General features: G+C 58.7%; 106 protein-coding genes, 1 tRNA gene, 2 pseudogenes, 1 riboswitch and 1 other annotated feature (1 of these 111 running past the window's edge). Of the genes and pseudogenes, 62 read left to right on the top strand and 47 right to left on the bottom strand.

Annotation, left to right across the window (positions count from 1 at the left end; all coding sequences use genetic code 11):
- A protein-coding gene (locus Q0Z71_RS02235) for a MerR family transcriptional regulator (RefSeq protein WP_298017629.1) crosses the window boundary here: on the top strand, nucleotides 1-396 show its 3' portion. Its footprint begins 339 nt before the window's first position; the window shows 396 of its 735 coding nt (coding positions 340-735); its start codon lies off the left edge, out of view; it ends in the stop codon at nucleotides 394-396.
- Nucleotides 397-550: 154 nt separating this feature from the next.
- Here the strand turns inward: Q0Z71_RS02235 and Q0Z71_RS02230 are convergent, their stop codons facing one another.
- The 3 genes from Q0Z71_RS02230 to Q0Z71_RS02220 all read right to left on the bottom strand — a co-directional run bounded on the left by Q0Z71_RS02230 (nucleotide 551) and on the right by Q0Z71_RS02220 (nucleotide 3186).
- A complete protein-coding gene (locus Q0Z71_RS02230) occupies nucleotides 551-1291 on the bottom strand; it encodes an amino acid ABC transporter ATP-binding protein (RefSeq protein WP_298017625.1) in 741 nt (246 codons plus the stop codon).
- Between the two features lies 1 nt (nucleotide 1292).
- Nucleotides 1293-2171 carry an amino acid ABC transporter permease gene (locus tag Q0Z71_RS02225; protein WP_298017623.1) on the bottom strand — a complete coding sequence of 293 codons (879 nt, stop codon included), beginning with the start codon at nucleotides 2169-2171 and terminating at the stop codon, nucleotides 1293-1295.
- Between the two features lie 100 nt (nucleotides 2172-2271).
- The gene (locus tag Q0Z71_RS02220; RefSeq protein ID WP_298017620.1) at nucleotides 2272-3186 is read right to left on the bottom strand and encodes a transporter substrate-binding domain-containing protein; all 915 of its coding nucleotides are present in this window, start codon (nucleotides 3184-3186) and stop codon (nucleotides 2272-2274) included.
- Nucleotides 3187-3314: 128 nt separating this feature from the next.
- Nucleotides 3315-3486: riboswitch (Lysine riboswitch) on the bottom strand.
- Between the two features lie 174 nt (nucleotides 3487-3660).
- Between Q0Z71_RS02220 and Q0Z71_RS02215 the strand changes: the two genes are divergently transcribed.
- Nucleotides 3661-4194, top strand: coding sequence for a phosphatase PAP2 family protein (locus Q0Z71_RS02215; protein ID WP_298017617.1), 534 nt, complete (start codon nucleotides 3661-3663; stop codon nucleotides 4192-4194).
- A 22-nt stretch (nucleotides 4195-4216) separates the two neighbouring features.
- On the opposite strand, the gene Q0Z71_RS02210 is transcribed toward Q0Z71_RS02215, so the two are convergent.
- The 6 genes from Q0Z71_RS02210 to Q0Z71_RS02185 all read right to left on the bottom strand — a co-directional run bounded on the left by Q0Z71_RS02210 (nucleotide 4217) and on the right by Q0Z71_RS02185 (nucleotide 10413).
- The gene (locus Q0Z71_RS02210; protein WP_298017614.1) at nucleotides 4217-5842 is read right to left on the bottom strand and encodes a hypothetical protein; all 1626 of its coding nucleotides are present in this window, start codon (nucleotides 5840-5842) and stop codon (nucleotides 4217-4219) included.
- Nucleotides 5839-6399 carry an RNA polymerase sigma factor gene (locus tag Q0Z71_RS02205; RefSeq protein WP_298017612.1) on the bottom strand — a complete coding sequence of 187 codons (561 nt, stop codon included), beginning with the start codon at nucleotides 6397-6399 and terminating at the stop codon, nucleotides 5839-5841. The genes Q0Z71_RS02210 and Q0Z71_RS02205 overlap by 4 nt, the downstream gene beginning before the upstream one ends.
- 109 nt (nucleotides 6400-6508) lie before the next feature.
- A complete protein-coding gene (locus Q0Z71_RS02200; protein WP_298017610.1) occupies nucleotides 6509-8032 on the bottom strand; it encodes a glycine betaine ABC transporter substrate-binding protein in 1524 nt (507 codons plus the stop codon).
- Complete coding sequence (locus tag Q0Z71_RS02195) at nucleotides 8029-8670, bottom strand: ABC transporter permease (RefSeq protein ID WP_298017607.1); 642 nt, start codon at nucleotides 8668-8670, stop codon at nucleotides 8029-8031. The genes Q0Z71_RS02200 and Q0Z71_RS02195 overlap by 4 nt, the downstream gene beginning before the upstream one ends.
- A complete protein-coding gene (locus tag Q0Z71_RS02190; protein ID WP_298017605.1) occupies nucleotides 8667-9779 on the bottom strand; it encodes an ABC transporter ATP-binding protein in 1113 nt (370 codons plus the stop codon). The genes Q0Z71_RS02195 and Q0Z71_RS02190 overlap by 4 nt, the downstream gene beginning before the upstream one ends.
- On the bottom strand, nucleotides 9766-10413 hold the full coding sequence (locus Q0Z71_RS02185) for a TrkA C-terminal domain-containing protein (RefSeq protein ID WP_298017603.1): 648 nt from the start codon (nucleotides 10411-10413) through the stop codon (nucleotides 9766-9768). The genes Q0Z71_RS02190 and Q0Z71_RS02185 overlap by 14 nt, the downstream gene beginning before the upstream one ends.
- A gap of 252 nt (nucleotides 10414-10665) precedes the next feature.
- Here Q0Z71_RS02185 and Q0Z71_RS02180 point away from each other — a divergent pair, with 252 nt between their 5' ends.
- Together Q0Z71_RS02180 and Q0Z71_RS02175 are read left to right on the top strand one after the other, a co-directional pair.
- The gene (locus Q0Z71_RS02180; protein WP_298017599.1) at nucleotides 10666-11037 is read left to right on the top strand and encodes a helix-turn-helix transcriptional regulator; all 372 of its coding nucleotides are present in this window, start codon (nucleotides 10666-10668) and stop codon (nucleotides 11035-11037) included.
- A gap of 209 nt (nucleotides 11038-11246) precedes the next feature.
- Nucleotides 11247-11912: a nitroreductase family protein gene (locus Q0Z71_RS02175; protein WP_298017596.1), complete on the top strand. Its 666-nt coding sequence runs from the start codon at nucleotides 11247-11249 to the stop codon at nucleotides 11910-11912.
- Nucleotides 11913-12025: 113 nt separating this feature from the next.
- Here the strand turns inward: Q0Z71_RS02175 and serC are convergent, their stop codons facing one another.
- On the bottom strand, nucleotides 12026-13117 hold the full coding sequence (gene serC / locus Q0Z71_RS02170) for a 3-phosphoserine/phosphohydroxythreonine transaminase (protein ID WP_363316665.1): 1092 nt from the start codon (nucleotides 13115-13117) through the stop codon (nucleotides 12026-12028).
- Between the two features lie 249 nt (nucleotides 13118-13366).
- Between serC and Q0Z71_RS02165 the strand changes: the two genes are divergently transcribed.
- From Q0Z71_RS02165 to Q0Z71_RS02155, 3 genes are all read left to right on the top strand, one after another.
- Complete coding sequence (locus Q0Z71_RS02165; protein ID WP_298017594.1) at nucleotides 13367-14203, top strand: hypothetical protein; 837 nt, start codon at nucleotides 13367-13369, stop codon at nucleotides 14201-14203.
- A gap of 65 nt (nucleotides 14204-14268) precedes the next feature.
- Nucleotides 14269-15561 (top strand): chloride channel protein, encoded by a 1293-nt coding sequence (locus Q0Z71_RS02160; RefSeq protein ID WP_298017804.1) that lies wholly within the window; start codon nucleotides 14269-14271, stop codon nucleotides 15559-15561.
- A gap of 76 nt (nucleotides 15562-15637) precedes the next feature.
- Entirely contained in the window at nucleotides 15638-15814 is a 177-nt protein-coding gene (locus Q0Z71_RS02155; RefSeq protein ID WP_298017592.1) for a DUF6774 domain-containing protein, read from the top strand.
- 82 nt (nucleotides 15815-15896) lie between these two features.
- Here the strand turns inward: Q0Z71_RS02155 and csaB are convergent, their stop codons facing one another.
- Nucleotides 15897-18125, bottom strand: coding sequence for a polysaccharide pyruvyl transferase CsaB (gene csaB / locus Q0Z71_RS02150; protein WP_298017589.1), 2229 nt, complete (start codon nucleotides 18123-18125; stop codon nucleotides 15897-15899).
- Between the two features lie 128 nt (nucleotides 18126-18253).
- On the opposite strand from csaB, the gene Q0Z71_RS02145 reads away from it, so the two are divergent.
- Entirely contained in the window at nucleotides 18254-18742 is a 489-nt protein-coding gene (locus Q0Z71_RS02145) for a DUF4330 family protein (protein ID WP_298017587.1), read from the top strand.
- 179 nt (nucleotides 18743-18921) lie between these two features.
- Here Q0Z71_RS02145 and hydA read toward each other — a convergent pair whose 3' ends face one another.
- Nucleotides 18922-20298, bottom strand: a complete 1377-nt coding sequence (gene hydA, locus Q0Z71_RS02140; protein WP_298017584.1) for a dihydropyrimidinase — start codon at nucleotides 20296-20298, stop codon at nucleotides 18922-18924.
- 217 nt (nucleotides 20299-20515) lie between these two features.
- On the opposite strand from hydA, the gene Q0Z71_RS02135 reads away from it, so the two are divergent.
- Complete coding sequence (locus Q0Z71_RS02135; protein WP_298017581.1) at nucleotides 20516-22696, top strand: 5'-nucleotidase C-terminal domain-containing protein; 2181 nt, start codon at nucleotides 20516-20518, stop codon at nucleotides 22694-22696.
- A 546-nt stretch (nucleotides 22697-23242) separates the two neighbouring features.
- On the opposite strand, the gene Q0Z71_RS02130 is transcribed toward Q0Z71_RS02135, so the two are convergent.
- The gene (locus tag Q0Z71_RS02130) at nucleotides 23243-24433 is read right to left on the bottom strand and encodes an aminotransferase class V-fold PLP-dependent enzyme (RefSeq protein WP_298017579.1); all 1191 of its coding nucleotides are present in this window, start codon (nucleotides 24431-24433) and stop codon (nucleotides 23243-23245) included.
- Between the two features lie 190 nt (nucleotides 24434-24623).
- Between Q0Z71_RS02130 and Q0Z71_RS02125 the strand changes: the two genes are divergently transcribed.
- Nucleotides 24624-26048, top strand: coding sequence for a PLP-dependent aminotransferase family protein (locus Q0Z71_RS02125; protein WP_298017575.1), 1425 nt, complete (start codon nucleotides 24624-24626; stop codon nucleotides 26046-26048).
- Between the two features lie 367 nt (nucleotides 26049-26415).
- Here the strand turns inward: Q0Z71_RS02125 and Q0Z71_RS02120 are convergent, their stop codons facing one another.
- Complete coding sequence (locus Q0Z71_RS02120) at nucleotides 26416-26562, bottom strand: hypothetical protein (protein WP_298017571.1); 147 nt, start codon at nucleotides 26560-26562, stop codon at nucleotides 26416-26418.
- Nucleotides 26563-26669: 107 nt separating this feature from the next.
- Between Q0Z71_RS02120 and Q0Z71_RS02115 the strand changes: the two genes are divergently transcribed.
- From Q0Z71_RS02115 to Q0Z71_RS02105, 3 genes are all read left to right on the top strand, one after another.
- A complete protein-coding gene (locus Q0Z71_RS02115) occupies nucleotides 26670-27842 on the top strand; it encodes a MalY/PatB family protein (protein WP_298017568.1) in 1173 nt (390 codons plus the stop codon).
- Nucleotides 27843-27889: 47 nt separating this feature from the next.
- Nucleotides 27890-29236, top strand: a complete 1347-nt coding sequence (locus Q0Z71_RS02110) for a Na+/H+ antiporter NhaC family protein (protein WP_298017566.1) — start codon at nucleotides 27890-27892, stop codon at nucleotides 29234-29236.
- Between the two features lie 249 nt (nucleotides 29237-29485).
- On the top strand, nucleotides 29486-31495 hold the full coding sequence (locus Q0Z71_RS02105; RefSeq protein WP_298017563.1) for a sigma-54-dependent Fis family transcriptional regulator: 2010 nt from the start codon (nucleotides 29486-29488) through the stop codon (nucleotides 31493-31495).
- A gap of 113 nt (nucleotides 31496-31608) precedes the next feature.
- On the opposite strand, the gene Q0Z71_RS02100 is transcribed toward Q0Z71_RS02105, so the two are convergent.
- From Q0Z71_RS02100 to Q0Z71_RS02080, 5 genes are all read right to left on the bottom strand, one after another.
- Nucleotides 31609-32148 carry a cysteine hydrolase family protein gene (locus tag Q0Z71_RS02100; RefSeq protein WP_298017561.1) on the bottom strand — a complete coding sequence of 180 codons (540 nt, stop codon included), beginning with the start codon at nucleotides 32146-32148 and terminating at the stop codon, nucleotides 31609-31611.
- 21 nt (nucleotides 32149-32169) lie between these two features.
- Complete coding sequence (locus Q0Z71_RS02095) at nucleotides 32170-33075, bottom strand: ribokinase (RefSeq protein ID WP_298017558.1); 906 nt, start codon at nucleotides 33073-33075, stop codon at nucleotides 32170-32172.
- A gap of 395 nt (nucleotides 33076-33470) precedes the next feature.
- The gene (locus Q0Z71_RS02090; RefSeq protein ID WP_298017556.1) at nucleotides 33471-36044 is read right to left on the bottom strand and encodes a hybrid sensor histidine kinase/response regulator; all 2574 of its coding nucleotides are present in this window, start codon (nucleotides 36042-36044) and stop codon (nucleotides 33471-33473) included.
- 30 nt (nucleotides 36045-36074) lie between these two features.
- On the bottom strand, nucleotides 36075-38744 hold the full coding sequence (locus Q0Z71_RS02085) for a response regulator (RefSeq protein ID WP_298017553.1): 2670 nt from the start codon (nucleotides 38742-38744) through the stop codon (nucleotides 36075-36077).
- A 452-nt stretch (nucleotides 38745-39196) separates the two neighbouring features.
- Nucleotides 39197-39430, bottom strand: coding sequence for a hypothetical protein (locus Q0Z71_RS02080; RefSeq protein ID WP_298017550.1), 234 nt, complete (start codon nucleotides 39428-39430; stop codon nucleotides 39197-39199).
- Between the two features lie 255 nt (nucleotides 39431-39685).
- Between Q0Z71_RS02080 and Q0Z71_RS02075 the strand changes: the two genes are divergently transcribed.
- The 8 genes from Q0Z71_RS02075 to Q0Z71_RS02040 all read left to right on the top strand — a co-directional run bounded on the left by Q0Z71_RS02075 (nucleotide 39686) and on the right by Q0Z71_RS02040 (nucleotide 47680).
- On the top strand, nucleotides 39686-40465 hold the full coding sequence (locus tag Q0Z71_RS02075) for an MTAP family purine nucleoside phosphorylase (protein ID WP_298017546.1): 780 nt from the start codon (nucleotides 39686-39688) through the stop codon (nucleotides 40463-40465).
- A gap of 15 nt (nucleotides 40466-40480) precedes the next feature.
- On the top strand, nucleotides 40481-41530 hold the full coding sequence (locus tag Q0Z71_RS02070) for a LacI family DNA-binding transcriptional regulator (RefSeq protein WP_298017543.1): 1050 nt from the start codon (nucleotides 40481-40483) through the stop codon (nucleotides 41528-41530).
- A 32-nt stretch (nucleotides 41531-41562) separates the two neighbouring features.
- Nucleotides 41563-42348, top strand: coding sequence for an MTAP family purine nucleoside phosphorylase (locus tag Q0Z71_RS02065; protein WP_298017539.1), 786 nt, complete (start codon nucleotides 41563-41565; stop codon nucleotides 42346-42348).
- Between the two features lie 2 nt (nucleotides 42349-42350).
- Complete coding sequence (locus Q0Z71_RS02060) at nucleotides 42351-43004, top strand: HAD family hydrolase (protein WP_298017536.1); 654 nt, start codon at nucleotides 42351-42353, stop codon at nucleotides 43002-43004.
- A 32-nt stretch (nucleotides 43005-43036) separates the two neighbouring features.
- The gene (locus Q0Z71_RS02055) at nucleotides 43037-44077 is read left to right on the top strand and encodes a BMP family ABC transporter substrate-binding protein (protein WP_298017533.1); all 1041 of its coding nucleotides are present in this window, start codon (nucleotides 43037-43039) and stop codon (nucleotides 44075-44077) included.
- A 90-nt stretch (nucleotides 44078-44167) separates the two neighbouring features.
- Nucleotides 44168-45694 (top strand): ABC transporter ATP-binding protein, encoded by a 1527-nt coding sequence (locus Q0Z71_RS02050; RefSeq protein ID WP_298017530.1) that lies wholly within the window; start codon nucleotides 44168-44170, stop codon nucleotides 45692-45694.
- Nucleotides 45678-46772: an ABC transporter permease gene (locus tag Q0Z71_RS02045; RefSeq protein ID WP_298017527.1), complete on the top strand. Its 1095-nt coding sequence runs from the start codon at nucleotides 45678-45680 to the stop codon at nucleotides 46770-46772. Before Q0Z71_RS02050 ends, Q0Z71_RS02045 begins: the two co-directional genes overlap by 17 nt.
- On the top strand, nucleotides 46766-47680 hold the full coding sequence (locus tag Q0Z71_RS02040) for an ABC transporter permease (protein ID WP_298017523.1): 915 nt from the start codon (nucleotides 46766-46768) through the stop codon (nucleotides 47678-47680). Before Q0Z71_RS02045 ends, Q0Z71_RS02040 begins: the two co-directional genes overlap by 7 nt.
- 1681 nt (nucleotides 47681-49361) lie before the next feature.
- Here the strand turns inward: Q0Z71_RS02040 and Q0Z71_RS02035 are convergent.
- The gene (locus Q0Z71_RS02035; protein ID WP_298017521.1) at nucleotides 49362-49700 is read right to left on the bottom strand and encodes a helix-turn-helix domain-containing protein; all 339 of its coding nucleotides are present in this window, start codon (nucleotides 49698-49700) and stop codon (nucleotides 49362-49364) included.
- Nucleotides 49701-49843: 143 nt separating this feature from the next.
- Between Q0Z71_RS02035 and Q0Z71_RS02030 the strand changes: the two genes are divergently transcribed.
- The 3 genes from Q0Z71_RS02030 to Q0Z71_RS02020 are packed head-to-tail and all read left to right on the top strand — an operon-like array spanning nucleotide 49844 to nucleotide 51490.
- Complete coding sequence (locus tag Q0Z71_RS02030) at nucleotides 49844-50389, top strand: flavodoxin family protein (protein WP_298017518.1); 546 nt, start codon at nucleotides 49844-49846, stop codon at nucleotides 50387-50389.
- A 20-nt stretch (nucleotides 50390-50409) separates the two neighbouring features.
- Nucleotides 50410-50961: a flavodoxin family protein gene (locus Q0Z71_RS02025; protein ID WP_298017515.1), complete on the top strand. Its 552-nt coding sequence runs from the start codon at nucleotides 50410-50412 to the stop codon at nucleotides 50959-50961.
- Nucleotides 50962-50983: 22 nt separating this feature from the next.
- A complete protein-coding gene (locus tag Q0Z71_RS02020; RefSeq protein ID WP_298017512.1) occupies nucleotides 50984-51490 on the top strand; it encodes a flavin reductase family protein in 507 nt (168 codons plus the stop codon).
- 250 nt (nucleotides 51491-51740) lie between these two features.
- Here the strand turns inward: Q0Z71_RS02020 and Q0Z71_RS02015 are convergent, their stop codons facing one another.
- Nucleotides 51741-52916, bottom strand: coding sequence for an NADP-dependent malic enzyme (locus tag Q0Z71_RS02015; RefSeq protein WP_298017508.1), 1176 nt, complete (start codon nucleotides 52914-52916; stop codon nucleotides 51741-51743).
- 48 nt (nucleotides 52917-52964) lie between these two features.
- Entirely contained in the window at nucleotides 52965-54221 is a 1257-nt protein-coding gene (gene larA / locus Q0Z71_RS02010; protein ID WP_298017504.1) for a nickel-dependent lactate racemase, read from the bottom strand.
- 130 nt (nucleotides 54222-54351) lie between these two features.
- Here larA and Q0Z71_RS02005 point away from each other — a divergent pair, with 130 nt between their 5' ends.
- From Q0Z71_RS02005 to Q0Z71_RS01995, 3 genes are all read left to right on the top strand, one after another.
- Nucleotides 54352-55218, top strand: a complete 867-nt coding sequence (locus Q0Z71_RS02005) for a LysR family transcriptional regulator (RefSeq protein WP_298017501.1) — start codon at nucleotides 54352-54354, stop codon at nucleotides 55216-55218.
- A 941-nt stretch (nucleotides 55219-56159) separates the two neighbouring features.
- Complete coding sequence (locus tag Q0Z71_RS02000) at nucleotides 56160-57131, top strand: tyrosine-type recombinase/integrase (protein ID WP_298017498.1); 972 nt, start codon at nucleotides 56160-56162, stop codon at nucleotides 57129-57131.
- A 30-nt stretch (nucleotides 57132-57161) separates the two neighbouring features.
- Nucleotides 57162-57359: a hypothetical protein gene (locus Q0Z71_RS01995; RefSeq protein WP_298017495.1), complete on the top strand. Its 198-nt coding sequence runs from the start codon at nucleotides 57162-57164 to the stop codon at nucleotides 57357-57359.
- Nucleotides 57360-57468: 109 nt separating this feature from the next.
- On the opposite strand, the gene Q0Z71_RS01990 is transcribed toward Q0Z71_RS01995, so the two are convergent.
- Nucleotides 57469-57545: transfer RNA gene (locus Q0Z71_RS01990), tRNA-Arg, on the bottom strand.
- Between the two features lie 379 nt (nucleotides 57546-57924).
- Between Q0Z71_RS01990 and Q0Z71_RS01985 the strand changes: the two genes are divergently transcribed.
- The 6 genes from Q0Z71_RS01985 to Q0Z71_RS01960 all read left to right on the top strand — a co-directional run bounded on the left by Q0Z71_RS01985 (nucleotide 57925) and on the right by Q0Z71_RS01960 (nucleotide 63342).
- Nucleotides 57925-58554, top strand: coding sequence for a redox-sensing transcriptional repressor Rex (locus tag Q0Z71_RS01985; protein ID WP_298017492.1), 630 nt, complete (start codon nucleotides 57925-57927; stop codon nucleotides 58552-58554).
- A gap of 51 nt (nucleotides 58555-58605) precedes the next feature.
- Nucleotides 58606-59697, top strand: coding sequence for an S-layer homology domain-containing protein (locus tag Q0Z71_RS01980; RefSeq protein WP_298017489.1), 1092 nt, complete (start codon nucleotides 58606-58608; stop codon nucleotides 59695-59697).
- Nucleotides 59698-59780: 83 nt separating this feature from the next.
- Entirely contained in the window at nucleotides 59781-59924 is a 144-nt protein-coding gene (locus Q0Z71_RS01975; protein WP_298017486.1) for a hypothetical protein, read from the top strand.
- A 117-nt stretch (nucleotides 59925-60041) separates the two neighbouring features.
- On the top strand, nucleotides 60042-60947 hold the full coding sequence (locus Q0Z71_RS01970; protein WP_298017483.1) for a helix-turn-helix domain-containing protein: 906 nt from the start codon (nucleotides 60042-60044) through the stop codon (nucleotides 60945-60947).
- A 238-nt stretch (nucleotides 60948-61185) separates the two neighbouring features.
- The gene (locus tag Q0Z71_RS01965) at nucleotides 61186-61587 is read left to right on the top strand and encodes a Mini-ribonuclease 3 (RefSeq protein WP_298017480.1); all 402 of its coding nucleotides are present in this window, start codon (nucleotides 61186-61188) and stop codon (nucleotides 61585-61587) included.
- 3 nt (nucleotides 61588-61590) lie between these two features.
- Nucleotides 61591-63342, top strand: a complete 1752-nt coding sequence (locus tag Q0Z71_RS01960) for an NFACT family protein (RefSeq protein ID WP_298017477.1) — start codon at nucleotides 61591-61593, stop codon at nucleotides 63340-63342.
- Nucleotides 63343-63408: 66 nt separating this feature from the next.
- Here the strand turns inward: Q0Z71_RS01960 and Q0Z71_RS01955 are convergent, their stop codons facing one another.
- The gene (locus Q0Z71_RS01955; RefSeq protein WP_298017474.1) at nucleotides 63409-63630 is read right to left on the bottom strand and encodes a DUF378 domain-containing protein; all 222 of its coding nucleotides are present in this window, start codon (nucleotides 63628-63630) and stop codon (nucleotides 63409-63411) included.
- A 179-nt stretch (nucleotides 63631-63809) separates the two neighbouring features.
- Here Q0Z71_RS01955 and thrH point away from each other — a divergent pair, with 179 nt between their 5' ends.
- Together thrH and Q0Z71_RS01945 are read left to right on the top strand one after the other, a co-directional pair.
- Nucleotides 63810-64409 (top strand): bifunctional phosphoserine phosphatase/homoserine phosphotransferase ThrH, encoded by a 600-nt coding sequence (gene thrH / locus Q0Z71_RS01950; RefSeq protein WP_298017472.1) that lies wholly within the window; start codon nucleotides 63810-63812, stop codon nucleotides 64407-64409.
- 257 nt (nucleotides 64410-64666) lie between these two features.
- Nucleotides 64667-65950 carry a DUF1015 domain-containing protein gene (locus tag Q0Z71_RS01945; protein WP_298017469.1) on the top strand — a complete coding sequence of 428 codons (1284 nt, stop codon included), beginning with the start codon at nucleotides 64667-64669 and terminating at the stop codon, nucleotides 65948-65950.
- Nucleotides 65951-66026: 76 nt separating this feature from the next.
- On the opposite strand, the gene Q0Z71_RS01940 is transcribed toward Q0Z71_RS01945, so the two are convergent.
- On the bottom strand, nucleotides 66027-66707 hold the full coding sequence (locus Q0Z71_RS01940; RefSeq protein ID WP_298017465.1) for a helix-turn-helix transcriptional regulator: 681 nt from the start codon (nucleotides 66705-66707) through the stop codon (nucleotides 66027-66029).
- Between the two features lie 279 nt (nucleotides 66708-66986).
- On the opposite strand from Q0Z71_RS01940, the gene ispE reads away from it, so the two are divergent.
- From ispE to Q0Z71_RS01920, 4 genes are all read left to right on the top strand, one after another.
- Complete coding sequence (gene ispE / locus Q0Z71_RS01935; RefSeq protein WP_298017462.1) at nucleotides 66987-67856, top strand: 4-(cytidine 5'-diphospho)-2-C-methyl-D-erythritol kinase; 870 nt, start codon at nucleotides 66987-66989, stop codon at nucleotides 67854-67856.
- Nucleotides 67857-67869: 13 nt separating this feature from the next.
- A complete protein-coding gene (locus Q0Z71_RS01930) occupies nucleotides 67870-68154 on the top strand; it encodes a hypothetical protein (protein ID WP_298017459.1) in 285 nt (94 codons plus the stop codon).
- 81 nt (nucleotides 68155-68235) lie between these two features.
- Nucleotides 68236-68868 (top strand): stage II sporulation protein R, encoded by a 633-nt coding sequence (gene spoIIR, locus Q0Z71_RS01925; RefSeq protein ID WP_298017455.1) that lies wholly within the window; start codon nucleotides 68236-68238, stop codon nucleotides 68866-68868.
- A complete protein-coding gene (locus Q0Z71_RS01920) occupies nucleotides 68859-69332 on the top strand; it encodes a VOC family protein (protein ID WP_298017452.1) in 474 nt (157 codons plus the stop codon). Before spoIIR ends, Q0Z71_RS01920 begins: the two co-directional genes overlap by 10 nt.
- A gap of 44 nt (nucleotides 69333-69376) precedes the next feature.
- On the opposite strand, the gene Q0Z71_RS01915 is transcribed toward Q0Z71_RS01920, so the two are convergent.
- Together Q0Z71_RS01915 and Q0Z71_RS01910 are read right to left on the bottom strand one after the other, a co-directional pair.
- Nucleotides 69377-70003 carry a DUF1643 domain-containing protein gene (locus tag Q0Z71_RS01915; protein ID WP_298017449.1) on the bottom strand — a complete coding sequence of 209 codons (627 nt, stop codon included), beginning with the start codon at nucleotides 70001-70003 and terminating at the stop codon, nucleotides 69377-69379.
- A 71-nt stretch (nucleotides 70004-70074) separates the two neighbouring features.
- Nucleotides 70075-70542, bottom strand: coding sequence for a GNAT family N-acetyltransferase (locus tag Q0Z71_RS01910; RefSeq protein ID WP_298017446.1), 468 nt, complete (start codon nucleotides 70540-70542; stop codon nucleotides 70075-70077).
- Between the two features lie 165 nt (nucleotides 70543-70707).
- Here Q0Z71_RS01910 and Q0Z71_RS01905 point away from each other — a divergent pair, with 165 nt between their 5' ends.
- The 6 genes from Q0Z71_RS01905 to hflX all read left to right on the top strand — a co-directional run bounded on the left by Q0Z71_RS01905 (nucleotide 70708) and on the right by hflX (nucleotide 80254).
- Nucleotides 70708-74019 carry a PD-(D/E)XK nuclease family protein gene (locus Q0Z71_RS01905; RefSeq protein WP_298017443.1) on the top strand — a complete coding sequence of 1104 codons (3312 nt, stop codon included), beginning with the start codon at nucleotides 70708-70710 and terminating at the stop codon, nucleotides 74017-74019.
- Nucleotide 74020: 1 nt separating this feature from the next.
- Nucleotides 74021-77581 (top strand): helicase-exonuclease AddAB subunit AddA, encoded by a 3561-nt coding sequence (gene addA / locus Q0Z71_RS01900; RefSeq protein ID WP_298017440.1) that lies wholly within the window; start codon nucleotides 74021-74023, stop codon nucleotides 77579-77581.
- A 13-nt stretch (nucleotides 77582-77594) separates the two neighbouring features.
- On the top strand, nucleotides 77595-77999 hold the full coding sequence (locus Q0Z71_RS01895) for an SRPBCC family protein (protein ID WP_298017437.1): 405 nt from the start codon (nucleotides 77595-77597) through the stop codon (nucleotides 77997-77999).
- A gap of 132 nt (nucleotides 78000-78131) precedes the next feature.
- The gene (gene rpmE, locus Q0Z71_RS01890; RefSeq protein ID WP_021748737.1) at nucleotides 78132-78335 is read left to right on the top strand and encodes a 50S ribosomal protein L31; all 204 of its coding nucleotides are present in this window, start codon (nucleotides 78132-78134) and stop codon (nucleotides 78333-78335) included.
- A gap of 117 nt (nucleotides 78336-78452) precedes the next feature.
- Nucleotides 78453-78965, top strand: coding sequence for a flavin reductase family protein (locus Q0Z71_RS01885; protein ID WP_298017432.1), 513 nt, complete (start codon nucleotides 78453-78455; stop codon nucleotides 78963-78965).
- A gap of 17 nt (nucleotides 78966-78982) precedes the next feature.
- On the top strand, nucleotides 78983-80254 hold the full coding sequence (hflX, locus tag Q0Z71_RS01880) for a GTPase HflX (RefSeq protein ID WP_298017429.1): 1272 nt from the start codon (nucleotides 78983-78985) through the stop codon (nucleotides 80252-80254).
- On the opposite strand, the gene Q0Z71_RS01875 is transcribed toward hflX, so the two are convergent.
- A complete protein-coding gene (locus tag Q0Z71_RS01875) occupies nucleotides 80241-80459 on the bottom strand; it encodes a hypothetical protein (protein WP_298017424.1) in 219 nt (72 codons plus the stop codon). The two genes, hflX and Q0Z71_RS01875, sit on opposite strands and share 14 nt — an antisense overlap.
- A gap of 88 nt (nucleotides 80460-80547) precedes the next feature.
- Here Q0Z71_RS01875 and Q0Z71_RS01870 point away from each other — a divergent pair, with 88 nt between their 5' ends.
- The 3 genes from Q0Z71_RS01870 to Q0Z71_RS01860 are packed head-to-tail and all read left to right on the top strand — an operon-like array spanning nucleotide 80548 to nucleotide 81933.
- Nucleotides 80548-80766, top strand: a complete 219-nt coding sequence (locus Q0Z71_RS01870; RefSeq protein WP_298017421.1) for a helix-turn-helix domain-containing protein — start codon at nucleotides 80548-80550, stop codon at nucleotides 80764-80766.
- Entirely contained in the window at nucleotides 80763-81320 is a 558-nt protein-coding gene (locus tag Q0Z71_RS01865; protein ID WP_298017418.1) for a GNAT family N-acetyltransferase, read from the top strand. Before Q0Z71_RS01870 ends, Q0Z71_RS01865 begins: the two co-directional genes overlap by 4 nt.
- Nucleotides 81295-81933: a YigZ family protein gene (locus Q0Z71_RS01860; protein ID WP_298017415.1), complete on the top strand. Its 639-nt coding sequence runs from the start codon at nucleotides 81295-81297 to the stop codon at nucleotides 81931-81933. The genes Q0Z71_RS01865 and Q0Z71_RS01860 overlap by 26 nt, the downstream gene beginning before the upstream one ends.
- Nucleotides 81934-81975: 42 nt before the next feature.
- Here Q0Z71_RS01860 and Q0Z71_RS01855 read toward each other — a convergent pair whose 3' ends face one another.
- The 7 genes from Q0Z71_RS01855 to nth form a co-directional block, all read right to left on the bottom strand.
- Complete coding sequence (locus Q0Z71_RS01855) at nucleotides 81976-82194, bottom strand: heavy-metal-associated domain-containing protein (protein ID WP_298017412.1); 219 nt, start codon at nucleotides 82192-82194, stop codon at nucleotides 81976-81978.
- A gap of 83 nt (nucleotides 82195-82277) precedes the next feature.
- Entirely contained in the window at nucleotides 82278-82478 is a 201-nt protein-coding gene (locus Q0Z71_RS01850) for a hypothetical protein (RefSeq protein WP_298017409.1), read from the bottom strand.
- A 74-nt stretch (nucleotides 82479-82552) separates the two neighbouring features.
- The gene (locus tag Q0Z71_RS01845) at nucleotides 82553-82786 is read right to left on the bottom strand and encodes a hypothetical protein (RefSeq protein WP_298017405.1); all 234 of its coding nucleotides are present in this window, start codon (nucleotides 82784-82786) and stop codon (nucleotides 82553-82555) included.
- Between the two features lie 282 nt (nucleotides 82787-83068).
- Nucleotides 83069-83416 carry a hypothetical protein gene (locus Q0Z71_RS01840; RefSeq protein WP_298017402.1) on the bottom strand — a complete coding sequence of 116 codons (348 nt, stop codon included), beginning with the start codon at nucleotides 83414-83416 and terminating at the stop codon, nucleotides 83069-83071.
- Between the two features lie 3 nt (nucleotides 83417-83419).
- Nucleotides 83420-83842: a hypothetical protein gene (locus Q0Z71_RS01835; RefSeq protein WP_298017398.1), complete on the bottom strand. Its 423-nt coding sequence runs from the start codon at nucleotides 83840-83842 to the stop codon at nucleotides 83420-83422.
- A gap of 21 nt (nucleotides 83843-83863) precedes the next feature.
- Nucleotides 83864-84124: a hypothetical protein gene (locus Q0Z71_RS01830; protein WP_298017395.1), complete on the bottom strand. Its 261-nt coding sequence runs from the start codon at nucleotides 84122-84124 to the stop codon at nucleotides 83864-83866.
- Nucleotides 84125-84232: 108 nt separating this feature from the next.
- A complete protein-coding gene (gene nth / locus Q0Z71_RS01825) occupies nucleotides 84233-84874 on the bottom strand; it encodes an endonuclease III (RefSeq protein WP_298017390.1) in 642 nt (213 codons plus the stop codon).
- A 120-nt stretch (nucleotides 84875-84994) separates the two neighbouring features.
- On the opposite strand from nth, the gene Q0Z71_RS01820 reads away from it, so the two are divergent.
- Entirely contained in the window at nucleotides 84995-86263 is a 1269-nt protein-coding gene (locus Q0Z71_RS01820; protein ID WP_298017387.1) for a replication-associated recombination protein A, read from the top strand.
- Here Q0Z71_RS01820 and Q0Z71_RS01815 read toward each other — a convergent pair.
- Nucleotides 86244-87179 (bottom strand): S1 RNA-binding domain-containing protein, encoded by a 936-nt coding sequence (locus Q0Z71_RS01815; protein WP_298017384.1) that lies wholly within the window; start codon nucleotides 87177-87179, stop codon nucleotides 86244-86246. The genes Q0Z71_RS01820 and Q0Z71_RS01815 overlap by 20 nt on opposite strands.
- 88 nt (nucleotides 87180-87267) lie before the next feature.
- Between Q0Z71_RS01815 and Q0Z71_RS01810 the strand changes: the two genes are divergently transcribed.
- On the top strand, nucleotides 87268-87459 hold the full coding sequence (locus Q0Z71_RS01810; protein ID WP_298017381.1) for a DUF951 domain-containing protein: 192 nt from the start codon (nucleotides 87268-87270) through the stop codon (nucleotides 87457-87459).
- Between the two features lie 140 nt (nucleotides 87460-87599).
- Here the strand turns inward: Q0Z71_RS01810 and Q0Z71_RS01805 are convergent, their stop codons facing one another.
- Nucleotides 87600-87821 (bottom strand): hypothetical protein, encoded by a 222-nt coding sequence (locus tag Q0Z71_RS01805; protein ID WP_298017378.1) that lies wholly within the window; start codon nucleotides 87819-87821, stop codon nucleotides 87600-87602.
- A gap of 10 nt (nucleotides 87822-87831) precedes the next feature.
- Nucleotides 87832-88284 carry a helix-turn-helix domain-containing protein gene (locus tag Q0Z71_RS01800; RefSeq protein ID WP_298017374.1) on the bottom strand — a complete coding sequence of 151 codons (453 nt, stop codon included), beginning with the start codon at nucleotides 88282-88284 and terminating at the stop codon, nucleotides 87832-87834.
- A 171-nt stretch (nucleotides 88285-88455) separates the two neighbouring features.
- On the opposite strand from Q0Z71_RS01800, the pseudogene Q0Z71_RS01795 reads away from it, so the two are divergent.
- From Q0Z71_RS01795 to Q0Z71_RS01770, 6 genes and pseudogenes are all read left to right on the top strand, one after another.
- Nucleotides 88456-89217 (top strand): annotated as a pseudogene (locus Q0Z71_RS01795) (sigma-E processing peptidase SpoIIGA); the annotation flags it as partial.
- Between the two features lie 112 nt (nucleotides 89218-89329).
- Entirely contained in the window at nucleotides 89330-90031 is a 702-nt protein-coding gene (gene sigE / locus Q0Z71_RS01790; protein WP_298017370.1) for an RNA polymerase sporulation sigma factor SigE, read from the top strand.
- A gap of 225 nt (nucleotides 90032-90256) precedes the next feature.
- Nucleotides 90257-90486: a binding site (T-box leader), on the top strand.
- Nucleotides 90487-90529: 43 nt separating this feature from the next.
- The gene (locus Q0Z71_RS01785; protein ID WP_298017367.1) at nucleotides 90530-90910 is read left to right on the top strand and encodes an MmcQ/YjbR family DNA-binding protein; all 381 of its coding nucleotides are present in this window, start codon (nucleotides 90530-90532) and stop codon (nucleotides 90908-90910) included.
- Nucleotides 90911-90970: 60 nt separating this feature from the next.
- Nucleotides 90971-93607, top strand: a complete 2637-nt coding sequence (locus Q0Z71_RS01780; protein WP_298017364.1) for a valine--tRNA ligase — start codon at nucleotides 90971-90973, stop codon at nucleotides 93605-93607.
- A gap of 81 nt (nucleotides 93608-93688) precedes the next feature.
- Nucleotides 93689-94261, top strand: coding sequence for a CD3072 family TudS-related putative desulfidase (locus tag Q0Z71_RS01775; protein ID WP_298017361.1), 573 nt, complete (start codon nucleotides 93689-93691; stop codon nucleotides 94259-94261).
- Nucleotides 94262-94270: 9 nt separating this feature from the next.
- Nucleotides 94271-94699, top strand: a complete 429-nt coding sequence (locus tag Q0Z71_RS01770; RefSeq protein ID WP_298017358.1) for a GNAT family N-acetyltransferase — start codon at nucleotides 94271-94273, stop codon at nucleotides 94697-94699.
- Between the two features lie 6 nt (nucleotides 94700-94705).
- Here the strand turns inward: Q0Z71_RS01770 and Q0Z71_RS01765 are convergent, their stop codons facing one another.
- Nucleotides 94706-95305: a DJ-1/PfpI family protein gene (locus Q0Z71_RS01765; protein WP_298017355.1), complete on the bottom strand. Its 600-nt coding sequence runs from the start codon at nucleotides 95303-95305 to the stop codon at nucleotides 94706-94708.
- Nucleotides 95306-95688: 383 nt separating this feature from the next.
- Here Q0Z71_RS01765 and Q0Z71_RS01760 point away from each other — a divergent pair, with 383 nt between their 5' ends.
- The 5 genes from Q0Z71_RS01760 (at nucleotide 95689) to Q0Z71_RS01740 (ending at nucleotide 98741) form a co-directional block, all read left to right on the top strand.
- Nucleotides 95689-96759, top strand: a complete 1071-nt coding sequence (locus Q0Z71_RS01760; RefSeq protein WP_298017353.1) for a PepSY domain-containing protein — start codon at nucleotides 95689-95691, stop codon at nucleotides 96757-96759.
- A 220-nt stretch (nucleotides 96760-96979) separates the two neighbouring features.
- Nucleotides 96980-97114 carry a hypothetical protein gene (locus Q0Z71_RS01755; RefSeq protein WP_298017351.1) on the top strand — a complete coding sequence of 45 codons (135 nt, stop codon included), beginning with the start codon at nucleotides 96980-96982 and terminating at the stop codon, nucleotides 97112-97114.
- A 155-nt stretch (nucleotides 97115-97269) separates the two neighbouring features.
- Nucleotides 97270-97575, top strand: coding sequence for an STAS domain-containing protein (locus Q0Z71_RS01750; RefSeq protein WP_298017348.1), 306 nt, complete (start codon nucleotides 97270-97272; stop codon nucleotides 97573-97575).
- Nucleotides 97576-97590: 15 nt separating this feature from the next.
- Nucleotides 97591-98040: an anti-sigma F factor gene (gene spoIIAB, locus Q0Z71_RS01745; protein WP_298017346.1), complete on the top strand. Its 450-nt coding sequence runs from the start codon at nucleotides 97591-97593 to the stop codon at nucleotides 98038-98040.
- Nucleotides 98037-98741 (top strand): sigma-70 family RNA polymerase sigma factor, encoded by a 705-nt coding sequence (locus tag Q0Z71_RS01740; protein WP_298017343.1) that lies wholly within the window; start codon nucleotides 98037-98039, stop codon nucleotides 98739-98741. Before spoIIAB ends, Q0Z71_RS01740 begins: the two co-directional genes overlap by 4 nt.
- Here the strand turns inward: Q0Z71_RS01740 and Q0Z71_RS01735 are convergent.
- From Q0Z71_RS01735 to alr, 6 genes and pseudogenes are all read right to left on the bottom strand, one after another.
- Nucleotides 98629-99486, bottom strand: a complete 858-nt coding sequence (locus Q0Z71_RS01735; protein ID WP_298017340.1) for a TIGR03915 family putative DNA repair protein — start codon at nucleotides 99484-99486, stop codon at nucleotides 98629-98631. The genes Q0Z71_RS01740 and Q0Z71_RS01735 overlap by 113 nt on opposite strands.
- A gap of 9 nt (nucleotides 99487-99495) precedes the next feature.
- Nucleotides 99496-100764, bottom strand: a complete 1269-nt coding sequence (locus Q0Z71_RS01730; protein ID WP_298017337.1) for a putative DNA modification/repair radical SAM protein — start codon at nucleotides 100762-100764, stop codon at nucleotides 99496-99498.
- Between the two features lie 12 nt (nucleotides 100765-100776).
- Nucleotides 100777-100902, bottom strand: a complete 126-nt coding sequence (locus tag Q0Z71_RS01725) for a hypothetical protein (protein WP_298017334.1) — start codon at nucleotides 100900-100902, stop codon at nucleotides 100777-100779.
- Between the two features lie 293 nt (nucleotides 100903-101195).
- Nucleotides 101196-101686: pseudogene (locus Q0Z71_RS01720) on the bottom strand (4Fe-4S binding protein); the annotation flags it as partial.
- A gap of 371 nt (nucleotides 101687-102057) precedes the next feature.
- Complete coding sequence (locus Q0Z71_RS01715) at nucleotides 102058-103566, bottom strand: sodium:alanine symporter family protein (RefSeq protein ID WP_298017331.1); 1509 nt, start codon at nucleotides 103564-103566, stop codon at nucleotides 102058-102060.
- Nucleotides 103567-103599: 33 nt separating this feature from the next.
- Nucleotides 103600-104724, bottom strand: a complete 1125-nt coding sequence (gene alr / locus Q0Z71_RS01710) for an alanine racemase (protein ID WP_298017328.1) — start codon at nucleotides 104722-104724, stop codon at nucleotides 103600-103602.
- 1188 nt (nucleotides 104725-105912) lie between these two features.
- On the opposite strand from alr, the gene Q0Z71_RS01705 reads away from it, so the two are divergent.
- Nucleotides 105913-109767 carry an S-layer homology domain-containing protein gene (locus Q0Z71_RS01705; RefSeq protein ID WP_298017326.1) on the top strand — a complete coding sequence of 1285 codons (3855 nt, stop codon included), beginning with the start codon at nucleotides 105913-105915 and terminating at the stop codon, nucleotides 109765-109767.
- A 1001-nt stretch (nucleotides 109768-110768) separates the two neighbouring features.
- Here the strand turns inward: Q0Z71_RS01705 and Q0Z71_RS01700 are convergent.
- Nucleotides 110769-111842: a glycosyltransferase family 2 protein gene (locus tag Q0Z71_RS01700; RefSeq protein ID WP_298017321.1), complete on the bottom strand. Its 1074-nt coding sequence runs from the start codon at nucleotides 111840-111842 to the stop codon at nucleotides 110769-110771.
- 90 nt (nucleotides 111843-111932) lie between these two features.
- The gene (locus Q0Z71_RS01695; RefSeq protein WP_298017318.1) at nucleotides 111933-112319 is read right to left on the bottom strand and encodes a BclA C-terminal domain-containing protein; all 387 of its coding nucleotides are present in this window, start codon (nucleotides 112317-112319) and stop codon (nucleotides 111933-111935) included.
- Between the last annotated feature and the right edge of the window lie 615 nt (nucleotides 112320-112934).

Here is a 112934-nt window from a genome sequence, read left to right as displayed (position 1 = left end):
AAGGGATTTGACGCCGCGGAGCTGGAAGCGGCCCGCAGGCAGTACGCGGGCGAGGCCAAAGCGCGCTGGGGCGGCACGGAAGCCTGGCGCCAGAGCCAGGAGCGGATGGCAAGCTGCGGCAGCGCCGGGCTTGCCGCCCAGGCGGAGGGGATGAATGAGATCTTCCGCCGGGCCGCCGCCCTGCGGAACGGGGACCCGGCGTCCCCGGAGGCCCAGGCGCTGGTGCGGGAGTGGCAGGCCTTCATCAGCACCCACTACTACGACTGCACCAGGGAGATCCTGGCCGGCCTGGGGCAGATGTACACCGGGGACGAGCGGTTTCAAAAGAATCTGGACCAGTTTGGAGAGGGAACGGCGGCGTTTCTCTCCGCCGCCATCGCGGAATACACAAAGTGATGAAAAGAGGACTCTGCATAGCAGGGTCCTCTTTTCTTGGAAATTTGTAAAAAACAGTTTGCCTGGAAGGGTAGACGGGAGACAGCAGCAGGAAAAAGCCGGCAGGCGGATGATTTGATATCCGCCTGCCGGCTTGATAGATATTGATACTGATTTAGTTGCTCCGGAATCGGGAGAGAAAATCCCTGGTTTCCTGCCGCTGGGGGTTCCCGAACACCTCTTCGGGGGAGCCCTGCTCGCAGATGACGCCCTGGTTCATGTAGACCACATGGCTGCTCACATCCCGGGCAAAGGCCATCTCATGGGTCACCACCAGCATGGTCATGCCCTCCTGGGCCAGGGCCTGCATGACATTCAGCACCTCGCCCACCATCTCGGGGTCCAGGGCGGAGGTGGGCTCGTCGAACAGCAGGACCTCCGGGTCCATGGCCAAGGCGCGGGCGATGGCCACCCGCTGCTTCTGGCCGCCGGAGATCTGCCGGGGCTTGGCGTTGATATAGGGGGCCATGCCCACCTTTTCCAGATAGTTCATAGCCCGCTTCCGGGCGTCCTCTCTGTTCTTTTTCAGAACCTTCACCTGGCCCACGATGCAGTTTTCCAGCACCGTCATGTTGTTGAACAGGTTGAAGGACTGAAACACCATGCCCACATGGGAGCGGTAGGCGGCGGCGTTGACGCCCCGGCCCGCCACATTTTCCCCATGGTAGAGGATCTCACCGCTAGTGGGGGTCTCCAGCAGGTTGATGCACCGCAGCAGGGTGCTCTTGCCGGAGCCGGAGGCGCCGATGATGCTGGTCACGTCGCCTTTTTCCACGGTGAAGTCAATGTCCCGCAGCACCAGGTTGGAGCCGAAGGATTTGGACAGATGGTTGATCTGTAAAATCATTTCTCCCATATCAGCGCTCTCCTCTCGTCCGGCCGTGCTTCAGACCCTGCTGGACCCGGCCCCGGTACTCCTTGCTCTGCTCGTCAAAGGGCGTGCCCCGGTCAGGGTGGCTGTACGTCCCGGCGGTCATGGTCAGGGGGTCCACCTGCACCAGCTCATAGCTGCTGTCGCCGTCCAGCTTTTTCTCCACCCAGCGCAGCAGGAAGGAGGCGATCAGCGTCATAGTGAGATAGCCCGCCATCTCCACCGTGGCGGAGGGGAAGTAGAGGTAGCTGGCGCCCACAGCCGCCCGGTGGGCGGAGAAGAAGTCGGGGAAGCCGATGATGAACATCACGGAGGTATCCTTCACATTGATGATGAAGTTGTTGCCGATCTGGGGCATGATATTCCGCAGGGCCTGGGGCAGGATCACGTTCAGCATGGTCTGGACATGGGTCATGCCGATGGCCTTGGCGCCCTCGGTCTGGCCGGGATCGATGGAGATGATGCCGCCCCGGACGGACTCCGCCATGTAAGCGCCGGTGTTGATGGACACCACCAGGATGGCGGCTGCCCAGATGCTGCTGAACTTCACCACATTGTCGGTGAAATAGGGCAGGCCGTAGTACACGAACACCGCCTGCAGCACCATGGGGGTGCCGCGGAAGACCTCCACATAGACCCGGACGACGACCCGGATCAGTTTCAGGAAAAAACGCTTGACGAGGGGGTCCTTCTTGGTATAGGGAATGGTGTTCAGCACGCCGCAGACAAAGCCGATGACACAGCCGATGGCGGTGGCCACCAGGGCCAGGACCAGAGTGTTGCGGATGCCCGGCAGGTAGTGGGAGACGCCGTACTTGGACCACAGCTTGACGATGTCGGCGAAAAGCTGGGAAAACTTCTCCATGGAGCAGGCTCCTTTCCTTCGTTGGATTCAGAAAAATCAGGGGACAAGGCGAGAGGACACCGGGTCCTCTCGCCTTGGGGAGATCACGGGGAGATCAGGATCACTCGCTCAGGGGCTGGATGGAGATGGCCTCTTCCATCATGCCGTTGAAGTCGTCAACGGTCATGGCGGACAGGACGCTGTCGATGCTCTCCTTCAGCGCGGTGTTGCCCTTCATGAGGGAGACGCCGATGTTGACGTTCTCGGCCCGGACCTCTTCGGAGAACTGGAAGTCGCCGTCAGTGCCGGAGAAGTCCAGGATCTTCATGTCGGGATAGGCGGCCACGGCGCCCTGGGCGGTGGGCATGTCGGTGCAGATGAAGTCCACGGTGTCGGTCTCCAGAGCCATCAGCATGGCGGGAGCGGTCTCCGCGGCGGTCTGAACGTCAGCGCCCTCGATCTGGGGCAGGCACTGGTCATACCAGATGGTGGCGATCTGGGCGGTGCAGGAGCCGCCAGCCAGGTCCGCGATGGAGGCGGCGTTGGCAAACTCGCTGTCGGCCTTGGTGACACAGACGATGGTGGCGTAGAAGTAGGGGCCGGCGAAGTCCACCTGCTCGGCGCGCTCGGCGGTCATGGACTGACCGGCGATGACGGCGTCAAAGGTGCCGGTCTGGACGCCGGGGACCAGGGAGTCCCAGTCGGACTGGATGACCTCCAGCTCCCAGCCGTTGGCCTCGCAGATCTTCTTGGCGATCATCACGTCATAGCCGTTGGCATAGGAGCCGGGGACGTTGGAGATGGGCACGGCGCCGTTGGAGTCGTCACTCTGGGCCCAGTTGTAGGGGGCGTAGGCGCACTCCATGGCGATGGTCAGCACGCCGTCCTCCACGCCGGAGGGCACGGCGTTGGCGTCGGTCTCGGTTTGGGCGGGAGTGTCGGTGTTGGCCTCGGGAGCGGGGTCCTCGGAGCCGCCGCAGGCGGCCAGGGACAGGGTCATGGCCAAAGCCATGAGCAGAGACAGGAACTTCTTCATTGCGGATCACCTTTCCAAAAATGATTTTCCGGCGCATCCATCCCGCGCCGGGCGGATAAAAATTGGACCGCTTTGTCAAGCGGTCCATGGAATATCCGGAAAGGCGCCCACAGGGGCGGGGTCCGACAGCCATTGATAGCGCTTCACAAAGTTTTTGTGACAGTCCGACAGATGTTCTCTGTCGACCCAGCGGCGAAAAGCCAGGCAGCTTCCCGCGCTTCGGCGGTGTTCCCTTTCTCCAACGGCGGCTGCCTGGCCTTGCCGGAGGGTACTGATGAATACCGCGCCTCTATCTAAGCGATTCAATTTTGACCGTATCCTACCACGCTTCCGGGAAGCTGTCAACCGCTTTTCCGAAGAAAGTGCCAAAATTTGTGCATATCCTTAAAAAATTTTCCATAGATTCCGAAGAGAACTATGATATAATGATATAGTAATGACATCTCAAGCATTTGGACAGAAAGGAGAATGCCTATGCAGGCCGCGGAGCTTGCCGTCCTGGACTGGATACAGCTCCATCTGCGCTGCGGAGCGCTGGACGCTGTGCTGCCGCTCATCAGCTGGACCTGCAACCATGGGGAGCTGTGGATCCTGCTGGCGGCGGTCCTGCTGGCCGTAAAAAGATACCGCCGGACGGGCGCGGCTGTCTCCTGCGCGCTGGTGCTGGATCTGATCAGCTGCAACATGGTATTGAAGCCCCTGATCGGCCGCATCCGGCCCTTTGCCGTGAACACGGCCATCGAGCTGCTGGCGGCGCCGCCGCTGGACGCCTCGTTTCCCTCGGGCCATACGGCGGCCTCCTTTGCCGCGGTATTTGCCCTGAAAACGGCGGGCAGTCCCCTGTGGAGACCCGCCCTGGCGGTGGCGGTGGTGATGGCCTTTTCACGGCTGTACCTGTATGTCCACTGGCCCACCGATGTGCTGGGCGGAGCCCTGCTGGGGGCCGCCTGCGGCTGGGCGGGGGCCAAAATTGTGGAAAAAGCCGCAAAAAGACGTGCGGAGCCGTAAGGCTCCGCACGTTTCTGTTTGCCTATTCTTTTGGCCGGATCTCCAGATAATAGTGTTCCTCCGCAGGCGCCAAAGATACCTCCGTGACGCCGTTTTCCAGATCGAACCCCAGGTTTTGCTGGACAAGCTCGATGCCGTCCGTGTTGACAAGGGCGGCGGTCTGGGCGGTGAAATCCAAAGTGGAGCCCAGCTGCGTCACCATGTCATAGCCCTGGAGGCCCACGTTCTCCGAACCGGAACAGCCATAGTCAAAACTTGGCTCCTTCCACAGCTGGAATGTGATGTCAACGGAGCCGCCGGCGGGAACCGTGACAGGCAGCGACAGGTACAGGACCCGGGTGTGGCTCATGGTCTCGCCCACCATGTCGTCCAGCCGCCCGTCGGCGTAGCGGTCCGTCACATTCTCCCCGGACAGAACGCCGTACTGGACCATCAGCTCCGATACGGCCCGGCGGTATGTGGCAAAGGAGAGAACGTCGAAGGCATTGTCCTGATCCACAGCCCGGCTGTCGGTGTAGCTCCTCATGTTTTTCATGCACAGCGTATCCAGCACCTCATCCAGAGTGGTCTCCCGCCGGGTGACGGTGCAGGAGACCCCGTCGATTTCCCGGTCACAGCCGCCGTCCCCGTAGCCCGCCAGGGTGTACTCGCCGATGTCTCTGCCCAGCACCACCAGGCATTTGTATTCCGGCTCCGCCCGCATGCCGTCCGGCACGAAGTAGGAGAACTGCCGCCAACCGGTGTCCCAGTCCCAGCTGGAGCCGTTGAAGCCGTAGGTCAGCACGGTGGTCTGCTCCTGGTCGATGGTGAATTCCACGGCCTGGGTGGCGGCCTGATATTTCTCATGGGGAGCCTCGAAATCTGAAAATTCATACACCGTCACCGGGATGTCCAGCACCGGGGCGTCTCCCAGCGTCCGCGCCAGATAATCGCCGCTCTCCAGCAGGGACTTGTAGTCCGTCCAGTCGTCGGGATGGGCCAGATTCAGGGTGGTGCCGTCCAGCTCGTGGCCGCCCTTTCCGTCGGACCGCCAAACGCCCTGAAAGCCGCCGGCATAGGCCCCGGCCAGCAGCTCCGCCTCCACGGCCTCGCCGTTCACCGCCGCCGTAGGCAGCTCTGTTTCCAGCTGGGAGAACGACCCCGCGAAGGGATACAGCGCCGTCACGGTGATATCACTGTCCGTGGGATTGGTCAGGGTGTATCCGTCTGTCACGGCGGCGCCCCATTGCCGGGGGGAGCCGTCCTGATAGGTCCCTGCGGCAAAGTCCCAGGTGATGGCCCGCTCCGCCGTCAGCCCTGTGTCCGGCTCCACCGTGGTCAGGGGAAACACCGGCCCGGCGTAGGACATGAAGGTGGTGCCTTCCACAGACAGTGGCTCGTGATCTGTGACGGTGCCGCTCTGACCCTCGTCGGGTTCTGGGGAATGGTTGATGCCGCTACCGCCGGTGTTCGCGGCTCCGTCAGCGCCGCAGGTGCCCAGACGCTCCGCGAACTGCCAGCCCACGGCGCACACCACCGCCAGACATGCCGCGATGGCCGCATACCGCCGCCAGGGATGGCGCCGGGCAGCGGTTTTGGCTCCGGGGGCCGCCTCCTCGATCAGGCCGTCGTCCACCAGTCCCAAGATGCGGAATAACCGTTCGCTCATATGGATACCCCCTCCTGTTCCAGATAGGCCCGCAGGGCCTGCCGGGTGCGGTACAGGGAGGATTTCACCTTTCCCTGCCCGCAGCCCAGCTGCGCCGCGATCTCCCCCAGCTCCTGCCCGTACCAGTACCGCCGCAGGAAGATGATCCGGCTCTCCGCCGGGAGCTTCCGCAAAAACGCGCTGATGAGGGCCGCGATCTCCCGGTCCTCCAGTACGGTTTCCGTGCCGCGGGGCGCGGGGACGCAGGCGTCCAGCTCCCCCAGCAGGACCTCCATGCTGTCGCCGCCTCGCTTCTGGGTCCGGGCCTGCTTCCAGCGGTCCAGGGACAGGTTCCGGGCGATGCGGCCCAGCCAGGCCTGGAGGGCCGTGGGTCTGGCGGGCGGGATGGCGTTCCAGGTCCGCAGATAGGTGTCGTTGACGCATTCCTCCGCATCGCCGTGGCTGCGGAGGATATTCCAGGAGATGTTCCACAGGAACCCTCCGTATTTGCTGGCCGTCTCCGCGATGGCGCTTTGGTCCCGGCCCCAGTACAGGTCGATGATGGCGCTGTCCTCCATGATGATGCCTCCTCTCTTGCTCATATAGACGGGAAAAAACCGCGGAGGTTTCGCGTGTTTGAAAAAAATGAGCTTCGGAGAATGCTCCGAAGCCCATCGTATCAGGTTTTCAGCCGTTCAGCAATCCCCGGCTCACCAGGAATTCCCGGGCCACGTCGTCCACGGTACGGCCCATTACGTCCACCTGGTAGGTCATATCCACCATGTCCTCGTTGGCGATCTGACCCGCCAGCAGGTTCAGCACCTCCTCCAGTTCGGGCGCGGTCTGGGCGAACTTCTCAAACGTGTCCTCCCGGACCAGAAAGGCACCGTTGTAGTCCGGGAAGAAGTTCCGGTCGTCCTCCAGGACCTTCAGATTGGCCTTGCGGTTCAGGCCGTCGGTAGCGTAGACCTCGGTGACGTCAAAGCTGCCCTTTTCCGCGGCGGCGTATTTCAGGCTCACATCCACCGGAGAGGTGTCCTTGAAACGCAGGCCGTAGAACTCGGTGAAGGGGCCGTATTTCATGCTGCCCTCCAGGGTGAAGAACTCATGCTCCGCGCCGAACACCAGCTGGTCCGCCACCGGGACCAGGTCGCTGACGGTCTCCAGGCCGTACTGGTCGGCGATGGCCTGGGGCACCGCGATGGCGTAGGTGTTGTCAAAGCCCAGCTGGTCCAGCAGGCGGAGGCCGTACTGCTCTCCGGCTACCTGGTTGGCGTAGTCGTAAATGGAGGTGCCCTCCGGCACGTCGCTGGTATCCAGCTGCAAAAAGGTGGTCAGCAGGGTGCCGTCGTAGGAGATCATCAGGTCGCAGGTGTGACCGTCGCCGATGAGGGACTTGAAGTTGTTCACCTGGGACATCTGGTCCTGGATGGTGACGGTCAGGTCCGTCCGGTCCTCCACCAGCAGCTTGACCATGCGGTGCATGATCTGGGTCTCGCTGTAATCGCCGTCGTAGAGCAGCAGCTCATTTTCGCCGCCGCCCCTGCCCGTGCCGTAGGGCAGCAGGAGACAGAAGGCCAGGAGAATGGCCGCCACGGGGACCCACATCGTTTTGGAGCCGCCCCGGGATCTGCGCATCTGCTTTTCAAACCAGCCCATCAGCAGGTCCAGGATCACGGCGATGACCATCAGGGCGCCGGTGCCGGATAGGATAAGTCCCATATCCTGGATGCGGATGCCCCGGTTGATGATACCGCCCAATCCGCCGCCGCCCACGAAGGCCGCGAACACCGCGGTGCCGATGGCGTTGACCACGGCGATGCGGATGCCGGTGAATACGGTGGGGAAGGCCAGGGGGAACTCCACCATCAGCACCTGGTAGGGCTTGCTCATGCCCATGCCCCGGGCGGCCTCCTTCACGCCGGGGTCCACCTCCTGGAGACCCAGGCAGGTGTTCCGCACGATAGGGAGGAGGGAGTACAGGGTGATGCCGATGATGACAGTGGTCTTGCCTGCGCCGAGGAACACCATGATGATGCCCAGCAGTGCCAGGGAGGGAATGGTCTGCAAAAGATCCACCACCCGCAGGATCACGGCCCGGGCCTTGGGATAGACGTAGGACAAAATGCCCAGGGGCAGGCCGATGCAGATGGAGAGGATGCTGGCGGCCAGCACGATGAACAGGTGCTCAAAGACCAGTGACCAGGTCATCTGCCCACCCCCTTCCGCAGGCCCCGGGGCGTGACATGCTTCTGGAGCAGGTCGATCAGCGCGCCGATGACGATGGCGAGGATGGCGGCGGGGATAGCCCCCAGCAGGATCAGCGTGTTGTTGTTGGAGCTGGTGCCCTGGTACACGAAGTCGCCCAGCCCGCCCAGGCCGATCATGGCGGCCAGCACCGCCCAGGAGACGGTGTAGATGGCGGACATGCGGAGTCCGGCGATGATCGTAGGCATAGCCAGAGGGAGCTCCACCTTCATAAGCGTCTGGAACGGGGACATGCCGCAGCCCTTGGAGGCCTCCACATATTTTTCCTCCACGCCCAGGATGCCGGTGTAGGTGTTTTTCAGCACCGGGAACATGGCGTAGATGGAGAGGGCGGCGACCACCGTGGCGGGCACCATGCCCAGCCACAGAAACAGCAGGCCGATGAACACCAGACCGGGGATGGTCTGGAACACGGAGACCACAGGCAGGATCACGCCGGACCACTTGGGCACCCGGGAGAGCAGGACCCCCAGCACCAGTCCCAGCACAAAGCCAATGGCCACGGAGAGCAGCACATACCCCGTGTGGACGGCAATGGCCTTCGCCAGCATGGCGCCGTAAGTATCAAACAGCGTCCTCATTTGGAATCACCCCACAGATTCTCCGCCACAGAGCGGGCCACGCTGGTCTTGGTGACGATGCCCGCGATGGTGTCGTCCTCGTTGAGGACCACCACATAGTTGGCGCCGGAATCCAGCAGGTAGTCAAAGCTCTCCTTGGCGTCGTCGCCCACCCGGACGGTCCGGGCGGTCTGGCGGACGATGGGCTCGATGCTGGTCAGCTCCCGGCCCCAGCGGCGGATATCGCCGATGGAGATGGTGCCTACATACCGTTTTTCCCCGTCCGTCACCAGCAGGGAGTCCACGCTGCTGCGGGCCATGCGCTCGGCGCACTCCAGAACGCCCCGGTCCTTTTTGACGGTGACGGGATTGGTCCGCATAAAGTGCTCCACCGTGGAGGGCGCGGCGGCCTCCGGGGAGTGCTTGCCCAGGAAGGTGCGCACTTGGTCGGTGGCGGGATGCTCCAGCATCTCCTCGGGAGAGGCCATCTGGACCACTTCGCCGCCGGCCATGAAGATGATGGTGTCCGCCAGTTTGAGGGCCTCGTTCATATCATGGCTGACGAACACGATGGTCTTGTTCAGCTTCTGCTGGATGTTTTTCACCTCGTCCTGGAGGGTCTCCCGGGTCATGGGGTCCAGGGCGCTGAAGGGCTCATCCATCAGCACGATGGGGGGAGAGGCCGCCAGGGCCCGCAGCACGCCGATGCGCTGCTGCTGCCCGCCGGAGAGCTCCGAGGGATATTTGTCCGCGTACTGCTCCATGTTGACCAGCTTCAGCATCTCCCGGACGATCTCGCCGCACTTGGCCTTGTCGTATTTCAGCAGCTTCGGCACCACGCAGATGTTCTGGGACACCGTCATATTGGGGAACAGACCGATCTGCTGGATGACATAGCCGATGTGGCGGCGCAGCTCCACCTTGTCGGAGGAGCGGATATCCTGGCCGTCGATGGAGATGGTGCCGGAGTCGATGTCGATCAGACGGTTGATGGTTTTCAGGGTGGTGGTCTTTCCGCAGCCGGAGGGACCGATCAGGACCACGAACTGCCCGTCTGGAATGGTGAAGTTCAGGTCCTTGAGGATGGGCGTTTTGCCATAGCTTTTTGAGACATGTTCAAATTGGATCAATGGAAACCTCCTTTACTGACAGCAGGCGTTGGGCGGCCTCCGCGGCGGCAGGACTGCCCACTAGAACGATGATGTCCCCGGCGTACAGTTCCGCGTAGGGGCCGGGGGACAGGATGACGGTCTGGCCCCGCCGGATGGCTACGATGGTGCCGCCGGTGGACTGCCAGAATTTTAAAGCCCCAATGCTTTTCCCGGTGCAGGGGGAGTCCTTGGGGACAGGGACCTCATAGTTGGGAAGGGGCTCGCCTGCGGCGGCGAAGGTGTCCCGGCTCTTGACCAGGGCTTTCACGGTCTCCGCCATACGCCGGTGAAGGGCGTCATACTCCTCCATCTGCTCCCGCAGCTGCGCCCGAAGGGCGCGGACGTCGGCATTTTCCTCAAAGTTTTCAATGTACCGCCGGGCACTGTCGGCGGAGAGGACCATGGCCCCGCTCTGGGGCTTCACCTCAACCACCTTCATGTCCGCCAGCAGCCGCAGGGCCCGCCGGATGGTCTCCGGCGACACATTGTATTCCGACGCCATCACGGACCTGCCGTAGATGCGGCTGCCCTCCGGGAGATCGCCTTTGGCGATGCGGCTGGCCAGGTCCAGGGCGATTTGCAGATATTGAGACGGAACGACCGTCTGCCTCATGGGGGAACACCACCTTATCGTTGAATATAGCTATTATACACTGACAACTTTAAAAAGTAAATAGATGTGGCAGTTAAAAAATCGTGAAAAAATTAAAAAAAGCTGCAAAAAATGGGAAATCAGCCATGTATAGGCTAAAAATGTACTAGAAAATGGAAGCGAGGCGGGCGGCTCGATTTTCTTTCCCAATATGCCAAAGAGAAGGAGCTGTGGTATAATGGTCCCAAGCTTTTGACCAAGGAGGGAGAGCAGATGGAAGCATGCGCGGAGTGTGTGGAGATGCGGACAGCGCTGGCGGAGGAATTCCGAGGGCTGCAAGGGCTGTTCGCGGCGCTGGGTGACGAGACAAGGCAGAGGGTCTTTCTGGCGCTGCTGGAGAGCGAGCAGGTGGGCCTGCGGGCGAAAGAGCTGGCGGAGCGGACGCACCTCAGCCGTCCGGCGGTGTCCCGCCATCTGCGCGTCCTGCGGGAGGCGGGCGCTGTCCGTATGCACAGGGAGGGGGCCCGGAACTACTACTATCCCAACGCGGACACGGAGCAGTGGGAAAAACTGCGGACCCTGGCGGAGCACATCTGCGCGGTGATACGCAGCGCTGCCGACACGGGCTATAGTCGGCACAGTTGAAAAGAATCCTTTGGATTCTTTTCCGTGCAATGCTGCTGTGCAGCGCTGCAGGCTGCGTATGCGGCCCTCTGTGCCTGACTTCATAGGAAACGCACGCGCGCCTTGCGCGCCGGCGGACCATTGGTCCGCCGGTTGAAAAGGAGCACAAGCTCTTTTTCAACTGCGCTGACTATATCCACATTTATTAGATTAGAGGAGGAGTGACGGATATGGAAGTATTGGAAGCCATCAGACGCCGCCATGCGGTGCGGCAGTATACGGACCGCCCCATCCCGGCGGAGGTCCTGGCGGAATTGCGGGAGGAGACCGCTGCCTGCAGCCGGGAGGGCGGCCTGCACATAGAGCTGGCGGCAGATGAGCCTGAGGCATTTCAGGGGATCATGGCCCACTACGGCAAATTCAGAGGCGTGCGGAATTACCTGGCGCTGGTCGGCCCCAAAGGACCGGAGCTGGACGAAAAGATCGGCTATTACGGAGAGCGCCTGGTGCTGAAAGCCGCGCAGCTTGGGCTGGACAGCTGCTGGGTGGCGCTGACCTTCCGAAGGGGAAAATGCCGCTGTACCGTGGCGCCTGGGGAGAAGCTGGTCTGCGTCATCGCGCTGGGATACGGCACGACCCACGGCGTCCCCCATAAAAGCAAGCCCATGGAGGCGCTCTGCCGGGTGGATGGAGATATGCCCGCTTGGTTCCGCGCGGGGATGGAGGCGGCCCTCCTGGCCCCCACCGCCGTGAACCAGCAGAAATTCCGGCTGACCCTGGATGGAAATTCCGTCCGGGCGGACGCCGCCGGAGGCCCTTATTCCAGAGTGGATCTGGGGATCGTAAAATACCATTTTGAAATAGGAGCGGGCAGAGACCATTTTACCTGGAAATAAAGAAAAAAGAGCGCGAAAACGCTCCTTTTTGTGCGGCCCTGTGCATTCGGCGGCTGGGGACGCAAAAAAGGCCCGGCACATCTGTGCCGGGCCTTGCTGTTATCGGAAGATGATCAGGCGTGCTCCTGCTCGTATTTTTTCAAAAACGCCACCAGCGCCTCCACACCCTCTTTGGGCATGGCATTGTAGATGGAGGCCCGCAGGCCGCCCACGCTCTTGTGGCCCTTCAGGTTGTCGAAGCCCGCGGCCTTGCTGGCTGCCACCACGTCGGCATCCTGCTCCTTGGAGGGGGTGACGAAGGGCACGTTCATCAGGGAGCGGTCCTCCCTGCGAACGGCTCCAGTGAAGAACTTGCTCTGGTCCAGGAAGTCATACAGGATCTGGGCCTTCTCCTGATTCCGCTCCGCCATGGCCTCCAGACCGCCGTGGTTCAACAGGTATTTGAACACCTTGCCGCAGCAGTAGATGGCCCAGCAGTTGGGGGTATTGTACAGGGAGTCGGCGTCGGCATGGGTCTTGTAGTTCAGATAGGTGGGGACGAAGGCGGGCAGATCATCCCGCAGCAGGTCCTCCCGGACGATGACGATGGACATGCCGGCGGGCCCCACGTTTTTCTGCACACCGCCCCAGATCAGGCCGTAATCCGCCACATTGCAGGGGCGGGAGAGGAACATGGAGGACTGGTCGGCCACCAGGAGCTTACCCTTGGTGTTGGGCAGCTTGTGCCAGGTGGTGCCGTTGATGGTCTCGTTCTCGCAGATATACACGTAATCCGCGTTCTCCGGGATGTCCAGGTGGTCGCAGTCGGGAATGTAGGAGAAATTCTGGTCGGCGGAGGAGGCGACGATCTTCACCTCGCCGTACTTCTTGGCCTCCGCGATGGCCTTCTTGGACCAGGCACCGGTCTCCACATAGCAGGCCACGCCGTTTTTCATCAGGTTCATGGGCACCATGGCGAATTGGACCGTACCGCCGCCCTGGACGAACAGGACCTTGTAATTGTTGGGAATGCCCATCAGCTTCCGCAGGTCGGCCTCCGCCTCGTCCCGGATCTGCTGGAACACCTTGGAGCGGTGGCTCATCTCCATGACACACATGCCGCTGCCGCGGTAGTTCATCATCTCGGCGGCGATCTCCTCCAGGACCTCCTCCGGCATCATGGCGGGACCGGCGGAGAAATTATAGGTGCGGCCGTATTTCATCATACAAGACCCCTCTCATCTCATAAAATTTAGATTGCTTCCGTCCAGTATACGACAGCATTTGGAAAGAATCAACCGAAAATTCGCACGCATCCGACAGGTTGAACCGCAAAAAAGGTTATGCAAAATGACTGACGCGGAAAAAAAGCCGGATAGACATTGAAATTTTAGCAAAATTTTTATATAATACCTGTGTATGTGCACAGCGGAAGAAGAGCCTCCGCCAGTTTAGGAAAGAACGAGGAACTTGCTATGAGACCGGACGGAACCCGGGTCAAGAACCTGACACCCATTGTACAGGCCCTGCCGTACGTTATGCCAAAGCGGTTTGACGCCCAGAACTGGGCCAGCGATTTTGTGGATGAGGATATCATCAAGGGCTATATCCGCCAGAAGCGGCGGGAGGGCCGCCATGTGACCCACATGAGCGTGCTGGTGGCTGCCTATTACAAGGCGGCGCTGGAAAATCCCAAAGTGAATTATTTCATCATGAACCGCAAGGTATACAAGCGGAACCACTTCTGCTTCAGCTTTGTGATCCTGAAGACCCGGGCCGACGGCACGCCGGACGAGACCTCCCTGAAGGTCTTTCTGGACCCGGCGGACGATGTATTCACCATCAGCCAGAAGATCCAGGAGCACATAGACCGGAATCTGGAGGCGGTGCACAACAACACCACGGATAAATTCGCAAATATGGCCTTCTCCATTCCCGGACTTGCCCGGTTCGTGTTTTGGGCGGCCTATCATTTGGACCTCCACGGACTGCTGCCCCGGAAGATCATCGATCTGAGCCCCTTCCACACCAGCCTGTTCATCACGAACCTGGCCTCCATCAACACCCGGTTTATTTTCCACCACTGCTACGAGTTCGGCACCACCAGCGTGTTCATCTGCATGGGAAAGCCGGTGGTGAACCCCATGGCTCCCGCAGACAGCCGGAAGAAGCAGATGCCCCTGGGCGTGGTGATGGATGAGCGCATCGCCACGGGCATCGAGTATTCCCGTTTCTTTGCCGCCTTTGAGCGCTACCTGAAGGCGCCGGATCTGCTGGAAGGCCGCTTTGACGCCGCAACAGTGCAGGCATAAGGAGGCTTATGGACGTGGAAAACGAACACGGGAAACGCGCCTGGGCCTGGCTGAAGCACTGCGGGCTGTATGTCCAGGCGCTGGGAAAGTGGCTGATCCTGGCGGCCGTGACCGGCGTGCTCTGCGGCGTGATCGGCTCGCTGTTCCATATCGGCGTCCACGAGGCCACGGCTCTGCGGGACGCCCATCCCTGGCTTTTGTGGTGCCTGCCCCTGGCCGGCCTGGCCATTGTGGGCGTTTACAAGCTGTTCAGGACAGAGGGGCAGGGGACCAACGATATCATCGATGCGGTCCACCTCGGAAAAGAGCTCTCCATCTGGCTGCTGCCCTCGATTTTTCTGGGTACCGTGCTGACGCACCTGTGCGGCGGCTCCGCCGGACGGGAGGGCGCGGCTCTTCAGATGGGCGGCACCATCGGATACAACACCGGCAGGCTCTTCCACCTGGATGACCGGGACCTGCGCACCGCCACCATGGCGGGCATGGCGGCCTTTTTCTCCGCGCTGTTCGGCACGCCCCTGGCCGCGTCGGTGTTCGCCATCGTGGTCATCAGCATCGGTGTTTTGTACCATGCGGCCTTTATCCCCTGCCTGACCGCCGCCCTGGTGGCCTATGGCGTGTCGCTTTTGATGGGCGTGGAGCCCACCCGCTTTGCCGTGGAGATGCCGGAGCTGGAGGCGGGGCTGATGGTGCGGGTAGCGATCCTGGCGGCGCTGTGCGCGATGGTGTCCATTTTGTTCTGCAGCGTCATCCACTTCGCGGAGCACCAGATGAAAAAACGCCTGCCCAATCCCTGGCTCCGGGCGGTGGTGGGCGGCTTCGCCGTCATCGCCCTGACCTATCTCTGCGGCACCACGGATTACAACGGCGCGGGCATGGACGTGGTCACCGCCGCTGTGGAGCAGGGGACCGCCCATCCGGCGGCGTTCCTGCTGAAGCTGCTGTTTACCGCCGTGACACTGGCCGCTGGTTTCAAGGGCGGCGAGGTGGTGCCGTCCTTCTTCGTGGGGGCCACCTTCGGCTGCGTGGCCGGTCCGCTGCTGGGTATCCCCGCCGGCTTTGCGGCGGCGCTGGGCCTGGCGGCGGTGTTCTGCGGCGCCACCAACTGCCCGCTCACCTCGATCTTCCTGGCTGTGGAGCTGTTCGGGGATGGGGGACTGCTGTATTTTGCCCTGGCCTGCGGCATCAGCTACATGCTCTCCGGCTATAACGGCCTGTATTCCAGCCAAACCATCATGTATTCCAAGCTGAAGGCGCAGTACATCAATGTCCACACCAACGCCCACCATGCGGGAGCGCCCCACGCGGAGCCGCCGGTGGCGGGCAGCGTGAAGGACCGCACCGGCGCCCGGAAATGACCCTGCCTGGCCGCTCGTTCTGCCGGGGAAAGCGGCAAACCCGGAGGTTGCCGCATAGGATGGCAGGGGGGATGTCATGAAACGCTGTGAGTGTGACCCATTGGCCCTGACCACTGCCGTCAATACGCTGGCGGTGTCCATCGCCAGCCAGTTGAATGACCATGACCTGCATCTGGTGTCGGCGATCTTCAACCAGCTGGGAGAGACCCTGGAGACCATCTCCGTTCAGCGGGAGCGGTGCGGCCCGAGATGAGGGACGGCGGCGGGGCGCTCTGTATCAAGCGGATATTTTGAAAAGCCGGAGGCTGTCAACAGACCGCCTCCGGCTTTGTTCTTCATGCGTCCAGCAGCCTCCGGGCCGCTTCCACATTTCGCTGTTCCATCTCCTGGAGCCGTTCCACCGCGGCAGCCTGGGCCTCGGGATGGGCCGCCTTGGCGGCGGCCTGGTCGATCATCGCCTGAAGGCTTTCCGCTGTCAGGGCGTCCAGGTCCGTAAAGTTCTCCTGCCCGATGTACCGCAGGAAGGAGGACACCTTGGGATCATACACCACGCCCGCCAGGGGAATGCCCTGTCCGGCGGCGAAGATCAGCGCGTGGAGCCGCATGGACACCACTACCTCCATCCGGGAGAGGGCGCCGATGATGGTCCCGGCGCTTCCGGCGTCGTCCAGAAAATAGTGGGGGATATCGTCCAGCCCCTGGGCAGCCAGCTGTCCGGCGCCGGGGTCCAGGTGCTTTTCCACCGCCAGGAACACCGGCGTCAGGCCGTGGGTCTCGTAGGCGTACTGCGCCGCCGCGCCGAACAGGGGGGCCTTTTCCTCAAAGCCCTTCCAGCGCCGCAGGGCAAAGCAGAGATACCTGCCGTGGGGCGGAATGCCCGCCCGGAGCATCACACTGTCCGTCTTGGTGTCGGAGACCCTGCGCAGGGTCAGCGCCGGGTCGGCGGTGAGCAGGATCTCAGGCTTTGTGACACCCATGGCCTGCAGCTCCGCCTGGGAGTCCGGCTCCCGCAGGGTGATGATATCCACACTGCGGTTCAGCACCTTGGCCGCCAGCTTCCGGTGGTTCTCCCGGGTGACGGGGCCGATGCCGCAGCCGTACATCTGCACCTTGCAGCCGCACTTCTTGGCGCTTTGGATGTTGTGGAGGTAGTACCACAGGGAGCGGCGGGAGGTCACATCCTGGATCAGGCTGCCGCCGCCGTTGATATAGAGCTTGGCGCGGCGCATGGCCTTGTGCCAGGCGGGGATGTTCATGCGGCTGACGGAGGGGACGCGGTAGGTCAGCCGGGTGCTCTTGGGGTCCTTGCTGAGGACCAGCGCGGGCATGTCCGGGTCGATGGAACGCATCTCCTGTAAAATGGCCTCCAGGATGGCGTCGTCTCCGGCGTTGCCCCGGCCGTAGGCGCCGCAGATGACCACGCCGTCCCGGGCCGTCTTGGGACGGCTGTGGCGGCGGAGGATCTCCTCATAGATGTGCAGCTGGGTGTCCACCGTTTTTTGAATGGAGAACTGGGTGGACGCCTTTTCAAACAGCTTTTCCCCCATGCCGCGGCGCAGGGCGTCGTCACTGCCGAGAGCGGCCAGGTGCTGCCCCAATGCCTCCCAGTCTCCGGGGGCGAACAGATAGCCGTTCACGTCCTGGTCAATGAGATAGGGGATGCCGCCCACGGCAGTGGCCACGGTGGCCAGATGGAACCGGGTGCCCTCGGTCAGGGCGTAGGGGAAGGTCTCGGACAAGCTGGTGAGGGCGTTGATATCCAGGGCGGAATAGAAGCGGTCCATGCCGCCGCTGATCCATCCGGCGAAGGTGACCTGCTTTTCCACGCCCAGCTCGCGGGCCAAAGCGGCCAGCTTGTCCCGCTCCTCGCCGTCTCCGGCGATGACCAGCCGCAGGCGGGGACAGCGGGCATAGCCCGCGGCAAAGCCCCGGATCAGGGTGGACATATCCTTGACCGGGTTCAGCCGGGCGGCGATGCCCACCACCACGGAATCCTCATCCACATCGGCCCCCAGGCTCCGCAGATAGGGGAGGCGGTCCCCCTGGTCCGGGGCGGGGGTGAAGTCGATGCCGTTATAGATGGCGTAAAACCGGTCGGGTGCGAAGCCCCGGGAGATCAGCAGGTCCACCATGGCGTCGGACACGCCGATGCGGTAGTCCAGCTTCCGCAGCGCCCAGGCGTTGATGGTGCCGAAGGTCAGACGGCTGAGGGGACGGCCCATGTAGTCCAGCCTGTAGTCGCTGTGGACGGTGCTGACCACCGGCAGGCCGGTGACGCCCTGCAGCAAAGCGCCGATCATGTTGGCCCGGGCCCCGTGGCAGTGGATGAGCTGATAGCCGCCCTCCTGGATATAAGCGGCCAGCACCCGCCGGGTGCGGAGCACATGGTTGCCGCCGCAGATCATGGTGGGAATGCCCATCTGCCGGGCCTCCTCGGCAAAGGGACCGTCCCGGAAGCACACCAGCTGGGCGGTGATGGTCCGGTTCAGATCTTGCAGCAGGCTCAGCACATGGGTCTTGGCGCCGCCGGAGTCGCCGCCGCTGATAAGATGAATGACTTTCATGAAAAGACCTCACTTTTACGAAATACGAAAATGGTCTTGTGGAATCGCGGAAAATATTATACAATATCTGACGAACATTGTCCACACGGGAAAAACCGGACGCGCCAGCGTCCGTGATGGAGGAGACCATGGAACAAAAAGCAAAACACATTGGAAAATTCAATATCATCGATATCATCGCGGTGATCCTGATCCTGGCGGTGCTGGCGCTGGTGGGCGCAAAGCTCCTGAGCAGAGGGAGCGGCGAGAGCGTCCAGCGGGACATGACCAAAGTCACCTATACGGTCCGGGCGGAGGGCGTACCGGCGGAGCTGTATGAAAACTGCAAGGCCCATCTGCCCTCTCCGCTAATGGCCTCCGGCGCCCTGGTGGGCGGCGAGATCGTGGCGGTGGAGCAGACGCCCTACTATGTGCTGGACGCCGGCGGCAATTGGGTGGAGGATGCCGCACACACCACCCTGCTGTTCACGGTTGTCACAGAGACCCCCACCGCCGAGGTGATGACCACCAAGGTGGGCGAGCAGGAGGTCCGCATCGGCAAGACGGATTATATCCTCAAAAGCGAGTTTATCGAATTCCAGGACGTCACCATCGTGGACGTGGTCTGGGGAGAATAAGCGGAGAGAGGCCCCATGCCGGGGCCTCTTTTTCAATTCCGGCTGCATTTTGGGGAGAGAACACAGAGGATAAAGCTGGAAAGCAAACATGCAGCGGCCATGGGGCACTTGCAATACCCAAGGGCCTTTCCTGATACAAAAAAACAGCTCCGCCCGGTTGGGGGCGGAGCTGTCTGCGGTCACAGGGAGCATTTTCCACGGGCCATGTACCGGCCCTGGGGCGTTTCCATCAGGACCTTGCCGTTTTCCACGGCCAGACTGCCCCGGAGCCACACCTGCCGGATGCCGCCGGCGGTGACAAAGCCCTCATAGGGGTTGTAATCCACATTGGCGGCGCAGTCGTCGGCCCGGATGACATGGCTGGCGCCGGGATCGTAGACCACGATGTCCGCGTCGCTGCCGGGCTTGAGGGTGCCCTTCCGGGGGAAGAGACCGTACAGCCGGGCGGGGTTTTCGCACAGGGCCTTGCACATCTTGGCGGCGGTGATGCGTTTTTTCGCCACGCCGTAGGACCAGATCAGCTCGCCCCGGGTCTCCACGCCGGGCAGGCCGCCGGGGATCTTGGTGAAGTCCTCCCGGCCCAGTTCCTTCTGCGCCAGGGTGAAGGAGCAGTGGTCCGTGGAGATGGTCTGGATCTCCCCCCGCTTCAGGGCCTTCCACAGGCAGTCCTGCTCCGCCTTCTCCCGGATGGGCGGGGCACAGACGTACCGGGCCGCCTGGGACCAGTCCTCGTTGAAATAGACGCTCTCGTCCAGCAGCAGATACTGGGGGCAGGTCTCCACATAGACCTTTTGGCCCCGGGCCCGGGCGTGCTCCACCTCTTTCAGGGCTTCATGGTTGGTCAGGTGGACGATGACCACCGGGCAGTCCGCCGCCTGGGCGATGCGCAGCAGGCGGCTCACCGCCTCCGCCTCCAGATAGGGCGGGCGGGTCAGGGGATGGCTGGCGGGGGAGAGGTCTCCGGCGTTTTTCCGCTCCGCGATCATGCCGTCGATAACGCCGGCGTTTTCGCAGTGGACGCCGCAGATGCCTCCCAAGGATCTCAGCTCCTTCAGCGCCCAGTACATGTCCCGGTCGCCCACCATCATGGCGGGATAGGTCATATACATCTTGAAGGAGGAGACGCCCTTGGCGAACATGTCCGGCAGCTCCGCCCGGATGGATTCGTTCCAGTCGTCGATGGTCATGTGGAAGCCGTAATCGCAGAAGGTGCGGCCGTCGGCCTTCCGGTGCCACAGGTCCAGGCCGTGGTGCAGGGATTCACCCTTGTTGGGGCAGGCGAAGTCGATGACCGTGGTGGTGCCGCCCCGGAGAGCAGCCCGGCTGCCGGTGGTGAAGTCGTCCGCCGTGGTGGTGCCCGCCACGTCCAGGTCAAAATGGGTGTGGGCGTCGATAAAGCCGGGGAACAGCAGACAGCCGGACACATCCACGATGCTGTCCGCCTCCGCGCTGATGTTCCGGCCCAGGCTCACGATTTTTTCGCCGTCGGCCAGCAGGTCGGCCCGCTTCATGCCGGCGCCGCTCACCACAGTGCCGCCCTTGAACAGTGTTCGCATATGCAATTCCTCCGTTCCGTGATCTTGTATCCAATATAACATACCTTGGACAGGATTTCCAGGCATTGGCCGGGATTTCAAAAAGCTTACAAATTTGACTGCCTTTTTTCTAACGGTTCCCCCATTTTTTGGCTGTTCAATCGACTGAAATATGATATAATAAAAAAGACAAACTGGAAGGACCAGTTGTCGGTGAAAAAAACAAGGAGGAAAAAGAATGAAGAAGAAAATTCTGTCCCTGCTTCTGGCTGTGGCCATGATGTTCTCCCTGGCTGTTACAGCCAGCGCGGACGAGACCAAGGGCTCTTTGGATGGAAGCATCGTCATCCTGCACACCAATGACGTCCACGGCGCCATCGGCGGTTATGCAAAGGTGGCCGCATTGAAGGAGGCCTACAAGGCCGAAGGCGCCTATGTGCTTCTGGTGGACGCCGGCGACTTCAGCCAGGGCGATCCTACCGTCAGCGTGTCCGAGGGCGCAACGGCCATCGAACTGATGAATATGGCGGGATATGACGCGGCCGCTCCCGGCAACCATGAGTTCGACTATGGCTACGCCAACCTGACGGAGCTGGCTGAAAAGGCCGAGTTCCCCATCGTGGCCGCCAACATCGAGTACAAGGGCAAGGTGGCCTTCAACGACCATGTGGTCTTCACCGCCCCCAACGGCACGAAGATCGGCGTGTTCGGCCTGGACACCCCCGAGACCGCCACCAAGGCCCACCCCGCCAAGATCAAGGGCGTGGAGTTCCTCGCCGGCAAGGAGATGTTCGCCTGCGCCCAGGCGCAGGTGAAGGCCCTGAAGGCTGAGGGCTGCTCCTACATCGTCTGTCTGGGCCACCTGGGCATCGATGACGAGTCCGCGGGCAACCGTTCCATCGACCTGCTGAAGGCCGTGGACGGCATCGACGTGTTCATCGACGGCCATTCCCACTCCACCCTGGAGGAAGTGCAGGAGGCAGCTGCCGGCATCAAGACCCCCGTCACCTCCACCGGCACGAAGCTGGCCAATGTGGGCGTCGTGACCATCTCCCCCAAGGGTGAGATCACCACGGCCAGCCTCTCCACCGACACGCTGGTCTCCAGCGACAAGGAAGTCGCCGCCCGCGCCGCCGCCATCCAGAAGGAGATCGACGACGATTACGGCACCGTGTTTGCCGAGACCGAGGTGGACCTGAACGGCGCGAAGGCCCCCGGCAACCGCACCGAGGAGACCAACCTGGGCAACCTGATCACCGACGCTCTGGTCTGGGGCGCCAAGAAAAACGGCGAGAGCGTTGACGCGGCCGTGACCAACGGCGGCGGCATCCGCGCCTCCATCGACAAGGGCGACATCACCAAGAAGGATATCAACACCGTTCTGCCCTTCGGCAATACTCTGAGCATCGTCAAGGTCACCGGCGCCGAGCTGCTGGAAGCTCTGGAGGCCTCTACCTACTGCACCCCCACCGCCATCGGCGGCTTCCCCCAGGTCAGCGGCATCGTTTTCACAGTGGATACCAGCAAGACCTTTGACCAGGGCGATCTGTATCCCGGCTCCACCTATCATGAGCCCAACAGCATCAACCGCGTGAGCATCCAGTCCGTGGGCGGCAAGGCTTTCAATGAAAAGACGGTCTACACCATCGCCACCAACGACTTCATGGCCGCCGGCGGCGACACCTACTATGCCTTCAGCGCCGCTTCCTCCAACTACGATCTGGGCATTGCCATGGATGAGGTGGTCATGGACTACATCACCACCGAGCTGGATGGCGTCGTTGCCAAGAAGGCCTATGGCGAGCCCGAGGGCCGCATCACCATCAAGGCCCCTGTCAGCGAGCTGCCCTTCACCGACGTGGCTGTCAGCGACGCCTATTATGAGGCTGTGAAGTACTGCTACGACAACAACATCTTCAAGGGCACCACGGATACCACCTTCGCGCCCGCCTCCACCCTGACCCGGGGCCAGATGGTCACGGTCCTCTGGCGCATGAACGGCTCTCCCGAGCCCAAGGCCGCCAATCCCTTCGGCGATGTGGCCGCGACCTCTCCCTTTGTCAAGGCCATCGCCTGGGCCGCGGAGAACGGTTTGACCAAGGGCACCACAGATACCACCTTTGCCCCCGGCCAGGCCATCTCCCGCCAGCAGTTCCTGACCATCCTGTACCGCTACGCCCAGTTCATGGGCTATGACGTCTCCGTGGGCGAGGACACCAATATCCTCTCTTATCCCGATGCCGGAAGCATCGGTGAGTACGCCATGCCCGCCATGCAGTGGGCCTGCGGCGCCGGTGTCGCCGACGGCATCGACGGCAAGCTGGCCCCCACCGCTCCCGCTCCCCGCTATCAGGTCGCTGAGTTCCTGGCGAACTTCAGCCAGAAGGTTATTCCCGCGGTGACGGCCAAGGCCGCCTGATCGATTCTGCTGAAAACACCGCGGGGGTCTGAACTGCCCCAGTAGAAGCGGATCATAAACAAATTCCCCCCTGATGTAGAAAAATAAAACTACATCAGGGGGGGGATTGTTATGGCCGGAAAATATAAAAAAGCAAACGTGCGCTTTTCCGTGCCATGATCTGCACAAGCTGCCGCTTTTGCGGCTTTCCAACCGCTCTACCGGTGGGAGCATTCTTTAAGCGGACAGGCACATGGACAAATTCTCCTTCTGGAATATCCACGCCCTCGATCTTTTCCCATTGACTTTCCTATCAAACGCATTTGTTCACGCACAATAGAGTACGCTCAGGGAAAAACTTCTGGTTTTGTACCTATGATATCTGCCGGGATGTCTATATCGCTTTTTTCAGGGACACTTCTTCTGACATAGAAACCGCATAAATTGCTGCAGTCGATAAAGAGTTCCAAACCATTGCTTCACAAGGGCTTGGAGATAAAAACAACCTGCCCGGTTCCCACAAATGACGCACATTTGTTCAGATCGGGCAGGTTGTTTCAGACAAGGTTAGTCAGCGGCTTCAAAGGCCTGCTGGAGATCCGTGATGATATCCTCAGGCGCTTCCAGACCGACGGACAGGCGGATCAGACGGTCAGAAAATCCGGCGGCTTCGATCTCTTCCTTCGTGCACATGGAGTGCGTCATGGAGGCGGGATGCTGGATCAGCGTCTCGCAGTCACCCAGACTGACTGCCAACGTGCAGAGCTTCACACAATTCAGCACTTTCTTTGCCTCTTCAAAGCTGCCCATCTCAAAGGAGACCATGCCTCCGAACTGCTTCAGCTCCTTCCTGGCCACAGTGTAGTCCGCATTGCTCTCCAGACCGGGGAAGAACACCTTTTTGACATAGGGGGATTTGGTGAGGAAATCTACGACCTTCAGCGTGTTCGCGCAGACAGCGTCCATGCGGATCTTCAGTGTCTTCAGGCCGCGGAGGATCAGATACGCCTCCTGGGGTCCCAGCACTGCGCCGGTCACATCCTTCAGGCCCACCAGACGAATGGTATCCATCAGCTCCTTGCGGGAGACGGAGAAGCCTGCGACCACATCGCCATGGCCATTGAGATACTTTGTGGCACTGTGGACAACAATGTCGGCACCCAGGGACAGGGGCTTCACCAGCAGGGGAGTGGCGAATGTATTGTCCACCACGACCAGGCATTCAGGGGCCACCTGATGCACATAAGCGGCCACGGCCTCAATGTCAATGACCTTCATGCTGGGGTTGGCAATGGTCTCGAAATAGACCATTTTGGTGTCGGGACGAAGGGTGGACTTGAACAGTTCCATATCGCTCATATCAATGGAATCCACCTGAATGCCGAACTTCGGCAGGGTCTCGTTGATCAGGGCAAAGGTGCAGCCGTACAGGGTGCGGTCCGCCACCAGATGATCGCCGCAGCGGAGCAGGGAGAGCAGCGTACCGGAGATCGCGCCCATGCCGGAGGAGAACGCAGCGCAGTCCTCGCCGCCCTCCAGGTGAGCGATTTTTTTCTCCAGCTGATCTGTGGTGGGATTCCCCAGACGGGAATAGATGAAGCCGTCCTCCTGACCGGAAAAGCGGCGGCCGCCCTGTTCGGCACTGTCAAACACAAATGTGGAGGTCTGGAAGATGGGAGTGGACAGTGCGCCCGCCGGATTCTTTATATGTACGCCGTGCAGAATGTCGGTGGATACGCTGTATGTATGATCGTTCATGGTATCGTTCCTTTCGTTTCTCTTTTGTAAGTCGATTTGTTTTACGCATTTTAAACATTTGACAAACATGCTATAATCCATTTATAGCATCTGATTTTACCTTCCACAATCATTTGGAGCTTGAAAGTGTTGCGGACAGTTGATAAACTGTATGGGAACACTTTGCTGCGGAAAAGGAGCATGTTCTCGTATGGAGCCCCTTCACTTACAGCGTGACGGTGAAAAAAGCCTGCACTATCAGATTTACACAGAGATCAAAAACCAGATCCTGCGTGGGCATATTTTGCCTGGGACTTCGCTTCCGTCCTATCGCTTTATGAGCCGGAAATATGGCGTGAATATCTCTACGGTCGAAAAAGCCTATGACATGCTGGAGGTGAACCGCTATATCCAAAAGCGCCACGGGAGCGGCTGCTACGTTCTGCCGTTAGACAGCCTGGAATTCTATTCTGACACCGTTATGCTGGACAGCTTTGAGCACGGGCAGAGCCTGTCGGAAGGGTGGATCGACTTTGCGAGCAGCACGCCGGTCGTGGGGATAGAGGAGTCCCGGAGCTTTGCCGGACTCATTCAGAAGCTGGCGCAGGACAAGCCGGAAGAGCTGCTCCGGCGTCCTCCGACCCGCGGGATTCCCGCGCTTCGGGATGTGATCTGCGAGAACTTTGCCCAGAGGGGAGAGACGGTCTGCCCGGAGCATCTGCATATTATCAACGGATGCCAGCAGGGGATCAATTTGATCTGTCAGTCCATCATCAGCAAGAACTCTGTGGTGCTGGTGGATGATCCGGGCTATTCCGTGGCAACGAATTCCTTTCAGCGGGCCGGGGCGCAGATCGAGACAGTTTCCATGGAGGAAGATGGGCCGGATCTTGCGGCGCTTGAGGGCATCTTGTCCCGTATTCCTGTCGATTATTACTACACCATGGCAAATTTCCAGTGCCCCACCAATGTGACATTCAGCCCCGAAAAGCGTGCGGCCATTTTAACGCTGGCCGAGCAGCACGGATTTGTGATCATTGAGGACGACTGCTTAGGGGAGCTGTATTTTGAAGGCGGGCAAAAAAGCACGCTCTGGAATACCAAGGCACACGACCAGGTCATCTATCTGACCTCTTTTTCAAAGTGTCTGGCTCCGGGGCTTCGTCTCGGCTATATGGTGGTCCCGGAACGGTTTGAACGCCGGATCACCGCCGCGAAGTTCAACGCGGATGTCGCCACGCCGGCCATCATGCAGGAGGCCCTGGCGCTTTACATCAAGCAGGGCTTATATGAACGGCATATTCAGACGCTGCGGCAGGACTATGCGCGCAAGCGGACACTGATGCGGCAGATGATCGAGGCCTCCCGCTTTTTGAGCCTGCCCTATCACAATGAAAGCGGCGGCGCATTTTTCTGGGTCCAGCTGCCGGAAAATGTGGAGTCTGTCGAACTTTGGAGCCTTCTCCAGCGGCAGAATATCAAGGTGATCCCCAGCATTGCCTGCAGTCAGCAGGCAATGAAGCGTCATTTTATCCGTTTGAGTTATGCGGGATGTGATGAAGAAATGATCCGCACCGGCATGCTGCAGATCCAGCGGGAGACGGAACGGCTGTATCTGGTTCCGCCGCGCGTATAGAAAATCGTATGGATACGGCTGAGCTGTATCCATACGATTTTCTATACGTAGATGACGTACCATGTGTGGCATGTTTCTTTGCATATCCGCTGAGAATGCGAGGAGTATACGCGGCGCTGCAGACCGTATATGCGGCCCGCTGTGCCTGACTTCATAGGAAACGCACATGCGCCTTGCGCACTGGCGGACCCTCGGCCCGTCGGTTGAACAGGCGCATGTTCTCCTTTTCGGCTGCGTTGGCTATCTATGCATGCCTCTCTGGTCACTATGGTAAAAATGCCAAATCTCAACGAGAATACCTCTATATTATTAGATGAATAAACAGGATAATTTGACGATTATCCGATTTTAACCAGTTTTATCCCGTTTATAGGAGCGTTTCCCCAGTTTCCGCCGTTTTTGAAAAGGCGGCGGTGATTCCGGGAATAACCGCTGTTTTTTCTGCTTTTTCTCTGTTTTTACGCAGAAAATCTGAAAAAACAAAGGTTTTTTGTACATTTTTAAAATGTGGCATGAAATTTGCTTTATAGAATTGCGAACGGGCAGATGAAAAAGGCGCCCTTTTCATCCGGAAGGGAGGAGGACGCCCGCACCGGAATCATATCGAAAGGAGAGAGCTGTATGAACTACAATTTTGACGAAATCGTCGACCGCTCGCAAAACTACGCTGCGAAGTTCGAGGAAGCCGAACTTCACTACGGTACCAATCAGGTCATCCCCCTGTGGATCGCCGACATGGATTTCCGTACCGCACCCTGCATTGTGGATGCGATCAAGGAGCGGGCTGACCAGGGCATTTTCGGTTATACCTGGCGGACACCCAGATATTTCGAGGCCGTGGCAGCCTGGCAGGACCGGCGCAATGGATGGCGTCCCGATGTGGAGCGGATGGCGTTCGCACCTGGCGTGGTGCCCAGCATGCGGATGATCCTGACTATGTTTACCAAGCCGAGGGACAAGATCATCATCCAGCAGCCGGTATACCATCCCTTCGCGGACGTTATCCAAAACACAGGGAGAGAGATGGTGGTCAGTCCTTTGAAACGGGATGAGGACGGCTATTACACCATGGATCTGGAGGACTTTGAGGCCAAGATCAAAGATGTGAAGTTCTTCATCCTCTGCAATCCCCATAACCCCGTGGGCCGGGCCTGGACACGGGAGGAGCTGGAGGCTGTGGGCAATATCTGTGTGCGCCATGGCGTGGAGATCATCTCTGATGAGATCCATTCCGACCTGATGCTGGATGGCCACAAGCACACCTGCATGGCCTCCGTCTCCCCGGAGATCGCCGCCATTACCACCACCTGCATCGCCCCCAGCAAGACCTTCAACCTGGCAGGGCTTCAGTCCTCCAGCGTGGTGTTCAACACCGTGGAGCGGAAAGACGCCTATGTGGCTGAACTCAAGCGGATGGATATTGCCCGCAACAACTGCTTCAGCCTGGTAGCCACCATGGCCGCCTATGAGCATGGAGAGGAGTGGCTGGAGGAGCTGAAGGTATATCTCGGAGACAATATGCGTTTCATCAACGACTTCTGCAAAGAGCGTATCCCCGAGCTGAAGCCCAACCGTCCAGAGGCCACGTATCTGAACTGGATCGACGCAAGAGGCCTGGGCATGGACGACGAAGCCCTCCAGCGCTTCTGCGTGGAAAAGGCCGGTGTGGCCTTTGGCAAGGGCACCGACTTCGGCTTTGGCGGAAGCGGCTTCCTGCGGCTCAACGCCGCCTGCCCCAGAGCTACCATCGAAAAGGCTTTGACCCAGATGGAGAAGGCCATCCGGACCCGCTGATCCTGTTGTCCCTACAGGCATTATGTTACATATAGGAGAGAGAAAAAATGGATAAACAAAAGAAACTTGGCGCGTTAGCATTTCTTCCCCTAATCGTGTTCCTGGTTCTGTATGTAGGTTGCGGAATCACCTTTACTCTGATGGGGGTCGAGAGCCCCTTCAACCAGTTTCCCCGTCACGTGGCCCTGCTGGCCGGTATCGCCGTAGCCCTGGTGCTGGCTCCCTCTGTGAAGGTCAGCGAGAAGCTGGATGTGTTCTGTGAGAGCATGGGCAACTCCGGCGTCATGATGATCATCCTGATCTATCTGATGGCCGGTGGTTTTCAGGGCGCTGCCGCTGCCATGGGCGGTAAGGAATCCGTTATCAACCTGGCACTGCACGCCATCCCGGTCTCCCTGCTGATTCCCGGCGTGTTCCTGATGTGCTGCTTCATTTCCACCGCCATCGGCACCTCCATGGGCACCATCGCCGCCATGGCTCCTGTGGCGATCGGCGTGGCCCAGGGCGCTGGCTTGAACCCCGCCATTGTGGGTGCTGCTGTTATTGGCGGCTCCTATTTTGGCGACAACCTGTCCATGATCTCTGACACCACCATTTCCGCCGCGCAGGGCTGCGGTTCCGAGATGAAGGATAAATTCCGCATGAACTTCTTCATGGCCCTGCCCGCCGCCATCATTGCCATGGTCCTGTACGCTGTGCTGGGCGGCAAGGGTTCCGGCGCTATCGAAGCTGGGGCGTACAATATCATCCAGGTCCTGCCCTATATCGTGGTTCTGATTACCGCCCTGCTGGGCATCAACGTGGCTGTGGTGCTGTTCGTGGGCATCCTGATGACCGGCGTCATTGGCCTGGCGCAGGGGACTGTGGGCTTCTTTGATTGGGTCCAGGCCATCGGCGGCGGCATGAGCGATATGTTCAGCATCAGTATCGTTGCAGCCCTGATCTCCGGCATCATCGGCCTGGTCCGCTATTATGGCGGCGTGGAGTGGCTGGTCAATGCCATCACCTCCAAGATCAGTAGCCGCCGCGGTGCCGAGTATGGCATTGGCCTGCTGTCCGGCGTTCTGTCCGCCGCACTGGTCAACAACACCATCGGCATCATCGTCACCTGCCCCATCGCCAAGGAGATCGGCGGCAAGTATGGCATTGCTCCTAAGCGCCTGGCCAGCCTGGTGGATATCTTTGCCTGCGCGTTCCTGGCTCTGATGCCCCACGACGGCGGTATCCTTATCGTTACGGAGCTGGCTGGCTGCACGCCTCTGGACATTCTGCCCTACTCCTTCTATATGTTTGCGCTGATCGTCTTCACCTGCGTGACGATCCAGTTTGGCCTGCTTCGGACGCCTGAGGAAAAAGCCTATAGCCAGGAACAGGCGAAGACGGCCCAAAAGTGATATGGGCAAAACCGTAAACAGGATCGAAATACCAGCCATTAAAATCGCCATGTGCATCTGATTTGGGCACTCGGGAGATGATGGCTTCTGCACTGACCATCCGGAAGGTGGAGACTAGAGGCGCGGGCAGTTCACTGCCCGCGCCTCTTTGCTCCTTCTGCGGTTCCCAGGCGGCGCTTCGTTGACAAGATTTCCGCCGGACGATATAATGAAAACCGATATTAACTTTGTTCAGAAGGGAGCCCGCTCATGAAAAAGACCATCGGCATCATCACCAAAAGCCAGGATATGGCCGACTTTTACACCGGACTCCTGCACGGACTCTTCGGCGATATGGCGGACATCTGCGCCGCCAATCTGGAGGACAGGAGCATTCAAAAGCTCCGGGGCTGTGATCTCTACCTGGTCAGCGTCACCAGCTATGACCTGATCTACCACAGCTGGGCCAGGGACTGCCTCCCCCCAAAGGCCCGGACAGTCCAGGCTTCCATCACCTTCACCCGAAAGGCGGTGGAGACGCTGAAAGATTATCCTGAGGGCACGAAGGCCCTGCTGGTGAACCAGACCCGGCACATGGCGATGGAGAGCATCTCCCAGCTCTACCATCTGGGCATTTCCAACATCGAGTTCCTGCCCTACTTCCCGGGGGCTGAGATGGTCCCCGGTGTTTCCGTCGCATTCTCCCCCGGCGAGGCGAAGCTGGCCCCGCCCGGCGTCACCGTGGTGGACCTGGGGTCCCGCTGGCTCACCGCCAATACCGTCTGTGAGATCGCCCTGCGGCTGGGAAACTCCTTCTTTTTGGAAAGCCGGCGGTTTGCCGACTATACTGCCGCCTTGACGGGCGTGGATTACTCTCTGCAAAAGCTCTCCTATAACAACCTGACCATGGAGAACAAGCTGGAGCTGATCCTCAACGCGTTGGACGCCGGCCTTGTCTGTGTTGATGAGAACGGCCTCCTCACCCTGGTAAACCGGGCGGCGGAGACCCTGCTGGGCATGGACCGCTCCCAGCTGCTGGGCCGTCCGGCAGCGGAGGCTCTGCCGGAGCTGTCCTTTGACCAGAGACTGGGGCCCACCCTCGTCAACATCCTGGGGCGGGACCTCAGCGTTACTGCGGCTCCGCTGTGTGTCCGGGAGCAATCCCTGGGGGCGTTTGCCATCCTCAGGCCCTTCCAGGAGATGGAGGCCCAGCAGGCCACGCTGCGCCTGCAAAAGAGTCCCAAGAGTCATCGGGCCAGGTATACGTTTCAGGATATCGCAGGCGGCAGTCCTGCGATCCGAAAGACCAAGGAGATCGCCTGCCGGGTGGCGGGGAGCAGCGCGTCCATTATGCTGGACGGGGAGAGCGGCACTGGCAAGGAACTCTTCGCCCAGGCGATCCATAACGCTTCCCCCCGGAAGGGCTGCCCCTTCATCGCCGTCAACTGCGCGGCACTGTCGGAGACACTGCTGGAGAGTGAACTCTTCGGCTATGAGGAGGGGGCCTTTACCGGCGCCAAAAGGGGAGGAAAGGCCGGACTTTTTGAGTATGCCCACCGGGGGACGCTGTTCCTGGATGAGATCGAGACCATCAGCCCCGCCTTCCAGGCAAAACTCCTGCGGGTCCTTCAGGAGCAGGAGGTGGTCCGTATTGGCTCTGTGAACCCCATCCCGGTGGACGTTCGGGTCCTCTCCGCCACCAACGAGGATCTGGCGGCCCGGGTTCAACAGGGGAGCTTCCGCAGAGACCTGTACTATCGTCTGAATGTCATCCCTCTCCACATTCCCGCGCTGCGGGAGCGGCAGAGCGACATCCTTCTGTTAGCGGATATCTTTCGCCAGGAATTCCACGCCGCCTTTACCCTGAGCAAGCCCGTTCAGGAAGCTCTGGTCCGCTACAAATGGATGGGCAACGTGCGGGAACTCCGGAATTGTATGGAGTATCTCCACCATATGGGGCTCCGGGAGGTGACCCTGGAGGATCTGCCGGAACAGTTCCGCACTTACGCGGACCCTCTGGATGTGAGAATTTCCAGAGGGGAGTGGGGGATCTGGCGGGTTCTGGGGGAATTGTATCCCAAGCGCCGGGGGATCGGCCGTCAGGGATTGGTCCACGCATGTGAAAAGATGGGTGTGCCGATCTCCGAGCATGAGGTCCGCGTAGAGCTCCGCCGCCTGCTGGATGCAGGCTGGCTGGCGGTGGGACAGGGCCGTGGCGGCACCCGCCTGACGGAAGCGGGCTATGCTCATTATCTGGAACTGCTGGACCAGCAAGAATAATTCAATGACGGCCGATGCCGGGCACTATAAAAAGAGGGTCTGGTATCGACCGTCGTTTTGCTATGCTGAAATCCAGCAGCCAGGTTGGAGGCTTGCCCTCTGCACAGAAACACTTACAAAACCTGAATCTGACAACTGCGCATGGTGGCCAGCGCCGCTTCGTGACTGCTGGGCGTCACACCCGCACAGCATGCGCTGTCCAGAGAAATGGGCATCTCATAATAGAAGGCTTTCAGGATCAAGGCGTTAGACACCACACAGATGTCTGTACATAGCCCGACCAATTCCACCTGCACACCCGCCTGACCAAATTCCTGCACATACGATCCAATATACTCCACCAGCGCTGTGGAGCCAAAGGTGGGCTTATCGACATAAATAGTGTCAACGGGAAGCACGTCAGTGATCCGCGGGTCGAGCTGCCAGCCGGCGGTGTTCTCCACACAGTGGACAAGAGGCAAATATTTGCCCTCCTGGGTGTCCAGATAATTGCTCTGATGGGTGTCCCGGGTGACGATGACAACATCCCCGGCAGCTGTGTAGGCCTTGATTTTTTGCACCACTGCCGGTACGATGGCGGCAGCCTCGGGAGTACCCAGAACGCCATCGATAAAGTCCTTCTGCATGTCAACAACAATTAAAATCTTTTTCATCAACGTATCCTCCGCCAGATTTTATTTCGCAGCATTCTCTTCAAAAAAGGCCTGCACCTCGTAAAGCTCCGGAATGGACTGGGCCGCTCCCGGCCGGGAGACGGCGATCGCAGACGCGCAGGACGCCAGTTTCATGGCTTCCTCCACAGCCGCCCCACGCAGCAGCCCGGACAGAAAATAGCCGGTAAAGGTATCGCCGGCGGCAGTGGTGTCCACGGCCTGCACCCGACAGGCGGTCACGGAGATGCGCTGGGTGCTGCTGGCGAAGATGCTGCCCTTTTCCCCTAGGGTCAGAACGATCTGGGCCGCTGGGTAGCGGTCCAGCAAGGCGGACAGCATGTTCTCTGGCTCCGTCTCCCCGGAAAGAGCCAGTCCTTCCGCCTCATTCAGGAGGAAGATATCCACGCATTCCAATGGCCAGCGCGTGATCTCGCTGGTACAGGGGGAGGGATTCAGCACCACCCGAATGCCCTTGGCCTTGGCACTGCGCAGAATTTCCAGCACCAGATTGATCTCGTTCTGCAGTAGAAGCATGTCCCCCGCGCCGAAGCCTTCCAGCGCGTTCCGGATGGTTTCCGGGGTGATTTTGCTGTTTGCACCCGCCGTCACCACGATGCAGTTTTGACCGGCTGCATCCACTTGGATCATGGCATGTCCGGTGGGGAAGGGAACTGGGTAAACCCGAGAGATGTCCAGATGAAGGGGGGCGCAAAAGTCTGCCAGCGCGGAGATGTCCGCCTCAGATATCTGGGCGGTCAAAAAGGTGGAGGCGCCGGCCTTTGCCAGGGCGATGGCCTGATTGAGGCCCTTGCCGCCCCAGGCGGTGCGATAGACGGTGCTGGAAATCGTCTCTCCAGGACGGACGATATGGGGGACTTCGTAGGTGTGGTCAAGATTGACAGAGCCAAAGACGAGGATCCGATTCATCTTTATAAATCTCCATTTTTTTTCAGAACATTTTCGGACAATGAGTTCCGGTTCAAAATAGACCGTTTGTTTTGGCAGATCGGGGTGTTCGATCTCCAAAAACGCCCGCTTGCAGGCCTCATTTCCATAAATTCGCAGAAGCTGATATCGTCGAAAAAGTTTGAGATCTCCGGCAAAATCAAGCCCAGCGTAAGCGGGTTTGGTTTGGAGAGGAGGAGCAGCAGAATGAGCGCGCTCTGACTTTTTTGAAAAAATCGGAGCAAGCGCCATGGCGCTTGCTCCGGCGTGCACGAAGAAGAAAAATATACTATCTTTGAGCAAGAGCTTTCGGGGGAGGGACCGTTCTGAGTCCCTGCCCTACGCGGTCGCGTGCCCGTTTCAGCAGAATACAGCCATCAATCGTTCAGGTGCTTTTTCAGGATGCGGGCAACCTCACCGATGTCGATGGGCTTGGCCACGTGGGCGTTCATGCCGTGGCTCAGGCACCTCTGAATATCGTCGGAATACGCGTCCGCTGTCATGGCGATGATGGGCAGGGAGGCATCCGGACGGTCCATAGCCCGGATGGCAACCGTCGCCTGGTAGCCGTCCATAATGGGCATTCGAATGTCCATCAGGATGGCGTCATAGTATCCGGGATCGGAGCGCCGGAACATCTCCGTGCAGACCTCGCCGTTTTCCGCCCACTCCAGCTCAAGGCCGAGATCGTGAAGCAGCTCATTGGCGATCTCCCAGTTCAGCTCATTGTCCTCCGCAACCAGGATGCGCCTGTTGGAGAATTCCGGCGCTTTCTCCTCCTGGGCGGCTTGAACCTCCTCTGCGCCTACATAGGGCTTTAATCCATAGAACAGGGTGGACCGGAACAGGGGCTTCATCAGGAAACCGCTGATTCCCGCCGCCCGGGCCTCCTCCTCGATCTCGGTCCAGTCGTAGGCGGACATCAGCAGGATGGGCACATCGTCGCCCAGCTGCCGCCGCAGCTCCCGGGCGGTCTGAATGCCGTCCATGTCCGGAAGCTTCCAGTCCAGCAGGATCACGTGATAATCATTATGCGCCTTATGGTGTTGGGCAGCCATCTGAACGGCGTCCTTGCCGTCCAGCACCCACTCCGCCCGGATGCCGATGGAGCGCAGGGAATCAACAGTGCTCTCGCACAGCTGCTGGTCATCGTCCACCACCAGCATGACCCAGTCGGGCAGGATCATGTCCTCGACTTGCTCCACCGCCCGCTGCAGGTCCAGAACCACCTGGAATTGGGTGCCCACGCCCTGCTGGCTGTCCACCGTGATCTCACCGCCCATGGCGTCCACGATGTACTTGGTGATGGCCATGCCCAGGCCGGTGCCCTCGGTACGGTGGATCCGCTTGTTGTCCTCCCGAGAGAAGGATTCAAAGATATGGGCCTGGTACTCCTCGGACATTCCGATGCCGGTGTCCTTCACACTGATGCGGATACGGACATAATCCTCTCCCTTGGGGGACACTTCCTCGTAAATGGACACCTCGATGGAGCCGCCCTCCGGCGTGAACTTGATGGCGTTGGAGAGCAGGTTCAGCAGCACCTGGTTGAGGCGCACGCTGTCGCAGTGCACGTTCTCCGAGAGAATGTTGAAGATGGAGATGTTGAATTTCTGATGCTTCGCCTTCACCTGCGGCTGCACGATGCTCACGATGCTCTCCATGATCTCCCGCAGGGAGACCAGTTCCTCGTTGAGCGTCATCTTGCCGCTCTCGATCTTGGACATATCCAGCACGTCGTTGATCAGGCCCAGCAGATGGCGGCTGGACATGGTGATCTTCTTCAGGCAGTTCTGCACCTGCTGTGGATCATCCATATGCGCGGTGGCGATGGCCGTCATGCCCACAATGGCGTTCATGGGCGTGCGGATGTCATGGCTCATGTTGGAGAGGAACTCTCCCTTGGACTTGCTGGCTTTCTCGGCGGCAAGCTTGGCCTCCTCAGCTAACTGCCGGGCCTCCTCCAATTCCTTCATCTGCGCCCGGTTCAGGGTGAAATACCGCAGGAACACGGCAATCAGGGACAGCAGGATCACCGCGCAGACAGCCGCAGAAGCGGATAAGGAGCGTGTTCCCAGGCTCTCCACCGATTTGTTCAGCGCGCCGTAGGGCATGAACGTCACCAGGTACCACACACTGTTGGGCAGGCTGGACGCGTACATATGCTGCCGTACACCTTCCACCTGGACCATGGTGGAGTAATCGCTGCCGGCTTGCATGGCAGCCTCAAGCTCGGCAATGTAGTTCTCCGGGGTTTGACCGTCCGCCTCCGCGTATACGGCGCGGACCCGGTCAAAATAGTTGTCCCGCACCGCGGCGGAATTGCGGACCACGAAGTCGCCGTTCTTGCGGATAACAAGAGAATAGATGAGGGTGCTTTTATCCTCCAGTGTGTCCAGCGAGAGAATTTCGGACAAATAGCTGATCGGCATCTCGCCGATCATGGCGACGCAGTCCTCCATGCCTGGAATATCGAGGCTGACCGGCGCGCACATCAGCACTACCTGTTCCCCAGCGCCGTTGTAGCCGACAGCGACTCGACCCTCCCCGTTTTTCAGCGTCTCCAGAAATGTTGCGGGGCCGGAATACTGGAGCGGATCTCCGTAGATCGTCTCGATGTTTCCCTCGCCATCACACCAGCTTATGGACTCATATTCCCGGCTGTGCCCGTAGTAGGTCATCCACTGGTAATATGCCTCCTTGTTGTTCTCACAAGTGGGAGGAAGGTTTTCCGCAAATGTCGTCATTGGAACCAGGCACTGGTTGCTGATAGCGCCGAAATGCTTGGAGATACGGTCGTTGATGTTGGCCATGTAAATGCTGCCCAATTGGGTGACGGCCTGATCGCTTTGCCGGTTCAGATAAAACGCCAGCGCTGCAAATGCCGCGATACACACAACACACACGGCGGCCAGGCCGCCGGCCAGAAAATGCTTGATCTTGTTTTTCATTGTTCTGCCCACCTTTCAGAAAGCCTCTGTTCACTTTAAGGCTTCCTTTAAAACCTCCATCAAATTTGCAATGTTGATCGGCTTCACAATATGTCCGTTTAAACCAGCGTCCAGCGCCTTCTGGCGATCTTCTTCAAAGGCGTTCGCCGTCATTGCGTAGATCGGGATATCCGCCTTGACCCTGTCCCCCAGGGACCGGATCCGGCGGGTCGCCTCGTAACCGTCCATGCGCGGCATCTGGATGTCCATGAGGATGAGATCGTATCGGCCCGCAGGCTCGGCTTCTATCTTCTCAACGGCCACGGTTCCGTCCCCGGCCACATCGACCACAAATCCCTTTTCCTCCAAAATGGTCGCCGCGATCTCCTGGTTCAGCTCGTTGTCCTCCACCAGGAGGATCCTCTTGCCCTCCAAAATCTCGCCGGGTTCTTCCGGCTTCTCTTCGGCTGTTTCAATATGTCCCAGAAGAGCGTCCCGAAGCTCCGACATAAACAGCGGCTTTGAGCAGAAGGCCGTAACGCCCGCTGCTCTCGCCTCCTCCTCGATCTCCGTCCAGTCGTAGGCCGTCAGGATGATGATCGGCTTGCTGTCGCCGATCATCGCCCGGATGCGCCGGACAGTCTCGATCCCGTTCATATCCGGCATGATCCAATCGATGATGTAAACGCTGAATTCGTCGTCGTTTTCCACGGCAAGCTGCGTGCGAAGGATGGCCTCCTTTCCGGAGGTGGTCCATTCCGCGCGCATACCGATCTTCCCAAGCATCCGGGTGACGCTGGCGCAGGTGTTGAAATCGTCGTCGGCCACCAGCGCGTGCAGACCGGCAAGTTTTGGGATCTGCTCACAGCGCACCGGACTGCTGCCGGTGCGGAATTGCAGGCAGACGGTAAACTCCGATCCCTTACCGGCCTCGCTCTCCACGGAAATGGTTCCGCCCATCATGTCCACAATGTTCTTCGTAATCGCCATGCCGAGGCCGGTACCCTGAATGCCGCTGACGGTGGAGGTCTGCTCCCGGGTAAACGCCTCGAAGATGTGCTTCTGGAATTCCTTGCTCATGCCGATGCCGGAATCCTTCACCCGGAAGACGTAGTTCGCGTATCCGTTGGGTGCGCCTTCCTTCTCCATTACGCGTATGCTGAGGGTGCCGCCCGGCTTTGTAAACTTCACGGCGTTGCTGATGAGATTCAGCAGGACCTGATTCAGCCTCAGCTTGTCGCAGATGATGTCCTCATGAACCACATCGACGGTATCGATGAAGAGCTCAAGCTGTTTTGCGTGCACGTTGGCCTGAATGATGGTTTTGAGATCGTGGAGGACGTCCGGAAGATGCACGTCCTTTTCCTCAATCTTGACCTTGCCGCTCTCGATCCGGCTCATGTCCAGAACGTCGTTGATCAGGGAGAGCAGGTGTTCGCTGGACACCGATATCTTTCCAAGATAGTCCGCCACCTGCTTTTGGTTGTCAATATGCGCTGCCGCAAGGGCGGTAAAGCCGATGATGGCGTTCATCGGGGTGCGGATGTCGTGGGACATGTTGTTGAGGAAGGTGGTCTTGGCCCTGTTCGCGTGCTCTGCGGCGGCCAGCGCGTCCTGGAGGACATTTCTTCGCTCTTCCTCCGCCTTGACTTCTGCATCCGCGTTGCGAATGCCCAGAATCAGATGCCGCCTGTCGCCGCCCGCTGTGACGATCTTCACCTGATAGTGATGGACTTCGCCCTCCAGCGTTGCCCGAAAGGGAATCACCAGCGCATCCGCGTCTTTCAGCGCGCATTCCAGCGCCGGAGCGGAAATCCTCTCCCGAAACGCCTCCCGGTCCGCCGGATACACATATTTTTCAATGACCCACGCCCAGGTCTGATCATACGGATGGACTTTCCTGCGGTCATCGTCAATCATCTCACCGCGCGACTTGAAGGGGATGGACGTGTTTTCCTCCAAATCAACCTGGGTGATTTCCGTATAATCGCGGCTGAGCGCTTTGACGATGTCCATCTGCTCCAGCTTGATTTTCGTCTCTTTCTCCTCGGAGACATCCATAAAGCTGACCGCCGCGTGGTCGCTGTCAACGCCGCGATTCACCTCAAAGCGCAGCCACCGCATGCCCTTTGCCGAAAGCTCCCGAACCACCACCGAGTATCGGGTTTCCCTTTGAAGCCGTTCCCGCATGGCCTCGATCCGGCTGGCCTGAAAAAGCTTTTCCTGATCGTCCTTGTGGATAAAGTTGCGGATATAGTCGTCAAACTGCTCCCAGTGGTTGCCCTGACTGTACCGCTCGTCAAAAAAGCTTTCGCGGTTAAACACCGAATAGGTGCCCGAGGAGAACTCCACATAATAGGTGGCTACAAACACATGGCTGTAAGCGTCAAAAAAGCCGATGGAGCGCTCGATCTGCTTCTTCATATGTTCGCTCTCCACGCCCACCTTGTGGCGCGTCACGCAGTATTTGCCCCCGGTCAGCTCGCAAAAAGCGGCCTCCACAAACCCGTCGTAGAAGGAATCATAATACACCACGGAGGGACTGTCCGAGCAGTCCGCAATCGGGCAATGGGCGCACGGCGTGTCCCGGTTCATGACGGCCCGGTAGCACAGATCGCCCACCTGGATTCCCGGATAGCGATCCGCCACCGCCTTGTCAAATTCCACAAGGCGAAAATTTCGGTCTATGATATAAATATTGTTTTCATAATTTATATTCATCTGCCAGCCTCCAGACTTTTTTCAGTAATAGGACGCTCCCTTTGGATATACCGGTGTCCAAGGCGATCTTTCCCGCCTATCTTCCTTGAATGGTTGTTTGATGAATCAAATTGCTCTGAGGTGATAGTCCCCCTCATTTAAGAGAGCGGCCAAATACTGATCTCTCACAATCATATATATTGCGTACCGACTGTGCTCCGTCAGCTTTTCCAATGCGACCACCTCTAAGTTTTTTAATTATATCAGAAAATCTGGCGATTTCATAGGGTAAATATCATTTTCTATTTTATAGGGTATTGTAATCCCGCATTTTGCACAAATTGAGAAATCCGGCAAGCCATTGCACAGTAACGGCTTGTCGGATCTTTTCTTCTTCGGGAGTCGTCAGACGCATAAAAACGGAGGATAGGCACCAAAGGGCAGTGTGATCTCGGTGAAAGCGTTTGCCGGTCTTACAGCTCGTCTCCATGTCCCGGCAGACGCTTTTCCACCGGGTATCTGCCGCAGATCCTGACGGCGTCCATCAGCGCCTGCATATTGGCCGCAGGGGTGCCAATGGGCAGCCGGCAGCCGGAGGTGGGGGGAAAGCCCCTGGGGAAATCATAGCCTTTCAGGCTGCACGCCCGGCTGGAGCGCAGCACGTCTTGCCGCACTGGCCGGTAAAAGCTCTCATAGGATTTGCTCAAGTCGGCGGTTTAGCTGGCGGTTGGGATTGCTTGCCCGGTTTCACGGAGAGAAGGCTATTTGTACGGCAAATATGTGACATAAGTCCATCTAATATTGAAAGCGATTTCAATTAAAGATTTGTAATAAAAATGAAAAATACAAAGAAAAAATATATAAAATGCTAAAATTCGAGAATTTTCAAAAAGCTTATTGACGAAAAATTTCAAAGAACGTATAATTCAACCTGAAAAGGGTTTCAGTTAGGAGGGAGAAAAATGAAGCCGATTGGAATCATTGGAGGCAGCGGAATGTATGAGATGCTGGAGCATCCCCGCATGTTCATCCACGACAATGTATATGGACGCTCCTCTGAAATTTACGAGGGCACGCTCTCTGGGCGGCCGGTCTATTTTTTGCCGCGGCACGGCCCGAACCACACGATCATCGTGCCCCGCATCAATTACCGGGCAAATATCTGGGCGATGAAGGAACTGGGGGTGGAGCGCATCATCGCCACCAATTCCGTGGGATCGCTGAATCCAAAGATATCTGTTGGAGACATGGTGATCCCCCACGATTTCATCAACACCACCAGCCGCCTGCCGCGCTCCTTTTACGATGATACGGAGGTGGCGTACCATGTGGACATGTCCTCCCCCTACTGCCCGGATATCCGCAGAGAGCTGATACGCGCCTCTCATGAGGTCCATGAGGGAATGACCCATGACGAGGCGGTGCTCGTCGTGGTAGAGGGGCTTGCGTTCAACACGCCGGCGGAGCAGCGGCTGTTCCAGAGCTGGGGCGCCGATCTGTGCGGCATGACGACGCTGCCGGAGGCGGTCCTGGCCAGGGAGATCGGACTGTGCTACGCCCACATCTGCATGCCGACGGACTGCGTTGGGCGGCCCATTGAATCCGACACCTTCCAGAGCCTTCTGAAAAAGGGAACGGAGGACTTCCGCCAAATCATCGCATTGGCCGTGGAACGGCTGTCCGACGAGCGGGACTGCCCGTGCAGCCATGCCTTGGACCATGCGATTTTGAGTAAGGCGTAATAGAAGGAGAGCGTTATGCGTCAGAAAAAGGTTACGATCAAGGAAATCGCAAAAACAGCGAATGTCTCGGTCGCAACAGTCTCCAGAGTGATCAACAACTATAAATGGATCAATCCGGAGATCAAGGAACGGGTGTTGACGGTGATGCGTGAGCTGCACTACGTTCCCAATTACAACGCGGTCGCCATGGCCAAAGGACGCAGCGACGTGATCGTGATCGTGGTCCCCAATATTGTGAACCCATTCTTCACGGCTTTCGTCAGCACGGCAATGCACACGCTGCAATCGGCCGGTTACATTCCGCTGGTGTATGAGACGGATAACCATGCCGAAGAGGAAGAGGATCTGCTGATGGGGAACATCGGCCAGATGGCGGACGGTCTCATCAGCGTGACGGACTGCCTGTCCGACGACGCGATCCGGGACATTCTGGTCTACTATGAAGAGCAGCGGAAACCGCTCCTCTTTGTGGACCGCAACATCCCCGCCTCGGCGGCGGACACGCTGGCCCATGACAATGTGGGCGCGGTAAGCGATGTAGTGGATTATTTTGTCGCCGCCGGACATAAGAAGATCGCCATCATCGTCGGCAATCAGGGCGAATCCGTGCGGTTGGACAAGCTGGAGGGCTACCGCCAGGGACTGGAGAAAAACGGGATCGCCTTCCGCCAGGAGTATTTGCGCCAGGGAAAGTGGGAGTTTGAAACTGGCCAGCAGGAAGCGGCGGCGTTGCTGGACCTGGAGGACCCGCCGACGGCGATCTTGGCGGCCAACAACTACATCTGCGAGGGTGTTTTGGAGGAGCTGGAGCAGCGCGGGCTGAAGCCGGGGGAGGATATCTCCCTGATTGGAACAGAGGAGTGCAGGCGGGATATCCGGTATTTTGAGAAACTGGGCATCACCAACCTGCGCCTGACAAGCGAGGCACTGGCCGAGCAGGCCAGCCAGCAGATCATCCGCCGGCTGGAGGCGCTGGCCGCGGGCCAGGAGGAACTCAGCCACAGCAAGACGGTATTTAAGATCAAGCTGATAGAACGCAATTCCGTAGTGAATTTGATTTCATAAAATCACATGGAGCGTATTGAGGAGGAAAGCATATGGAACCTGTAGGCATTATTGGAGGAAGCGGATTTTACGATCTGCTGGAAAATCCGGAGGTATTTATCCACGACAGCAAATATGGCCGCTCTTCTGAGATTTTCAAGGGTACCATTGACGGGATGCCGGTTTATTTTATTCCCCGCCATGGACCGGAGCACCACATCATCGTGCCCCGCATCAACTACCGCGCAAATGTATATGCGCTGTGGGAGTTGGGCGTGCGCAGAATTTTTGCCACCAACTCCGTGGGCAGCATGAACCCGGATATGAAGCCGGGCGATCTGGTTGTCCCGGATGACTTCTTTGACATGACGCGGAGAATGCCGCGCTCAATGTACGACGATGTGCCGGTGGCTTACCATGTGGATATGTGTCCGGCCTATTGCCCCACCCTGCGCAAGGCGCTGATCGACGCGGCAAATCAGGTGAAGCCCGGCCATATCCACGACCACGGCGTTCTGTTCGTGGACGAGGGCCTGCGGTTCAACACGCCCTTTGAGCTGAAGGTGTTCCGCAAGCTGGGCGGCGACCTGATCGGCATGACCACCATCCCTGAGGTGATCTTTGCCCGGGAACTGGCCATGTGCTATGCCCATATCTGCATGGTCAACAACTGGGCCATGGGCGAGCAGACCGACTGCGCCGATTTCCCGGAGTTGCTGCGGCAGGGCGTGGAGGATTTCAAGGCCATCCTGCGGATCGCCATCAAGAGCGTGGATTATGACGGCGACTGCATCTGCAAGCACGCCCTGGACTCTGCGATCCTGGCGAAACAGAACTGAGTATGGCGTTTGCGGCACTATTAACAGACCTGGACGGCACGCTGGTCCACTCCCAGGACCCCATTTGTGAAGCCCTGGAGGCGTCTTTCCGCCATGTGGGCGCTGTGCCGCCGGGAAAGCAGGCCATTCTGGACATGTTTGGCCTGCCGGTGGAGGTCATGCTGACCACCCTGTCTGAAGTGCGGGAGGATGAAACGGACCGTATTGCGGAGTTCATTGCCGAGTATAAGCGGCAGTATCCCGTGAAGATGGTGAAGGCGAAGCTCATTGCCCACGCGGAGGAGACACTGCAAAAGGCCTTCAAAATGGGCCTGCCCATCTGTCTCATCACCTCGGAGCGGAAGCAGAACGCGCAGTTCATCCTACATGAGCTGAAATTGGACAGATACATTCATTATTTGATCTCCAGAGATGATGTGGAGCATTTTAAGCCGGACCCGGAACCCCTGCTGAAGGCGGCGGCGCTGGTGGGGCAGAGGCCTGCCGATTGTGTCTATATCGGGGAATCTCCCTTTGACATTCAGGCAGGCGTGGCCGCAGGCGTGTACACGGTGGCGGTCCCCTCCGGCAACTGGCCGCTGGAGAGCCTGCTGGAGTGCAGTCCCCACCGGCATATCATGGATATTCAGGAGCTGCAAGAGATACTCTTGGCCTGAGTGTATGAAAAAATTATATGGAGGATATGAAGATGAACAAGTTCTGGAAAAGAGGAATCGCTGTATTTTTTGCCCTGACGATGATTCTCAGCCTGGCAGCCTGCGGGGGCGGCCAAAAGACTCCCGAGACCACACCGGCTGAGGACAGTACTGATGAGCCTGAGAGTGCGGGTCTGGTCTGCCTCATCAGCGAGGTTCCCGCTGGTGATCCCTTTGTAGATCTGACCTGGACGGGCTTTGAGGCGATCCATGAGGCGACCGGCGTGGAGGTGAAGCTGGTGGAGGCATTGGAACCCGCCGAATATGAGGAGCAGATCCGCGCAATGGCGGAGATGGGCGCCAACCCCATCTATACCATGTATGATGCCGTGAGCCTTGTGGCGCTGGAGATCGCTGATGAGTATCCCGATACGCGGTTCATCCCCATCGACTGCAACGAGGAGACAGACCTGCCCAACGTGACCTGCATCGTGGTGGACTCCTTTGAACCCTGCTTCGTGGCCGGCCTGGTGGCGGCACTGACCAGCGAGACCGGCAACATCGCCTGGATCGGCAGCCTGGATATCGGCGTTATCAACCGCTTCTATGACGGCTTCGCCGCCGGCATCAAGTATGCCAACGAGACCTATGGTACCAACGCCTCCGCCAGCAAGACGTTCATCGGCACCTCCGATGACTCTGTGAAGGGCGCCGAGACGGCAAAGATCGTTCTGGACGCCGGCGCGGACGTGGTGGCGCAGGCTGCCAGCCAGGCGGGCCTGGGCGTGCTGCAGGCCTGCATCGACGCGGGCGTGAAGTGCATCGGCGTGGATAAGTGGCAGGGCGACATGGATGAGCTGGTGTTCTGGTCTGCGCTGATTGCCATCCAGGACGCGGTTCCCACGGCCTATAACAGCTATGTGAACGGCGAGTTCGAGGGCGTCAACAGCATCAGCTATGGTATTTCCACCGGTTCTCCCATCTTTGCCGATATCGACTATGAGGAACTGCCCGAGGATGTGCAGCAGGCAGTGGATACACTGATGGCGGGCGTGCAGGACGGCAGCATCGACGTATTCGCTTACGGCGAATAAGATTGAAAGCTGCGCCGCCGAGCAATATATTTGACAAAGCGGAGGGGACTGGCGGATGCGAGTCCCCTCCTGCGCTAAGGGACGGTGTTTATGGATACAATTCTGGAGCTGCGGGGCGTGACAAAACGGTTCGGCAGCCTGGTCGCAAACCGTGAAATCGATTTAACGGTCAAGAAGGGAACGATCCACGCGGTCGTGGGAGAAAACGGCGCTGGGAAGAGCACCTTGATGAACATCATCTCCGGTGTCCACCGGCTGGATGACGGAGAGATATTTCTGGAGGGCAAACCGGTAAATTTCCGCTCGCCCACAGAGGCCAGCAAGGCCGGCATCGGCATGGTGCATCAGGAGTTTATGCTGTTCCCGGAATTGACCATTCTGGACAATATCATGATGGGATATGAGCGGACGGGGAAGCTGGGACTGCTGGACCGCAGACAAGTCCGGGCCGAGGTGGAAGAGCTGCTGCGCACCTATAATTTCAATATCCCCCTGGATGAGCTGGCGCGGGAGCAGCCTGTGGCGATGCTGCAGCAGATCGAGATCGTCAAGATCCTCTACCGCGGCGCCAATATCCTGATTTTTGATGAGCCAACTTCCGTTCTGACGCCTGCGGGCGTGGAGGGCCTGTTCCGCGCCATGCGCTTTCTGGTGTCTAAGGGGAAGACAATCCTCTTTATTACGCACAAACTGAAAGAGGTGCTTCAGGTCGCGGATGAGATCACGGTGCTGAAAGAGGGCGCGGTGGTGGGCCACACGACCCCGGCGGAGACCTCGGAGGAGCAGATGGCCAGCATGATGGTTGGACGCAACGTGATGCTCAAGGCAAACAAGCTCAAAAAGGACCGGGGCCGTCCCATTCTGCAGGTCACGGATCTGCAGGCCCGCAATGATAACGGCATCGTCAAGCTGAAGCATGTGAACCTCACCGTTCACGCCGGGGAGATCGTGGGAATCGCCGGCGTGGCCGGATCGGGGCAGGTGGAGCTGGTCCAATGCCTGTATGGCCTGCGCGCCCCGGAATCGGGTGCTATTTTGCTGGACGGCGATGACATCACCCGCGCCTCCTGCCGGGAGCACCGCTGCAAAGGTATCGGCCTGGTTCCCCAGGACCGCATGGCCGACGGCTGCAACCGGGCCGCTCCCATTTGGGAAAACTGCATCATGGGCTATCACATTGCCCACGGCTTCCGCAGCAAGTGGCTCATAGACCGGGGCGAGGCGGAGACATTTGCCCAGCGCGTGGTGGATGAGTTTTCCGTCAAGGCCTCCTCGCTGAATGAGCCTATTTCATCCCTGTCCGGCGGCAATGTGCAAAAGGCCATTGTGGGCAGAGAGTTTTTGCAGGAGAATAAGCTGCTGATCATGGAGGACCCCACCCGGGGCATTGATATCGGCGCTATCGAATTTATCTGGAAGAAGATCGAGGAACTGGCGGCCTCCGGCGTGGCGGTGCTTTTGGTGAGTCAGGAGCTGAACGAGGTCATGGAGGTCTCGGACCGGATCGAGGTCATATATGACGGACAGCTGTACGACGGCGGTCTCCATGGCGAGCTGACGGAAGCGCAGATCGGTCTGCTGATGACAGGAGGAGTGGAAGATGCGGCTGAAAAATAAGAGCGAACTGCTCCTGGAAACACTGAAATATGTGCTGGCATTTACGGCAGTGGCCGTCATCGGCGCGGCACTGATCAGCTTTCAGGGGGCGGCGCCGGGAGAGGCATATGCCGCCATTCTCCAGGGCATCTGCGGCAGCGCTTCCGCAATCGGCAATACCATCCGCTGGATCACGCCCTGCATTTTTACCGGTATTGCCGCCACGGTGGCGTTCCGCTCCGGCGTGATGAATCTGGGGATCGAGGGCCAGCTCTATGTGGGGGCATTTGCCGCGACCCTGGTTGGCCTGTATGCGGAGCTGCCCGGCTGGCTTTTGCCTCTGGCCTGCCTGCTGGCGGGCAGCCTGTCCGGCCTGCTGTTTGCCCTGATCCCGGCGGTCATCAAGCTGGTGTTCCGCATCGACGAGATGATCACCACCCTGATGCTCAATTATGTGGCGCTGTGGGTGACGGAGTATTTCACAAAGATCGTAAAGGGCGCCAGCGCCAACAACAACTCCAAGGCCATGGCGACGCCTGTCATCCAGGAGAGCGCAGAGCTGACCACACTGGTGCCCCGCACCAATGCCAGCACAGGCATTTTTATCGCGCTGCTGCTGGTGGCTGTGGTCTTTGTGATCTACCGCTTTACAAAGGTCGGCTATGAGATGAAGCAGGTGGGTGAAAACCTGCGGTTTGCCAGAGTGGGCGGTGTGCGGACGACGCGGATGTTCATCTCGATCTTCCTGCTGTCCGGCTTTATCGCGGGCCTGTGCGGCGCGGTGGAGATTTTGGGCGTATACGGAAAATTCACCCCCAGCTTTGCCAATAACATCGGATGGGACGGCATCATGATCTCCATGATCGCGAAAAACAGCCCTGTCGGTGTGGCGCTGGCGTCCATGCTGTGGGGCGCATTGAAAGCGGGGGCGCTGCAAATGGAGCGTGTCACTTCCACCAACCGTCTGACGGTGGAGCTGATCCAGGCAATGTTCGTCCTGTTTGTCACCATTGATTACCGCAGGCTCTGGGGGAAATGGAAGGACAGACAGCCTCGGAAGAGGACCGCTGGAAAGGGAAAGGAGGGCGGCATATGCTGAACACGCTGTTAGGGACTGTTACGCTGGCCGCCACGCTGCGCCTTGCCACGCCGCTGATTTTTGCGGCGGTGGGGGGCTGCTTTGGAAACCGCGCCGGTGTATTCAACATCGCACTGGAGAGTTTTATGCTGACGTCGGCGTTTTTCGCAACATATGGTACTTGGCTCACGGCAAATCCGTATGTGGGCGTACTTTTCGGTATTTTGGCAGGTGTTTTGTGCGCGGCGCTGTTCGGCCTGTTCGTCTTTCATTTGGAGTCCGACGGCATGGTGGTATCCATTGCCATGAACCTGGGCGCCTGGGGCCTGACCACCTTGATGATGGTGGCGCTGTTCGGCGTCAGAGGCTCCTTTATGGACGAGCGGCTGGTCAGTCTTCCGGCCCTGCATTTTTCCATTTTGGAGCCGCTGGGAAAGGTGAACGGCGTGCTGAACGATCAAAATGTGCTGGTGTATCTCGCGTTTGTGGCGGTGGCCGTCATGTGGGTCGTGATGTATCAAACGCCCTTTGGCCTGCGCCTTCGCGGTGTGGGCATCAATGCCCGGGCAGCGCAGACCTCGGGCGTCAATATCCTGGCCTACAAATGGGTCTCAACGATCATTACAGGCGTGTTCTGCGGTGTTGCCGGCGCGGTGCTGCCCATTGGCGGGACCTCTGTGTTTGCAGAGAACATGACGGCCGGCCGGGGCTTCCTGGCGGTAGCTGCTATTTTGGTGGGCCAGGGCAATCCTCTGTTAGCGGCGGCATCCTGCCTGCTGTTTGCCTATGCCAGCGCGCTGAGCGTCGGTATTCAGAACCTGGGAATTCCGTCCCAGTTGGTCGAGACGCTGCCCTATGTGGCGACGATCCTTGTGCTGCTGATCTACGGCGCACGCAACCTGAAGCATGTTTCTAAAATAAGCAGGTGAACAGAAGAAACACGTGGAACTGAAAGACTGAGCAAATGCGACCACACGCTGCCAGCCCAGACAGCGGCCTGGGCGGAGATCAAGGCCGTCAGGTGCTTGCAGGGGAAAGCTGCGGAAGGCCAGCATGCTGGACGGTACCGGCGTGCTGCCCTTACCTGGCAAAAGGCAAGGCGCTGACCATGGAACCCGTGGATGATACCCTGCATGATGAGACCAACTGGAACTGCGCCCTGCCCCTTAGCGGCAAGCCCGGCGTGTTCAACCGCAAGACGCTCAATGGCACAGTTAGTTGAGCCAGCCCCTGGTTGGGGTCTCCAGCGCCTGCACGGGCTGCTCCCAGGCCTGGTCTGTCCCTGCCCTACACGAAGAACAAGAAGGGCTGGTCCTGACCTTCTGCGGAACACTGTTCGGGTCAGGCCGAGATGAAGAAGGCTGTGGACTGCGGCACCTGTACCGCTGCGATCCTGACAAGGTCTCTGGATTACAAGCAGCCCAGTGTGCCTGTCAGCGAATTCCTTAAGCGGCGAGATCCGCCATGCCGAATTGAAGGGGAAGTATCCCGAGATTGCCGAAAAGCTCTTTGCAGAGGCCCGGCTTGAGGCTGATGATCGTTACAAGACCGATGTATGGCTGAAAAAAGTTATAGTGAAGACTGCTTTCATAACCATAACTCTTTTATAAACAGTATCTTTTGATACTCTTCCTCCTTATTACCCGCTGTGCCGTGGAACGGCGCAGCGGGCCTCTCTTTACTGTATTGGGCAGTTTCTGATTCGGCAGATGAATGGAGGAAAAACAAGTGGGAGAATTCTTGCCAAATAACTTGAAAAGTAGCAAATCCACTTTTCAAGTGTCACAGCGCATGTGCGCTGTGACAGGCCGCGGACCGCGGCCTTGATTGGAATTTCATAGGCAATCTCTGTGTGCTTTACGCACAGCGGGCATCGCCTGTTTGAAAAATCGCGTGCGATTTTTCGAGTTAATGGACTATATCATGAATGCAAAACATTTAGCAGCGGCGCTTGCTCTGCATCACGAAGATAAAGGTTGGGAGATATTCGATTCATTACAAGCTATGACTTAGAAGCGGCCACATGCTGATAAACGACGCGGCATTATAAAAGAACCTATGATTCGTTGTAGATAAAAAGCAAACAATAATAAGCATTTCCTTCTGAGAATGTGTATGACCAGCATTTGACCAACGGTAACAAAAAACTTTCTGTATGAAAAAACCACCTTAAACAATAGGTTTAAGGTGGTTTTGTACCAAGGCAAGAAAAATACTTTTCCAGCCAAAGGGTTAGCCAAAAACCAAACCGAAGCCCAACGAAGGGAGTTCGGTTTGGAAAGGAGGAGCAGGGGAGCGTGCAAGAAATCCCCATCCGCAAGGGTGGGGATTATGAGTAGGGCGGCCTTCAAAGTCTGAGTTATCAGGCCGTCAAACGGGAAAGCCATTGCAACGCAATGGCTTTCAGGATATCTCAATTTTCCGAAATAGTAGACAAACAGTGGTCAGCGTGTTCGGCTGATTTCTGACGGCAATACGGCCATGCATTTTTTCAATATGGAAAAACGATATCATTCCAGAATACCAGAGAGAATACTCATGGGGCGAAGAACAGATTCGTGATACCGACTATTTCATTTCATGTTTGCGCTGCTTTCTTATACGCCACAGTTACTTTGCCAGCCGGTTTTTCTCGCCCCACTCACACATTTCGTCCAGTATTGGGATCAGAGACTTCCCGCGCTCTGTAAGACTGTATTCAACTTTTGGAGGAATTTGCGGATATTCTTCACGGTGAACAAGACCATCTGCTTCTAATTCTTTCAGCGTGGCACTTAAAGTTTTATAAGAAATCGTTCCTATATATTTTTTCAACTCATTAAAGCGGACAATTTCAAAGCCCATCAAGGCATATAGGATGAACATTTTATACTTTCCCTGAATGAGGGACATTGTATAATTAAATCCGGTTTCTTCCAGCTTTGCATCTTTAATGCACGCTATACTCATTTTGCGCTCTCCTTTAGGTAAGTACTTAACGTCAATGTGAGTATCGCACTTATATGTGCGTACTTGTTTTTCCTCTTATTCTTGCTATGATTATAATGTCAGCAACGGGAAAAGTCAATCCCGCAGAATTGGAGGATATATTTATGAGCAAGAAAATCGTAGTGATTACCGGAAGTCCCCGTAAAAACGGCAACAGTTTTGCTATGACGGATGCTTTTATCAAAGCGGCAGAAGCAAAGGGCCATACCGTTACCCGGTTCGATGCCGCCATGAAAAATGTGGGTGGCTGCCATGCCTGTGAAACCTGCTTTAAGACAGGAAAAGCCTGCTCTTTTGATGACGATTTCAATATCATTGCGCCTGCTATTTTGGAGGCGGATGCGGTGGTCTTTACCACGCCTGTCTACTGGTATTCCATTCCGGCACAGATCAAAGGGGTCATTGATAAATTGTTTTCTTTCTGTGTGGCGGGTAAGGATATTGCAGGCAAGGAATGTGCCCTGATCACCTGCTGTGAAGAAAATGATATGTCCGTTATGGACGGTGTCCGTATTCCGATTGAGCGTTCCGCCGCTTTGATGAAATGGAAAATGGTTGGCGAGGTACTGATTCCCGGCGTTCTGAACACCGGAGACATTGAAAAAACGGACGGCTGCAAACAGGCCGCTGCGCTGGCAGAGAAGATTTAAGCGAAAGGACGGTTACAAGTATGGCAAAGAAAATTGTGATATTAAACGGAAGTCCCCGCAGAAACGGGAATACTTCCGCTTTGGTAAAGAGATTCACTGAGGGCGCGGAAAGCGCCGGTAATACAGTGACCGAGTTTTTCCTTGACACCATGGATATCAACGGCTGCAAGGGCTGCTTCGGCGGCCACAGCAGCCGGGCATGTCCCTGTGTCCAACGGGATGATATGTCGCAGATCTATCCTGCTGTCAAGGACTGCGATGTAATTGTGCTGGCAACACCGCTTTATTATTGGAATATGAGCGGTCAGATCAGAACGGCGGTTGACCGCCTGTTTGCACTGGAGGAAGGCGACGGCAATCTGCTCCGTGGACACGGCAGAGCCTGCGCCCTTTTGATGGCGGCTGAGGGGAATGGGTTTGATGATGTGCTGCTCTACTTCAATCACTTGATGGCACATTTGCAGTGGAACAACCTCGGAGCCGTTCTCGCCGGAGGCAACGGAGATGCAGGCGACATTGCGGGAAAACCCGAACTTGAGCAAGCCTATGAGCTTGGGAAATCCATTCAATAGATCACGGAAAGGAATAGCAATTATGAATAAGATCAATTTGCCGCAGGCTGCAGCCCTTACATCTCCCAATCCGGTAACGCTTGTATGTACCCAAAAACCGGATGGCTCTACCAACCTTGCCACGGTGTCATGGTGGACATATCTTTCCTTTCGTCCAAACATGATCGCTTATGCGATGGCAAAGACCTCTTACAGCGGAGAAATGGTGCGCAACAATAAAAAAGTCATTCTGACAATTCCGGGAGCGGAAATTGGCGAAGCCGTTATGGGCTGCGGCAGCACTACGGGCCGAAACACCGATAAAGCAGCAACGTTTGTCATTGAACTTGCAGAAGTCGAGAACAGCTCCATTAAAATCCCAGTTCACAGCCGTGTGGCAATTCAGTGCAGTTTGAAAGAATATCATGAGGTTGGCGACCACTACCTGTATATCTGCGATGTAGAACAGGTCTACGGAAACGCAGATGAAGAAGCCCTGTTTGCATGGAACGGATATGGAAAAGTTGCTCCTGCAAAACAGAATGTGTAATAGCAGGTGCAGGTAAGTGGAAATTTCATATAAATCATACAAATCTTTATTTAGATTCATATCGTAAGCGTCAAATGGGAAAAGCGGCGGTCTCACTCCGAGGCTGCCGCTTTTCCCATTTGACGCTTACAACGAGTCACGTTCTATGATATTTTTCAGAAAGCGAAGGGGCGGGGAGCGTGCCCCATCGAATAAGAGAGGTGGCTCAAGGTGGTCAAGCCCTCAGCCCCCAAAAGGTGCAGAGGGGTATTCAAACTCTCGCTACACCGGAATCGCGTGCGGCCTGTGCTACAGCAGCGGCCACCGCGTCCTTCACACGGGAATCGAAGGCTGCGGGGATGATGTACTCGGCGTTCAGCTCCGCATCGGAGATCAGCCCCGCTAACGCATGGGCGGCGGCAATTTTCATTTCGTCATTGATATCGCTGGCCCGAACGTCCAGGGCACCCCGGAAAATGCCGGGGAAAGCCAGCACATTGTTGATTTGGTTGGGGAAGTCGCTGCGGCCTGTGGAGATCACCACAGCGCCGCCGGCCTTGGCATCATCGGGAAAAATCTCCGGAGTGGGATTCGCGCAGGCGAAAATGATGGCGTCCTGATTCATGGTTTTCACCATTTCGGTTGTTACGGCCCCAGGAGCCGAAACGCCGATGAACACATCCGCCCCAACCAGCATGTCCGCCAGCGTCCCAGGTTTTTGGGAGAGATTCGTGACCCGGGCCATCTCCTCCTTGACCGGGTTCATCCCCGTGGGCCGGCCTTCGTAGATCGCGCCGTTCCGGTCACAGAGGACCAGGTCCTTTACACCGGCGGAGAGCAGCAGTTTGGAGATCGCGATTGCCGCCGCACCTGCGCCGTTGATGACCACCTTCACCTCGTCGATCTTCTTGTGTACCACTTTCAGCGCGTTGGTGAGGCCCGCCAGGGTGATGACAGCCGTGCCGTGCTGATCGTCATGGAAGATGGGGATATCGCACCGCTCTTTCAGCTTCCGCTCAATTTCAAAACAGCGGGGCGCGGCGATGTCCTCCAGATTCACCCCCCCAAAAGAGCCGGCCAAAAGGGCGACCGTGTTCACGATTTCGTCCACATCCTTGCTCCGGACGCAGAGGGGGATGGCGTCCACGTCTCCAAAAGCCTTGAACAATACGCACTTGCCCTCCATAACAGGCATGCCGGCCTCCGGGCCGATATCGCCCAGTCCCAGCACGGCAGTGCCGTCGGTGACGACGGCGACCGTATTCCAGCGCCGGGTCAGCTCATAGCTTTTGTTCACGTCCTTTTGGATCTCCAGGCAGGGCTCCGCCACACCGGGCGTATAAGCCAGGGAGAGCGCTTCCTTGGAATCCACAGCAGCACGGGGGGTTACCTCCAGCTTGCCTTTCCATTCATAGTGCAGGCGCAGAGACTCTTTTGCGTAATCCATATTGTATACACTCCTTATGTTTAATTGGATGTTGGAAGCAAGCTCCTGTCAGGATCCTTCGGCGACATGGGGCAGCGTGGAGCCGCCATAGGGCATGGCAATCACGGTAGCGCCGAGTCCACACTTGGCGATAGCGGCGTCATACGCCTCCTGCGGCGTGGGAAACGGCTTCAGGAAAAGCTGTTCCACGAATGAGTCCTCCAAGTCGGAGACCAGATAAATATCAGCCTTTTCCAGCACCATGGCGATGGCGGCGGCCTTGTGGCCGCCCAGACGGAATTCCCTCTGAATCCGTTCAATGAGGGAAGCTGGCGACGGGGCGGAAAGCATCCACTCCTCAAAAACGCGTTCCCCCAAGCCCTCGGCGCAAGAACCCATGAGCACGATCACGCCGCCGGGCTTTACCGCGTGCTTGGCGTTGTCCAATGCCTTTTGGGTTTGATATAGATTGAGGTCCTTTGGGGCTCCGCCCTGGGAGACCAGGACAACGTCCGCACGTTCCGGGATGTCCACCTTGTACAGCGTGTCCAGGAACGCGCATCCGGCCCGGTGTGCCTGTGTGACGTCTCCGGCGACCGCCTTGATGATCGCTTTGTGAGAATCCAGAATGACGTTGACGATAAAATCCACGCCCACCATAGCGGCGGCTTCTTCGATGTCCTCCCGGACCGGATTGCCCTCCAGACGTCCGGCGCATGCCTCGGGCTGTACCATACGGCTGTGGTTGGATTGGATGGCGTCTCTGGTGGAGACGCCGGGCATGATCGCCTTTGCGCCGCCGGAGTAACCGGCGAAATAGTGGTATTCGATATTGCCAAGGCAGATGCGGCGGTCCGCCTCAGCCACCCGGCGGTCGATGTCCACAGGGGTCCCCCGGGAGGTCACGCCGGCATGGACGCAGTCGGTGGCGTCCAGGTCCACACAGGCGATCTCCGTCCAAGCCTGCTCCCCGGCGAGATGCCGCTGTTCTTCAGGTGTATGTTTCCGGTGGCTGCCCAAGGCAAAGACCAGCGTGATGTCCTCCCGGCGTATCCCGGCGGCGTACAACTCGCTGAGGAGCGCGGGCATGACCTTCCAGGTGGGCATGGGCCGGGTGATATCACTGGTGATGATCGCGATCGTCTCTCCGGCTTTTACCAGCTCCCGGAGCCGGGGCGTTCCGATGGGGTGGTCCAGGGCGTCTTGGACAGCTGCCTCACCGGTGGCTCCGACAGGGATCGGATTGGTCTGGAGGATACGGAGAAGGCGGCTGTCCTCGACTGTCACAGTGTGTTCCTTGGCGCCGATTTTAAAGGAAATATCCATAAAGATCACCTCGTTTCTTCTATAAATACGATAAGTGCTTTCGGAATGATCGTCAAATATAGTTTTTATTGATTTTAATAAAAAATTTTTATATAATAAAAAAGAACACATCAAATTGGAGGGATTGCACATGACGCTTCAGCAGCTCCGTTACTTTGAGGCCGCCTGCCGGCTCGGCAGTATTTCCCGCGCCGCCGAGTCTCTGCGGGTCTCCCAGCCGTCGGTATCCATGGCGATCCGGGAATTGGAGAGGGAGTTCGGCGTGGTGCTGACGGTAAAGCGCTATCAGGGATTTGATTTGACGGAGGATGGCAGGATACTCTATGAGATGTCGGAGAGCCTCCTCCGGCACGCGGAGCACCTGACTGAACAAATGCGTGTCCGGAGTCAACGGCGCAGGCCGGTGAGGCTGGGAATTCCTCCCATGATCGGAACAGTCCTTCTTCCGGCCCTATACAGAGCGTTCCAGCGGCAGGGCTTGGATATCCTTCTCTCCACGGAGGAGCTGGGAACGAAAACGCTTCTCCACGACCTGCGGGAGAATACGCTGGACCTGGCGTTCATCTCCCACCGACTTCCTGTGGACCAGGAGTTTTCCTCTGTGCCCATCGCGGAAGCGGAGGTCGTCTGGTGCGCGCTGCAAGGCCACTTCCTGGCTGACCGGACGCAGATTTCCGTCCAGGAATTGGAGGGCGAACCGCTGGTGTTTTTCAATGACAGCTTTTCGGTGGGGGAGCTGCTCCTGCGGCAATTCTCGGAGGCCCATATCCGTCCGGATATCTTCCACACCACGGCCCAGCTCTCCACAGTTCAGAGCCTGATCCGCAGCGGGGCGGCTACAGGCTTCCTTTTGCGCTCCATGGCAGAGACCATACCGGGAACCGTATGTGTTCCGCTGTCGCCGCCGCTGTCCATGCATGTCAGCTTGGTGTGGAAGCAGAAACCCTTTCGGGATATGGCGCGGCTGATTTCTTTGTGTCAAACGATGATGCTGTGAGGGGGAATTTGCCTCCTTTTAGGCACATGGCGGCACGGATGCAAAACTACTATGACGGCCCCCAAAAAGATAAAAAGGTAAATGAACGGGTATCCTTCAAAAAATAGATTGTCAGTGTTGGCTACAGCGGCGCCTTGACCTTTCGGTACAGCTGTTATGTTGATCGGCCAGCTCAATGGTTTTTATGGAGCTTACAGCATCACGGTCCCACCATCATGCCTATGGATTTCACGATTCCAGAGACTATAAATTTTGTTCAGAGTCAGGGATCTTTCAGCCACTCTTTATATTCCTCCAGCGTAATTTCCTTCCTCACACTCCATTTTTCTCCCTGACTTTTTCGCCCCAGGAGTAGAGCCATGCCGGAGAGATCTTCCCGGTCTTCGCCCAGGCAAAACGTTTCTTGTGCTCCCGGCGGTAGGCGTTGAATACCTCTCCTTGCGCTTCATCCAGTGCTCGAGAGCGCCGGCCTCCTTGCAGACACGGCCTTTCTCATCAGTGGTGACATCGCAGTACTCAGTGGTGCCCCGGCTCTTGACGGCGAAATAAAGGCTGCAGTTTTTACACACCCGCATCCACTGTTCCCGCAGGCCGCACTGGCGCAAAAATAGTCAATCAGGTCATAGCTGCTGTTAGGATAAAGGACTTCAGCGAAGGCGTGTTTATCTGCCAGCTCGAATTTCAGCGGCGGTGCACAGAACTGGAAGGCTTTTAGTGTGTCGAAATCCTCACGGTGATATGGCAAGCATCCGAAAAAGAGGAAACAGCTATCTGCAGGTAGTCTCCATGGGCTACGACCACAACGGCAGCCGCCGCAGGCCACAGCAAAAGACTGTCCGTCCGCCGGAGGGACTGACGAGCAGGCAGAGGGAGAAGTGGCTCAATGAGCAGTTCTGTTCGAGCGGGAGAGTCGGGATACCCCAAAGACAGAGGACAAAAGCATGACCCTGGCGAAGTACATCGAAAGCATTTGGCTCCCGAAAATCGCACCTCACAAGCTGGCAAAGTCCACGCTGGCCCGGGACAAGCAGGATATTGACCGATTCCTGCCTGCTCTGGGTGGATACAAGCTGAAAGAGCTTCGTCCCGAACACTTCCGCAAATTCTACACGGAACTGCGGACAGTGAAAAGCCAAAACACCGGAAAGCCGCTCTCCGAGTGCACCGTTGAGGGTGTCCACGCATGTCTGTGCGGGATCCTTTCCGATGCCATGGAGGGCGGCTTTCTTGACCACAATCCCGCATGGCGGACATACCGCTATGCGGGAAAGAAGAAGGAAAAAATCATCGCTGACGAGGAAACAGTGCAGAAGCTGATCACGGCGCTGGAGGACGAGAGTATCAAGTACGAGACCTACTTCAAGATTATCATCGCCACGGGAATGCGGCGGGGCGAGTGCTGCGGCCTGAGATGGTCTGACCTGGACTGGCAGAAACGCACCATTCACATCCAGCGGAACGTGGTGAAGGTCAGCGGCGAGGAGATCATTGTGAAGGAGACCAAAACGACGGCAGGAGACCGCTATGTGTACTTTTCATCAGAGATGGGGAGCCTGCTGCAAGAGTACCGGCGGGAGTGCGAATGGCAGGCTGACGCCTACGAGGGCTTCCAGCTTACCGATGACGATTACATCTTCCGCCGCCACGACACGCATCTGCCCATGACGCCCAACAGCTTCACCTGGCGGTTTAATCTGATCCTGAAAAAGAACGGTTTGCCGGAGAAACTGAACGTCCATTCCCTCCGCCACACCAACGCAAGCCTGCTCATTGCCAACGGCACAGATGTAGCAACGGTAGCGGGCTTACTGGGCCACAGCCAGCCGTCCACGACGCTGGACATTTACACCCATGCCTTCGATAAGAACAAGAAAGCAGCCAGCGAAACGCTGCAAAGCGGGCTGGATATCTAAAATCACAGAGAGGAGGATAGAAAAAATCAGATGCCCATAATACGCTGCCCATACTGCTTTGCCGCTGACCTTGGTGTGGGCTGGCAGTATGGTGAGGGACTGGTGACCTTCAAGAAACACGGCCTGCTGGGAAACCGACTGAAATACCTGATCTGCCGGCAGTGTGGAGCCGTGCTGCACCAGTGCGTGGCGGAGCCGAGAAAATATTCCCCCGCAGGACAGAAATAGTAGCATAGTTGGATCAGATGTAGTCAGAAATAGTAGTCAAACCGCCATTCAAATTCAAGAATAAATCTATAAAGAAAACCACCGAAAATATCAAGTTTTCGGTGGTTTTTGGTACGCCCGACTGGATTCGAACCAGCGGCCTTCAGAGTCGGAGTCTGACGCGCTATCCAACTGCGCCACGGGCGCATACCTAAAACGATATGAAATTTTCGGGTTTCCGCTATCCGGGAAAATAGTAGTCAAACAGTAGTCAGCCCGCAACGTTTTTTCCTCTGCCGTCCCGCCAACGCCCCTGTTTGCAGGGCTTTGCGCCGTATCTCAGCCGGAGCTGTCAGAAACGTCGGAGTCTGACGCGCTATCCAACTGCGCCACGGGCGCATAAATAAAAGACATGTCATCTCACACATCTTTGGCTAGTATAGCAGAGTTTTGGTTTTCTGTAAAGTGCTTTTTGGAAAAAATTTTTGTAAAAAGGATTGTTAAAAAAATTGACAAGTTAAACGATTTGGTCTAAACTAGATTTGAGAATAATTTAACGATTTCGGTTTCTAAGGAGTGAATGATCTTGAAGAAAGAGAATATCTCTGACGCGGTGATTCGCCGGCTGCCCAGGTATTACCGTCAGTTGACAGATTTATGCAATCGGGGCGTCATCCGGATATCCTCCCATTCTCTGGGACAGGAAATGAATATTACCGCCTCGCAGATCCGGCAGGATTTCAGCTGCTTCGGCGAATTTGGACAGCAGGGATATGGCTATAATGTGGAGGAGCTGCGCGCTGAGATCGGCCATATTCTGGGTGTGGACAACAACCACCATCTGGTCATGATCGGTGTGGGCAATCTGGGACATACGCTGCTGCAAAAGTTCCTGTTTTCCCAGGCCGGCTTTACAGTAGACGCCGCTTTCGACGTCTCTCCGGCGGCCGTTGGGACCACGGTGAACGGGGTGCCCATCTATTCCATGGACGATCTGGATACCTATATTCGGGGGCACAGTGTGGATGTGGTGGTGCTGACGATCCCACAGTCTGTGGCGCAGGACACCGCTGACCGTCTTATAAACCTGGGTATCAAGGGCTTCTGGAACTTTACCAACGTGGAATTGAGCAGCAGCGATCCGGATGTGAAGTTTGAAAACATCCACTTTGCGGACAGCCTGCTAACCCTCAGCTATCGGATCGCCAACCGCTGACGTACCGCCTCGGCATCGCCGCCAGGCTGACGAAAGGATACATACCCACTTATGAGAAAAAAACTTGCCGCGCTGCTTCCGGTCTGTGTGCTGCTGGCCGCCGCTGTATGGGTCTTTGCCGCGGGAGACTCCGGCGACCCGCTGGCGTCGCTGTCCTATCTCAACGGCACATTTACCGAGGCGGTGGAAAAAAAGATCGATAAACGGCTGGACGCCTCGGATGAGGCGATCCTGGAGGGCGGAAGCGGAGATGTGGACATCCCCGCCGCCACGGCTGCCACCTGGATGGAGCGGCGCATGAAGCAGGCGGACCTGCTGACCGGCACCACCGGGACCAATGTTCTGCTGTTGGCCGGCGGCGTCCAGGTCACATATGCCGGCAGCGCCGTAGTGGATGTCACGGCGGGCACCGTTGTGCCCAGCGGCACCGCACTGGCGGCAAAGCACCGCTATATGGTGGCGGAGGATACCACGGCTACATTTACGGTCACAACAAAGACTGCGGTGGTGGATTATCAGGGGGAGCATACGTTCCAGGAATCCGGCATGACAGATTATAACGCCATGGCGGGCGCGCTGAAAACGCTGAATCTGTTCAAGGGCAGCTTTACCGGATACGGCGAGGGCTTTGATCTGGAAGTAGCGCCCACGCGGCTGCAGGCCCTCATTATGTTCATCCGCGTTCTGGGAGAAGAGGAACAGGCTCTGGCCTGGACCGGCACCACCCCCTTTACAGACATCGCCAAAGGCTCTGACGCGGAGAAATATGTGGGCTACGCGTACAGCATGGGCTATACCAATGGATACAGCGCGACCCAGTTCAAACCCGCTGGCGCCGTCAATGCCAAACAGTACACGGAATTCGTCCTGCGGGCCATGGGATACAGCTCCGTAGCCAATACCAATTTGGAGGATACCCTGTTCCGTGCCCAGGAAGCTGGTGTCCTGACCGCCGGCGAGGCCGCCATGCTCCAGCAGGACAAATTCCTGCGGGCCGAGCTGGTCTATATCTCCTATTACGCGCTGGAGGCCGTGCTGCCGGACGGCAGCGGGACGCTGGGCGACCTGCTGTGCGAGAAGGGCGTGTTCACCAGCCGGGCGTACCGGGAGGCTGAGGACATGGTGACGAGCTGGCGTTTGTAAAACAGCAGGAACCAGAAGCGCGGGGGCGCATACTATGGATTGAGACCGCTTCGTCCGGTCTACATCTCATAGGAGGTCCCAATATGTGCAATAACGGTTTTGGCGGCGGTAACTGCTGCTGGATCATCATCCTGCTGATCATCATCTGGTGCTGCTGCGGCAGCAATAACAACAGCTGGGGCGGCTGTGGCTGCGGCAACGGCTGCAACAACTCTTCCTGCTGCTGATCTCCGAAGATCATGACAAGCGCCCCGGGGCCAAAAGCCCCGGGGCGCTTGATTCTACCTCCGGTCGATTGCTTTTTGGACCAAAACAGGATAGGATACGGGCAGAGGTGATGCGTGATGGAGAGGATCGGCGGCCTGATCCGGCAGGCCCGGATGGAGCGGGGACTGACACAGCGGGAACTGGCGGAGCGGCTCCATGTGACGGACAAGGCGGTCTCCAAATGGGAGAGGGACATCTGCCGTCCGGATGTGGAGCTGCTGGAACCCCTGGCCCGGGAACTGGATATCCCCCTGCTGCGGCTGCTGGGGGTGGAAAAGGAGCCGGAGCAGGGGGTGCGGGACCTGCTGGAGAGCTCCGCGGCGGAGGTGCGCCGCAAGGCCGGACAGATCAACCGAAGGTGGGGCGGCCTGCTGGCTGTCCTGCTGCTGGCGGGCTGGGTCTGGCTGGTTTTCTCCGGCTACCGCCTTTCCCCGGAGGAGGCGGCACGGGGACAGCTGTTTTTCAGCGATGGAACGGAGAAAGTGGTGCTGCGGGAGAGACTGTATGACTGTGACATGTTCCTCTTTGACGCGGGGGAGACGTACCGCATGACCTTTGTGCGGAAATTCGGCCCCCTGTGGGCGCCTTTGGGCTTTGAGACCTATGGCCCCAAGCGGAACGACACCATCGAATACTTGGGAGGCGCCACCTTTCAGGGGACCTTTGGATTCATGCTCCTCCGCTGTCATGATTCGGCGGTGGAGACCGTCACTGTGGATCTGGGCGAAAAGAACGCGATTACCCAGCCGGTGAACGGGGAGGAGATCACCGTGCTCCGCTGGCCCGCAGAGATGCAGCAGCCCTTTGAACGCACGCCCACGGCGGTGGCCCAGGATGGGGACGGGACGGTGCTGTACCATCTGGACATGCTCCAATACAGAGGAAAATATGGTATTTTGACCATTGACCCGAATATTTACCACTGGTGGGAGGGTCCGGAGGGAAGCTTTCCCGGCTATGAAGAGGATCTGAAAAACAGATAGGGAGGGGACCGCATTGGCGGTCCCTTTTTCCATGCGGCGAGGCCGGATCATTTTTCCATTTTGCAATCCATTTGACACCGCTTTGCGGTCGTTTTGCGGGATTGCGCAAAAGTGCAGGACGGAGAAAAAGGGGGACTGGCTATGAAACAGTATGTATGGACGGTGTCCGCAAGGGATGACAAACCGTCAAAACCGTGGTATAATCCCTCTCGAACTGTAAAAAACACAGGAGGACCCTATGGAGAACTATTTTGAACCCCACCTGACCGCGGACCAGCTCCGGGCCATCAGCTCCATCGGCCTGGCCCACATGGGGGACGCGGTGTTTGAGGTGCTGGTCCGTGCCTGGCTGTGCGCCCATGGCAGGGCCACCGGAAAAGGGCTGCACCAGGCCACCGTCCGGCTGGTGTGCGCGGAATCCCAGGCGGAGAAGGCGGAGCGCATCCTGCCCCTGCTGACAGAGGAGGAGCTGGCGGTGTTTAAACGGGGGCGAAACGCCCAGGTCCACACCGTTCCCGGCCACGCCAGCCGGGCCCAATACGGCGGAGCCACCGCGTTGGAGGCGCTGCTGGGCTGGCTCTATCTGCGGGGAGAGCGGGACCGCATCAACGAACTGTTCTGCAGGATGATGGAGGAATGAGTTATGCCCCTGGACGCGGTATGTTTACAAGCGGTGGCAGAGGAACTGCGGCCCCAGCTTCTGGGACTGCGCATCGATAAGGTCCAGCAGCCGGCCAGAGATCAGGTGATTTTGCTGCTGCGGGGCAACAAGCGCCTGCTGCTGAACGCGGGGGCCAACGCGCCCCGCATCCAGCTGACGGAGACGGCCCGGGACAATCCGGCGGAGCCGCCTATGTTCTGCATGCTGCTGCGCAAGCACCTGGTTGGCGCCCGGGTGGCGGAGATCACCCAGCCGCCCCTGGAGCGCTTGGTGCGGCTGGAGCTGGACATCACAGACGACTTTGGACAGCCCGGACGGCGGACGCTGGTGCTGGAGGCCATGGGCCGCCGCTCCAATCTCATCCTGCTGGATGGGGAGGGCCGTATCCTGGATTGCATGCGCCGGGTAGACGCGGACATGTCCGCCCAGCGGCAGGTCCTGCCGGGACTTTACTATGAGCCGCCCGCCTCCACCGGCCGCCTGCCGGTGACGGAGGAGACAGAGGCGGGCTTTCGGGAAAAGCTGTCCGCCGCCAATCCGGAGCGGCAGCTGGACGCCTTTTTGCTGGACAGCTATTTCGGCATCTCCCCGCTGATGGCCCGGGAGCTGGCCTTTCGGACCGCTGGGGAGACGGACAGGCATATCTTTGAGCTGGACCGGACCGGGGAGGACCGGCTGTGGGGTGAGATACAGGAATTTGTAAAGACTGTACAGGAGAGTGCCTTCACGCCATATCTGCTGAAGCAGGAGGGCCGTCCGGTGGAATTCGCCTGTGTGTCCATCGCCCAATATGGCTCCGCCGTGACCCTGGAGCGGTACGAGAGCTTTTCGGCCCTGCTGGATGATTTCTACGAGGTCCGGGAGCGCCAGGAGCGGGCGCGCCAGCGGGGGGCGGACCTGCTCCGCACCGCTACCACCGCCCGGGACCGTCTGCGGCGGAAGCTGGCTTTGCAGGAGAAGGATTACGCCGCCACCCAGAACCGGGACGAGCTGCGGATCTGCGGCGACCTTATCACCTCCAACCTCTACCGGGTGGAGCGGGGGCAGAGCCGGTTCACCTGTGAGAATTTTTACGACCCGGACTGCGCCTCCATCACCATCCAGCTGGACCCGCTGCTGACGCCTCAGCAGAACGCCGCCAAATACTATAAGCGCTATACCAAGGCCAAGACCGCCGAGAGGTATCTCCGGGAGCAGATGGAGATCGCCCGCCGGGATCTGGAGTATTTGGAGAGCGTGCTGGAGGAAATCGAGCACGCGGAGACGGAGCAGGATTTCATCGATATCCGCAGTGAGCTGAAGGATGCCGGCTTCCTGCGCAGGCAGGGAAAGGGAAAGAAGGAGCTGAAGCGGACGGCAAGGCCCCGGGAGTTCCGCACCACCAGCGGCTTCCGCGTGCTGGTGGGCCGCAACAACCGCCAGAACGACAAGCTGACGCTGAAGGACGCGGACTACCGGGATATCTGGCTCCACACCCAGAAGATCCATGGCTCCCATGTCATCCTCTGCACCGGGGGACAGACGCCGGACGACGACACCATCGTGGAGGCTGCGAAGCTGGCCGCTTATTATTCCCGGGCCAGGGAGAGCGGCAATGTCCCTGTGGACTATACACTGGTGAAAAACGTGAAAAAGCCCGCCGGAGCCCGTCCCGGCATGGTCGTCTATCCCACGTACCAGACGGTGAACGTCACGCCGGACGAGGCGTTGGTCAAGCGGCTGCAGGTGAAGTGAGGGACCGATAAAACAGAAGAAACAGCGGGAGGGGGACGCAAAGCGTCCCCCTCCTGTATTCGGCTGTCATGCCATGTGAGGCGCGTGGCCGTTTTCCTCGCCGCTGCGGAACAGCAGCGTGATGCACCACAGGCCCGCCAGTCCCACCAGGGCATAGATGACGCGGGACAGAACAGCCATCTGGCCGCCGCACAGGAACGCCACCGTGTCGAAGCCGAACAGGCCGATGCCGCCCCAGTTCAGAGCGCCGATGACAGCCAATACCAGCGCGATCTTGTCGATTATCATGGTCAACCCTCCATTCAAACCCTTGGGCAGGGTTTTACAATAGGGTGTCCATCCGGTGCAAAACTATGCGCCGCGGAGATCATGGGTCGTTTTTTCAGTTCTAAGTTGAAAAATCCGGAACAGCTGTTATAATAGGCAACATACAAAACTTGCAGACGACTGCGGTAGGGAGAGAGCATATGAATATTGTATGTCTGGACATGGAGGGCGTTTTGGTGCCCGAGATTTGGATTGCCTTTGCTGAGGCCAGCGGCATCCCGGAGCTGAAGCGGACCACCCGGGACGAGCCCGACTATGACAAACTGATGAAATGGCGCCTGGGCATTTTAAAGGAGCACGGCCTGGGCCTGAAGGAGATCCAGGAGACCATTGCGAAGATCGACCCGCTTCCCGGCGCCAAGGCGTTTTTGGATGAACTGCGTTCCATCACCCAGGTGGTCATCCTCAGCGATACCTTTGAGGAGTTCGCAAGGCCCCTGATGAAAAAGCTGGATTGGCCCACCATTTTCTGCAACTCCCTGGAGGTGGCGGAAAACGGGGAGATCACGGGCTTCAGGATGCGCTGCCTGCAGTCCAAGCTGACCACGGTCAAGGGATTACAGGCCATTGGCTATGAGACCATCGCCAGCGGCGACAGCTATAATGACCTGGGTATGATCCAGGCCAGCAAGGCGGGCTTCCTGTTCAAGAGCACGGAGAAGATCAAGGCGGACCACCCGGAGATCCCGGCCTATGAGACCTTTGAGGAGCTGCTGGCCGCCATCAAAGCGGCGCTGTGACGCGGACAGGGGGAACGTGATATACAAGTGGGCAGAAGAGCTGGTTGCTTGCATTTGCGCATTCTTGGCCCTGCTATGTGCTTTTTTGTTGATCGTTTTTTATCATGAACGAGTGATCGATTTTATTATCCCATTCTTTTTTATGATCTTAGTTGTTTTGGGCAGTTGGAGAATTGTTGATTTCATTTATCAATATGCTGTTACTGTTATTTAATTCTAAAACAATTTTGGAAGAGTGAGCAAAAGGCAATATTCCTATGAATGAAAAGTTTCAAAAGCTGGGCTTTTACCCGGCGAATATCCTGCTGCCCAAACCAGGGGTGGATATGACCAGGTGGGCCGTGGTGGCCTGCGACCAGTTCACCTCCCAGCCGGACTACTGGCAGGCGGTGGAGAATACCGTGGGGGCCGCGCCTTCCACGCTGCGGATGATCCTGCCGGAGGCCCAGCTCCACGCGCCGGATGTGGATACCCATATCCGGCGGATCAACGACGCCATGGACCGCTATCTGCGCCAGGGTGTGTTCCGCACTTTGGAAAATACGCTGCTGTACATCGAACGGACCCAATCCGACGGAAAGGTGCGCCATGGCCTGATCGGCATGGTGGACCTGGAGCGGTATGACTTCACCCCCGGCAGCGGCGCGCTGATCCGCGCCACAGAGGGCACGGTCCTCTCCCGCATCCCGCCCCGTGTCCGGGTGCGGCGGGACGCCGCCCTGGAGCTGCCCCATGTCATGCTGCTGATCGACGATCCGAAGAGGACCGTGATCGAGCCGCTGGCGGCCCAAAGCGCCGCCCTGGAGCGGGTCTATGCTTTCGGCCTTCAACAGGGCGGCGGCCATCTGGCGGGCTGGAAGTTGACGGCGGCACAGACGGATGCCGCGGCGGACGCGCTGGCGGCGCTCTGCACGCCTGAGGAGATGGAGAGGAAATACGGCATGGGGGACACTGCGCCGATGCTGTTTGCCGTGGGCGACGGAAACCACTCTCTGGCCGCTGCCAAGCAGTGCTATGAGGATCTGAAGCGCCATACGCCGCAGGACCAGTGGGCGTCTCTGCCCGCCCGGTATGCCCTGGTGGAGGTGGTGAACATCCACGATGACGCCATGGAATTCGAGCCGATCCACCGGGTGCTCTTCGGCGTGGAGCCGGAGGGGGTCCTGGAGGCACTCAAGGCCTTTTATCCCGGCGCCCATGAGGGGCAGGGGAGCGGCCATACCATTGCCTATGCCTATGCGGACCGCACTGGGACCGTTACGGTGCCGGAGCCTCGGGGACAGTTGGCGGTGGGGACCTTGCAGGCTTTTATCGACGCCTATATCAGGGAAAACGGCGGCGAGGTGGACTACATCCATGGTGACGAGGTCACTGTCCAGCTGGGCGCCAGGCCCGGCAACATCGGCTTCAGGCTCCCCGCCATGGGCAAGGAGCAGCTGTTCAAGACCGTCATGACCGACGGTGTCCTGCCCCGCAAGACCTTCTCCATGGGCCGCGCCCAGGATAAACGGTACTATGTGGAGGCCCGCAGGATCAAATAAACAAGTTCAAACACGCCCCGGCGGAAGTTCCGCCGGGGCGTGCTTTTGCGCCCAAATAAACCATGGGCGCGGGGCTTTATGACATGGTCGTGATATTCAGGGTCTCGGTCACAGTTTGGCCGCCGCCGCATTCCAGCATGACGTCCAAATGTCCCATGCTCATGATCTCCAGGGACATATCCAGCGGGAGCAGGGAGATGGACCGGGCCGAATCCACCGCCTGGACCCCCACCTGCTGCCGCTGATTGAAGGTCTCTGTCCCGGTGGGAGTGATGAACGCGGAGACAGCGAAAACGGGAGCCGCCTCGCTGTCTTGAAAGCTGACTGCCATGAGCACCTGAGTCTCCGGCGCGAAAAGCAGCCAGCCGTCCCCCAGGTCCGGCCGGAGGGGCGTGCCATCCGGGGCAAAAAAGGCGATGCTGGTGACGGACGGCAGACCATCCTCTGCCTCCGGTCCCGGCGGCGTGTCCCCTGGTCGGAGGACGGCACCTAAAGCGATCAGAGCAGCCAGCAGGAGACCGCCCAGGAACAGGGAAAGGGGCTTCCAGAGATTTTTGGCGTTCGCCGGGAGTTCCTCGCCGGTGAATTCCACACCCAGGATCTCCGTGAGGGCGCTCAGGTTTTCCAGGCTCGGCTCCGCGTTGCCCATCTCCCATTTGGAGACCGCCTGGCGGCTGACGCCCAGCCGCTCTGCCAGCGCCTCCTGGGTCATGCCCGCCTGCTCCCGGGCTTCCCGAATTTGATCGGCTTTGCTCATGTGTGATCCCTCCTCGTTTTTATGGGACCAGCATAGCAGATCGCGCCGGTTGCGTCCACCAACTTTGCGCAACTGCCCGGTTGCGGCGGAAAATTCTTCTGCCGCCGGGCTTTTCCGCCGGAGGGAGATATGGTAAAATAATCGCAAAGCGATTATTTTACCTAAGATCGCCATTTTCCTCCCCGGCTCCGCCGGGAACCGGAAAATATGGCTTGATGATACCATTTTGCTTACGCTTCATGGTATCATCAAGCAAATCGTACAGCAGGGGAGCGGCATATGGAGCGGATGACACAACAGGCCCCGGCCAAGGTGAATTTGGCGCTGGATATCCTGGGGCGGCGGCCGGACGGATATCATGACATGCGGATGGTGATGCAGACGGTGTCCCTCTGCGATGCCGTTACGGTGGTGAAACGGGAAAAAGGGTTTTCCCTTCACACCGAGGGACTGGAGCTGCCGGAGGGAAAAAAGACCCTGGAACAGCGGGCGGCGGAGGCGTTCTTCGCCGCCGTTGGCCGCTCCATGCCAGGGCTGTCCGTGACCTTGGAAAAGCGGACCCCTGCCTACGCGGGTCTTGGCGGCGGCAGCGCCGACGTGGCGGCGCTCCTGCGCATCCTGCGGGACGCCTATGCGCCGGACCTGCCGGGGGAGGCATTGGAGCGCATCGGCCTTCAGGTGGGCAGCGACATGCCCTTCTGTGTCCGGGGCGGCACGGCGCTGGCGGAGGGCCGGGGGGAGGTCCTGACGGACCTGCGGCCTCTGCCGTGCTGCTTTTTCGTCCTCTGCAAGCCGGATTTCGGCATTCCCACCCCGTCGCTGTTTGCCCTGGTGGACTGCCGGGACGCATGGCGGAGCCGCCCGGATATCAGCGGGATGCTGGCCGCGCTGGAGACCGGGGACCTGGACGGTGTGGCGGCACGGCTGGGGAACGTGTTCGAGGAGGTCCTTCCGGAGCCGTATCATGAGGTGTTCGCTATCAAACGGCGCCTGCTGGACCTGGGGGCGCTGAACGCCGCCATGAGCGGTTCCGGCCCGGCTGTGTTCGGCATTTTCCGGACCCGGCTGGAAGCGGAAGCGGCGGTACGGGCGCTGAAAGAGACATATACCCAGACCTTTTTGGCGGAGCCGGTGGGGAAGCTGATATGACAGGGGGGAAAACATGAATGGGATGCAGACGGCATTTTTTCGGGCGCTGGCGCGCATACAGGAGGAATGTGTCCAAACCGCTTTATGCAGTTACCAGGCGGGAGACAGTGTCCCTGATTTGCTATACGATGTGACCTATGAGACGATCATCTCCATCCTGACCATGATCGACGGATATGATGCGGAAAACCGGCTGGCACTGATCGATCGCAACACAGGAGCCGATTTGAAGGAGTGCCCCTTTGTGGAGCTTCACGACGCCGCATGCGTGTATTTGAAAATAAAAGATCATGTTTAATATGGTATAAAATGGAGGATTTCTGTCCATGATTCTTCAAAAGGCCGGATAACGGCCTACATAGAAAAGGATGGAAATCAAATGAAAACAACGGAAAAGGCCGGAAAGAGGCTGAAAAGATTGGAGATCGCCCTGCTGATCGGACTGGCGGCGCTCCTGGTGTCCGGGACCATGGCCCTGCGGACGCAGGACGATTTGGCGGATAAGGTGGTGCGGCTCCATGTGCTGGCCAACTCCGATTCCGAGGAGGACCAGGCGCTGAAGCTGCAGGTCCGGGATGTGGTGCTGGAGCGGGCCACGGAGCTGCTGAAGCAGTCGGCGGACCGTGAGGAGGCCGAAGCCCTGCTCCGGGAGGACTTGGCGGAATTGGAGCGCATCGCGGAGACGGAGATCCGGTCCTGCGGCTATGCCTATCCGGTCGCTGTGGAGTTGACGGCTGCGGAGTTTCCCACCAAGGAGTACGACGGCTTTACCCTGCCTGCCGGAGAGTATCTGGCCCTGCGGGTCCTGATCGGGGAGGCCAAAGGACAGAATTGGTGGTGCGTGGTGTTCCCGCCGCTTTGTACCGCCGCGTCGGCAGACGTGCCCGCCTCCGCGCTGGCGGCTGGCTTTTCACAGGAGGAGATCAACCTGATCACAGAGGAAAACGAGGGCTATGTGCTGAAATTCAAAGCGGTGGAATTTTGGGAGGAGCTGCAGAAGAGATGGAATTGAAAGCAGGAGGAACGCTGTTCGCGGTGCGGGATTTGAAGGAGTCCCTGACATTTTATAGAGACGTGCTGGGCATGGAGATCGTCAACGACTTCGGCGCCAATGTGGTCCTGTCGGGAGGATTGTCCCTCCAAACACTGGAGAGCTGGGCAGGATTCTTGGGAAAGCAGATGGAGGCGGTCCGCTTTGGCGGCAATGATGCGGAGCTGTACTATGAGGCCGACGACTTCGACGCCTTTTTGAAGATCCTGGAGCAGCGCCCGGAGGTGGAGCTGGTGCATCCGGCCCAGGAGCACGGCTGGGGCCAGCGGGCGGTGCGGCTGTACGACCCAGACCGCCACATCATCGAAGTGGGGGAGAGCATGGCAAAAGTGGCCCGCCGCTTCTTTGACAGCGGCCTCAGTGAGGAGGGCGTTGCCCGCCGGATGGATGTCAGTCTGGAATACGTCAGGGAACTGCTGAAATAAACGTGAAACAGCCGCCGGGAATCTCCCGGCGGCTGTTTCATTGATCAGGTCATTGATACCGCCCTTTCCAAATACGCCTCGATATCAAACGCCAACAGTTTCGTATCTCCCTTTAAGTACAGCGGATGGTGGGGATGACCGGATTTCAGGAGAGGCCCGGCGGTGTACCACTGGGCGCCCGCGGCCTGACCGTCGGCGGCGAAGTCCCGCATACAGTCCATGAGGTAATCCCGCTTTTCAATGATGTTGCCCCAGGCGGCCCAGACCGCCGGGTGCTCCGACAGGGAGAGCAGGTAGCGGAAGGCCTTGCGGTTTTCCCCATGGAGCAGGGGATTGAGGACAGGCTCCATGTCGTCGGGCCGGGTGGCCCGCTGGGCGTAGACGTTGAACATCAGAAAGCTGTCGTACCCGTTGGCCAGGGCGATGCGCTGGGCGGATTGGAGCGTGGGGTCCAGCGCGTCCGGCGCGGCAGTGGAGGGGTTGATGCCCACGCAGATCAGCGGCTTTTCGCCCCGGGTGCCCAGGATGTAACGGTAATCGGAATAGGCATTGGGGACGTACAGCCAGCGGCTGACATCATAGCCAGGCGACGGCCGCAGCGCGGCTTCCAGCGCCGGCTCAAACAGCTCCAATTGGATGGTATCCGTAGTCCCTTGGGGAATGTGAGGCATCGTTTCGTCCTCCTGTTTTCATATTTTTGGCGGGATCGCACAGGAACGGCGGAGAGACGGCGGCTGTGCGCCTATCCGTGGGGCAGCTCCATCTCATGCGCCATGGGGACGAAGCCGTACGCCTGATACAGGGGCCGCCCCATGTCCGTCGCCTCCAGCGAGATATGTGTGACGCCCCGCGCTTTGGCGGCGGAGACCAGCAGGTCCAGGGTGTGGATGGCGATGCCCCGCCTTCTGTGGGTGGGCGCGGTATACATATTCATGATATAGGCCTTTTCTCCGGTGGGGTCGTGGTATGTGGGCATCACACGGAAAAAGCTGATGCCGCCGGTCCCCACCACCTGTCCGTTGTCAAAAACCAGATATACGATACAGCTTCCGTCCCGCAGGGCGCGGCTGTAATAGTCCTGAGACTGCTGGGCCACCGCAGACAGATCCACAGTCTCCTCCAGATGGTTGACAGCCCGCAGCACTTGGATACGGGTCCTTACCAGCAGGGGGATGTCGGACAGGTCCGCTTGGCGGTAGATCAATTCCATAGGGCGCCTCCACTTTTGTGTTCTCTCTCCGCTTTTATACCATATTCCGTGGGATTTTACAAGATGCGCCAAAAAGGGACGGCGCAAGGGCGAAAAAGAGGGTGCGCGGCGGCGCGGAATATGGTATGATAAGCGGGAAAAGCACAAGAGCAAGGAGGCACCGCCATGCTGACGATTTTGATCGGCCGGGCCAAGACGGGAAAATCCAATGCGGTCCTGCGCCGCATCGCGGAATTGGGAGACACAGGGGAGCAGATCCTGCTGGTGCCGGAGCACGCCTCCCACCAGGCGGAGGTAGACCTCTGCGCGGCCTGCGGGCCAACGGCCAGCCGTCATGCGGAGGTGCTCAGCTTCCGGCAGCTGAGCAGCCGGGTGCTGAGTATTACCGGCGGCATCGCCCAGGTGACGCTGGACGCGGGCGGCAAGCTGCTGACGCTGCAAAAAGCGCTGTTGGAAATGGCGCCGGAGCTGACGGTATACCGCCGCCCCTCCCAAAAGTCCTCCTTTTTGCAGCAGCTCTTGGACCTGTTCGACGAGCTGCGCTGTTATGACGTGACGCCGGAGACGCTCTACGCCAAGGCCCAGGATATCTCCGGTGCGACACACGATAAGCTCTGCGACCTCAGCCTGCTGTACGGCGCCTATGAGGCCAGGCTCAAGCGGCCCGGATGGGACGCCCGGGACCGGATGACCAAGCTGTGCGACAATTTGGAGGCATCCGGCTACGCCAGGGGCAAGGATATCTTCATCGATGGCTTTACATACTTCAACGCCCAGGAACGGCGGGCGCTGGGCATTCTCCTGCGGCAGGCCCGGTCCGTTACCGTGACGCTGCTGGGGGAGCTGGACAGCCGGGAGGAGATCTTTGAGGCAAGCCTGAAAACCTTGGGACAGCTGGGCCGTCTGGCGGCGGAAAACGGATGCCGGATGGAGATCCAGGAGCTGAAGGCGGAGGACGAAACGGCGCTGGGCCATGTGGAGCGGTATTTCTTCGGAGGGACCGTGCCCTTTGCGGGGGAGAGCGGAGCGGTCCGCGTCCGGGAGGCGGACACCGTCTTTTCAGAGGTGGAACAGACGGCGGCGGAGATCCGGCGGCTGGCAGCGGTGGGAGCGTGCCGCTACCGGGACATCACCGTAGCGGCCCGGAATATGGGGGACTACGAGGGCGTTATCGAGACGGTTTTTGAGCGGTACGGCATCCCGGCGTATCTCAGCCGCCGCAGCGATATTCTGGAAAAGCCGGCCTTGAGCCTGCTGACCGGCGTGCTGTCCGCCATCGGCAACGGGTATGAGTACGACGATATGTTCCGCTGGCTGAAAACGGGCCTTGCCGGACTGACCGCGGAGGAAGTAGACCTGCTGGAAAACTATGTCATCCGATGGGAGATCCACGGCCAGATGTGGCTGCGGGACTTGGACTGGACGGAGAATCCCAGCGGCTACGGCGCGCCCTGGAATGAGGAGCGACAGGCCCGTCTGGCCCAGGTCAATGAATTGCGGAAGCGGGTGCGCGGGCCGCTGCTTCGACTGACGGAGGGACTGAAAACCAGCGAGACCGCGGGTGGAAAAGTGGATGCCCTTTACAGCTTTATGGAGGAGCTGGACCTCCAAAGCGCACTGGAAACGCAGATGCGCGCCCAGGCGGAGGGGGGACGGCTCCAGGACGCGGAGGAGACCGCCCAGCTGTGGGACATCCTCTGCGGCGTTCTGGACCAGTTCGTGGAGATCCTGGGCGGAGAGCCCATGGGGCTGGACGAATTCACAAGGCTGTTCCGCCAGGTGCTGACGCAGTACAGCGTGGGCACCATTCCCGTGTCCCTGGACCAGGTCAGCGTCAGCGAGATCACCCGGAATGACCGCCATACGGCGAAATACCTGTTCCTGCTGGGGACCAACGACCATGTGCTGCCGGACCCCGGCCAGAGCGGCGGCATCCTGAACGACGACGACCGGGACGAGTTGGCCCAGCGGGGCGTTGAGCTGGCCCCCACCGGCATGGAGCGGATGGGCATCGAGCTGCAGAATCTCTATGCCGCCCTGGCCCAGCCGACAGTGGGGCTGACAATCAGCTATCCGGTGACGGATGTATCCGGTGCCGAACTGCGGCCCGCCTTTGTGGTGGACCGCCTGCAGGCACTGTTTCCGGCGCTGAAAGTCGAAAAAGAGGGAAATAACAAGGATTACCGCTTAACAGCTGTAACGCCGGCTCTGGAGACTGCGGGCCAGGCCCCCCATGGAAAACTGTGGCGCTATTTCCAGTCAGCTCCCGTGTTTCAGGAGCGCCTCTCCGCCATGGGGCGGGCGGCTGATCTGAAACGCGGCTCCCTGTCCCGGGCAGCGGTGCGGGCGCTGTATGGCGACCGCGTCACCATGTCCGCGTCCCGGCTGGAGCGGCTGCGCTCCTGCCACTTCGCCTACTTCATGGAATATGGCCTTCGGGCACAGCCCCGGGAGGCGGCGGCCTTCGACGCGCCCCAGATCGGAACGTTTCTGCACTTTCTGCTGGAAAACGTCACCCGGGATGTGCTGGCCCAGGGCGGCTTCGCCCAGGTGGACGAGGAGGCCCTTCACGCCCTAGTGCGGCGGTATACCGACCAGTATGTGGCCCGGGAACTGCACAATTTTCAGGAGAAAAACGCCCGGTTCCGCTATCTCTTCGCCCGCCTGCGGAACACCGCCTATGCCGTCATCGACCAGGTGGCGGAGGAGATGCGGCACTCGGATTTTATTCCGCTGGCGTTTGAGCTCTCCTTTGGCGGCCATGGCACGCTGCCGTCGGTGGTGATCTCCGAGCCGGACGCAGAGCTGCGCGTCGGCGGCAAGGTGGACCGGGTGGACGGCTGGGTCAAGGACGGCAAATTGTACCTGCGGGTGGTGGACTACAAGTCCGGAAAGAAGAAATTTGACCTGGCGTCGGTGCGGATGGGCCTGGATATCCAGATGCTGCTGTATCTCTTTACTCTGCAAAAAGAGGGAAAGGCCCACTTTGGGAAGGAGATTGAACCGGCGGGGGTGCTGTACCTGCCGGCCCGGGACGAGATCCTGTCCGCGGAGCGGAATATCCCCGCGGAAAAGCTGTTGAGCGAGCGGGAAAAGCAGCTGAAGCGCTCCGGATTGCTGCTGGCGGAGCCGGAGGTCCTTCAGGCCATGGAGCATGAGGCGCTGCAATCGCCCCATTACCTGCCTCTGCGGGTGGGGCGGGACGGCAGCCTGTCCGGCAGTATTGCCTCGGCGGCGCAGCTGGGAAAGCTGGGGCAGTATGTGGAAAAGCTGCTGCATCAGATCGCCCAGGAGCTGCGCCAGGGCAACATCGACGCGGACCCCTGCTGCCGCAGCGAGGATGACAGCTTCTGCCAGTTCTGTGACTGGGCCGACGCCTGCCACTTCCAGGACGGCCGGGACGGCGACCATCTGCGCTATATCCTGCCGGTAAAGACCGAGGAATTTTGGAAAATGATCGAGGAGGGAGGGGACTGACATGGCAAAATTGACGCTCACGCCCCAGCAGCAGGCTGTGGTGGAAAACCGGGGCGGCAGTCTGCTGGTGTCTGCCGCCGCCGGCTCCGGCAAGACCAAGGTCCTGGTGGAGCGCCTCTTCCGGTATGTGATGGAGGAGCACTGCCATGTGGACGATTTCCTCATTATCACCTACACCAAGGCCGCGGCGGCGGAGCTGCGGAGCAAGATCGCGGCGGAGCTTTCCAAGCGGCTGGGTGAAACGCCCAATGACCAGCACCTCAAGCGCCAGCTCCTGCGGGTGTATCAGGCGGATATCAAAACGGTGGACGCCTTCTGCACGGCGCTGCTGCGGGAGAACACCCATCTGCTGGCCCAAGAGGGCGACCGCCATGCCCTGACGCCGGATTTTCGGGTTTTAGACGATGGCGATGCGAAATTGATCCGCCAGCGGGTGCTGGGCCGGGTGCTGGAGGACTTTTACGACGCGCTGGACCAGGGCCGGGCGCAGCTGGCGGACACGCTGGGAGCGGGGCGGGACGACCAGGCTCTGGCGGAGCTGGTCCTGGAGCTGTATGACAAATTGCAGAGCCACGCCTACCCGGACCGCTGGCTGGCGGAGAACAGGACCGCCTGGAGCGGTTTGGACGGCAGCTTTGATGAAACACCCTACGCCCGGGAACTGCTGGCTATGGTGCGCCGGAAGGCGGGCCACTGGGCTTCGCTCCTCCGGCAGGCGGCGGAGCGGACCGGGGGGGATGCGGCGCTGTCCGCGGGCTATGGGGAAAAATTTTTAGCCGCGGCGCAGGGCTTCCAGCGTTTGCAGGAGAGCGGCGGCTGGGAGGAGGCCAGGCAGGCGGCGGGACAAATCGAGTTCCCACGGCTGAACACCCCCAAGGGCCGAAAGGATGAGCCTGTTGTGGCGTCGCTGAAACGGGTCTGGGACAGCTGCAAGGATGAGATGAAAAAGCTGGACAGCCTGCTGGACGTCAGCGGTGAGGAGGCCATGGAGGACCTGCGGCTGATGGCGCCCGCCATGGAGGCCCTGCTGGACCTGACAGCGGACTTTGGAAAGGCATACCGGGCGGAGAAGCTGCGGCTGAACGGAATGGATTTTTCTGACCAGGAGCACCTGGCCCTCCTGCTGCTGGTCCGGGAGGACGGATCGCCCACAGAGCTGGGGGAGCAGGTGGCGTCCCGGTACAGGGAGGTCCTGGTGGATGAATATCAGGATACCAACGAGGTCCAGAACGCCATTTTCCGGGCGGTGTCCAAGCATGGCCGGAATATCTTTACCGTAGGCGACGTGAAGCAGAGCATCTACCGCTTCCGCCTGGCGGACCCCACGATTTTCCTGGGGAAATACAACCGCTTCAAGTCCTATGAGGAGGCCGCTGACGGCGAGGAGCGGAAGATTCTGCTGTCCAAGAATTTCCGGTCCCGGCAGGAGATTCTGGACGCGGCCAATTTTGTGTTTGAAAATATCCTCTCCGTGGAGATGGGGGAGATGGAATACGGAGAGGACGAGGCCCTCCACTTCGGCGCGGAATACTACCCGGAGCGCCATGACTGCGGCACGGAGTTCCACCTCATCACCGCCCGGCAGAAGTCGGCGGAGAATGAGCACCCGGTCAAAAAGCTGACGGCGGAGGCCCGGTTCGTGGCACAGCGCATCCGCCGGCTCCTGGACGAGGGATACCCTGTCACCGACGGGGACGGCGGCCTGCGCCCCTGCCGCCCGGAGGACATCGTGATCCTGATGCGCTCCCCCGGCAGTCGGACTGCCGCCTTTGCCGAGGCCCTGTCGGAGCGGGATATCCCCTGCTCCTTTGAGGAGAGCGGCGACTTCTTCCATACCATGGAGGTCTCCGTGATGCTGTCCCTCCTGGAACTGGTGGACAATCCCCGGCAGGATGTGCCGCTGATCTCGGTCCTGCGGTCTCCCATATTTGGATTGATACCGGACCGCCTGGCGGAGATCCGGGGCGGGCACCCCGCCGGCGATTTTTACGACGCAGTGGCGGCGGACAGCGGAGAGGACTGTGCCGCCTTCCTGCGGACGCTGGCGGGCCTCCGTCTGGCGGCGCGGGACATGAGCGTCCACCGCCTGGTGTGGCATATCTACAACACGCTGAATATCCTGGGCATCTTCGGGGCCATGGACCACGGAGCGGAGCGGCGGGAGAATCTCATCGCCTTCAGCCGCCACGCGGAAAAATTCGAGAGCGGCGGCTACCGGGGACTGTTCGCCTTCGTGACCCAGCTGCGGCGGCTGCTGGACTCCGGACAGGCCCCTGTCACCAAGGCCGCGGCGGCGGTAAACGGCGTGCGGCTCATGAGCATCCATAAATCCAAGGGCCTGGAGTTTCCCATCGTCATCCTGGCGGATCTGGATCACGCCTTTTCCCGGCAGGATTTCGACACGCCGGTGCTGGTCCACCCGGCCATGGGCCTGGGTCCCCGGTGCATCGACCTGAAGCGGAAGATCAAATATCCCACCCTGGCAAGGCTGGCCATTGAGGAGAAGCTGCGGCGGGAGAACCTGGCGGAGGAGCAGCGCATTCTGTACGTCGCCATGACAAGGCCCAAGGAAAAGCTGATCCTGGTGGACTCCATGTACCATGCGGCGGGGCGGCTGCAAAAGCTGGCCGCCGTGGCGGACTGCCCGGTGCTGCCGGAGACAGTGGCGGCGGGAAAAACCTTTGGGAATTGGCTGCTGCTGCCGCTGCTGTGCCGCCCGGAGGCAGCGCCGCTGAAAGCCTATGCGGATGTGGAGACAGAGAGATTGTATATAGGTGATAACAGTCCATGGCAAGTGTTTTTACATGACAGTGAGGACTACCGGGAACGGCCTTCCCGGCCGCATGACAAGGCGGCAGAGGCAGAGGAAGACCAGGGCTTTGACCCCGCGCTGCTGGAGTTCGTCTATCCATACAGCCGGGAGACGGGACTGCCTGCCAAGGTGACGGCCACCCAGCTGAAGGGCCGTGTGTTGGATGAGGAGATCGCGGAACACGCCGCCCACACCCCCTATCTCCGCCCGCTGTCCCAGCCGAGATTCCGGCAGGAGCGCCATGGACTGACCCCGGCTGAACGGGGCACGGCCACACACCTGGTCCTGCAATATTTGAATTTCAGCGACCGTGACGCGGCAGGGCAGGTGGAGGCGCTGCGCGCCGGGGACCTGCTGACGGCGGAGCAGGCCGCCGCAGTGGACATCCGGGGATTGGAGCGCTTTTTGGACTCGCCCCTGGCAGAGGACATCCGGCAGGGGCAAAATGTCCGGCGGGAGTATCCCTTCACGCTGCTGATGGACGCCCGGGCGTACGATCCCCAGGCCGCCGGCGGAGAGCAGATCCTGCTCCAGGGCGTGGTGGACTGCTGCTTTGAGACGGCCGGAGGCCTGACGGTGGTGGACTTCAAGACCGACCATGTGCGCACGGCGGAGGAGGCCGCCCAGCGGGCGGAGGAGTACCGCCCCCAGCTGGAGGCATACAGCCGGGCGCTGGAGCAGGTGCTGGAAAAGCCGGTGGTCCGGCGGGCGCTGTATTTTCTGAACGCCGGTGAGACGGTGGAAATATGAGAGGAGCAGAACAATGACAGAGCAGATCGTCAGCACCATGGAGATGGTGGTACCGCAGTCCCGGGAAACGGTCTGGGCCGTGGTGACGGACCTGGACAACTGGCAGTGGCGCAGTGATCTGGAGGGTCTGGAGCAGACCGGGCCGGATACCTTCGTGGAGTACGGAAAGGGCGGTTTTCCCACCCGCTTTGCCGTCACCTGCTGCCGGGAGCCTGAAAAATGGGCCTTCCGCATGGAAAACGCCAACATGGAGGGCGCCTGGACCGGAGAATTCCAGACAGTGCCGGAGGGGACAAAGCTCACCTTCACCGAGGCGCTGTCTCCGAAAAAGAAGTGGATGAAGCTCCTGATGAAGGGATTTCTCCGAAAGCAGCAGGCCCGGTATTTCGCGGACCTGCGGCGTGCGCTGGAAAAATAGGGGGAAAAAACTCAAAAATAAGTCAGAAAAATGCTTGCATTTGAAGAAATGCCGTGTTATACTAATTATCGCCTTTGTGAGGTGAAAGCTTCTGATGAGGTAGTCAGGATCAGAAAGAGGTGAACGAGAGCAATGAAGGAAGGAATCCATCCCAATTATCAGCAGACTACGATTACTTGCGCCTGCGGTAATGTGATTGAGACAGGTTCTACCAAGAAGGATATCAAGGTGGAAGTCTGCTCTAAGTGTCACCCCTTCTTCACGGGTAAGCAGAAGCTGGTGGATACCGGCGGACGCGTTGCCAAGTTCAACAAGAAGTTCGGCCTGGACAAATAAGTCCGACACAGTCACACAAAAGGGTCTGCCATACGGCAGGCCCTTTTTTTGTTTACTTTTGGAAGGAATGCGCATATACTACATGATATATGATGCGTTTGAGAGGAGTGTTGTGTCATGAGACTGCATCCCGTGGATATCAAGACGCTGACGCCGGAGGTGTTCCGGGTGTTCGGCACCCAGAACGCCCTTGTGACCGCCGGAGACCAGAGCGGCTGCAACACCATGACCATCGGCTGGTGCCAGCTGGGGCGGCTGTGGAATCTGCCCGTCTGCACGGTCTATGTGCGGCCGGAGCGCTATACCTATCAATTTATGGAATCCCACGACTATTTCACGGTGTCCGTTCTGCCCGCCGGTGAGAAAAAGACCATGCAGGTCTGCGGCACCCGGAGCGGCAGGGACATCGACAAGGTGAAGGCGTGCGGCTTGACCCTCTGCTATGGAGCGGGCGGCGCGCCCTTCTTTGACGAGGCGGAGTGGGTCCTGGTGTGCAAAAAGGCCTACGTCCAGGACATGGACCCCGCCTGCGTGCTGGACCAAAAGCAGATCCCGCCGTTCTACGGAGAGAAAGGCGGCGGCTGGCACCGCATCTACACCGGACAGGTCGTGGAGGCCTACACAAAGTAAGGAGAACCATTTCATACATGCGAGAGACGGAAGAGATTCGTGACAAAGTGGTACTGGTGGGCTTGAATTCCCCGGTGCTGAAAAAAGAGGAGAATGCCGACGAGGACACCATGGAGGAGCTGTCCGCCCTGGTGGAGACCGCCGGCGGCGAGACCGTGGGCATCGTTTTGCAGAACCGCGCCGCCCCGGACCCCCGCACCTTCATCGGCGAGGGCAAGGTGGCGGAGGTGCAGCTCTACTGCGAAAATGTGGGGGCCACCATGGTCATCTTTGACAATGACCTGTCGCCCTCCCAGCAGCGGGTGCTGACACAGCTGCTGGGCATCCAGGTGCTGGACCGCTGCGGCCTGATCCTGGATATCTTTGCCCAGCGGGCCAAGACCAAGGAAGGCCGGCTCCAGGTGGAGCTGGCCCAGTACAAATATCTGCTGCCCCGGCTGACAGGCATGTGGACCCATCTGGAACGCCAGGGCGGCACCAGCGGCAGCGGACCCATCGGCTCCAAAGGCCCCGGCGAGACCCAGCTGGAGACGGACCGCCGCCTGATCCACAAGAAGATCGACAAGCTGCGGGACGATCTGGAGGACGTGCGCCGGGTGCGGAGCACCCAGCGCCAGCAGCGGCGGAAAAACGAGATCCCGGTGGTGGCCATCGTGGGCTATACCAACGCGGGCAAATCCACCCTGCTGAACAAGCTCACCGGCGCGGGCATCCCCGCCAACAACCGCCTGTTCGACACCCTGGACACCACCAGCCGCCTGCTGACAGTCAGCGACACCCTGGACGTGGTGGTCAGCGACACCGTGGGCTTTATCCGCAAGCTGCCCCACCAGCTGGTGGAGGCCTTCAAGGCCACCCTGGAGGAGCTGGAATACGCGGACCTGCTGCTCCATGTCATCGACGTGTCCAACCCGGAGTGGCAGATCCAGGCCGCCGTGGTGGAGAATCTGATCCAGGAGCTGAGGGCGGGCGAGCTGCCCCGCATCGACGTGTTCAACAAGTCCGACTGTCTGCCGGTGGGGGAGATCATGCCCCACGGCGAGGAGATCTGCGCCATCTCCGCCCGCACCGGCGAGGGCGTGGACAAGCTGCTGGAGATGATCGACAGGCGGCTGGACAAGGGCACCCGGCGGGTGGTCCTGCACATCCCCTATGACAAGGGCGGATTGCTGGACATGCTGTACCGGGAGGCCCGGGTGGAGCATGTGGAGTACGGCGAGACCATCGAGGTGACCGCCGTCTGCGGTCCCAGGACCATGGGCCAGGTGGGGGCGTTTATCGTGGAATAAGCGGGGTAAGCCCTTGGCCGGTATGCATTCCCAGGAGGAAGGCGTGAACGGCGGTGAATTCCAACGTTTTCTCAAACTCCTCCTGGCAGTTGGGGTCCAGGCCATTGTCCATCAGGGAGAGCCAGAATTCGTAATCGCCCTTGGGGACGGTGTCCAGGTATGGCTTGATATAATGTGGATAGAACCATTTCATAAAATCGGTCATATTTTATCCTCCCTACAAAACACCCAATATATTTCGTGTATCCATGGATTTATAGTAACACCCAATAACTTTCGTGTCAAGAGGAAATATGGAAATTAAAGAAAGACTTCGTGCGCTCCGTGTGGAACGGAATGAAACGCAAAAGGCTGTTGCCGAGGCAATCGGAATCAGTGAACGGCATTATCAGTATTTTGAATATGGGACGCATTTGCCTAATTTGGAAAACTTTTGCGCCCTTGCAGACCATTTCGGCGTTTCCATGGACTACCTGGCGGGCCGCACGGACCGGAGGGAGGTCCTGCGATGACCACTGTTCTGGAGGCTTCGCGCCTGCGCCTGCGCCCCTTCCGGGACAGCGACGCGGCGGACGTCTATACATATGCGAGGGACCCCCGTGTGGGGCCTATGGCGGGCTGGCAGCCCCACAAAAGCGAGGCGGAGAGCCGGGAGATCATCCGGACCGTATTCTCCGCTCCCGGCGTGTTCGCCATGGAGCTGAAGGAAAGCGGAAAAGTGATCGGTTCCGTGGGCTTTGTGGGGAATCACCCGGCGGGGGAGTGCCCGGACTGCCCGGATGACGAGATCGGCTATGCTCTGGGCACGGCGTATTGGGGCCGGGGCCTGATGCCGGAGGCGGTGAACGCTGTGCTGGCATACGGCTTTACAGAGCTTGGACTGAAACGCATCTGGTGCGGCCACTATGCTGCAAACCGCCGCTCCTCCAGAGTCATCGGAAAATGCGGCTTCCGCTACCAGTTTGCCCGGCCCACGGCGGTGGAGCTGCTGGGCGAGGTCCGGCAGACCTATTTCTACATGCAGACAAAGGAGAATTGGCGTGAGCGAGTATCTGGTGCCCTTTGAGGACGGCGAGAGCGAGTTCGTGGAGAAGCGCTCCCGCTTCATCAGCCACCTCTGGCGGGTGGAGAGCGAGGCGGAGGCCCGCGCCCGCATCGAGGAGATGAAAAAGAAATACTATGACGCCCGCCACAACTGCTGGTGCTACCTGCTGCAAGAGGGGAACGTGGTCCGCTATTCCGACGACGGCGAGCCCCAGGGCACCGCGGGACAGCCCATGCTGAACGTGTTCCAGCGGGAGGGCGTGAGCAATGTCTGCTGTGTGGTGACCCGGTATTTCGGCGGCGTTCTTCTGGGCGCGGGGGGCCTGACGCGGGCCTATACCAAGGGCGCCAAAGACGTGCTGGACGCGGTGGGCGTCGCCCGCATGAGCCTGTGGACGCTGTGGGACGTGCCCTGCACCTATCCGCTGTTGGAGCGGGTGAAGCTGGAGGCCGCCGCCTGCGGCGGCGTGGTCCGGGGCGCGGATTACGGCGCAGACATCACCCTGCGGACGGCGTTTCCCTCGGGCGGGGCGGAGACTTTCGCCGCCCGGCTGCGGGAACTGTCTGCCGGGAGCCTTGCCATGACGGCGGCGGGGGAGGAATTCCTGCCCGGTCCGCGGGAGGAAGCGAGATAGAAAAGCAGCGCACCGGCTGGCCGCCGGTGCGCTGTTTTGCCGCTAATCCTCCATTTGCAGGGGAAAGCCCAGCTCCTGGACCTTCTGCCGGATCTGCGCCTGACAGACGCCGGAGGAGTCATAGTCCACCGCCAGAAGTCCTGTGTCGCTGACGCTGACGGAGGTGACGCCGGACAGGGTGTCCAATCCCTGCTTCAGGCGGCTGATGTCATGTTTGCCGCTGACAGACGCCAGGGAGAAATACGTGCTCAAATGTGCCATGGTGCATCACTCCTTCCTTCATAGGGTGTCCAGCGGGGGGCGGATTATGAAAAACGCGGCCGCCTGGGCGGCCGCATTTGAGGTCAGGGGTTCGCGTCTCCCACGGACCCGTCGCCCTTCAATTCATGAAAGACCTTCAGCTCCGGCCCGCTTGTGCCGCTGATGATGGGCCTGGCGTGGGCTTTGCTGTGCTTGGCCTTGCCCTGAAGCTCCGGGACCGGCGGAACGTCGTTCCGCGGCTGTGTGTGGGTCCAGTCTGGCCGGGCCATGCCTTTTTTCGCCATATCGATCACCTCGCGGATAGTCTGCCCGCAAATGAGGAGGATATCCGGAGAGTGGTCTTATTCCCAAATCTTATTCAGCAGCAGTTCATGGGGCAGATGCTGTCTGCGCTGATCTGCGGCGGAATGCTCATGGTCATGGCGCCGCTGTACTCGATGCAGACCTTCTGTCCCACCCGGAAGCAGCAGGCCTGGGGCGTATGGACGAGCACCTCCTGGGATGTGCAGAGGTCGCAGACCAGCAGGTCACAGGGGCAGACCCGCAGGATACACGCTTTCATGGTCACGGATTGATTGGCAGTGGATTCCATCTTTGTTCCCTCCTATTTGATATATCTCATCTTATTCAAATGGAGGGGATTTGGTATCGTCCATTCGCTTGAAAAATCGCAAGCAATTTTTCAAGCGGGCTATGCCCGCTGTGCGTAAAGCGCACAGCGATTGACGATGAAATGCAAATCAAGGCCGCGGACCGCGGCCTGTCACAGCGCATGTGCGCTGTGACACTTGAAAAGTGAATTGATCACTTTTCAAGTGATTTGATGATACATCCTGAAAGCCCGGCGGACCGGCGCGGATGCCCTGTTCGTGTGTCACAAAATCAGCAGCAGCCCCAGAGCGACCAGCAGCTCTTCGTCCGCATCCTCCCGGAACAGGAAGAACAGCAGGACCAGAAGCAGCAGGTCTCCGGTATCCACATGGTCCAGATGGAGCTGGTCCAGGATATGCCGCAGAAATCCGGTGAGCCCATCGGTGATGCCGCCGAGTCCGGCGGGGATCGAGTAGCTGGGATGCGGTTCCACGGGCTTTGCCTCCGGCCCCGGCGGCGGAGGCGGCGTTTGGCGGGAAGGCTGCTCCTGCCGCTTTTCGGAAGAGGGCGTTTCCTCCTGGGGAACGCGGGTGTAGGAGCCGTTGTCGTTGCGGATATAGCGGTTATACATCCATCAGCCCTCCCATCCCGCCAGGAATTTTTTCCCCAGATGGAACAGCTTTGCCAGCTGAAGGGCCCGCTCGATCTTCTCCTGCCGTTCCGGCTTCAGATAGGGCCGCAGGGCATAGAGCAGCTGCCGGGCGTGGGAGTCCTGCTGCCCGCCCAGTTCCTGGATCAGGGGCAGGAGCTTCATCATCAGCTTGGGGTCCATGCCGCCGGTAAGGGAGGAGAGCAGGTCTCCTCCCGCCGGTGGAGCTGCCTGCTGGGCCTGCGGCGCTCCCTGCCCGGGCCAGGAAAAGGGCTGCTGCTGGGGCGGGGGCTGGGAGGGCTGCTCCTGCTGTCCGCTGCCGGAGAGGGATTGGGCCATCTGCATGATCTGTGCCATGGCGTCCGGGTTGGACAGCAGACTGTTCAGTTTTTCATCGAATTCCGCCATGTTGTCCAACCGCCTTTCGCGTCATGGTTTCTGGATGGCTTTGTTGATGCGGTTGACCAGTTCCGCGCCGCTGGGGCTTTGCATGACCTGATTCATTAACTTCACCATCTCCGCCGGGTTGCCCCGCGCGGCGGACTGGACCGCCCGCTGGAGTCCGGCGCCCCGGTCTCCCTGGGTCAGCATTTGCAGCAATGCCTGCCCATCCTGGGACTGCATCAAAGACTGGAGCATGGCCGGGTTGCTTTTCAGCTGTTCCACCAGCCGGGATGTTTTTTCATCCATAGTGCGCCTCCTTATAGCTGAAAGGTTTTTTGTGTTCCAAGTCAGTATATGAGGGCGGAGACAAAAAAGTGCCTGCGCGGAAGCGCAGGCACAAAAATATGGATCCGATCATTTGGAGAGGGCTTTCCCGGCGTCACAGTCCCGGAGCAGGGGGCAGCCCTCGCATTTGGGGCTGCGCGCGGTGCAGGTATCCCGGCCAAACAGCACCATTCGGTGGCAGAAGTTGTTGGACTCCGCGGGGGGGATGGACTGCCGCAGCTGCTTTTCCACCTGAAGGGGGTCCTTGGAGCCGTCGGTGATGCCCAGCCGCCCGGTGATGCGGATGCAGTGGGTGTCGCAGACATAGCCCTCCTGACCGAAGATATCGCCCAGGATCAGGTTGGCGGTCTTGCGGCCCACACCGGGAAGCGCGGTCAGCTCCTCCATGGTGCCGGGGACCTTGCCGCCGTGCCTTTCCAACAGGATCTGGGCGCAGGACACGATATCCCGGGCCTTGCCGTTGTAAAAGCCGCAGGAGTGGATGTATTCGCCCACCTCCTTGGGGTCGGCCTGGGCAAAGCTCTCCAGGGTGGGGAACCGGGCGTACAGCGCCGGAGTCACCATGTTCACCCGGGCGTCGGTGCACTGGGCGGAGAGCCGGACGGCGAACAGCAGCTCGTAGTCCTTTTCATATTGCAGGGAGCAGAGGGCGTCTGGATAGATGCCCTTTAACGTTTCAATGATCCGCTTGACGGCGGCTTTGGATTTCATGGTCATCACCTCTTGCTGACAGGATACCACAAAGTTCGCCAAAAGACCAGGGAAAAAATCGTGGTAATCCCCGAGCGGATATGCTATAATACAAATTTAGACATGGAAGGAGGGAGCGCCATGCAGCGTCCACTGGCGGATGAGATCCGCCCTAAAACATTGGAGGAAGTGGTGGGACAGCGGCATCTGCTGGCTCCCGGCGCGGTGCTCCGCCGCCTGATCGAGCGCGGCACCGACGCCAACATGGTGTTTTACGGTCCATCCGGCACCGGCAAGACCACCATTGCCAATATCATCGCGGAGAAGACCAACAAGACCCTGTACCGCCTCAACGCCACCACGGCGTCCTTGCAGGACATCAAGGACATCATCGCCGATGTGGGGACCCTGCTGGCTCCCGGCGGTGTTCTGCTGTATCTGGATGAGATCCAGTATTTCAATAAGAAACAGCAGCAGAGCCTGCTGGAATTCATGGAGAACGGCAAGCTGACGCTGATCGCCTCCACCACGGAGAATCCCTATTTCTACGTATACAGCGCCCTGCTGTCCCGCAGCACGGTGTTTGAATTCAAGGCGGTGACCGCCAAGGAGGCGGAGCCCGCCGTCCTGCGGGCGCTGCGGATCGAAAAAGAGCGCAGTGAGCTGCCGCTGGATTGGGAGGAGGGCGTGCCCATGCAGATCGCCACCGCCTGCGGCGGCGACGTGCGGAAGGCCATCAATGCCGTGGAGCTGCTGTGTCAGGCGGCCGTGCCCAAAAAGGGAGAGCTGTACCTGACGAGGGAGGACGCCTCACAGGTCTCCCAGCGCAGCGCCATGCGGTATGACAAGGGAGGCGATGCCATGTATGACATCGCCTCGGCGCTGATGAAGTCTCTGCGGGGAAGCGACCCCGACGCGGCACTGCACTATCTGGCCCGGTTTCTGGAGGCGGGGGATCTGATCACACCCTGTCGGCGGCTGCTGTGCTCTGCCAGTGAGGATATCGGCATGGCATATCCCCAGGCGGTCTCCATTGTGAAGGCGTGTGTGGACGCGGCCATGCAGCTTGGCCTGCCGGAGGCACAATTGCCCCTGGCTCAGGCGGCAGTCCTGCTGGCTACGGCCCCCAAGTCCAACAGCGTCTCCGCCGGTATCGCCGCCGCGTGGGCCGATGTCCGCGCGGGCAGGACCGGAGATGTTCCCAGAGAACTACAGAACGTCCATGCGGATTCCACCGGCATGGAGCGGGAGCAGGGATATCTCTATCCCCATAATTTTACCGGACATTGGGTGGAGCAGCAATACCTGCCGGACGCGCTGAAAAGTGTTCACTATTATCAGTGGGGCGACAACAAAACGGAGCAGGCCGCCCGGGCCTATTGGGAGAAGATCAAGGGGAGGGAGCTGTAAAAACCGTTTCCACCGCCGCCTTTTCGTAGTTGGGCGGGGAGTAGAACCAGTGGTCCAGCTTGCCGTCTGTGACCTGATACCGCAGCGGTTCCGGTCCTTCGGCGGGCGGCAGCTTTTCAATGACCTGCAATTTGATCTTCATCCGTTCCGGCCGGATGCTCTTGATGTAGACGGAGACCCCGTCTCCGGGGGACAGTCCCTCCCGGGCATCCGCCAGACCGGACAGGTTGGGGGCCAGCTCAATAAAGCTGCCGTATTCCTTAACGCTCCGAACGGTGCCTCGGACCGTCTCGCCGGGGCAGAAGCGGCTGGCGTTTTCCATCCAGGTGCCCAGCAGCTCCCGGTGGGTCATGGTGACCCGGCGGTTTTCCCGGTCTATGGACCAGACAGCGGCCAAGATTTTCTGCCCCTCCTGAAACCGGTCCCTGGGATGGGCGATGCGGGAGACGGAGATATGTTCGATGGGCAGCATGGCGATGATGCCGCAGCCGATATCCAGGAAGGCACCGAAGGACTCCAGCCGTGTCACACGGCAGGTGAGCACCATCCCAGGCTCCAGGTGTTCCAGAAAATGGGACATGGCGGCCTCCTGGGCCGCCCGGCGGGAGAGCAGAGCCACCGGCGCGCCCTTCGCGTCGGAGGACAGCTCCGTAACGGTAAAGCAGGTCGGCTTGCCGACTCTTGATAAAACAGCAATATCCCGGGAAGCGCCGCTGATCCAGGGGGCGATGACCTCCCGGCGGGGCATCCGCCCCTCCACGCTGCCAAGCTGGATGTGGAGGGTGTGACTGGTGTCGCACCGCTGGACGGGGCTTTCCAAAATGGTGCCGTTTTCCTGAGCCTCTTTCAGCTCGGCGAGGGAGTAGACAGTGGGAGGGCGCAGGCCCTCTGGGGGAAACAACATATTTTCCGGCATCGTTGATCGCATCCTATCTGCCGCTGCCTGCGGCTTTTTGATAGAATACTATATGCAATTGTGGAGACTGGATTGACAGGAGGCGCGTATGGACCTGCATCTGCATGACAAAGTGGAACTGAAAAAAGCCCATCCCTGCGGCAGTACCCAGTGGGAGATCCTGCGGGTGGGCATGGATATCAAGCTGAAATGCCTGGGCTGCGGGCATGAATTGATGGTGCCCCGCAGCAAGGCGGAGAAGAGCATCCGGAAGATCCTGACAAAGGAGGAGACGAAATGAACAGGAAGGCGACGCGGATCATCGCCCTGGTGCTGGTGGTGGTCATGATCGTGGCGCTGGTGGCGTCCATGATCGTGCCCTACGTGTGAAAAGAGAAAAAGAGCGGACAGCAGCGCTGTCCGCTCTTTTTTTGCCGCCGCTTATCGCCTGCGAAAAACAAGGGCCAGTCCCAGGCAGACCAGAATGCCGATGGAATAGGGGATGACCGGCAGGAATGCCGTACTGGCAGGCGCGCTGTAACAGGCGTATCGAATGCCCCAGCACATATTGGTGTAACCCGCGGCCACTACCGCACACATGGTATGAGACAGCAGCAGAGCCAGCACCAGAAACAGCTGGGAGAGCTTGGAATGGGATTTCATATGGAACCTCCTATTTGTTTTTTCGGAGGAGCAGACAGGCGCCGGAGGCCAGGGCCGCAAGACACAGCAGCACCAGAATGCCGGAGCCGTTGAGCGTTACCGCTGACGAGGTGTTCAAGTGGTCCATCGTTGTGGGGAGAAGGACTGTGCCCAGGCCCCAAAAGAGAAGTCCAACGGCACCGGCTGCACACAGCAGCAGGCCCACGGCAGCGCAGCGCCGCTGTTCGGGCGGCGGAGCTGGCTGTTGAGCAGGCGGCTCCGCCGGAGCGTCCTCCAGCAGCAGGTAGTCCGTTGTGACATGGTAGAACCTGCTGAGCGCCGCCAGCTTGTCCGGGTCCGGTGTGGACTGTCCGCTCTCCCATTTGGAAATGGCCTGCCGGGAGACGCCCAGCTGTTCTGCGGCCTGCTCCTGAGAAAGGCCCTGCTGCCTGCGGAGCTGATAGAGCTTTTCAGAAAGTTTCATCGTGCCTCCTCCTGCATGTATCGTAACAGAACGCCTTTTTCCATACTATACCCCACACCTTCCATTTCCGCAACCAGCCGTTGCGTTTTTTGCTGCGGCCCTGTTTTTGCGACTGGTTTTACGGGAAGCCTGCCCTATAATGAGTTCCATTGAACGGGAGGGGGGGATGCCATGACGGTGGTATATGTGGACAGCGTGTTCGTCCTGAACGCGGCGATGGACTATCTGCTGCTCCTGTCCACCGCCCGGCTGGCGGGTGTTCCCCTCCGGCGGGGACGGTATCTGCTGGCGGCCCTGGCGGGCGGGGCCTATGCCGTGGCGGTGTTCCTGCCCTGGGGCGGCTTTCTGGCCGCGGTACCGACCAAGGCGGCGGCAGGCGTTCTGCTGGCGCTGCTGGCCTACGGCGGAGAGGAAAAGCTGCTCCGCCTGACCCTGCTTTTCTTTGCGGTCTCCTGCGGCTTTGCGGGATGTGTGCTGGCCCTGGGATTGCTGGCAGGCAGCGCCGTTCCTGTGGTGAACGGCATCTTTTACACGGATGTGGACGCCAAAGTCCTGCTGGTCGCCTCCGCCGCGGCCTATGCCGTGCTGACGGTGGTGTTCCGGGCGGCGGCGAAGCACGGCCTGAACGGTGAGATGCTTCCGGTGCGGGTCTGTATCGGCGGCAGGACCGTGGAGCTGACGGCTCTGTGGGACAGCGGCAACGCCCTGCGGGACCCAGCTGGCGGACATCCGGTGCTGGTGGCGGCCCCCGGCGCGCTGCACGCCATCCTGCCGCCAAGCGCCCGGCAACTGCTGACGCCGGAGGCCCTGGGCGCTCCGGCGGACCTGCTGGCGCCTCTGCGCCGGGAGGCACCGGAGCTGCGGCCCTATCTGGTGCCGTATCACGCGGTGGGGACGGCAGGCGGCCTCCTGCTGGCGCTGCATACGGATTGGACGGAGATCGCCGGGACGCGATATCCCGGACTGTCCGCGGCCCTTTCGCCGACGGCGTTGGGCGCGGGATACACGGCCCTGTGGGGCGGCGAAGTCAGAAAGGGAGGAGATCATGAACATATTGGCAAAATGGCGGCAGCTGCTGGAGCGGCTGGGGCTGACGCAGGCGGCAGGCATCCACTACATCGGAGGGAGCGACACGCTGCCGCCGCCGCTGACCCGGGAGCGGGAGGCGGAGCTGTTGGAGCGTCTGGAGGACGAGGACGCCCGGAAGGAGCTGATCGAACATAACCTGCGGCTGGTGGTGTACATCGCCCGGCGGTTTGAGAACACAGGCATCAACATCGAGGACCTGATTTCCATCGGCACCATCGGCCTTATCAAGGCGGTGGGGACCTACCGCACGGACAAGAACATCAAGCTGGCGACCTACGCCTCCCGGTGCATTGAAAATGAGATCCTGATGTACCTGCGGAAAAACGCAAACCGGAAGGGCGAGGTCTCCTTTGACGAGCCGCTGAACACGGACTGGGACGGCAATGAGCTGCTGCTCTCCGATGTGCTGGGCACCGATGGGGACACGGTGATGCGCCCCATCGAGGAGGACGTGGACCGGAGCCTGCTGGCGGCGGCCATCAGCATCCTGTCTCCCAGGGAGAAGCAGATCATCACCATGCGCTTTGGCCTGGGCGGCGGAAAGGAGCGGACCCAGAAGGAGGTGGCGGACCAGCTGGGGATCTCGCAGAGTTATATCTCCCGGCTGGAAAAACGCATCATTTCCCGGCTGAAAAAGGAGATTTTGCGATTATCCTGAGCTTGACAATCCAAACCGGGTATACTATACTATAATCAAATAATTTGAAAAGTGGCAAAACCACTTTTCAAGGGTCGCAGCGTGGCCGCTGCGACAGGCCACAGTACGTGGCCTTTATTTTAGATTTCATAGTCAATCATCGTGTGCTCCGCACACGGCGGGCGGAGCCTGCTTGAAAAATCACTTGCGATTTTTCAAGTTCATTGACTATATCAGGGTATATTGGAAACTGCGAGGATGGGAAGCAGTACCCGGTCAGCGAAAGCCAAGAGAGGGAACGGATGGTGAGAGTTCCCGTGAAGCGGCCGGAGAAGTCGTCCCGGAGCATTGGGCTGAAATCACAGTAAGCCGCAACGGTGATCCCTCCGTTACCGGGGAGGGGCGTGCAAGCGCCCATGAGTGCGTGTTTTGACACGAATCCAGGTGGTACCACGGACAGATCGTTCGCCCTGAGCCAAAAGGCTCAGGGCGTTTTTATGTATGAGGAGGCTGTGTGATATGGATCTGGCGTACCGGAAGGCCGTTTTGCAGTATATCGAGAGCCGGTTTGCGGCGGAACCGGAATATCTGTGGGCGAAATATCCCACCTATGCGGTCTTTCGGAGACAGAACAACCGCAAATGGTTTGCGGTCCTCATGGATGTCCCCGGAGACAAGCTGGGCTTACCCGGCGAGGACAGCATCGATATTTTGGATATCAAATGTGACCCAAAGCTGGCGGGTTCCCTCCGGGAGGGCCATGGTTTTTTGCCGGCCTATCACATGAATAAGAGCCATTGGATCACGGTCCTGCTGGACGGCTCGGTCTCTATGGAGGAATTGATGCCATTGCTGGATATGAGCTATGATATGGCCGGCCGCGGCAGGCGGCGCGTATGAAGGGAAGCGCTGCAAAATCAAAAATCAGAACGTAAGTTCAACAGATAGGAGAATCGACACATGAACAAAGAACTGCCAAAGGTGTATGAACCCCAGCAGGTGGAGTCCCGCATTTACAAAATGTGGGAGGACAACCACTGCTTTGCCAGCACCCCCGATCCGGAGAAAAAGCCCTTCTCCATCGTCATGCCGCCCCCCAATGTCACGGGACAGCTCCACATGGGCCACGCCATGGACTCCACGCTCCAGGACATCCTGACCCGTTTCAAGCGGATGCAGGGCTACGAGGCCCTGTGGGTCCCCGGCATCGACCACGCCGGTATCGCCACCCAGATCAAGGTGGAGGAGGAGCTGCGCGTCAAGGAGGGCAAGACCCGCTATGACCTGGGCCGCGAGAAGTTCCTGGAGCGCGTCTGGGAGTGGAAGGAAAAATACGGCGGCCGCATCGTGGAACAGCAGAAGAAAATGGGCATCTCCTGCGATTGGGACCGCTCCCGCTTCACCATGGACGAGGGCTGCTCCAAGGCTGTCCGGGAGACCTTCTGCGAGCTGTACGACAAGGGCCTGATCTACAAGGGCAGCCGCATCATCAACTGGTGCCCCCACTGCATCACCGCATTGAGCGACGCGGAGGTGGAGTACACGGACAAGCCCGGCTTCCTGTGGCATATCCGCTATCCCCTGGCCGACGGCTCCGGCGACCTGGTGGTGGCAACCACCCGCCCCGAGACCATGATGGGCGACACCGGCGTGGCCGTGAACCCGGAGGACAAGCGGTTCAAGCACCTGGTGGGCAAGACCTGCATCCTGCCCATCATGAACCGGGAGATCCCCATCGTGGCCGACGACTATGTGGAGCTGGGCTTCGGCACCGGCGCCGTGAAGATGACGCCCGCCCACGACCCCAACGACTTTGAGGTGGGCCTGCGCCACAACCTGGAGGTCATCCGCTGCATCGGCGACGACGGCAGGATCAATGAGAACGGCGGCCCCTACAACGGTATGGACCGCTATGAGTGCCGCAAGCAGATCGTGAAGGACCTGGAGGAGCAGGGCTATCTGGTGAAGACCGAGCCGTATAGCCACAACGTGGGCACCTGTTACCGCTGCCACAACGACGTGGAGCCGCTGATCTCCGCCCAGTGGTTCGTGAAGATGGAACCCCTGGCCAAGGAGGCCCTGCGGGTGGTCCGGGAGGGCGAGGTGAAGTTCGTCCCCGAGCGCTTTTCCAAGACCTATACCAACTGGATGGAGAACGTCCATGACTGGTGCATCTCCCGTCAGCTGTGGTGGGGCCACCAGATCCCCGCGTGGTACTGTGACGAGTGCGGCCACATCAATGTCAGCCGGGAGGACCCCACAAAGTGCGAGAAGTGCGGCTGCACCCGCCTGACCCGGGATCCGGACGTGCTGGACACCTGGTTCTCCTCCGCCCTGTGGCCCTTCAGCACCCTGGGCTGGCCGGAAAAGACCGCCGACCTGGACTATTACTATCCCACGTCCGTCATGGTCACCGGCTACGACATCATTTTCTTCTGGGTGGCCCGCATGATCTTCTCCGGCTGTGAGCAGATGAAGAAGATCCCCTTCCGCACGGTCCTGATCCACGGCCTGGTCCGGGACGACAAGGGCCGCAAGATGTCCAAGTCCCTGGGCAACGGCATCGACCCCCTGGAGATGGCGGAGAAGTACGGCGCAGACGCCCTGCGCTTCAACCTGATCACCGGCAACAGCCCCGGAAACGACACCCGGTTCTACACCGAGAAGTGCGAGGCCATGCGGAACTTTGCCAACAAGATCTGGAACGCCAGCCGCTTCGTCATGATGAACTTGACCATCGACAAGTGCGAGCTGCCCGCAGTGGATCAGCTGGCCCCGGAGGACAAGTGGGTGCTCAGCAAGCTGAACACCCTGGTGAAGGAGGTCACGGAAAATCTGGACGCCTATGAGATCGGCGTGGCCTCCGCCAAGGTCTATGACTTCATCTGGGACACCTACTGCGACTGGTATATCGAGCTGACCAAGACCCGCCTGAACGGCGCGGATGAGGCGGCCAAGCTGACCGCCCAAAATGTCCTGTGCTATGTGCTGATCCAGCTTTTGAAGCTGCTGCACCCCTTCATGCCCTTCATCACCGAGGAGATCTTCCAGGCGCTGCCCCACACGGACAGCTTCCTTATGACCTCCCGCTGGCCGGAGTACCAGGAGGCGCTGCGCTTCCCGGAGGAAGAGGCAGCCATGGAGGCCGTTATGGATACCATCAAGGCCATCCGTGCCCGCCGGGCGGAGATGAACGTGCCGCCCTCCAAGAAGGCGGAAGTCCTGCTGGTCACGGCCACCCCGGAGATCTATCAGCAGGGTCTGCACTTCATCCAGCGGCTGGCCTACGCCAGCGAGGTGAAGTTCGCCGACGCCGCTCCGGCTGATGTTTCCAAGCAGGTGTCTGTGGTCACCCACAACGCCACGGCATTCCTGCCCCTGGCGGAGCTGGTGGACATCGCCGCCGAGCTGGACCGCATCAACAAGGAGATCGAGAAGGCCAAGAACGGCCTGCGCATCGTGGAGCAGAAGCTCTCCAACGAGAAATTCGTCTCCAAGGCCCCCGAGGCGGTGGTCAATGTGGAGCGGGAGAAAGCCGTGAAATACCAGGAGCTGATCGCCAAGCTGGAGGAATCCGCCAAGGCGATGCAGGCCTAAAAGCAGAGCAAACAGGGACGGGCACCGCAATTCCCGTCCCTGTTTGTCAATTAAGGGATGATTGGTGAAAGGAGCAAACGGATGTTTAACGACCAGCGGAGCAAACGGGTGATTTTTCTCGCCCACTGCCTTTTGAATCAAAACGCCATTTCAGATGGTACCGCCGACTATCCAGCCGCCCACCGGGAGGTGGTGCGGACGCTGCTGGACGCCCAGGTCAGCATCGCACAGATGCCCTGTCCGGAACTGTGCTGCCTGGGGCTGGACCGGGGAGACCCACTGGGAGCGCAGCGTCCCGTGGTGGTGGAGAACACCCGCATCCGGCGGGCCATGGGGCAGCCGGAGACTGCTGCAAAAATGGAGACTCTGGTCCAACAGGTCGTCAACCAGATCCGGGAGTACCACCGGAACGGCTTTACCGTGCTGGGCATCGTCGGCATGGACCGCTCTCCCTGCTGCGGGGTCAACACCACCTCCGATGAGGACCGGGAGTTGGAGGGGCAGGGCGTTTTTATGGCCGCTGTCCTGTCCGCACTGGAGGAAGCGGGACTGCGGGTCCCGGTCGTCGGCGTCAAAGCGGCCAACGCCTTGGAGCGGATCCAAATGTTGCTGGGGGCGGAGGACGCGGCCCCAGCGCAGGCGGACGTTCCATAAGGAGATTTTATGGAGATCCGGAAACTGGGACCCGGCGAAAAAGGACCCGCCATGGACCTGGCCTGGCGGATCTTCCAGATGTTTCAGGCGCCGGACGATCCGCCGGAGGGCGCGGAGGCTTTCCATGCCTATATCATGGACCCGGAAATCAGGGAAGGATTGACAGGATATGGAGCATTTCAAGAGGAGACTTTGACAGGCGTTCTGGCGGTCCGGGACAACCACATTTCTCTGTTCTTTGTGGACAGCTCCCAACATAAGCGGGGAATCGGCAGAGCGCTGTTTCATCATTTCCTGGCTGACCGCGGCCCGGGAACGGTAAGCGTCAATTCCTCCCCCTATGCAGTGGAGGTCTATCGCCATCTGGGATTTCGGCCCACCGCCCCAGAGCAGATGACAGACGGCATCCGCTATACGCCCATGCGTTACAGCCAATAGGCGGAGTCAGCCGTTTTTCGCCTGCGCTCTTATGGCCTCATAATATCCCAGCTTGTAAAAGCGGTACCACTGTTCCGCTTCCGGCTCTGACATCGCGCCAAGACCCAGCAGGACCTCCTTTGCAAATTCCAGGCCTGCCGTTCCATTGGCGGTCACGATGTTTCCGCAGCGGACTGCCTGCTGGCATCTGTAAAGGGATTTCCCTGTATAGAAATCTCCTGCATATGCGCATAGGTCGTCCAGCTGGTTGCTGGTGTGGGCGATCTCATTCAAAAGCCCCAGACCTCCCAGATAGACGCTGGCGTCACAGATAGCGCCTAGCAGCGCCTTTTCCATGGCACGCTCCACCAGGGGGCGCACCAGACTGGCTTCCGCTGTTCGCCAGGCATTGCCGCCGATCAGAAGCAGCCCGGCAAAGTCCACATTCAGCGCTTTGCCGATATCATAGTTGGGATTGACGGAAAAGCCGCCGATAGACCGGACAGGGGCCATGGAAGTGGACACTGTTTTTACGCAAAAGTGTCCGCTCTGATTGAGCGCCGCCGCCAGGGGAGACGTCTCCCATTCGGCAAATTCGTTCAGCAGAAGAAACAGGACCTCTTTCATAGGAACCTCACTTTTTCTTGTTATAGGACAGGGGATATTGTATAATAGGAGAAAGATTTGCTGGATTTGAAGGGAGCGCTTTATGGAAGGTTGTGCTGATGAAAAAGATGCATGGGGAAATCACCAAAATAGAGTAACAACATTCAGTGAAAGAAGAATGATTTTCAGCTTATATCAGAAGGAAAAGTCTAGTTTTTAAAGTCAAACCCTGCGTTTCAAAATTTTACGTACCAGAGATGCAAAATACCGAATATTTCGGACGGAGTAAGCGGCCTCTCTCCTCTTGCAATCTGCCGGAAAAGCTAGTAAAATAGTTCCACTTCAGAAATGTGCCGTTGACGCGGTGCTTCAAGATTAAGTTGTACGGAAAGGAAATCTTAACGATGAAGAAGAAAATACGTATTGGTGCATTGGCATTGAGCCTCTCGATGCTGCTGTGCCTTTTGGTGGTGCATGCCGCCGCACCGCAGCCTTCCCAAGTAACAGTGGAGCTTCGCCCCAGTGTCACGATTCTGGTGGATGGTACAGAGCGAACCTTCTACGACGTTACTGGCAAAGAGGTCCACACCCTCTACTATGACGGCACACACTATCTGCCGGTGCGGGCCATTGGCGAGCTTATGGGTAAAAATGTAAATTGGGACGGGAATTCCAAAACCATCAGCCTTGCCAGCCCACGCACCTCCGCACCAACCTCCGGCACGCCAGATACGCAGTCTAAAGATACCACCATCATTGTGGAGCGGCGACCCGACATCAGCATCGTCGTGGATGGGACAACACGCAGCTTCACAGACGCGCAAGGCAATCCCGTCTATGTGCTTCTGAACAGCGGCACGAACTACCTTCCTGTTCGTGCCATCGGAGAACTCATGGGAAAAGCCGTCAGCTGGAATGGCCAGACCCGAACCATCACGCTTTCTGATCCCAGTTCCAATGAGCCGCTGGTCACCGATGCGGACACCTTCGGCCCCACTGGCGGCGCAGGGGCCCCCTCCTCCAGCGCCCTGATCGGTGAAGCGGCGGCCAAGAGCGCCGCCCTGACCCATGCGAAGCTCACAGCCGCTCAGGTGACCTTTGTCGAGTGCAAACTAGACTGGGAAGATAATCGCAGAGTCTATGATGTTGAGTTCTATACTGCTGCCGGACAGGAATACGACTATGAGATAGACGCCTACACCGGCGCGGTTCTCAGTGTGGACTATGACGCGGAGAACTATGTTCCCTCCACTAAAACCGGATTCATTACCCGAGAGCAGGCGCAGAGCATCGCCCTTGGACAGGTTTCCGGCGCTTCCGCCAGCCATATAAATAAGGTGGAGCTGGATCGTGATGACGGAGAGTATGAAGTGGAAATCCTTTATAACGGCTGGGAATACGAGTTTGAGATTGACGCCCGAACAGGGACCATTCTTAAGAGCGAATCGGAGCAGTGCAGTTCTGTCCGCCGCTGAGTGGATCATCGTTCAGTGCGCACACGGTTCGAACGCTCGGCCTCCCCAAAAAGAAAAATGTCGCCGCCTGCGAGTTTGCCAGCCATTCCGGTGGACCTGCGGGCGGCTTTTTCGCTTCAAGAATACTGCTGTTCAGATTAGCGCTTATGCTTCACTTGTCCGCCATTCCCCGGTGGTGTTGGTAATAGCTATTTAATCACCTTCCAGGCATACTTAGGCTATGACGCGGCTTGCGGAGGAGCCGGGAGAACGAAAGGAAAGAGCCGCCCGGGCCGCGGCGCTGCTCCAGGAGGCAGCGTCCCGGCGGAAGATCGACTTGAAGCTGTGGAAGCGGCCTGGAAAACGCTCCAAATGAGCAGAATTTGGAAATTTCCGTAATTCCTCCAACTGTTTCGACAGAAATCAAAAACAGGACATGGTATCATCACCGTAAGGCGAAAGACCTTGCGGTGATTTTTTTCATATAAATGGGGCCAAATTCGGCTAATAACCTACAAATGAGGCGAGAAAATGGAAATAAGTGCGAAAAGTGCAGACCGAAACCTGCTGCTGGAATTCAGCGGAGAGTTGGACCATCACGGCGCGAGAGACGCGCTGCGGGAGGTGGAGATGGCAGTGGATGCAGCTCTGCCCAAAAAGCTGGTGCTGGATCTGTCCGGCGTGACATTTATGGACAGCTCCGGGATCGCGCTGATCCTGCGGGCACAGCAGAGAATGCAGCTTTTGGACGGCAGCCTGCTGGTGTGCAATGTGCCGGCACAGGCCAAACGAGTCCTGGATGCCGCCGGGATCGGGCGGCTGGTGACGATTCGATAAAAGGAGGTTTACATAATGAAAACCAAGGCATCCAATGAGGTCACAATGGAGTTCCCAAGCCGCAGCAGCAATGAGGGATTTGCACGTTCCGCCGTGGCTTGTTTTGCCGCGCAGTTGGACCCAACCCTCAATGAGCTGGAGGACATCAAGACCGCCGTCAGCGAGGCGGTCACCAATGCCATCGTCCACGCCTATCCGGACGCCATCGGCAAGGTGCTGGTGAAGGTGCGGATCTGTCCGGGAAATGTGCTGGAATTGACGGTAAAGGACCGTGGGCGCGGGATCCCGGATGTGGACAGGGCCCGGCAGCCCATGTTTACCACCGGCGGCGAGGAACGCAGCGGCATGGGATTTACCATCATGGAGAGCTTCATGGATAAGCTGACAGTGCGGTCCGTACCGGGGAAGGGCACCACGGTGGTCATGAAAAAACGGCTGGCGCCCCGCATGAAAGCGGGCAAATGAACGCTGCATTAGAGCTGCTGCGGGCGGCTCAGGAAGGGGACCGTGACGCCTGTCAGCAGGCGGTCATTGAAAACAACGGCCTGATCTGGAGCGTGGTGCGCCGCTATTATGGGCGGGGCGTGGATCCGGACGACCTGTATCAGCTGGGGTGTTTGGGATTTTTGAAAGCGGTCCAGGGCTTTGATTTCAATTACGGCACCTGCTTTTCCACCTACGCTGTCCCGAAGATCGCTGGGGAGATCCGCCGCTTTTTGCGGGATGACGGCACGGTAAAAGTGGGACGCAGCATACGGGAGCAAGCACAAACACTTTACAGTGTCCGAGAGAGATTGCGGCATGAACTGGGACGGGAACCCACCCTCTCTGAACTATCCGAGCGCACCGGCTTGACTCCGGAGGAGATCGCACAGACGGACCTGGCCACCGATACGCCGGAATCCCTGCAGCAGGAGACGGCGGATGGCCTGACCCTGGAGGGGATGCTGGGCACCGAGGCCCCCGAGGAGGGCCTGGTGGAGCGCATCGCCCTGCGGGAGGCCATCGACCAACTGCCGGAAAAGGAGCGGATGACGATTTTGCTCCGGTATTTTAAAGGGCTGACTCAGGAGCGGACGGCCCGTGTCCTGGGGGTTTCCCAGGTGCAGATATCCCGGCTGGAACGCCGGGGGCTGAAACGGCTGCGGGAGAGCTTTGGGCCTTGAAATAGGATGCATCCTGGAACTCCGTCATGGTGTTCCAATACCGCTTAGGCATATTGGTCATGCGGCATTTAGGATTGTACCGTTCCCGGATGGCGATGGTGTCGTAAAACCGTTTCCAGAGAATGCGGTAGTTGGCCTCTGTTTCATCAGGGGGCGCCATCTGAAAATCATCCAGCGGACGGATTACCGCTTTTCCATTGGCATAGAACAGCGCCTCCTTGTGAGTGCGGTCATAGATGAAAAATTTTTCATTTTGATAGCGGGCGCAGAAGTGGCTCCGCAGGACAGGGAGCACACGGTTTTTGGGTTCGATCTCGCCGCCCAGGACTCCGTCCAGTTCGGAAAAGCGGACAAATCCTTTCAGCAGATGGGCCTCCGCCAATAGATGCTGGACGGCTTTGGCGACAGGGTGCAGGACCGGATCAGAAAAATTTCCCAGGAAACCTGGTCCCTCCCGCAGGAGCTTCACCACCAGCCGGTACATGGATAGCTCCTTTTCCGGCAGACAGGTGAGGAAACACTTCTGCAATAGATTGGCTGTATAGGGGGAACACTTTACAATTTTTCTAAAGACGCGCTTTGCATGACTCTGGTCTGTTTGAATGGCACGGGAGGCAAACAGGGTAGGGACAAAGTCCTCATCGCGGTAGATCGCGGTGAGGACTTCTTTATTTGCATAGCTGTCAAAGATGCAGCAGAGGAATCCCTCAAAGCTGCCGTCGTAATAATAGACCATCTCCGGCATGAGAACTCCTTATCCCACAGGATCAAAAAGGGACAGTTGTATGGCTTCCTGCTGGGGAAGCAAGGGCCGCTCCGCGGCGATCAGTCCCCGCAGCAGACTGTCCTGGGTGAAGCGAAGCCCCTCCGCTGCTTTGCCGGAGGCGGTCAGGAAATACTGGGCGCGCTTCATGACCACGCCCAGCTTCCGCAGATCGTCGATGTGGAGGCGGCCGGAGCGGCGGGCGGCCAGGATGCGGCGGGCGGAGGTGACACCCACTCCGGGGATCCGCAGGAGCGCGCTGTAATCCGCTGTGTTGACCTCCACGGGAAAAAACGCCGGATGGGCCAGCGCCCAGCTGCACTTGGGGTCCACCCTGGGGTCAAAATCCGGGTTTTGTTCGTCCAGAAGCTCCTCGGCCCGAAATCCGTAAAAACGGAGCAGCCAGTCCGCCTGATACAGCCTGTGCTCCCGCAGCAGTGGCGGCTTCACGTCTTTGGCGGGCAGTAAGGCGTGCTCCACCACCGGCACGTAAGCGGAATAGAACACACGTTTCAGCCGGTAGCGGTCATACAGTCCCTGTGTCAGCCGCAGGATATGGAGGTCGGAATCCCTGGTAGCGCCCACGATCAATTGCGTGCTCTGTCCGGCAGGGGCGAATTTGGGGGCGTGGCGGTACTTTACCAGCTCCTCTTTGCTCTGCTGGTTTCGGGCCTGGATCTGCCGCATGGGCGTTAGGATGGCCTGCTTTGTCTTATCCGGAGCCAGCGCTTTCAGCCCGGCCTCGGAGGGAAGCTCGATGTTGACGCTCAAACGGTCCGCCAGCAGTCCCAGCTGTTCCACCAGTTCCGGAGAGGTGCCGGGGATCGCCTTGGCATGGATATAGCCATTGAACCGGTACTGCTCCCGCAGGAGCCGCAGGGCGCGGATCATCAGCTCCGTGGTATAGTCCGGACTGCGGAACACACCGGAGGAGAGGAAGAGTCCCTCAATATAATTCCGGCGGTAAAAGTTGATGGTCAGGTCTGCCAGCTCCTCCGGCGTAAAGGCTGCCCGCTTTGTGTCATTGCTGCGGCGGTTGACGCAGTATTTGCAGTCGTAGATACAGCGGTTGGTCAACAGGACCTTCAACAGGGTCACGCACCGGCCATCGGCGGAAAAGGAGTGGCAGCATCCCGCCACCGAAGAGGAGGTGTTGCCGATATATCCCTTTTTAGAACCCCGGGTTCCTCCGCTGGAGGTGCAGGCCGCATCATATTTGGCCGCATCCGTCAGGATGGTCAGCTTCTCCAGGACGTCCATAGACCAAGAATCTTACCGCGCCACGGCACGGTGCCGGGAACGCCGGCAGGGACGCTCGATGGCGTCAATGATGCGGAACAACTGGGCGGTGAGGAACACAACGCCGACCAAAACGAAAAAGAAACTCCAACCAGTCATAAGAACATCCTCCTTAACAGAACTTTTGTTCGATAACAGTATAAATCGAACAAATGTTTCTGTCAAGAAAAAATCGAACAAAAATTCGATCAGACGGAATGGGACTTAAAAGCACGGAGCGAAGAGGGGATTGACTCTGCGGCAGGGGGGAATATGCGCAATGTGCCGCCATTCGGCAGGGGGGCAAATATCCAGAGAACAGAAGCTGTTTTGGAGGAAATAGAGACGGCTGGCGGTATGCCCGCCAGCCATTTCTGATGAGATTGATATGCGGACATGACCGCTGCGGCACATACCTGCATGTGGCAGGCTCTGGCACAGGCGCCGCAGTGGGTGCACTTGTGCGCGTCCATCCGGTACTTGAACACGGAGTAGATGGCCCCAGGGGACAGATGTACTTGCAGAACGGCCGGTAGATCAGAAGGGACAGGAGGATGGTGGCGGCCAGCAGCACATTTTTCCAGGCGTACAGTCAGCCCAGAGCGCTGTGCATGGACTTGTTCAGCAGGACCAGGGGGATGCCGCCCTCCAGCGTACCCACAGGGCACAGCAGCTTGCAGAAGTAGGGTGCGCCCTGACCCAGCACGTCCACCAAGAACATGGGCAGCAGGATGACAAACACCAGGAGGATGACCTATTTCAGCTTGCCGCCCCGGAAGGTCCTGCGCTTTTTCGGGAGGGGGATCTTGTGCAGCAGGTCCTGGATCAGGCCGAAGGGACACAGCCAGCCGCAGACGAACCGGCCGATCAGCGCACCAATAAAAAACAGGATTCCGACCACATAAATTTCAGTTTATCGAGGTTGATCATCTGGATGCCCCTGCCGGGACGGCGCCGGCAGCAAGGGGACCAACTGAGAGGGGCAATTGTAGAACATATAGTCCATTAATTTGAAAAATCGCAAGCGATTTTTCAAGCGGGCGATGCCCGCTGTGCGTAAAGCGCACAGTGATGGACTATGAAATTCCAATCAAGGCCGCGGTCCGCGGCCTGTCACAGCGCGCATGCGCTGCGACACTTAAAAAGTGGATTTACCACGTTTCAAGTTATTTGATTATAAAACCAAAGGGACAGGCCGCATGGCCTGCCCCTTTGGTTTGTAAAAGAACTTTATGAACCTGCATCTGAGAGCCAAAAAAGCGGTTCTCCCGGAGGTTATTTTACGCGCTCCCGATAGCCAAGCTCGGGGTTTTCATAGTCCCCGCGGCGCTTCTTCTTTTCGACCCACTCTGTCCAAACGCCGTTTGGATCGTCGATTCCAACAGTGGAGGGATCGAAAATGGGGTCCAGACCGGCCTTGCGCTGCTTCTCGTAGTCTTTCAGGATCTTAAAGGCCATGGGGGCCAGCAAGACGATCGCCAGCAGGTTGGTCCAGGCCATCATACCGGCTCCGGTATCGCCCATGGCCCAGACGACCTGCCCATTCACGATGCCGCCCAGCAGGATACCCGCCAGCAGCAGGCCGCGGCCAATAAAGGTCGCCCACTTTTTCTTGCCAAACAGATAATTCATGCTGACATCCGCCTGATAGCCATAGGCGATCAGGGTGGAGAACACGAACACGCTGATGATGAAAGCCATCATGGGGGAGCCCAGGCGGCCCATAACGCTCTCCATGGCGGCGGTCATATAGAGAACGCCGTATTCCACGCCTGCCAGGCCCTCGGTGATGAACCCCGTTTCAGCAGCATTGGCTACATTGTAGGTACCCGCCAGCAAGATGGAAATGCCGGTGACGGAGCAGACCAGCAGAGTATCGATGTAAACGGACAGACTTTGCACCAGGCCCTGCTTTACGGGATGGGCGCAGTCGGCGGAGGAGGAGACCACGGGGCCCATGCCGTCGCCGGCATCGTTGGAATACAGGCCGCGCTTGATGCCCCACTTCACCATGGTGCCGAAGATGGCGCCATACATGGACTTCATGGAAAACGCGGACTGGAACATCAGGGCGAGGGTTGCAGGGATCTTTTTGAGATTAACAGCAATAATGATCAAACCGATCCCCAGGAAGATTGCGCACATGATGGGCGCAATGATCTCTGCCGCTTTGGCGATCCGCTTCAGGCCGCCGCAGACGACCGCCGCGACCAGGACGGTCATCAAGACAGCAAAGATGATCTCCGAGATGCCGAATGCGTCAGACAGGGCCACCACTGTGGTCTTGGTCTGCAGGGCCGCCATCATGAACACGGGTCCGATCAGGGTGGACAGGGCGAAGATCACGCCCAGCGGCTTGCACTTCAACCCACGCTCCATATAATAGGCGGGGCCGCCGCAGATCTCATTGTCATAGCGGTCCTTGTAGGCGGAACCCAGCAGAGACTCAATCAGGCTGGACGCCGCGCCAAACAGAGCGGTGATCCACATCCACACAACAGCGCCGGGGCCGCCGAAGTAGATGGCGGTAGCCACGCCGGCGATATTTCCGGTGCCGACACGGCAGCCGACAGTGGCGGCGAATGCCTGGTAAGGGGTCATCTTGATCTCGGCGGAGCTTTCGTCCTTTTCAAACAGATGCTTAAACATCTGCTTGAACAATCTGAACTGGGCGCCCTTGGTGCCGATGGTAAAAAAGATATGGACGGCCAGCAGTGCAAAGACCAGCGCGTCACTCCAGATAATATTGTTCAGCCCATTGATAAAGTTATTAAAAGCTTCCATAATTTTCCCCATCCTCAATTTCCGTTTATTGTGTTATATGTAAACTTTTTTTACACGGTTGGTCAGCAGACACAAAGGCTCGCAGTTGATGGAGCCACACAGTGCGGCCACTTCTTCCATGGGCATGCCGCCCCGGCCATACAAAATGACCTCATCGCCCCGGCGGACCTCTGCATCCGTCACATCGAACATGCACATGTCCATGCAGACGCGGCCGATCTGGAGGCACTTAAAGCCGTTGATCATGGCGTAGGCGCCCTGATTGCTTATACTTCGGGGATAAGCGTCCGCGTAGCCCGCCGTCACCACGGCGATCTTCGTGGGATGCTCTGTCTTTGCTGTGCAGCCATAGCTGATGCAGGCTCCGGCTGGAAGCTCCTTCACCTGGGCCACACGGGCCTTTAGAGACAGGGCCGGCTCCAGAGGGCCGTCCGGTTGGAACTTGCCGTCCGGATAGAGTCCATACATCATGACGCCCATACGGACCATGTCAAAATGAGTCTCCGGATGGTACATGATACCGGCGCTGTTGCTGGCGTGATACACCACATCCCTGTCAAAGCCCAGTTTTTTTAACGCTTCCAGCACAGCGGTATAGTTGGCCAGCTGCCAGGCGGTGAAGTCATCCTTCTCCGGCATATCCGCGGCGGCAAAATGGGTGAAGATGCCGCGAATCGCCAGGTTGGACAAAGCAGAGATTCGGTTTACGATCTTTGCGGCCTCCGCAGGGTTTTCCTGGGCAAAAATGCCTGTGCGGGACATGCCGGTATCCAGCTTGACGTGTATATCCACGATTTTGCCGATAGATTTGGCAGCCTCGTTCAACTCCAAAGCGTACGCCTCATCAATGATGCTCTGAGCCAAGTCATACTCCGCCAGCTGGCCGGTGCATTCCGCCGGCGTCCAGCCCAGAATCAGGATCGGAGCATGGATGCCGCTCTTGCGCAGTTCGATCCCCTCCGTCAGGCAGGCCACCGCAAAGGCGTCCGCGCCATGAGCCTCCAACAGCTTTCCGCACTTCACCGCACCATGGCCATGGGCGTTGCCCTTGATGACGCACATTACTTTTTTTTCGGTCATTTTTTTTGCCACAGCGAGATTGTGGACAAATGAAGCCGTATTGATTTCCACCCACGCACGAGTGGTATCGGCAGTCATAATTATCACCTCGTATTGTGTTTTCAGATTACAGCATGAAACGAGCTGTTGGGCGGTTTTCCAGAAATAAAGTTACAAAAAAGATTGCTTTTTGAGGCGGATATTATAAATAATAGTTTTTATTATACTTATTGTGCAGCGATATGTAAAGCAGATGTTTATTAGAAAATTAACCAATTTTTATAAATATTTTTGCACGTTGAGGCCAAGGAATGGAGACAGGAGAAAAGAGCGCTCTAAAATTTCAGCCAGGAAGTCCACTTCACAAGATGGGATATAAGCCGATGCTTTTTGACAGGCAGCCGGGGCAGACCATGCGGTCTGCCCCGGCTGAACTTATAGGAGAATTTATGAAAAATCGGAACAGCCCATGAACCATCTCACAGGAACTCGAATTTTGCTCCGCTGTAGCCGGAGAACAGCCACGGAAAACGGATGTTCGATACTTCCCCGAAAAACAGGTACAATGACCCTGTTGCGCATCCGGCAGTTGGACCGCCTGCGCCTGGTGCAATAGGCACCGCGCAGCAGAATCTGTCTTCTGTGCGAAATATAAGGTCGGTCCACGAAAAATGAAACACGAAAACACGCATCCGGCGGCGGATGGACGGGGCGGCGCGGAAAAACCCAATGCCATAGGACGTTATGGCATTCATTTTTGGCAAAAATGCAGAACATTTCTGTTTGTTGCATTTCTATCTCCGCCATGATATGTTAATAACAGATAATTTTCGACGAGGTTTTCTCACCGCAGAACAGAGGACAGATTCTGTGCGGAAGAGGGGAATATGAGCTGTTTGGGGAAGAAATTGGATATGGCAGGCCAATATCTGCTTCAAACAAGCTGCACCGCCTGGGCCGCTGCGATGAATTTGAAGGCGCAATGCGGACCCGTCTGGCAGGGTGTATCAGACATTTGCGAATTCGCCGCGGCCAAGAACGCCGGGGCTATTGAAACCAATAACCGATAAGAGAAAGGAGCGTGCATATGGGCTCCTGCCGTCCGGTATACGGGGACGTCAGGACAGAAAGCGTTGAACCAGATTCGCGCAGTAGCTACCCACCATTTGGCAATCCGTCCGAAAGAATGGAGACACAGAGCGGGGGCCCAAGGCGCTTGGCGCCATAGCGGCCCAGCCGCCGGATCCTTTGCAGCTGTTATCAAAAATTGCAGAAGGGAATTATGCCATGAAGAATTGGAAGAAACTTATCAAGCGCGGATCTGCCCTGTTCATTGCTTTGGTCATGTGTATGAGCCTGCTTCCGGCCGCCGCACTGGCGGTGGAATCCGTTGATGATTCCGCTGAGCTCACCGAACCCAAGCCCGAAAATGATCAGGTTACCGCCTCCCAGAAGGCGTGCATTTGCAACGCGGCGGAGGAGGGCGCCCCCCACGAGGAGGGCTGTCCGCTGTACGCGGTACCCGAGATCCCTGAGGAGGAGACCGCAGAGACGCTGGAGGAGACGCCCGCGAAGTGTACTTGCGAGGTCAGGTGCGCCGGGGACGCCGAGACCCCGTGCCCCGTGTGCGGGGATGACCCGGCCAAGTGCGAGGGAGAGGAGCCGGAGAATAAAACCGAGGAGGAGCCGGACATTACCGAGAGGCCGACCGAGCCTGTTCAGGCCGACAGCCCGGAGACTGTGCCATCCATAGCCCCCGTGCTGGCTGCGGTTTCTGCGGCCCAGGCTGACGAACCGGAGGCGTTTGCGATCCCCGAGGATGCGATCAGCGTCGCCACCGGCAAAGAACTGGTAGAAGCATACGACAAGATCCCTGAAAATGAATCTGCAGCCATCTATGTCACCGATGACCTGACTATGACGGAGGCCATCCGGTGCTGTGGCACTCGCAAGTATGTGACCATCATCGGCCAAAAGGATGACGGCACCGCGCCTGTGATTACCCGCGGCGAGATAGGCGCAGTGCAGGACGATGCCCGTTCCACCTACAACCCCGCTATGTTTGAGGTCGATGGCTCTCTTCGCCTGGAGAACATCATTCTGGATGATAATTGTATAACTGCCGGAGAACGCTATGACCAAGCTGCCGCGGATGGCACCTATAACAATGATGACACCGTCCAGGATGCCATTATCGCCGCCTATGACGGTGGCGACGAGATCATCCTGGGCGAGGGCACGGAGCTGCGCAATTTCGGCGGTATGTCTGCTGTGCGTCTGTCTGCCGGTAAGCTGACTATGGAGAGCGGCAGCGCGATCGTCGGCAGCAAGAAATTTGACACCAATGGCGGCGGTACCGGCGCTGCCGGTGCTGTCTGGATCCAGGGCGGCGAACTGGTCATGGAGGATGGAGCGGAAATCAGGAATATGAGCGGCCGCGCAATCTACGTGGACGGCGGCTCCGCCGCCATCAACGGCACCATCAGCAATATTACTGCAAACAGTAAAATGTGGCAGGGAACCGCTGGTGCTGTTGTCCATTTGCGTAATAATGCGAATGCTGTGATGGCTGAGCATGGTAAAATTCTGGATTGTAAGGTTGCTAACGCTGGTCCAATAATGATTTGGGCACAGAATAGTGATTTTGAGATGCAGAAGGGTTCCGAGATTTCTGGTGCAGAGAACTATATGGTATTGCAACCAAACTTTAATCAGAACAATAAAATGCTGATTAATGGTACCATCCAGAACTGCATCACTACGGATAGCCTAACCCGACCCTTCTATGGTACCATCACCATCGGTCCGGACGGCTTGGTTACCAACAACACGGCTACCGGTGCAGGAGGCCTTCTGTACTCCTGGAATGGGTCTCACTACGAGATTCAGGGAAAAGTTACTAACAATAATGCGCCTGGAGGTATCCTTTATTTGATTGTACATGGCGGTGGTGATTGTTGGGCTACTATGTCCGGTGAGAACGCTGAAATCTCAGACAACACCAGCAGTTACGCCGTGTATATCAACGCTTGTGATACCACTTTTACAATGGACGGCGGCAAAATCTCCGGAAACAGTGGCCGCGGTGTCTATGTCCGCGAAAAATCGGATAAAGGCGCTGCCCATTTTATTATGAATGGCGGCGAAATTACCAACAACGGGAGGGAAGGGGTCTATTACTCTGCTCTTGGCAAAAGCGGGCATGTGGACATCAATAAGGGATTCATTACCGGAAATGCTGTTTCTATGAATGGAGCCTATGCTGATGACAATACGTGCAGAATTTATTTGGGTGCAGAGTCTGCCGCTGCCACGGTTGACACCGGTTTTGGAACCCTGACTCTGGACGACAATAGCGCTGAGATTTCTATAGGCAACGCCAAGTCTGCGGCGTCCGACAAGATCAAGGAACTGGTTAAGGCGCATGTGGAAACGGATGCCTACGTCACACGAGGCTCCGCCCTCTGGTTTAAGCCCTCCAATGGAACGCTTCATTTTACTGTAAGCCGTGCGTCTGCTCTCAATAAGAGCAACTTCCTGTGGGCTGCTTATATCCCATTGAAGGAAGACGGTACCCCTGTAGAAAATGCTGCGTTGACCATAGTAGAAGTGAAAAATGTGGAGCCGGTGGATGTGACCCTTGAAGACTTGACTCCCGGCCAGTCCTATGCTCTGCTGTGGATGCAGCCAAATGATGACGCCGCGGGCATCTTGCAGTTGGATGGCACGAATTCGATTGCGGAGGTGGAGAATCAGGAGCGCTACACGGTTGACTATATCCTTACCTATCAGCCAAAGAATCTCTCCAGCTCTATTTCAGAAGGCGATATTTTTACCGCTATTGTGCAATTGGATCCGGCACTTTCCTACACGAGCGAGAATTCAATGGAAGTGCAGCCAGGGTTTATTCCATCTTTAACCAACTATGAGCAAGTGGGAGAGCCTGAATATGATGTCGCAAGCAATACAGTGTCATTGGCATTCAAAGTTACAAAAACGTCTGTCACCAGTACTGCGACCATCAAACTCAGCGCGACTCTTGACGCTTCGGTTTTCCAGACTGAGCAGAGGGAGTTGAATACCAATGCGACACTTACCAGTGAACTGAAGACGGGTGGAAAGATTGATTTGAAGACAAATGTCCCCTGTGTTACCAAGCTGATTCCCGCGCCTGTTGTCTATTACACCATCACCTTCAACTGGGCTAATGGCAACACCGTCAGCCATACCGTTGCGGCGGGCAGCACGGTCACCGCACCTGCGGTGCCCACCTACACCAGCGGCAATTACCGCTACACCTTCGCCAGCTGGAACCCTGCGTTCGAACCCACCGTGACCGCTGACGCGACTTACACCGCCCAGTACAGCAGCACCTATATCGGCGGTACTGGCGGAGGTGGCGGTGGAGGCGGTGGAGGCGGTGGAGGCGGTGGAAGGACCACCACCATCGTCGACCCGGAGGTCCCCCTGGCCGGCGATCTCCAGCTGAACCGGGAGGATCACTTCGCCTACGTCAGGGGCTATACCGACGGCACCGTGCGTCCCAATACCCCCATTACCCGCGCCCAGGCGGCCACCATTTTCTACCGCCTGCTGACGGACACCTCCCGGGAGATCTACTTCCGGGAAACCAACGATTTCACCGATGTCCCTGACAGCCACTGGGCCAATCAGGCCATCTCCACGCTGAGCAACGCCGGCGTTATCATTGGCTTCCAGGACGGCACCTTCCGGCCTGACGCCTATATCACCCGGGCGCAGTTCGTGGCAATGACCTCCCGGTTTGAGACTGTGCTCCCGGGACTGAAGAACACCTTTGCTGATGTCTCCGCGGACCACTGGGCCAGAGACATGATCGCCTACGCGGCGAATCAGGGCTGGGTGACCAGCGGCGGAAACTTCCGCCCCCAGGAAAACATCACCCGGGTGGAGGTCATGGATATGCTGAACAACGTCCTGGACCGCCGCATAGATGAGGAGGGCCTGCTGCCAAACGTTCCCGTGTGGAGCGATGTGAAGGCCAGTGATCCTTGCTACTACGTGGTGATGGAGGCTACGATTTCTCATGACTACGAGCGTCGGAACAAAGGACAGATCATTGAGAACTGGACCAAGCTGACGAAAGACCCCGTGTGGGAGTAAGTGTTAGATTTTCCAGTTCCATATGCACGGCGCCCCCGGCAAAAGCCGGGGGCGCCGTTTTGCCCAATAGGTGGTGCTGTAAGCAAAGCCACGGAAATCCAATGGATTTCCGTGGCTTTGGTACGCCCTGAGGGATTCGAACCCCCGGCCTTCTGGTCCGTAGCTTGTCTGAGGGGGCACAAAAGGCACTTTCCAGCCCGTTTAATACCGTTCGTTCGGTATTCTAACCGCCCTTCATGCTGTCCGCTCCGTTGGTTCCACATGAAAATTTCCTGTTCTGGGTCAGGTTATGGGGCAAGCCCCAGACTGGCAATTCAAAAACTGCGTCGCTATAAACAAAGAAGAACCGCCAAAGCAACAATGAGCTGATACCGTGGCACAAAGGCCGCCCAGGTTCTGAGCAACACATTTTTCTCTCTGCTGTTATCTAAACTCCAACGAGCCAGATTGCCAAGAGATTTTGGGAGACACAGTAATTTACCAGTAAGGACTCTCGTCGCCCCTGTGAACCCCTATGTGCCGTCTTAATAACGGGAGCCGGGAAGAGACTCCATCGGGGAAGTTGAGGTACCCTTGCGCCAGCCCTGCAACCCCAATTTTGACCGGGGTTGGGGAGCGGTTTGCCCACCCTCGGGTGGGGCAAGCATCGCGTCCGGCTATACGCCGGCCACATTCGCCGGGGCAAAGCCTCGGCACCCCCTGCCCCTAAAGGAGAGAAAAATAACGGAATGCAGAGAAGGAAAAATCGAAGGTACTGCCAATTCAGCCACGTTTCGCCCTGTAAGCCGCTGTGTGCAGAGTTGGCAGGCTGGGTGGTATCCGTGCCCCGTTGTGAGATGAAGCACTGCATCGGAACTCTGTGGGCTTTTTTGAGCAGAGACAAAAAGTATGTGAGCTATCACGGTTTGCACCAGTGTATTCAAAGAGTAACCCCAATCGTTTCTTTATTTCGCCATATCGTTTTGTCAGGGCAATCGTCCTCCCTTCCGGAAAATACATTTTTACTCCGTGCAGGAGGCAAAATAAGCCCGGTTGTGGGCCACTGCCGCAGAGTCCGGCTTGAATTTTGCAGCGCGTTCGTTATATTCCTCGGCCTCCGCCCTTCGTCCCAGCTTACTGTAGCACACACACAGTTGGATGCAGGGTGTGTAGCCGTAAGCATCCGGCAAAACAAATCCGCCCCGGTCATCCTTTCTTTCGCATTCCAGCGCCCGCAGATACCAATAGGCCGCCTGCGCCCAGGCCATCCGGTCGAAAAAATGCTGGGCAACATCGCAGCAGACTTCCGCCCGCGGCAGGTCATATGCAAAGCTGTGAAGCAGCGCCTCCAGCGCTTTCTTTTCCTGCTCCAGTCCGTACCAGCAGTAGGCGCAGTAGCGGCAGGCATCGATTTTGTTCTCCAGCCAGCCCTGACCGCCCTCTAAAAAGTCCTCAAACACAGCGACCGCGTCTCTGTATCGCCGGTGATAGTAAAGCTCCCGGCCATAATAGAACTGCTGTCGCGGATCCAGCGATTCCCCTTTGCTCAAAAGCCCCTCAAAGATCCGCAGGTTCCTCTCAGGATCAGAGGGATGCAGCTTCCAATGGGTGACGGCACATTCAGAATAGATCACACGCCCCCGGGTTTCGATCACCTCATGCACCGCGCCCTTCCACACCATCCCGGCGTGATTTTTGATGATGCGCTCCCGGTAATAGGAAAAGGTCACATGTCCCCTCTCGTCAAAGCCGGTATTGTACCGCATCATCACCGCGTTCACATCGGGCTGAAGGCCGGCCTTCAGCCGCGCGAATTCCTGCCGGTCCCGCTCCATCAGCACATCGTCCGCATCCAGCCACATACAGTAGTCGCAGTTCGCCTGCTCAAACGATTTGTTCCTTGCTGCTGCGAAATCGTCGACCCATGGAAAATCATATATTTTTTCGGTGTATTTCGCCGCGATCTCTTTGGTGCGATCTTTAGAACCTGTGTCCACAATGATGATCTCGTCCACCAGACCGGCCACTGATTCCAGACAGCGGCCGAGAACATCCTCTTCATCCCGGACGATCATGCAAAGACTGATTGTACACATCAGTTATCCCCCTGCCAATCACTTGTGGGAAAGCCCCCACACCAAGTGGTATGGGGGCCGTTCCATTTTAAAAAGACGGTTGTTATGCCATTATGCAAGCCGGACTACTGTCAAGCTCGCACCTGTTCCGCCCTGGAGTACAGCTGTGCCTGCTAATCCGGCTAACTGCAGTTCCAGAGTATCTCCTGCGGTCAGGGCAGCGATGAGTGTCACTGCGTAGGAACCAACGGACACCGCCGGCGAGAATGTGGAGCCAGGAAGCGTCGCGCCATTGCGCTGGATGCGGGAAGTCAGCAGCAGGCCCGCAGTAAAATTAATGCGATAAGAAATCAAATAGCTTCCAGTGTCCGGCACTGTAAAGACGGTATTTGCGCCATTAACCGTGAAGCCGTCCAGATTTTGTTCACTGGGCAGCGGCACGGACGTGCCGCCCAAAATCACGGCAATGGTCTGGCCGGTGGTGTTCAGTGCACTCATAGCCGTTGAAGTGACCGAGGGGCCCGTTGCACCGGTTGCCCCGGTGGGCCCAATCGGACCAATCGCTCCATCTGCGCCCGTTGCACCGGTCGCGCCAGTTGCACCCGTAGGCCCGATTACGCCGTCAGCACCTGTCGCGCCGGTCGCACCGGTTGCGCCCGTAGGACCGGTTACGCCGTCGGCACCTGCCGCGCCGGTTGCGCCGGTTGCGCCGGTGGGCCCAATCGGGCCAATCGCTCCATCTGCGCCCGTCGCACCGGTCGTGCCAGTTGCACCCGTAGGCCCGATCACGCCGTCGGCACCTGTCGCGCCGGTTGCGCCGGTTACTCCGGTGGGACCAGTGGGGCCGGTTACTCCATTCGCGCCAGTCGCGCCGGTTGCGCCCGTAGGCCCGGTTACACCATTGGCACCTGTCGCACCGGTTACTCCGGTGGGACCGGTGGGACCGGTCACTCCATCCGCGCCTGTCGCGCCGGTTGCACCCGTAGGCCCGGTTACACCGTCGGCACCTGCCGCACCGGTTACTCCGGTGGGACCAGTGGGGCCGGTTACTCCATTCGCGCCAGTCGCGCCGGTTGCGCCCGTAGGCCCGGTTACACCGTCGGCACCTGTCGC

This window comes from uncultured Dysosmobacter sp. (genome assembly GCF_947631635.1).
GTDB lineage: Bacteria > Bacillota > Clostridia > Oscillospirales > Oscillospiraceae > Oscillibacter.
This window is presented reverse-complemented; position numbering and strand designations above follow the sequence as displayed.

Coding starts and splice junctions, on each gene's coding strand:
- Q0Z71_RS02205 (WP_298017612.1), bottom strand. CDS start 6,399: ATGGAGGACAGCGCCATCATCGACCTGTACTGGGGCCGGGACCAAAGC.
- hydA (WP_298017584.1), bottom strand. CDS start 20,298: ATGCGAACACTGTTCAAGGGCGGCACTGTGGTGAGCGGCGCCGGCATG.
- Q0Z71_RS01770 (WP_298017358.1), top strand. CDS start 94,271: ATGGAGATCCGGAAACTGGGACCCGGCGAAAAAGGACCCGCCATGGAC.
- Q0Z71_RS02155 (WP_298017592.1), top strand. CDS start 15,638: ATGAAACGCTGTGAGTGTGACCCATTGGCCCTGACCACTGCCGTCAAT.
- Q0Z71_RS01750 (WP_298017348.1), top strand. CDS start 97,270: ATGGAAATAAGTGCGAAAAGTGCAGACCGAAACCTGCTGCTGGAATTC.
- spoIIR (WP_298017455.1), top strand. CDS start 68,236: ATGAAAACAACGGAAAAGGCCGGAAAGAGGCTGAAAAGATTGGAGATC.
- Q0Z71_RS01910 (WP_298017446.1), bottom strand. CDS start 70,542: ATGGAATTGATCTACCGCCAAGCGGACCTGTCCGACATCCCCCTGCTG.
- Q0Z71_RS02120 (WP_298017571.1), bottom strand. CDS start 26,562: ATGCCACATTTTAAAAATGTACAAAAAACCTTTGTTTTTTCAGATTTT.
- Q0Z71_RS01845 (WP_298017405.1), bottom strand. CDS start 82,786: ATGGAATCCACTGCCAATCAATCCGTGACCATGAAAGCGTGTATCCTG.
- Q0Z71_RS01810 (WP_298017381.1), top strand. CDS start 87,268: ATGGACCTGCATCTGCATGACAAAGTGGAACTGAAAAAAGCCCATCCC.
- Q0Z71_RS01705 (WP_298017326.1), top strand. CDS start 105,913: ATGAAGAATTGGAAGAAACTTATCAAGCGCGGATCTGCCCTGTTCATT.
- Q0Z71_RS02215 (WP_298017617.1), top strand. CDS start 3,661: ATGCAGGCCGCGGAGCTTGCCGTCCTGGACTGGATACAGCTCCATCTG.
- addA (WP_298017440.1), top strand. CDS start 74,021: ATGGCAAAATTGACGCTCACGCCCCAGCAGCAGGCTGTGGTGGAAAAC.
- rpmE (WP_021748737.1), top strand. CDS start 78,132: ATGAAGGAAGGAATCCATCCCAATTATCAGCAGACTACGATTACTTGC.
- Q0Z71_RS02040 (WP_298017523.1), top strand. CDS start 46,766: ATGCTGAACACGCTGTTAGGGACTGTTACGCTGGCCGCCACGCTGCGC.
- Q0Z71_RS01735 (WP_298017340.1), bottom strand. CDS start 99,486: ATGCCGGAGATGGTCTATTATTACGACGGCAGCTTTGAGGGATTCCTC.
- Q0Z71_RS01975 (WP_298017486.1), top strand. CDS start 59,781: ATGTGCAATAACGGTTTTGGCGGCGGTAACTGCTGCTGGATCATCATC.
- thrH (WP_298017472.1), top strand. CDS start 63,810: ATGAATATTGTATGTCTGGACATGGAGGGCGTTTTGGTGCCCGAGATT.
- Q0Z71_RS01760 (WP_298017353.1), top strand. CDS start 95,689: ATGAAGAAGAAAATACGTATTGGTGCATTGGCATTGAGCCTCTCGATG.
- Q0Z71_RS01870 (WP_298017421.1), top strand. CDS start 80,548: ATGGAAATTAAAGAAAGACTTCGTGCGCTCCGTGTGGAACGGAATGAA.
- Q0Z71_RS01740 (WP_298017343.1), top strand. CDS start 98,037: ATGAACGCTGCATTAGAGCTGCTGCGGGCGGCTCAGGAAGGGGACCGT.
- Q0Z71_RS02095 (WP_298017558.1), bottom strand. CDS start 33,075: ATGAATCGGATCCTCGTCTTTGGCTCTGTCAATCTTGACCACACCTAC.
- Q0Z71_RS01765 (WP_298017355.1), bottom strand. CDS start 95,305: ATGAAAGAGGTCCTGTTTCTTCTGCTGAACGAATTTGCCGAATGGGAG.
- spoIIAB (WP_298017346.1), top strand. CDS start 97,591: ATGAAAACCAAGGCATCCAATGAGGTCACAATGGAGTTCCCAAGCCGC.
- Q0Z71_RS02005 (WP_298017501.1), top strand. CDS start 54,352: ATGACGCTTCAGCAGCTCCGTTACTTTGAGGCCGCCTGCCGGCTCGGC.
- Q0Z71_RS01955 (WP_298017474.1), bottom strand. CDS start 63,630: ATGATAATCGACAAGATCGCGCTGGTATTGGCTGTCATCGGCGCTCTG.
- Q0Z71_RS01855 (WP_298017412.1), bottom strand. CDS start 82,194: ATGGCACATTTGAGCACGTATTTCTCCCTGGCGTCTGTCAGCGGCAAA.
- csaB (WP_298017589.1), bottom strand. CDS start 18,125: ATGAAAGTCATTCATCTTATCAGCGGCGGCGACTCCGGCGGCGCCAAG.
- Q0Z71_RS01725 (WP_298017334.1), bottom strand. CDS start 100,902: ATGACTGGTTGGAGTTTCTTTTTCGTTTTGGTCGGCGTTGTGTTCCTC.
- Q0Z71_RS02200 (WP_298017610.1), bottom strand. CDS start 8,032: ATGACCTGGTCACTGGTCTTTGAGCACCTGTTCATCGTGCTGGCCGCC.
- Q0Z71_RS01915 (WP_298017449.1), bottom strand. CDS start 70,003: ATGCCTCACATTCCCCAAGGGACTACGGATACCATCCAATTGGAGCTG.
- sigE (WP_298017370.1), top strand. CDS start 89,330: ATGAACATATTGGCAAAATGGCGGCAGCTGCTGGAGCGGCTGGGGCTG.
- Q0Z71_RS02230 (WP_298017625.1), bottom strand. CDS start 1,291: ATGGGAGAAATGATTTTACAGATCAACCATCTGTCCAAATCCTTCGGC.
- Q0Z71_RS01920 (WP_298017452.1), top strand. CDS start 68,859: ATGGAATTGAAAGCAGGAGGAACGCTGTTCGCGGTGCGGGATTTGAAG.
- Q0Z71_RS02115 (WP_298017568.1), top strand. CDS start 26,670: ATGAACTACAATTTTGACGAAATCGTCGACCGCTCGCAAAACTACGCT.
- Q0Z71_RS01755 (WP_298017351.1), top strand. CDS start 96,980: ATGACGCGGCTTGCGGAGGAGCCGGGAGAACGAAAGGAAAGAGCCGCC.
- Q0Z71_RS01700 (WP_298017321.1), bottom strand. CDS start 111,842: ATGTGTACAATCAGTCTTTGCATGATCGTCCGGGATGAAGAGGATGTT.
- Q0Z71_RS01885 (WP_298017432.1), top strand. CDS start 78,453: ATGAGACTGCATCCCGTGGATATCAAGACGCTGACGCCGGAGGTGTTC.
- Q0Z71_RS01960 (WP_298017477.1), top strand. CDS start 61,591: ATGCCCCTGGACGCGGTATGTTTACAAGCGGTGGCAGAGGAACTGCGG.
- Q0Z71_RS02210 (WP_298017614.1), bottom strand. CDS start 5,842: ATGAGCGAACGGTTATTCCGCATCTTGGGACTGGTGGACGACGGCCTG.
- Q0Z71_RS01785 (WP_298017367.1), top strand. CDS start 90,530: ATGGATCTGGCGTACCGGAAGGCCGTTTTGCAGTATATCGAGAGCCGG.
- Q0Z71_RS02175 (WP_298017596.1), top strand. CDS start 11,247: ATGGAAGTATTGGAAGCCATCAGACGCCGCCATGCGGTGCGGCAGTAT.
- Q0Z71_RS01905 (WP_298017443.1), top strand. CDS start 70,708: ATGCTGACGATTTTGATCGGCCGGGCCAAGACGGGAAAATCCAATGCG.
- Q0Z71_RS01800 (WP_298017374.1), bottom strand. CDS start 88,284: ATGAAACTTTCTGAAAAGCTCTATCAGCTCCGCAGGCAGCAGGGCCTT.
- Q0Z71_RS02060 (WP_298017536.1), top strand. CDS start 42,351: ATGGCGTTTGCGGCACTATTAACAGACCTGGACGGCACGCTGGTCCAC.
- Q0Z71_RS01715 (WP_298017331.1), bottom strand. CDS start 103,566: ATGGAAGCTTTTAATAACTTTATCAATGGGCTGAACAATATTATCTGG.
- Q0Z71_RS02030 (WP_298017518.1), top strand. CDS start 49,844: ATGAGCAAGAAAATCGTAGTGATTACCGGAAGTCCCCGTAAAAACGGC.
- Q0Z71_RS02145 (WP_298017587.1), top strand. CDS start 18,254: ATGGAACAAAAAGCAAAACACATTGGAAAATTCAATATCATCGATATC.
- Q0Z71_RS01835 (WP_298017398.1), bottom strand. CDS start 83,842: ATGGCGGAATTCGATGAAAAACTGAACAGTCTGCTGTCCAACCCGGAC.
- Q0Z71_RS01695 (WP_298017318.1), bottom strand. CDS start 112,319: ATGAGTGCACTGAACACCACCGGCCAGACCATTGCCGTGATTTTGGGC.
- Q0Z71_RS01995 (WP_298017495.1), top strand. CDS start 57,162: ATGCCCATAATACGCTGCCCATACTGCTTTGCCGCTGACCTTGGTGTG.
- Q0Z71_RS02090 (WP_298017556.1), bottom strand. CDS start 36,044: ATGAAAAACAAGATCAAGCATTTTCTGGCCGGCGGCCTGGCCGCCGTG.
- Q0Z71_RS02165 (WP_298017594.1), top strand. CDS start 13,367: ATGAGACCGGACGGAACCCGGGTCAAGAACCTGACACCCATTGTACAG.
- Q0Z71_RS02045 (WP_298017527.1), top strand. CDS start 45,678: ATGCGGCTGAAAAATAAGAGCGAACTGCTCCTGGAAACACTGAAATAT.
- Q0Z71_RS02130 (WP_298017579.1), bottom strand. CDS start 24,433: ATGAACGATCATACATACAGCGTATCCACCGACATTCTGCACGGCGTA.
- Q0Z71_RS01930 (WP_298017459.1), top strand. CDS start 67,870: ATGAATGGGATGCAGACGGCATTTTTTCGGGCGCTGGCGCGCATACAG.
- Q0Z71_RS01815 (WP_298017384.1), bottom strand. CDS start 87,179: ATGCCGGAAAATATGTTGTTTCCCCCAGAGGGCCTGCGCCCTCCCACT.
- Q0Z71_RS01940 (WP_298017465.1), bottom strand. CDS start 66,707: ATGAGCAAAGCCGATCAAATTCGGGAAGCCCGGGAGCAGGCGGGCATG.
- Q0Z71_RS01850 (WP_298017409.1), bottom strand. CDS start 82,478: ATGGCGAAAAAAGGCATGGCCCGGCCAGACTGGACCCACACACAGCCG.
- Q0Z71_RS02225 (WP_298017623.1), bottom strand. CDS start 2,171: ATGGAGAAGTTTTCCCAGCTTTTCGCCGACATCGTCAAGCTGTGGTCC.
- Q0Z71_RS01895 (WP_298017437.1), top strand. CDS start 77,595: ATGACAGAGCAGATCGTCAGCACCATGGAGATGGTGGTACCGCAGTCC.
- Q0Z71_RS01945 (WP_298017469.1), top strand. CDS start 64,667: ATGAATGAAAAGTTTCAAAAGCTGGGCTTTTACCCGGCGAATATCCTG.
- Q0Z71_RS02100 (WP_298017561.1), bottom strand. CDS start 32,148: ATGAAAAAGATTTTAATTGTTGTTGACATGCAGAAGGACTTTATCGAT.
- alr (WP_298017328.1), bottom strand. CDS start 104,724: ATGACTGCCGATACCACTCGTGCGTGGGTGGAAATCAATACGGCTTCA.
- Q0Z71_RS02185 (WP_298017603.1), bottom strand. CDS start 10,413: ATGAGGCAGACGGTCGTTCCGTCTCAATATCTGCAAATCGCCCTGGAC.
- larA (WP_298017504.1), bottom strand. CDS start 54,221: ATGGATATTTCCTTTAAAATCGGCGCCAAGGAACACACTGTGACAGTC.
- Q0Z71_RS02075 (WP_298017546.1), top strand. CDS start 39,686: ATGAAGCCGATTGGAATCATTGGAGGCAGCGGAATGTATGAGATGCTG.
- Q0Z71_RS02195 (WP_298017607.1), bottom strand. CDS start 8,670: ATGAGGACGCTGTTTGATACTTACGGCGCCATGCTGGCGAAGGCCATT.
- Q0Z71_RS02220 (WP_298017620.1), bottom strand. CDS start 3,186: ATGAAGAAGTTCCTGTCTCTGCTCATGGCTTTGGCCATGACCCTGTCC.
- Q0Z71_RS01965 (WP_298017480.1), top strand. CDS start 61,186: ATGGAGAACTATTTTGAACCCCACCTGACCGCGGACCAGCTCCGGGCC.
- Q0Z71_RS02025 (WP_298017515.1), top strand. CDS start 50,410: ATGGCAAAGAAAATTGTGATATTAAACGGAAGTCCCCGCAGAAACGGG.
- nth (WP_298017390.1), bottom strand. CDS start 84,874: ATGAAATCCAAAGCCGCCGTCAAGCGGATCATTGAAACGTTAAAGGGC.
- Q0Z71_RS02055 (WP_298017533.1), top strand. CDS start 43,037: ATGAACAAGTTCTGGAAAAGAGGAATCGCTGTATTTTTTGCCCTGACG.
- Q0Z71_RS01820 (WP_298017387.1), top strand. CDS start 84,995: ATGCAGCGTCCACTGGCGGATGAGATCCGCCCTAAAACATTGGAGGAA.
- Q0Z71_RS01780 (WP_298017364.1), top strand. CDS start 90,971: ATGAACAAAGAACTGCCAAAGGTGTATGAACCCCAGCAGGTGGAGTCC.
- Q0Z71_RS01865 (WP_298017418.1), top strand. CDS start 80,763: ATGACCACTGTTCTGGAGGCTTCGCGCCTGCGCCTGCGCCCCTTCCGG.
- Q0Z71_RS02070 (WP_298017543.1), top strand. CDS start 40,481: ATGCGTCAGAAAAAGGTTACGATCAAGGAAATCGCAAAAACAGCGAAT.
- Q0Z71_RS01775 (WP_298017361.1), top strand. CDS start 93,689: ATGTTTAACGACCAGCGGAGCAAACGGGTGATTTTTCTCGCCCACTGC.
- Q0Z71_RS01730 (WP_298017337.1), bottom strand. CDS start 100,764: ATGGACGTCCTGGAGAAGCTGACCATCCTGACGGATGCGGCCAAATAT.
- Q0Z71_RS02015 (WP_298017508.1), bottom strand. CDS start 52,916: ATGGATTACGCAAAAGAGTCTCTGCGCCTGCACTATGAATGGAAAGGC.
- Q0Z71_RS01840 (WP_298017402.1), bottom strand. CDS start 83,416: ATGTATAACCGCTATATCCGCAACGACAACGGCTCCTACACCCGCGTT.
- Q0Z71_RS02050 (WP_298017530.1), top strand. CDS start 44,168: ATGGATACAATTCTGGAGCTGCGGGGCGTGACAAAACGGTTCGGCAGC.
- Q0Z71_RS02000 (WP_298017498.1), top strand. CDS start 56,160: ATGACCCTGGCGAAGTACATCGAAAGCATTTGGCTCCCGAAAATCGCA.
- Q0Z71_RS02085 (WP_298017553.1), bottom strand. CDS start 38,744: ATGAATATAAATTATGAAAACAATATTTATATCATAGACCGAAATTTT.
- Q0Z71_RS01970 (WP_298017483.1), top strand. CDS start 60,042: ATGGAGAGGATCGGCGGCCTGATCCGGCAGGCCCGGATGGAGCGGGGA.
- Q0Z71_RS02135 (WP_298017581.1), top strand. CDS start 20,516: ATGAAGAAGAAAATTCTGTCCCTGCTTCTGGCTGTGGCCATGATGTTC.
- Q0Z71_RS01875 (WP_298017424.1), bottom strand. CDS start 80,459: ATGACCGATTTTATGAAATGGTTCTATCCACATTATATCAAGCCATAC.
- Q0Z71_RS02110 (WP_298017566.1), top strand. CDS start 27,890: ATGGATAAACAAAAGAAACTTGGCGCGTTAGCATTTCTTCCCCTAATC.
- Q0Z71_RS02180 (WP_298017599.1), top strand. CDS start 10,666: ATGGAAGCATGCGCGGAGTGTGTGGAGATGCGGACAGCGCTGGCGGAG.
- ispE (WP_298017462.1), top strand. CDS start 66,987: ATGGAGCGGATGACACAACAGGCCCCGGCCAAGGTGAATTTGGCGCTG.
- Q0Z71_RS02125 (WP_298017575.1), top strand. CDS start 24,624: ATGGAGCCCCTTCACTTACAGCGTGACGGTGAAAAAAGCCTGCACTAT.
- Q0Z71_RS01805 (WP_298017378.1), bottom strand. CDS start 87,821: ATGAAATCCCATTCCAAGCTCTCCCAGCTGTTTCTGGTGCTGGCTCTG.
- Q0Z71_RS01980 (WP_298017489.1), top strand. CDS start 58,606: ATGAGAAAAAAACTTGCCGCGCTGCTTCCGGTCTGTGTGCTGCTGGCC.
- Q0Z71_RS02105 (WP_298017563.1), top strand. CDS start 29,486: ATGAAAAAGACCATCGGCATCATCACCAAAAGCCAGGATATGGCCGAC.
- Q0Z71_RS02035 (WP_298017521.1), bottom strand. CDS start 49,700: ATGAGTATAGCGTGCATTAAAGATGCAAAGCTGGAAGAAACCGGATTT.
- serC (WP_363316665.1), bottom strand. CDS start 13,117: ATGATGAAATACGGCCGCACCTATAATTTCTCCGCCGGTCCCGCCATG.
- Q0Z71_RS02065 (WP_298017539.1), top strand. CDS start 41,563: ATGGAACCTGTAGGCATTATTGGAGGAAGCGGATTTTACGATCTGCTG.
- Q0Z71_RS02020 (WP_298017512.1), top strand. CDS start 50,984: ATGAATAAGATCAATTTGCCGCAGGCTGCAGCCCTTACATCTCCCAAT.
- hflX (WP_298017429.1), top strand. CDS start 78,983: ATGCGAGAGACGGAAGAGATTCGTGACAAAGTGGTACTGGTGGGCTTG.
- Q0Z71_RS01830 (WP_298017395.1), bottom strand. CDS start 84,124: ATGGATGAAAAAACATCCCGGCTGGTGGAACAGCTGAAAAGCAACCCG.